The organism is Calothrix sp. PCC 6303 (assembly GCF_000317435.1).
Lineage (GTDB): Bacteria > Cyanobacteriota > Cyanobacteriia > Cyanobacteriales > Nostocaceae > PCC-6303.
Genome location: NC_019751.1, coordinates 6,286,190 through 6,401,532, shown reverse-complemented (window position 1 = coordinate 6,401,532; position 115,343 = coordinate 6,286,190). Strand labels below are relative to the sequence as shown.

General features: G+C 41.0%; 91 protein-coding genes, 1 tRNA gene and 1 pseudogene (1 of these 93 cut by a window edge). 50 read left to right on the top strand and 43 right to left on the bottom strand.

Going from position 1 to position 115,343, the window contains the following annotated elements; genetic code table 11:
• Positions 1-212 precede the first annotated feature (212 nt).
• Together CAL6303_RS25950 and CAL6303_RS25945 are read left to right on the top strand one after the other, a co-directional pair.
• Positions 213-854, top strand: a complete 642-nt coding sequence (locus CAL6303_RS25950) for a microcompartments protein (RefSeq protein WP_015200814.1) — start codon at positions 213-215, stop codon at positions 852-854.
• 3 nt (positions 855-857) lie between these two features.
• Positions 858-1,628, top strand: a complete 771-nt coding sequence (locus tag CAL6303_RS25945) for a pentapeptide repeat-containing protein (RefSeq protein ID WP_015200813.1) — start codon at positions 858-860, stop codon at positions 1,626-1,628.
• 8 nt (positions 1,629-1,636) lie between these two features.
• Here CAL6303_RS25945 and CAL6303_RS25940 read toward each other — a convergent pair whose 3' ends face one another.
• From CAL6303_RS25940 to CAL6303_RS25930, 3 genes are read right to left on the bottom strand one after another with little or no spacing between them, the layout of a single operon-like run.
• Positions 1,637-1,963 carry an urease subunit beta gene (locus CAL6303_RS25940; RefSeq protein ID WP_015200812.1) on the bottom strand — a complete coding sequence of 109 codons (327 nt, stop codon included), beginning with the start codon at positions 1,961-1,963 and terminating at the stop codon, positions 1,637-1,639.
• A 32-nt stretch (positions 1,964-1,995) separates the two neighbouring features.
• Positions 1,996-2,298, bottom strand: coding sequence for an urease subunit gamma (gene ureA, locus CAL6303_RS25935; protein WP_015200811.1), 303 nt, complete (start codon positions 2,296-2,298; stop codon positions 1,996-1,998).
• A 26-nt stretch (positions 2,299-2,324) separates the two neighbouring features.
• Entirely contained in the window at positions 2,325-3,173 is an 849-nt protein-coding gene (locus CAL6303_RS25930) for an urease accessory protein UreD (RefSeq protein ID WP_015200810.1), read from the bottom strand.
• Between the two features lie 413 nt (positions 3,174-3,586).
• Between CAL6303_RS25930 and CAL6303_RS25925 the strand changes: the two genes are divergently transcribed.
• From CAL6303_RS25925 to CAL6303_RS25915, 3 genes are all read left to right on the top strand, one after another.
• Positions 3,587-4,639, top strand: coding sequence for a dipeptide epimerase (locus CAL6303_RS25925; protein WP_015200809.1), 1,053 nt, complete (start codon positions 3,587-3,589; stop codon positions 4,637-4,639).
• Positions 4,623-5,663, top strand: a complete 1,041-nt coding sequence (locus CAL6303_RS25920) for a DUF1611 domain-containing protein (RefSeq protein WP_015200808.1) — start codon at positions 4,623-4,625, stop codon at positions 5,661-5,663. Before CAL6303_RS25925 ends, CAL6303_RS25920 begins: the two co-directional genes overlap by 17 nt.
• Positions 5,664-5,754: 91 nt before the next feature.
• Positions 5,755-6,141: a four helix bundle protein gene (locus tag CAL6303_RS25915; RefSeq protein WP_015200806.1), complete on the top strand. Its 387-nt coding sequence runs from the start codon at positions 5,755-5,757 to the stop codon at positions 6,139-6,141.
• A gap of 40 nt (positions 6,142-6,181) precedes the next feature.
• Here the strand turns inward: CAL6303_RS25915 and CAL6303_RS25910 are convergent, their stop codons facing one another.
• On the bottom strand, positions 6,182-7,450 hold the full coding sequence (locus CAL6303_RS25910; RefSeq protein ID WP_015200805.1) for an APC family permease: 1,269 nt from the start codon (positions 7,448-7,450) through the stop codon (positions 6,182-6,184).
• Positions 7,451-7,794: 344 nt separating this feature from the next.
• Between CAL6303_RS25910 and gyrB the strand changes: the two genes are divergently transcribed.
• The 3 genes from gyrB to CAL6303_RS25895 all read left to right on the top strand — a co-directional run bounded on the left by gyrB (position 7,795) and on the right by CAL6303_RS25895 (position 10,852).
• Positions 7,795-9,732: a DNA topoisomerase (ATP-hydrolyzing) subunit B gene (gyrB, locus tag CAL6303_RS25905; RefSeq protein ID WP_015200804.1), complete on the top strand. Its 1,938-nt coding sequence runs from the start codon at positions 7,795-7,797 to the stop codon at positions 9,730-9,732.
• Between the two features lie 162 nt (positions 9,733-9,894).
• Positions 9,895-10,407 (top strand): J domain-containing protein, encoded by a 513-nt coding sequence (locus tag CAL6303_RS25900; RefSeq protein ID WP_015200803.1) that lies wholly within the window; start codon positions 9,895-9,897, stop codon positions 10,405-10,407.
• A gap of 172 nt (positions 10,408-10,579) precedes the next feature.
• Positions 10,580-10,852: a DUF3143 domain-containing protein gene (locus CAL6303_RS25895; RefSeq protein WP_015200802.1), complete on the top strand. Its 273-nt coding sequence runs from the start codon at positions 10,580-10,582 to the stop codon at positions 10,850-10,852.
• A 91-nt stretch (positions 10,853-10,943) separates the two neighbouring features.
• On the opposite strand, the gene CAL6303_RS25890 is transcribed toward CAL6303_RS25895, so the two are convergent.
• From CAL6303_RS25890 to lysA, 3 genes are all read right to left on the bottom strand, one after another.
• Positions 10,944-11,693, bottom strand: a complete 750-nt coding sequence (locus CAL6303_RS25890) for an isoprenyl transferase (RefSeq protein ID WP_015200801.1) — start codon at positions 11,691-11,693, stop codon at positions 10,944-10,946.
• Positions 11,690-12,613 carry a diadenylate cyclase CdaA gene (gene cdaA, locus CAL6303_RS25885; RefSeq protein WP_015200800.1) on the bottom strand — a complete coding sequence of 308 codons (924 nt, stop codon included), beginning with the start codon at positions 12,611-12,613 and terminating at the stop codon, positions 11,690-11,692. The genes CAL6303_RS25890 and cdaA overlap by 4 nt, the downstream gene beginning before the upstream one ends.
• Positions 12,614-12,795: 182 nt before the next feature.
• Complete coding sequence (lysA, locus tag CAL6303_RS25880; protein WP_015200799.1) at positions 12,796-14,193, bottom strand: diaminopimelate decarboxylase; 1,398 nt, start codon at positions 14,191-14,193, stop codon at positions 12,796-12,798.
• A 506-nt stretch (positions 14,194-14,699) separates the two neighbouring features.
• Between lysA and rimI the strand changes: the two genes are divergently transcribed.
• The 3 genes from rimI (at position 14,700) to lepB (ending at position 18,956) form a co-directional block, all read left to right on the top strand.
• Positions 14,700-15,272 carry a ribosomal protein S18-alanine N-acetyltransferase gene (gene rimI / locus CAL6303_RS25875; RefSeq protein ID WP_015200798.1) on the top strand — a complete coding sequence of 191 codons (573 nt, stop codon included), beginning with the start codon at positions 14,700-14,702 and terminating at the stop codon, positions 15,270-15,272.
• A gap of 461 nt (positions 15,273-15,733) precedes the next feature.
• Positions 15,734-18,205 carry an ATP-dependent Clp protease ATP-binding subunit gene (locus CAL6303_RS25870; protein WP_015200797.1) on the top strand — a complete coding sequence of 824 codons (2,472 nt, stop codon included), beginning with the start codon at positions 15,734-15,736 and terminating at the stop codon, positions 18,203-18,205.
• Between the two features lie 163 nt (positions 18,206-18,368).
• Positions 18,369-18,956, top strand: a complete 588-nt coding sequence (gene lepB / locus CAL6303_RS25865; protein ID WP_015200796.1) for a signal peptidase I — start codon at positions 18,369-18,371, stop codon at positions 18,954-18,956.
• A 340-nt stretch (positions 18,957-19,296) separates the two neighbouring features.
• On the opposite strand, the gene CAL6303_RS25860 is transcribed toward lepB, so the two are convergent.
• Together CAL6303_RS25860 and CAL6303_RS25855 are read right to left on the bottom strand one after the other, a co-directional pair.
• Positions 19,297-19,839: a helix-hairpin-helix domain-containing protein gene (locus CAL6303_RS25860; RefSeq protein ID WP_015200795.1), complete on the bottom strand. Its 543-nt coding sequence runs from the start codon at positions 19,837-19,839 to the stop codon at positions 19,297-19,299.
• A complete protein-coding gene (locus tag CAL6303_RS25855) occupies positions 19,836-20,210 on the bottom strand; it encodes an NINE protein (protein ID WP_015200794.1) in 375 nt (124 codons plus the stop codon). The genes CAL6303_RS25860 and CAL6303_RS25855 overlap by 4 nt, the downstream gene beginning before the upstream one ends.
• Positions 20,211-20,470: 260 nt before the next feature.
• On the opposite strand from CAL6303_RS25855, the gene CAL6303_RS25850 reads away from it, so the two are divergent.
• Positions 20,471-20,794 (top strand): DUF1825 family protein, encoded by a 324-nt coding sequence (locus CAL6303_RS25850; RefSeq protein ID WP_015200793.1) that lies wholly within the window; start codon positions 20,471-20,473, stop codon positions 20,792-20,794.
• 93 nt (positions 20,795-20,887) lie between these two features.
• On the opposite strand, the gene guaA is transcribed toward CAL6303_RS25850, so the two are convergent.
• The 4 genes from guaA to CAL6303_RS25830 all read right to left on the bottom strand — a co-directional run bounded on the left by guaA (position 20,888) and on the right by CAL6303_RS25830 (position 24,307).
• Positions 20,888-22,510 carry a glutamine-hydrolyzing GMP synthase gene (guaA, locus tag CAL6303_RS25845; protein WP_015200792.1) on the bottom strand — a complete coding sequence of 541 codons (1,623 nt, stop codon included), beginning with the start codon at positions 22,508-22,510 and terminating at the stop codon, positions 20,888-20,890.
• Between the two features lie 355 nt (positions 22,511-22,865).
• Positions 22,866-23,165, bottom strand: a complete 300-nt coding sequence (locus CAL6303_RS25840) for a hypothetical protein (protein WP_015200791.1) — start codon at positions 23,163-23,165, stop codon at positions 22,866-22,868.
• A 72-nt stretch (positions 23,166-23,237) separates the two neighbouring features.
• A complete protein-coding gene (locus CAL6303_RS25835; protein ID WP_015200790.1) occupies positions 23,238-23,831 on the bottom strand; it encodes a DUF3177 family protein in 594 nt (197 codons plus the stop codon).
• A 251-nt stretch (positions 23,832-24,082) separates the two neighbouring features.
• Complete coding sequence (locus tag CAL6303_RS25830; protein ID WP_015200789.1) at positions 24,083-24,307, bottom strand: Calvin cycle protein CP12; 225 nt, start codon at positions 24,305-24,307, stop codon at positions 24,083-24,085.
• 562 nt (positions 24,308-24,869) lie between these two features.
• Between CAL6303_RS25830 and CAL6303_RS25825 the strand changes: the two genes are divergently transcribed.
• Positions 24,870-26,078, top strand: coding sequence for an FIST N-terminal domain-containing protein (locus CAL6303_RS25825; RefSeq protein WP_015200788.1), 1,209 nt, complete (start codon positions 24,870-24,872; stop codon positions 26,076-26,078).
• 141 nt (positions 26,079-26,219) lie between these two features.
• Positions 26,220-27,710, top strand: a complete 1,491-nt coding sequence (gene glcD / locus CAL6303_RS25820) for a glycolate oxidase subunit GlcD (RefSeq protein WP_015200787.1) — start codon at positions 26,220-26,222, stop codon at positions 27,708-27,710.
• Between the two features lie 207 nt (positions 27,711-27,917).
• On the opposite strand, the gene CAL6303_RS25815 is transcribed toward glcD, so the two are convergent.
• The gene (locus CAL6303_RS25815) at positions 27,918-28,292 is read right to left on the bottom strand and encodes a DUF1823 family protein (RefSeq protein WP_015200786.1); all 375 of its coding nucleotides are present in this window, start codon (positions 28,290-28,292) and stop codon (positions 27,918-27,920) included.
• Positions 28,293-28,387: 95 nt separating this feature from the next.
• Positions 28,388-29,122, bottom strand: a complete 735-nt coding sequence (locus tag CAL6303_RS25810; protein ID WP_015200785.1) for a GDSL-type esterase/lipase family protein — start codon at positions 29,120-29,122, stop codon at positions 28,388-28,390.
• Between the two features lie 64 nt (positions 29,123-29,186).
• Between CAL6303_RS25810 and CAL6303_RS30530 the strand changes: the two genes are divergently transcribed.
• On the top strand, positions 29,187-29,390 hold the full coding sequence (locus CAL6303_RS30530; protein ID WP_158333187.1) for a hypothetical protein: 204 nt from the start codon (positions 29,187-29,189) through the stop codon (positions 29,388-29,390).
• A 50-nt stretch (positions 29,391-29,440) separates the two neighbouring features.
• On the opposite strand, the gene CAL6303_RS25805 is transcribed toward CAL6303_RS30530, so the two are convergent.
• Complete coding sequence (locus CAL6303_RS25805) at positions 29,441-30,133, bottom strand: uracil-DNA glycosylase (RefSeq protein ID WP_015200784.1); 693 nt, start codon at positions 30,131-30,133, stop codon at positions 29,441-29,443.
• A gap of 198 nt (positions 30,134-30,331) precedes the next feature.
• On the opposite strand from CAL6303_RS25805, the gene CAL6303_RS25800 reads away from it, so the two are divergent.
• Positions 30,332-31,165, top strand: coding sequence for a phosphoribosyltransferase (locus CAL6303_RS25800; RefSeq protein WP_015200783.1), 834 nt, complete (start codon positions 30,332-30,334; stop codon positions 31,163-31,165).
• A gap of 18 nt (positions 31,166-31,183) precedes the next feature.
• Here the strand turns inward: CAL6303_RS25800 and CAL6303_RS25795 are convergent, their stop codons facing one another.
• The 4 genes from CAL6303_RS25795 to CAL6303_RS25780 all read right to left on the bottom strand — a co-directional run bounded on the left by CAL6303_RS25795 (position 31,184) and on the right by CAL6303_RS25780 (position 34,255).
• Positions 31,184-32,143: a tetratricopeptide repeat protein gene (locus CAL6303_RS25795; RefSeq protein WP_015200782.1), complete on the bottom strand. Its 960-nt coding sequence runs from the start codon at positions 32,141-32,143 to the stop codon at positions 31,184-31,186.
• Between the two features lie 479 nt (positions 32,144-32,622).
• On the bottom strand, positions 32,623-32,913 hold the full coding sequence (locus tag CAL6303_RS25790; RefSeq protein ID WP_015200780.1) for a hypothetical protein: 291 nt from the start codon (positions 32,911-32,913) through the stop codon (positions 32,623-32,625).
• A gap of 318 nt (positions 32,914-33,231) precedes the next feature.
• Positions 33,232-33,564, bottom strand: coding sequence for a DUF6464 family protein (locus tag CAL6303_RS25785; protein WP_015200779.1), 333 nt, complete (start codon positions 33,562-33,564; stop codon positions 33,232-33,234).
• A 103-nt stretch (positions 33,565-33,667) separates the two neighbouring features.
• Positions 33,668-34,255 (bottom strand): Uma2 family endonuclease, encoded by a 588-nt coding sequence (locus CAL6303_RS25780; protein WP_015200778.1) that lies wholly within the window; start codon positions 34,253-34,255, stop codon positions 33,668-33,670.
• A 151-nt stretch (positions 34,256-34,406) separates the two neighbouring features.
• On the opposite strand from CAL6303_RS25780, the gene CAL6303_RS25775 reads away from it, so the two are divergent.
• Positions 34,407-38,270: a hypothetical protein gene (locus CAL6303_RS25775; protein WP_015200777.1), complete on the top strand. Its 3,864-nt coding sequence runs from the start codon at positions 34,407-34,409 to the stop codon at positions 38,268-38,270.
• Positions 38,271-38,420: 150 nt separating this feature from the next.
• Here CAL6303_RS25775 and CAL6303_RS25770 read toward each other — a convergent pair whose 3' ends face one another.
• On the bottom strand, positions 38,421-38,972 hold the full coding sequence (locus CAL6303_RS25770; RefSeq protein WP_041739983.1) for an NUDIX hydrolase: 552 nt from the start codon (positions 38,970-38,972) through the stop codon (positions 38,421-38,423).
• Positions 38,973-39,059: 87 nt separating this feature from the next.
• Positions 39,060-39,557, bottom strand: a complete 498-nt coding sequence (folK, locus tag CAL6303_RS25765; RefSeq protein ID WP_015200775.1) for a 2-amino-4-hydroxy-6-hydroxymethyldihydropteridine diphosphokinase — start codon at positions 39,555-39,557, stop codon at positions 39,060-39,062.
• Between the two features lie 330 nt (positions 39,558-39,887).
• Here folK and CAL6303_RS25760 point away from each other — a divergent pair, with 330 nt between their 5' ends.
• Positions 39,888-42,326, top strand: a complete 2,439-nt coding sequence (locus tag CAL6303_RS25760; RefSeq protein WP_015200774.1) for a transglycosylase domain-containing protein — start codon at positions 39,888-39,890, stop codon at positions 42,324-42,326.
• A gap of 148 nt (positions 42,327-42,474) precedes the next feature.
• Here the strand turns inward: CAL6303_RS25760 and CAL6303_RS25755 are convergent, their stop codons facing one another.
• Positions 42,475-43,302 (bottom strand): FAD-binding domain-containing protein, encoded by an 828-nt coding sequence (locus tag CAL6303_RS25755; RefSeq protein ID WP_015200773.1) that lies wholly within the window; start codon positions 43,300-43,302, stop codon positions 42,475-42,477.
• 137 nt (positions 43,303-43,439) lie between these two features.
• On the opposite strand from CAL6303_RS25755, the gene CAL6303_RS28710 reads away from it, so the two are divergent.
• Positions 43,440-44,969 carry a serine/threonine protein kinase gene (locus CAL6303_RS28710; protein WP_015200772.1) on the top strand — a complete coding sequence of 510 codons (1,530 nt, stop codon included), beginning with the start codon at positions 43,440-43,442 and terminating at the stop codon, positions 44,967-44,969.
• A gap of 108 nt (positions 44,970-45,077) precedes the next feature.
• Here CAL6303_RS28710 and CAL6303_RS29545 read toward each other — a convergent pair whose 3' ends face one another.
• From CAL6303_RS29545 to CAL6303_RS25730, 4 genes are all read right to left on the bottom strand, one after another.
• Positions 45,078-45,617, bottom strand: coding sequence for an SH3 domain-containing protein (locus CAL6303_RS29545; RefSeq protein WP_015200771.1), 540 nt, complete (start codon positions 45,615-45,617; stop codon positions 45,078-45,080).
• Positions 45,618-45,718: 101 nt separating this feature from the next.
• Positions 45,719-46,534, bottom strand: a complete 816-nt coding sequence (locus tag CAL6303_RS25740) for an ABC transporter ATP-binding protein (RefSeq protein WP_015200770.1) — start codon at positions 46,532-46,534, stop codon at positions 45,719-45,721.
• Between the two features lie 64 nt (positions 46,535-46,598).
• Positions 46,599-47,816, bottom strand: coding sequence for an ABC transporter permease (locus tag CAL6303_RS25735; protein ID WP_015200769.1), 1,218 nt, complete (start codon positions 47,814-47,816; stop codon positions 46,599-46,601).
• A gap of 62 nt (positions 47,817-47,878) precedes the next feature.
• The gene (locus CAL6303_RS25730) at positions 47,879-49,351 is read right to left on the bottom strand and encodes an efflux RND transporter periplasmic adaptor subunit (protein ID WP_015200768.1); all 1,473 of its coding nucleotides are present in this window, start codon (positions 49,349-49,351) and stop codon (positions 47,879-47,881) included.
• Between the two features lie 436 nt (positions 49,352-49,787).
• On the opposite strand from CAL6303_RS25730, the gene CAL6303_RS30930 reads away from it, so the two are divergent.
• The gene (locus tag CAL6303_RS30930) at positions 49,788-49,946 is read left to right on the top strand and encodes a hypothetical protein (RefSeq protein ID WP_015200767.1); all 159 of its coding nucleotides are present in this window, start codon (positions 49,788-49,790) and stop codon (positions 49,944-49,946) included.
• A gap of 44 nt (positions 49,947-49,990) precedes the next feature.
• On the opposite strand, the gene CAL6303_RS25725 is transcribed toward CAL6303_RS30930, so the two are convergent.
• Entirely contained in the window at positions 49,991-51,100 is a 1,110-nt protein-coding gene (locus CAL6303_RS25725) for an S-(hydroxymethyl)glutathione dehydrogenase/class III alcohol dehydrogenase (protein WP_041740932.1), read from the bottom strand.
• A 199-nt stretch (positions 51,101-51,299) separates the two neighbouring features.
• On the opposite strand from CAL6303_RS25725, the gene CAL6303_RS28700 reads away from it, so the two are divergent.
• Positions 51,300-51,803 (top strand): hypothetical protein, encoded by a 504-nt coding sequence (locus CAL6303_RS28700; protein WP_015200765.1) that lies wholly within the window; start codon positions 51,300-51,302, stop codon positions 51,801-51,803.
• A 74-nt stretch (positions 51,804-51,877) separates the two neighbouring features.
• On the opposite strand, the gene CAL6303_RS25715 is transcribed toward CAL6303_RS28700, so the two are convergent.
• Together CAL6303_RS25715 and CAL6303_RS25710 are read right to left on the bottom strand one after the other, a co-directional pair.
• Positions 51,878-52,279, bottom strand: coding sequence for an ExbD/TolR family protein (locus CAL6303_RS25715; RefSeq protein WP_015200763.1), 402 nt, complete (start codon positions 52,277-52,279; stop codon positions 51,878-51,880).
• Positions 52,263-52,919, bottom strand: a complete 657-nt coding sequence (locus CAL6303_RS25710) for a MotA/TolQ/ExbB proton channel family protein (RefSeq protein ID WP_015200762.1) — start codon at positions 52,917-52,919, stop codon at positions 52,263-52,265. Before CAL6303_RS25710 ends, CAL6303_RS25715 begins: the two co-directional genes overlap by 17 nt.
• A gap of 315 nt (positions 52,920-53,234) precedes the next feature.
• Between CAL6303_RS25710 and CAL6303_RS25705 the strand changes: the two genes are divergently transcribed.
• Both CAL6303_RS25705 and CAL6303_RS25700 read left to right on the top strand, forming a co-directional pair.
• Positions 53,235-54,971, top strand: coding sequence for a TonB family protein (locus tag CAL6303_RS25705; protein WP_015200761.1), 1,737 nt, complete (start codon positions 53,235-53,237; stop codon positions 54,969-54,971).
• A 420-nt stretch (positions 54,972-55,391) separates the two neighbouring features.
• Positions 55,392-56,105, top strand: coding sequence for a rubrerythrin family protein (locus CAL6303_RS25700; RefSeq protein ID WP_015200760.1), 714 nt, complete (start codon positions 55,392-55,394; stop codon positions 56,103-56,105).
• Positions 56,106-56,399: 294 nt separating this feature from the next.
• Here CAL6303_RS25700 and CAL6303_RS25690 read toward each other — a convergent pair whose 3' ends face one another.
• Entirely contained in the window at positions 56,400-58,781 is a 2,382-nt protein-coding gene (locus tag CAL6303_RS25690; RefSeq protein ID WP_041740929.1) for an endonuclease MutS2, read from the bottom strand.
• A 570-nt stretch (positions 58,782-59,351) separates the two neighbouring features.
• Here CAL6303_RS25690 and CAL6303_RS25685 point away from each other — a divergent pair.
• Together CAL6303_RS25685 and trxA are read left to right on the top strand one after the other, a co-directional pair.
• Entirely contained in the window at positions 59,352-60,515 is a 1,164-nt protein-coding gene (locus CAL6303_RS25685; protein ID WP_015200758.1) for a GuaB3 family IMP dehydrogenase-related protein, read from the top strand.
• A gap of 1,058 nt (positions 60,516-61,573) precedes the next feature.
• Positions 61,574-61,915, top strand: a pseudogene (gene trxA, locus CAL6303_RS25680) (thioredoxin); the annotation flags it as partial.
• Between the two features lie 221 nt (positions 61,916-62,136).
• On the opposite strand, the gene CAL6303_RS25675 reads toward trxA, so the two are convergent.
• From CAL6303_RS25675 to CAL6303_RS25665, 3 genes are all read right to left on the bottom strand, one after another.
• Positions 62,137-63,252 carry a Gfo/Idh/MocA family protein gene (locus CAL6303_RS25675; RefSeq protein WP_015200756.1) on the bottom strand — a complete coding sequence of 372 codons (1,116 nt, stop codon included), beginning with the start codon at positions 63,250-63,252 and terminating at the stop codon, positions 62,137-62,139.
• Between the two features lie 74 nt (positions 63,253-63,326).
• Positions 63,327-64,484, bottom strand: coding sequence for a DUF1822 family protein (locus CAL6303_RS25670; RefSeq protein ID WP_015200755.1), 1,158 nt, complete (start codon positions 64,482-64,484; stop codon positions 63,327-63,329).
• 102 nt (positions 64,485-64,586) lie between these two features.
• Positions 64,587-65,786, bottom strand: coding sequence for a sigma-70 family RNA polymerase sigma factor (locus CAL6303_RS25665; RefSeq protein ID WP_041740928.1), 1,200 nt, complete (start codon positions 65,784-65,786; stop codon positions 64,587-64,589).
• Between the two features lie 274 nt (positions 65,787-66,060).
• On the opposite strand from CAL6303_RS25665, the gene CAL6303_RS25660 reads away from it, so the two are divergent.
• The 3 genes from CAL6303_RS25660 (at position 66,061) to CAL6303_RS25650 (ending at position 68,520) form a co-directional block, all read left to right on the top strand.
• Entirely contained in the window at positions 66,061-66,969 is a 909-nt protein-coding gene (locus tag CAL6303_RS25660; protein ID WP_015200753.1) for a TIGR02587 family membrane protein, read from the top strand.
• A 333-nt stretch (positions 66,970-67,302) separates the two neighbouring features.
• Positions 67,303-67,731, top strand: coding sequence for a TIGR02588 family protein (locus tag CAL6303_RS25655; RefSeq protein ID WP_015200752.1), 429 nt, complete (start codon positions 67,303-67,305; stop codon positions 67,729-67,731).
• Positions 67,732-67,839: 108 nt separating this feature from the next.
• Positions 67,840-68,520, top strand: coding sequence for a hypothetical protein (locus CAL6303_RS25650; RefSeq protein ID WP_015200751.1), 681 nt, complete (start codon positions 67,840-67,842; stop codon positions 68,518-68,520).
• Positions 68,521-68,606: 86 nt separating this feature from the next.
• Here CAL6303_RS25650 and CAL6303_RS25645 read toward each other — a convergent pair whose 3' ends face one another.
• Positions 68,607-70,013, bottom strand: a complete 1,407-nt coding sequence (locus tag CAL6303_RS25645) for an aldehyde dehydrogenase family protein (RefSeq protein WP_015200750.1) — start codon at positions 70,011-70,013, stop codon at positions 68,607-68,609.
• Between the two features lie 261 nt (positions 70,014-70,274).
• On the opposite strand from CAL6303_RS25645, the gene CAL6303_RS25640 reads away from it, so the two are divergent.
• On the top strand, positions 70,275-70,481 hold the full coding sequence (locus CAL6303_RS25640; RefSeq protein ID WP_015200749.1) for a hypothetical protein: 207 nt from the start codon (positions 70,275-70,277) through the stop codon (positions 70,479-70,481).
• Between the two features lie 300 nt (positions 70,482-70,781).
• Here CAL6303_RS25640 and CAL6303_RS25630 read toward each other — a convergent pair whose 3' ends face one another.
• Together CAL6303_RS25630 and CAL6303_RS25625 are read right to left on the bottom strand one after the other, a co-directional pair.
• Positions 70,782-72,989: an inactive serine/threonine-protein kinase VRK3 gene (locus tag CAL6303_RS25630; RefSeq protein WP_015200747.1), complete on the bottom strand. Its 2,208-nt coding sequence runs from the start codon at positions 72,987-72,989 to the stop codon at positions 70,782-70,784.
• Between the two features lie 112 nt (positions 72,990-73,101).
• Positions 73,102-74,808, bottom strand: coding sequence for a serine/threonine-protein kinase (locus CAL6303_RS25625; protein ID WP_041740927.1), 1,707 nt, complete (start codon positions 74,806-74,808; stop codon positions 73,102-73,104).
• 262 nt (positions 74,809-75,070) lie between these two features.
• Between CAL6303_RS25625 and CAL6303_RS28695 the strand changes: the two genes are divergently transcribed.
• Positions 75,071-79,903, top strand: coding sequence for a filamentous hemagglutinin N-terminal domain-containing protein (locus tag CAL6303_RS28695; protein ID WP_158333186.1), 4,833 nt, complete (start codon positions 75,071-75,073; stop codon positions 79,901-79,903).
• A 126-nt stretch (positions 79,904-80,029) separates the two neighbouring features.
• Here the strand turns inward: CAL6303_RS28695 and CAL6303_RS25610 are convergent, their stop codons facing one another.
• Complete coding sequence (locus CAL6303_RS25610) at positions 80,030-81,427, bottom strand: amidase (protein WP_041739980.1); 1,398 nt, start codon at positions 81,425-81,427, stop codon at positions 80,030-80,032.
• 378 nt (positions 81,428-81,805) lie between these two features.
• Here CAL6303_RS25610 and CAL6303_RS25605 point away from each other — a divergent pair, with 378 nt between their 5' ends.
• Complete coding sequence (locus tag CAL6303_RS25605; RefSeq protein ID WP_015200743.1) at positions 81,806-83,494, top strand: DUF3685 domain-containing protein; 1,689 nt, start codon at positions 81,806-81,808, stop codon at positions 83,492-83,494.
• 323 nt (positions 83,495-83,817) lie between these two features.
• Here the strand turns inward: CAL6303_RS25605 and CAL6303_RS25600 are convergent.
• A tRNA-His gene (locus CAL6303_RS25600) sits at positions 83,818-83,890 on the bottom strand.
• Positions 83,891-84,008: 118 nt separating this feature from the next.
• On the opposite strand from CAL6303_RS25600, the gene CAL6303_RS25595 reads away from it, so the two are divergent.
• Positions 84,009-84,410 (top strand): DUF4359 domain-containing protein, encoded by a 402-nt coding sequence (locus CAL6303_RS25595; protein WP_015200742.1) that lies wholly within the window; start codon positions 84,009-84,011, stop codon positions 84,408-84,410.
• Positions 84,411-84,664: 254 nt separating this feature from the next.
• Here the strand turns inward: CAL6303_RS25595 and CAL6303_RS25590 are convergent, their stop codons facing one another.
• Entirely contained in the window at positions 84,665-86,410 is a 1,746-nt protein-coding gene (locus CAL6303_RS25590; protein ID WP_015200741.1) for a S8 family peptidase, read from the bottom strand.
• A 375-nt stretch (positions 86,411-86,785) separates the two neighbouring features.
• On the opposite strand from CAL6303_RS25590, the gene CAL6303_RS25585 reads away from it, so the two are divergent.
• From CAL6303_RS25585 to CAL6303_RS25550, 8 genes are all read left to right on the top strand, one after another.
• Complete coding sequence (locus CAL6303_RS25585) at positions 86,786-87,565, top strand: TIGR00297 family protein (RefSeq protein WP_015200740.1); 780 nt, start codon at positions 86,786-86,788, stop codon at positions 87,563-87,565.
• 150 nt (positions 87,566-87,715) lie between these two features.
• Positions 87,716-88,474, top strand: a complete 759-nt coding sequence (locus CAL6303_RS25580; RefSeq protein ID WP_015200739.1) for a peptidylprolyl isomerase — start codon at positions 87,716-87,718, stop codon at positions 88,472-88,474.
• Complete coding sequence (locus CAL6303_RS25575) at positions 88,423-91,224, top strand: peptidase domain-containing ABC transporter (protein ID WP_015200738.1); 2,802 nt, start codon at positions 88,423-88,425, stop codon at positions 91,222-91,224. The genes CAL6303_RS25580 and CAL6303_RS25575 overlap by 52 nt, the downstream gene beginning before the upstream one ends.
• Positions 91,225-91,595: 371 nt before the next feature.
• A complete protein-coding gene (def, locus tag CAL6303_RS25570; RefSeq protein ID WP_015200737.1) occupies positions 91,596-92,120 on the top strand; it encodes a peptide deformylase in 525 nt (174 codons plus the stop codon).
• A gap of 167 nt (positions 92,121-92,287) precedes the next feature.
• Positions 92,288-93,361, top strand: coding sequence for a dihydroxyacetone kinase subunit DhaK (gene dhaK, locus CAL6303_RS25565; RefSeq protein ID WP_015200736.1), 1,074 nt, complete (start codon positions 92,288-92,290; stop codon positions 93,359-93,361).
• Between the two features lies 1 nt (position 93,362).
• Complete coding sequence (dhaL, locus tag CAL6303_RS25560) at positions 93,363-93,995, top strand: dihydroxyacetone kinase subunit DhaL (protein WP_041739978.1); 633 nt, start codon at positions 93,363-93,365, stop codon at positions 93,993-93,995.
• Positions 93,996-94,225: 230 nt separating this feature from the next.
• Positions 94,226-96,343 carry an S-layer homology domain-containing protein gene (locus CAL6303_RS25555; RefSeq protein ID WP_015200734.1) on the top strand — a complete coding sequence of 706 codons (2,118 nt, stop codon included), beginning with the start codon at positions 94,226-94,228 and terminating at the stop codon, positions 96,341-96,343.
• A 73-nt stretch (positions 96,344-96,416) separates the two neighbouring features.
• Positions 96,417-97,088 carry a hypothetical protein gene (locus CAL6303_RS25550; RefSeq protein ID WP_015200733.1) on the top strand — a complete coding sequence of 224 codons (672 nt, stop codon included), beginning with the start codon at positions 96,417-96,419 and terminating at the stop codon, positions 97,086-97,088.
• A 110-nt stretch (positions 97,089-97,198) separates the two neighbouring features.
• Here CAL6303_RS25550 and CAL6303_RS25545 read toward each other — a convergent pair whose 3' ends face one another.
• Entirely contained in the window at positions 97,199-97,471 is a 273-nt protein-coding gene (locus CAL6303_RS25545; protein WP_015200732.1) for a hypothetical protein, read from the bottom strand.
• Positions 97,472-98,348: 877 nt separating this feature from the next.
• On the opposite strand from CAL6303_RS25545, the gene CAL6303_RS25540 reads away from it, so the two are divergent.
• Positions 98,349-99,908: a haloacid dehalogenase-like hydrolase gene (locus tag CAL6303_RS25540; RefSeq protein WP_015200731.1), complete on the top strand. Its 1,560-nt coding sequence runs from the start codon at positions 98,349-98,351 to the stop codon at positions 99,906-99,908.
• An 87-nt stretch (positions 99,909-99,995) separates the two neighbouring features.
• Here the strand turns inward: CAL6303_RS25540 and CAL6303_RS30525 are convergent, their stop codons facing one another.
• Positions 99,996-100,133, bottom strand: a complete 138-nt coding sequence (locus tag CAL6303_RS30525) for a hypothetical protein (protein ID WP_015200730.1) — start codon at positions 100,131-100,133, stop codon at positions 99,996-99,998.
• A gap of 342 nt (positions 100,134-100,475) precedes the next feature.
• Between CAL6303_RS30525 and CAL6303_RS25535 the strand changes: the two genes are divergently transcribed.
• The 4 genes from CAL6303_RS25535 to CAL6303_RS25520 all read left to right on the top strand — a co-directional run bounded on the left by CAL6303_RS25535 (position 100,476) and on the right by CAL6303_RS25520 (position 106,083).
• The gene (locus CAL6303_RS25535) at positions 100,476-101,198 is read left to right on the top strand and encodes a phytochelatin synthase family protein (RefSeq protein WP_238993741.1); all 723 of its coding nucleotides are present in this window, start codon (positions 100,476-100,478) and stop codon (positions 101,196-101,198) included.
• Positions 101,199-101,252: 54 nt separating this feature from the next.
• On the top strand, positions 101,253-103,097 hold the full coding sequence (ggt, locus tag CAL6303_RS25530; RefSeq protein ID WP_015200728.1) for a gamma-glutamyltransferase: 1,845 nt from the start codon (positions 101,253-101,255) through the stop codon (positions 103,095-103,097).
• A gap of 168 nt (positions 103,098-103,265) precedes the next feature.
• On the top strand, positions 103,266-105,704 hold the full coding sequence (pheT, locus tag CAL6303_RS25525; RefSeq protein WP_015200727.1) for a phenylalanine--tRNA ligase subunit beta: 2,439 nt from the start codon (positions 103,266-103,268) through the stop codon (positions 105,702-105,704).
• A 109-nt stretch (positions 105,705-105,813) separates the two neighbouring features.
• Positions 105,814-106,083 carry a YciI family protein gene (locus CAL6303_RS25520; RefSeq protein WP_041739976.1) on the top strand — a complete coding sequence of 90 codons (270 nt, stop codon included), beginning with the start codon at positions 105,814-105,816 and terminating at the stop codon, positions 106,081-106,083.
• A gap of 206 nt (positions 106,084-106,289) precedes the next feature.
• On the opposite strand, the gene CAL6303_RS25515 is transcribed toward CAL6303_RS25520, so the two are convergent.
• On the bottom strand, positions 106,290-106,481 hold the full coding sequence (locus tag CAL6303_RS25515) for a hypothetical protein (protein WP_015200725.1): 192 nt from the start codon (positions 106,479-106,481) through the stop codon (positions 106,290-106,292).
• Between the two features lie 606 nt (positions 106,482-107,087).
• Here CAL6303_RS25515 and CAL6303_RS25510 point away from each other — a divergent pair.
• The 5 genes from CAL6303_RS25510 to CAL6303_RS25490 all read left to right on the top strand — a co-directional run.
• Complete coding sequence (locus tag CAL6303_RS25510; RefSeq protein ID WP_015200724.1) at positions 107,088-109,619, top strand: mannose-1-phosphate guanyltransferase; 2,532 nt, start codon at positions 107,088-107,090, stop codon at positions 109,617-109,619.
• A 227-nt stretch (positions 109,620-109,846) separates the two neighbouring features.
• Positions 109,847-112,975, top strand: a complete 3,129-nt coding sequence (locus CAL6303_RS25505; RefSeq protein WP_015200723.1) for a CHAT domain-containing protein — start codon at positions 109,847-109,849, stop codon at positions 112,973-112,975.
• A 37-nt stretch (positions 112,976-113,012) separates the two neighbouring features.
• Positions 113,013-113,378: a hypothetical protein gene (locus CAL6303_RS25500; protein ID WP_015200722.1), complete on the top strand. Its 366-nt coding sequence runs from the start codon at positions 113,013-113,015 to the stop codon at positions 113,376-113,378.
• Positions 113,378-115,015, top strand: a complete 1,638-nt coding sequence (locus CAL6303_RS25495) for a hypothetical protein (RefSeq protein WP_015200721.1) — start codon at positions 113,378-113,380, stop codon at positions 115,013-115,015. Before CAL6303_RS25500 ends, CAL6303_RS25495 begins: the two co-directional genes overlap by 1 nt.
• 19 nt (positions 115,016-115,034) lie before the next feature.
• On the top strand, positions 115,035-115,343 hold the 5' end (the start) of the coding sequence (locus CAL6303_RS25490; protein ID WP_015200720.1) for a glutathione S-transferase family protein. 708 nt of this gene lie beyond the right edge of the window; the window shows 309 of its 1,017 coding nt (coding positions 1-309); the start codon lies at positions 115,035-115,037; its stop codon lies beyond the right edge, outside the window.

Sequence of the window (115,343 nt, the reverse complement as noted above, 5' to 3'; positions counted from 1 at the left end):
GTTTTTTTATGGAGTATATATAGTGCGAGGGGTTAGTTATTATACAACACCTTTGAAGAAGGCGGTAGGCAGTGGGCAGTAGAGGTGTTTTGGAGTCAATTTTGCCTCTGGCTTCTGAGGCTTCTGAAAAAATGATTAAAACGAAACAAAACGTAGTTTAATGTTACTTATCGCAACAGAAAATCTTATCCTGATGATCGGAGAATAAAGCCTTGGGAATAGAGCTACGGAGTTTCGTATTTCTCGATAGTCTGCAACCTCAACATGCAGCATACATAGGGACTGTAGCCCAAGGTTTTTTACCATTACCGGGGGATACATCTTTGTGGATTGAAATTTCTCCAGGAATAGAAATTAATAAAATTACCGACGTTGCCCTCAAATCAGCTTCTGTACGTCCGGGAGTGCAAATAGTGGAACGGCTTTATGGTTTATTGGAAATACACTCTGCTTCCCAAGGAGAAACACGGGCAGCAGGACAAGCAATTCTGCAAACCTTGGGAGTAAAAAAAGATGAATGTCTCAAACCTCGCGTAATTTCTAACCAAATTATCCGCAATATTGATGCATATCAAGCTCAATTAATCAACCGTACCCGTCGAGGACAATTATTATTAGCGGGACAAACTTTATACGTATTGGAAGTAGAACCCGCTGCTTATGCCGCATTAGCAGCCAATGAAGCGGAGAAAGCAGCATCAATAAATATCCTTGAAGTACAGGCTGTGGGAAGTTTTGGGCGGTTGTACTTAGGGGGATACGAACGGGACATTATCGCAGGGGCAGCAGGGGCAGAAGCCGCAATTGAAAGTGTTTCTGGTCGCTCAAATAGCCTTGGTGGTCGTCAGGAGTAGGTAATGGCAAATCGAGAGCATTTAGCTTTATTAAAATCAGGTGCAGCAATCTGGATGGAGTGGCGGCAAAATCATCCCCAGATTGAGCCAAATTTGAGTGGAGTATGTTTGCAGGGTGAGAATTTGGCAGGTTTTGATTTGAGTCAGGCAAACTTGAGTGATGCTTTACTCACAGAAGTCAACTTGAGTGGCACTAATTTAAGTGGAGCATGTTTAGATGGAGTAAATTTAGTTCAGGCAAACCTGGTTGCAACTAATTTGAGTTTCACAAAATTAAGGCAAGCTGAATTGACAAAAGCTGACATGAGTCGGGCTAATCTTATTGGTGCAGATTTGAGTGGGGTAAATTCGAGGAATGCCATTATTTTTGCAGGCAATTTAATTGCGGTGAACTTGGTTAATGCAGATTTAAGGGGTAGTGATTTAGGTGAAGCGAAATTAAACCGGGCAAATTTGGCTTTTGCGAACTTAGTTGAAGTCAATTTAATTGAAGCTGATTTGAGTGTTGCTAATTTATACGAAGCCGAAATGCAGGGATCATATCTCTATCAAGCTAACCTTTGTCGCGCAAATTTAAGGAAAGCTCACCTCCATCATGGATATTTATTACGAGTAAATTTTGCCGAAGCTGATTTGAGTGATGCTGACTTAAGATGGACAGTTTTATCTGGTGCTAACTTCGCTGGGACTAATTTGCATGGTGCTAACTTTACTGGTGCTAATTTGCAGGGATTAGATTTGCAGGATTTGCAATTAGCAGGGGTCGTTTTTTGACCAGATTTTCACTTTTCCTCTGTAACTTCTGCTAAAGCACCATTAATTAAAGCATTAAAACCATACACTTGACGAGTTCCTCGCAAAGGAACTAGGATCACTTCCTTTTCATCACCTGGTTCAAATCTGACAGCAGTTCCTGCCGGGATATCAAGTCGCATTCCTCGCGCTTTTGCTCTTTCAAAATGTAAAGCTGTGTTAACTTCAAAAAAATGAAAGTGTGAACCTATTTGAATGGGTCTATCTCCAGTATTTGCGACTTGCAATTTAACTGTTTTAGATCCTGCATTTAATTCTACTTCACCTGCTGTGGGAATGATTTCACCTGGGATCATATTTTTATATTTATTTAGATAATTTGACAATTTTATTTAATTGGATTATGAACTGTAACTAACTTAGTTCCATCAAGAAAAGTTGCCTCTACTTGAACTTCCTGAACCATAGATGATACTCCCTCCATGACATCATCCTCTGTCAAAAGTGTAGTTCCATAACTCATTAAATCTGCCACTGTTCTACCATCTCTTGCACCTTCTAAAATTGCAGCAGAAATATATGCCACTGCTTCGGGATAATTCAATTTTAAACCCCTAGCTTTACGTCTTTCTGCCACCATTCCCGCTGTAAATATCAATAACTTATCCTTTTCTTGGGGAGTAAGTTGCATTTTTGACTCCTTTGGTTTAACTTATTTTAAATTTGCCAAACTCTTGGTATACAGGCGACTCGATGCAAATATGACATCCGCAATAATTGCCACACATCAGTAAACCAGTTTCGCACTTCTGATGATCCAGAACCACGATATCTACACAAAAATCCATGTTCCAAGCGAGTCACCCCAACTTCACCCTTACCCTGCCATAAATTCCTAACTTGGGTGATGATTTCTGAAGAAACCGGATTTTTCAACCATATTAGCGTACCAGCGATCGCATTCCCCCCCAAACCATGATGACTGTGAAAAACTTCCTCACAACCAGGTACCCACTGTCTATCAATCCACAGGGGTTTACCTAAATGCCAAATTTCGGTATAACTGCGAAATTCTCCCGCAGTAAATTTTTCTCCTCTGGCACTGCGTCCAAAACGTGTGATTTCCCAACCCATAAATGTGGCATTTTCTCCTACTTCAACTCGCAACTTTTGGGAGTACTCCGCATCATTAAAAATAATTGTTTCCTGCGGCAACCATTCTAAATAACTATTACTATCTAGTTTGATTTTAATATCTTGTTTTGCTTGATATCCATTGCTGCGATAAATCTTACTAGCTGCTGCCGTTGTAATTAAAGCTTGAGAGTTGTCTTGCAAATGAACATCGTAGGATAACTTGTCTCCCCCCACAACTCCCCCAGCAGTATGCAAAGCCACACTATGGCAAATTTCCTCACCTTCAGGATAAAATGGGCGTTGAATATTTAATGGTGCTTGATGATGAGCATGAATTAATTGAGTTTTATTTTGACGTTTAGCGTAAATTAAATTTAGCTTTCCATGCCAGATATGGGAGTTTTCTTTGATGGAATTACTCGGTAACATTATCAGGTTTTCTTGCCAATATTATATAATCATCTAGCATATAATGTGTTTGGTATTTTTCGCTGAAATATTTATGAAGTAATGAACTCATGTAATTTTGAGATGGTAACTTTTCCCGCGCAAGGTTAGAAAATTTTAAGGGCGATAATTTTGTTCTTGAACCTGTAGAAGTAAGATGTTTATACCACACGAGTTCTAAATCTATAGGAATCCTACTTGAATCTTGCTAAGTATACTGAGAAGCAAACCTTTATAGGGCAAGCATCTAGGTAGCTTGGTTTTTCAAAAATCAAATAGGAGTCCTATAGTTCTTTTAAAAATTTATTTACAACTTTTTCTTCTTGTTGAATATCTTCAACTTGGTAAGCAGCATGTACTAGTAAGATGTAATATCACCAAATCGTAGCGAGAAAATGCAAATCCAATTTGAAACTTTTACTGTTAATAAACGCTTTCCTCTCACAATTAGTTATGGTACAACAGCACAAAGCACAAATGTTTGGGTAAAGATAATCGAGGATGGAATTGAGGGATGGGGTGAAGCGACACCGTTTCGTGCTGCGGGAAATCTCCAAACGACGGAGATGATTCAGAATTCGCTATCGCAAGTTATCCCAATGTTGGAGGTATTTAACCCTTACCAACGTCAAGAAATTGAACAGATTTTACTGCAAAACAAGGTGCCATCAGCAGTACGGGCAGCAATTGATGTGGCTTTGTATGATTGGTTGGGAAAAAGTGTGAATTTACCCCTATGGAAAATGTGGGGTTTAAATCGGAATGCGATCGCGTCCACGTCTGTAACAATAGGTATTAGTACCCCAGAAGCTGCGAAAATTCGGGTGCGGAAATGGCTAGAGTATGCTGATATTCGAGTGTTAAAGGTGAAATTAGGTTCTCCAGAAGGAATTATAGCCGATCAACAGATGTTTTTGGCGGTACAGGAAGAAGCCCCTAAACAAGAAATATTTATTGATGCAAACGGTGGTTGGAATCTAGCTGATGCTGTGGTGATGGGAAAGTGGTTGGCACAACAAGGTGTGAAATATCTGGAACAACCTTTAGCTAAAGGCAATGAAATTGAGTTACTCCAATTAAAACAACAGCAACCTCTCCCCATATTCGTTGATGAAAGTTGCTTTACCAGCATGGATATTCCCAAATTAGCGGATAGTATCGATGGGATTAATATTAAACTAATGAAATCTGGCGGCTTAACTGAAGCCATGCGAATGATTTCAATAGCACGCACTTTAAATTTACAGGTGATGTTTGGCTGCTATTCTGATAGTACCTTGGTGAATACCGCAGCCGCGCAATTATCACCACTGGCAGATTATCTTGATTTAGACAGCCATTTAAATCTACTTGATGATCCTTTTTGCGGTGCTATCCTGCATGAGGGACGAATATTTCCAAATGATTTACCAGGGTTGGGAGTAAAATATCGTGCGTTTAGCGCTTAATCAAAAGGTTGCAGTTTTATTGCATGGTGGAATCAAAGAAAGACTCGGAAAAACGGGTTTGTCCATCTTACGCTATAGTGAATCGCAGGTTGTCACTGCCATAGATCGAGAATGTGTTGGTCAATCTTTAACCGAGTTGACTGGGATTAAACGAGATATACCCATAGTTGGTTCAGTCGCAGAAGCTTTAAGATATAACCCAGAAGTTTTGGTAATAGGGATTGCACCCAAGGGTGGAACTTTACCTGATGATTATTGGCATGAATTAAAGGATGCTATCCAAGCAGGGATGTCAATTGTCAATGGCTTGCATACTCCCTTAGCAAATATACCCGAATTAAAGTCACTTTTGAAACCAGGGCAATTAATTTGGGATGTCCGCAAAGAACCCCCAAACTTGGGTGTAGCTTCAGGAATTGCCCGTCATCTTAGCTGTCGAAGAGTGTTGACGGTGGGAACTGATATGTCTGTGGGAAAAATGTCTACTAGTTTGGAATTACACCACGCTTCCAAGTTACGGGGATGGCGTTCTAAGTTTCTGGCAACTGGACAAACCGGAATCATGTTGGAAGGGGATGGTATTCCCTTGGATGCGATTCGGGTAGATTATGCAGCGGGTGCGGTGGAACAGATGGTGGTGCGATTTGGGAAAAACAACGATATTTTACAAATTGAAGGACAGGGATCTTTGTTGCATCCAGGTTCAACGGCGACGTTACCTTTGATACGGGGTTCTCAACCCACACAGATGATTTTGGTGCATCGGGCTGGACAAACGGAGGTACTGGAAGGGGTGCCAATTCCGCCACTTGCTGAGGTCGTGAAGATGTATGAAATGGTTGCTGCTGGGGCGGGGGCATTTGCGAAGGTTCCGGTGGTTGGTATCGCTTTAAATACGGGTAATTTAGGGGAGGAGGAAGCTAGGGAAGCTGTGAATCAGGTGGAGGTGGAGACGGGGTTGCCCTGTACTGATGTGATTCGCTTTGGTGCTGGGAAGTTGTTGGATGCGGTGATGCGGGGATGAGGAGGCAGGGAGGCAGGGGAGGTAGGGAGGTAGGGGAGGCAGGGGAGGCAGGGGAAGCAGGGGAAGCAGGGGGGGTAGGGAAGGCAAAAAAATGAATAGAGAAGTAATTAAACACCATAAAGATTTGGGAATTTACAAAATTGCCTTTGAGACAGCAATGGAAATTTTTGAGTTATCAAAGAAGTTCCCTGTCGAGGAAAGATATTCGTTAACTGACCAAATTCGCAGATCCTCACGATCTGTCTGTGCTAATTTAGCCGAAGCATGGAGAAAACGGCGTTACAAAGCAGCTTTTATTGCTAAACTCAATGATTGTGAGGCTGAAGCCGCTGAAACTCAAACTTGGATTGAATTTGCTGTTAAATGCAACTACATGAGTGTAGAAGCAGGAAGAGAAGTTTATGCAAATTACAACCAAGTTTTGTCCGGTTTGGTAAATATGATTAATAATCCATCGCCTTGGTTGAGAAATCATTAATCTCCCCCTGCCTCCCTATCTCCCCTGCCTCCCCTGCTCTCTACTTTTGTCTCAGTTTGTGCCAAATTAATCCGATGATGATTAAACTTAGTCCTGTTTGCCAAATTGCTGTTTCTACCCAGAATGCGAGGAAGATGCAGGATGTGATGCCAAACCATGCCACCCATTTCGGGTAGAGTCTTTGTTTGGAGTTGAGTTTGGCTGCTGCTAGGTTGGTGATGGCGTAATATATGAGGACGCTGAAGGCGCTAAATGACCAGGTTGTTTTGACGTTACCTAAGAATACCAGGAATGCGATCGCACTCCCGGTGAATAGTACTGAATAATAGGGGGTTGTTTGTTTTTGATTGAGTTTGGCGAAGATTTTCGGTGCGTCTTTGCGTCTCCCCATGGCTAAAAGAACGCGGGATAAGCCTAATATGAGGTTGAGTAATACTCCTAGCATTGCTGTCATGGCACCTGCCGCTAGTACTCCAGCACTACCTGAGCCACCTAAGATTCTGGCTACTGTTTCTAGGGGTGCTGGCGCTGCTTTCCCTAGGATATCTGCACCTACAGCCCCAATTGTTACGGTTGCAATTGTGATGTAGATAAACATGGTAATTAATAAACAGACTACCATAGCAATAGGGATAGTTCGTTTAGGCGATCGCGCTTCTTCTCCCATGGTGGCAATTCGTCCATATCCGGTATAAGCAACAAACATTAAAGCGGTTGCTTGGAGGAAATCTTGGGGAGAACCTGTAAAAAATGGCGTAAAGTTGTTAATTCCGACTTGGGTGACAGGGGGAACACACAAAAGAATCAAAAATCCCAAAGATATCAAGGTAATTGCCACAATGACGGTGTTAGCAAAATTAGAACGACGCACACCACTCAATACAATTATGGTTATGATTGCCACTGTCACCAAGGCAATCGGAACAACTAAATTGCTATTTAAGCCTGTAATATTAACAAAATAACCAGCAAAACCTAACGCTGCCGTTGCCGCTGAGGCAGTTTTTGCCACCAAGAACATCCAACCAGCAGTAAACCCCAAAGCAGGATTTAGATACTTGTAACCATATTCATAGCTACCACCACTCACAGGATGACTAGCCGCCAACTGGGCACTATTCAGCCCATTACAGGTAGCCACCAAAGCAGCAATTATCACCGCCAAAACCACCGAAGAGCCAGTAATTCCCGCAGCAATCCCAATACTAACAAATACACCCGTCCCAACAATGGAACCCAAACCCATCAAAGTTGCACCAAAAACCCCTAACTCTCGTTTGAGTTGCGGTTGTACATTAGTCACAGGCATTTAGCATTTCTCCCTGTTATAGTTGACACTAGCCTACAATTAGTGCTTTAACCCAATCAAGCCATAGACATCACACTTTCCATATTTCTCTCTTTGCATTTCTCTCTTCGCATTTCTCTCTTCGCATTTCTCTGCGCTTCCCTCCGCGTCCCTCTGCGTTAAAACTCTTTATATTCATCCCCACTCCCAACCATTCAAGAATTGAAACATAAATCTTCCCCATACACACCCCCATTAAAAAAACTCATCAGACACCCCTACGGTTGTCACCAAGGCTTTTGTGTTAGAATTTTCGAGTGTTTTGACTTCGGGCAATATTGCCCCCACGATTCAGGAGAATTTTCATGACGACCGATTACGGTGCCGAACAGATACAGGTTCTGGAAGGTCTGGAACACGTTCGCAAACGTCCAGGGATGTACATCGGTTCCACTGGACCTAGGGGACTTCACCACCTAGTATATGAAGTAGTAGACAACTCCATAGATGAAGCATTAGCAGGTTACTGTACTCATGTCGATGTTGAGCTTAACCCCGATGGTTCTTGTGGAGTAAAAGATGATGGTCGCGGTATTCCGGTTGATACTCACACAAAAACCGGAAAATCTGCCCTGGAAACTGTTTTAACAGTATTGGGTGCTGGGGGCAAGTTTGGTGGTGGTAGTTATAAGGTATCGGGAGGACTCCACGGTGTTGGTGTTTCCGTGGTTAATGGTTTATCAGAATGGCTAGATGTCACCATTTGGCGTGACAAAAAGGTATATACTCAACGTTACGAGCGTGGTGTTGCTCAAGCTGAACTTAAAAATCAACCCTATAAAGAAGCACGTACAGGAACTGCGATCAAGTTCAAGCCGGACGATACAATTTTTACGACGGGAACTGAATTTGACTACACAACTTTATCGAGTCGGCTACGGGAATTAGCTTACTTAAATGCAGGTGTCAGAATCACCTTCGCAGATAATCGTCTCGAACTCCTCAAAAGCGATACACCCAGGTTGGAAACCTATGAATATAAGGGTGGAATTCGTGAGTATGTTGCTTACATGAATGCGGATAAGCAAGCGCAGCATGAGGAAATTATCTATGTTCAAGGTGAACGCCATAATGTTCAAGTAGAAGTTGCTTTACAGTGGTGTAGCGATGCCTACTCAGATAACGTTTTAGGTTTTGCCAATAACATCCGGACGGTGGATGGTGGTACCCACCTCGAAGGATTGAAGACAGTATTGACTCGGACGATGAATGCGATCGCGCGCAAGCGCAATAAGATAAAAGAGAATGAATCAAATCTCAGTGGGGAACATGTCCGCGAAGGTTTGACGGCTGTAATTTCTGTCAAAGTCCCAGATCCAGAGTTTGAAGGACAAACTAAAACTAAGCTGGGGAACACAGAAGTTAGGGGGATTGTTGATACTTTAGTTGGAGAGGTTCTAACTGAATACTTAGAATTCCACCCCGGTGTCGCTGATTCTATCTTAGATAAGGCAATTCAAGCCTTTAAAGCCGCCGAAGCTGCCCGTCATGCCAGAGAATTAGTCCGTCGGAAATCCGTACTAGAATCTTCACCTCTACCCGGTAAGCTAGCTGATTGTAGTACCCGCGACCCCGCAGAGTCGGAAATATACTTAGTCGAAGGCGATTCCGCAGGCGGAAGTGCAAAGCAGGGAAGGGATAGACGCTTCCAAGCCATTCTCCCCCTACGTGGTAAAATTCTTAACATCGAAAAAACCGACGACTCGAAAATCTACAAAAATAATGAAATCCAATCCCTAATTACCGCTTTAGGTTTGGGTGTGCGGGGTGATGAATTTGATGCTACCCAACTACGTTACCACCGCATCGTTATCATGACAGACGCGGACGTAGATGGAGCACACATTCGGACGTTGTTGTTAACTTTCTTCTATCGTTACCAACGGGCTTTAGTTGAGCAAGGTTATATTTATATAGCTTGTCCACCACTTTATAAGTTGGAACGGGGACGCAATCACCAATATTGTTACAGTGACCGGGAACTTCAACAAAAAATTTCCGAGTTTCCTGATAATGCCAACTATACCATCCAACGATTCAAAGGTTTAGGGGAAATGATGCCCCAGCAGCTTTGGGATACCACCATGAATCCTGAAAGACGTACCTTAAAACGGGTGGAAATTGAAGATGCTGCGGAAGCTGATCGCATCTTCACCATTCTAATGGGCGATCGCGTCGCACCACGAAGGGAGTTTATTGAAACCTATGGTTCTAAACTTAACATGCTTGATTTGGATATCTAATCAGTGAACAGTCATCACTTATCAGTTAACTAATACAAACCCTTGCAGAATATTTCTCTGCAAGGGTTTTACTTTTAGCAGAAACCTTGAAATTCTTGTTTAAAACTACAAAAAAGCCTTAGAATAATCAAGAAGTTTGAATGCAAAATCAATCAAACAACCGTGAATGAAAACGGAAAAGCTTTACCCGGAAACCAACCCAACTATTACTCCTTGCTAGGATTAAATCCTTGGGCATCAGTGATAGATATTCGCCATGCTTATCGAGAACTAAGTAAAAATTATCATCCTGATACTACAACTTTACCTACTGCTATTGCCACAGTTAAGTTTCAGGAAATTAATGAGGCTTACGCAACCCTGAGTAATCCGGAACGTCGTCTTAATTACGACATCAAAATTGGTTATTCGCGCTTCAAAGTCATTCAGGTTCCTACTGATCTTAATCAACCAGTTTCTGATTCTCGGAACTTAAGCAAGTCAGCTTATCTCGATCCTACAGATAGACCACTTTCCGAAGGGGAAGTTTTTGCCCTATTTATCATGGCAGCGACAATTATAGGTTGTTTGCTGTTAGCGATCGCTATTGGCTTGATCCGTGGTGATACTGCACTCTCGCCACTTAGCCAACAAGTAACTTCAATCTATTTCACAACAGTAAATTACTATTATTGATAGCGATTGATTATTTTCCGCTAGGAATAATTAACAATAAAAGCTACAATTTGTCATATAAATTATTAACACTTAACTCAAACCTTGAGTGAAGTTCCTAGGATTCCTTCCTATCTTCTACATAAGTATTAATATTATTAATGTTGCTCAGATTTGAAAATTAAACTTGCTTATGTCTCTTCTGCCAGTAGAAACACCGTTATACAACCATACTTTGCCACAAATAGAACAATGGCTACAGGAAAGAGGTTGCAAGCAAGACGAGCAGCAACTGCATTGCTGGCACTTATCTTATGGTACCTGGCAAGCCGAACTGTGGTTAGATATTGAGCAAATAACAGTCAGGTATATTGGAGTTGGAGAAGGAAAACAAGATATCCAACGTTCGTTTAAATATTCACTAAGTCGTCAAGATATTGAAGAAGCAGTATTTTCCGGACCATAACCGACTGCAAAAAAAGGACTTGGGGCAGGGAGCGGGGAGCAGAGGGGAGAAATCCTATTTACCCTTGCTCTCCAGTAGCAGCTAGATTTTTCTAGATTTTTCCAAATCGGCGATCGCGTTGTTGATAAGATGACAGAGCGCGGTGGAATTCGTCGCGGTCGAAATCGGGCCACAGTGTATCCGTAACATAAATTTCTGTGTAAGCAATTTGCCACAGTAAAAAATTACTAATCCGCATCTCGCCGCTGGTACGAATCAATAAATCTGGATCGCTCACACCCACAGTGTAAAGATGACGTTCAAAAACATCTTCGTCGATTTCGTCGGCTTTCAATAATCCCTGTTCTACCTGAGATGCGATCGCGCGACAAGCAGACAGTATCTCCTGCCGTCCACCATAATTTGTCGCCACCGTAAATTGAATCCCTGGATTATCTTTTGTCTCCTCCATCGCCGCATAAATTTGCTTTTGCAAGGAAGAAGGTAGTGCCTCTAAGTCACCAGCAAATTTAATTCGCACATTTTCCTTAATCATCTCCCGTAACTCTTGACGCAAAACCACTTGAAACAAACTCATCAAAAAATCAACTTCTTCTTGAGGTCGTTTCCAGTTCTCCGTCGAAAAAGCATAGGCTGTGAGGGCTGAAATTCCCCAATCATTACAGGTGCGAAGCGCAGCTTTCAGCGCTTCTACACCCTGTTTATGACCCATAATTCTGGGTAATCCGCGACGTTTTGCCCACCGACCATTACCATCACAAATTACCGCAACGTGTTTGGGTAAATATTCTGGTTTTAAATCGGGAGGTAAAACTCGCAGTTTAGCTGTTTGTGCTGTCATTTTTTATCTCGAGATGCGGTCGATGGTAGTCCGAGTAAACGTGAAATAAAAGAAACTACACGGGTAATAATTGTTTTTCCCAAACTCAGTAAACCAGGTGCTACAGCTTCCCGATCAACTGTTGGTGACAATATATCCTCCAAACCTTCTTTTAGCTTCACAATAGTGAGTGGTCTATTTAAGATTCCCCTTTCTGCGAGAGAAATAGAACCTGTCTCTTCCGAAACAACCACACAAATGCAGTTTTCGACCCGCTCAGTAATACCCATCGCCGCCCGATGGCGTGTTCCCAACTGGCGCGAGGCTGTGCGTCCCGAAAGCGGCAAAATTATACCTGATGCCACGATCCGCGAGCCACGTATTAATGTAGCACCGTCGTGTAACAATGTCTTCGGCTGAAAAATAGTTTGGATTAGTTCCTTAGAAACTTCCGCATTCAGCTTGACACCAGGTACGGAAAAATCCCGCTCATCAATGGCACCAGTAGTTTCTACAATTAATAACGCGCCAATCCGGTTTTTTGACAGTTCTTTTACTGCTTCGACAATTTCATCAATTACACTATCTGACTTCGGTAGCGCCAAATTAGCAGGCTGGAATAACTGGCGCAACTCTCCGCGACCTAAGCGTTCTAAAAATTTGCGAAATTCCGACTGAAGGGCAACTGCCATTGCCACTGCACAGCCAATGACCAATTTCTCCAGTACAAAATTTAACAATTCTAGCCCCCACTGATGACTCAGTGCGGAGGCAAGCATCAGAACGATAAAACCCCGCACCATCCACAGTGTTCGCCGCTCATTGATCAGAACTAGCATGACATATATCAGTGCTAACACCAATGCAACATCCAGAGTCTTCAGCAGCAAGGAGTGCGACTGTCCGAAGGTTATCAGCCATTGCTTCCACCAATCTCCCATGACATCTGGATTCAATCTTCACAATTAATTGTCAATAGTAGGTCAGTTATCAGTTATCAGTTGTCAGTTATTGGGAGAAAATACCGTAGATTTTATTAAGTTTTTAATTTTCCTTAACTAGCTCGTTATTTTCAGATCCGCAAAATTGCCAATTATTCTGACTTCTGAGTTATGTTTCCTGACTATTTCTTTAATCTTTCAGGAATACAGTCTTGTCGAATCAAATCCTGATAATTCTCACGACGTAAAATTAAATTTGCTTCGCCATTGCGAACTAAGACTGCTGCGGGACGAGCCAAACGATTATAATTTGAGGACATACTGTAATTGTATGCGCCAGTTGCATTAACAACGAGAATATCCCCCGGTTGAGTTTTGGGAAGTTGGGCATTTTTTATCAAGATATCTCCTGATTCGCAATGCTTCCCAGCGACTGTGACGGTTTCTGTGGCTGAGGCAGACATTTTATTAGCTAGTACTGCACGATACACAGATTGATAAGTAATTGGACGGGGATTATCTGACATTCCCCCATCAATGGTGATATAAGTACGAATTCCAGGAATTTCTTTAGATGAGCCTATTGTATAAGCAGTTACACAAGATGTGGCAATTAAAGAGCGTCCTGGCTCACAAAGTAGCTTCGGCAAAGGAATATTTTCCTGCTCACATGCAGTTTTAATTACTTCGCAAATTGGTTTTACCCACTCTTCAATGCTTGGGGGATCATCCGATTCGGTGTATCTAATTCCCAATCCACCACCAACATTTAATTCGCTAATATCTAATCCGTGGTTCTTTGCCAAGCTTAACCACTGCACCATTACTGCTGCTAAATCTCGGTGGGGTTGACGCTCAAAAATTTGGGAACCGATGTGAGCATGAACTCCAATACAATTGAGAGTATCTTGCTGACTTACGAAAGCGAAGACTTCTGCAAGTTGTTCAGGATGAAACCCAAATTTACTATCTAAATGTCCCGTGCGAATATATTCATGGGTATGACATTCGATTCCTGGAGTGAGACGCAACATGATTCTCACAGGTTTTGCTGCACTACCTAGTTTTACCAAGGTTTCCAATTCATACCAGTTATCAACAACAATGGTACAGTTGGAATCGATGGCAAATGTCAATTCTTCGGTAGATTTGTTATTGCCATGTAAATAGATTTTATCTGGGTCTACTCCTGCGGTGAGTGCTGTGTGTAGTTCCCCACCAGAAACAACATCAATACCCAATCCTTCGCTAGATGCGATCGCGCAAACAGCTAAACAACTCCAAGCTTTAGATGCATACAATACCTGAGATTCTCCTGGGTAGTACAGCTTCAAACTATCGCGGTATTGACGACATGCAGTACGCAGGGTTTCTTCATCAAGAATATACAGCGGTGAGCCAAATTGCTCAACCAATTGTTTGACATCACAACCACCAATTTCTAAATGGTCGCTGCTGTTGACTTGTGCTGTCAAAGGTAACAACGATTGATTTGGGGAAATCCCTGGATGATCAATTGGGGATTGAGGTAAATACTTTTTACCAGAATTTTGAACCCCTACTGGGTGAGTCGATACCATAACGATTTAATCTTGTCCTTAGCTAAAATTATAGGTAGTTGGCAAGTCCGAGAAATGTATTAAGTTGGTCAACAAGCGAAAAGTGAGCAGGGGACAGATCATTGGGATGGAGGATATATCGTTTGCCCTGTATAAATGTCCTATAAGGACGTAGCTAGCTGTGATGTTCCGCTCCACGTAGATCTTGATAGGACTTTTTCCCCCTGCCTCTTCCGGTCAGCAAAAAAATAGTAACTTGTTTATAGTCCCACTAAAGCCCTAGCTGAACCATCGCATGTTAACTGTTTTTTTTAATCTACTACGCTCCAAATTGATAAATTTGAAGTTTCGCTGAGATGGGTTTTCTTGGTTAGTTAACTGAATATCGAAAGCAATTTTTATCTTGATCGATAATCTACCTGACTAAAATTTGGTATACACTACCTTCAAACCTGGATTTAATTCTAGGGTTTAAAAAATGCCACATTTTCCAGTCTATCGAGGCATTGTAACTTCTTCAAGTACGTGTGAACACAGTAAATTTAGAAATTCAGTCATTGACAGAACAACACCTGGGTGCAGTTCTAGAATTAGATCAAGCCTGTTTCGGTGGTTTATGGACTTTAGAAGGGTATCAACGGGAACTTGGTAGCCCAAATAGTGATCTACTTGGCTTGTATTGTGCTGGCTCTGAGCTTAAACTTTTGGCTATGGGGTGTTTTTGGTCAATTTTAGAAGAAGCACATATCACTATTGTGGCAGTTGATCCCCAGTTCCAAGGGCAAGGATTAGGTCAAGCGATGCTATTTTACCTGTTGAGTACAGCTTGCGATCGCGGTTTGGAACGAGCCACTCTTGAAGTTAGGGTTTCTAATGTGGAAGCTATTTCCCTTTACACCAAGTTTGGTTTCAAAACTGCTGGTAGACGACGACGCTATTACCAAGATAATGGGGAAGATGCCCTTATTCTGTGGCTGGGAGACATCCAATACCCCAAATTCCAAACCACCCTCGCACAATGGCAAACTCTAGTATGCGATCGCTTACGTCTATCCGGCTGGCAAATTCCTGAATTGGGAAACAACAATCAGTCTTCCTAGAGGTTTTATGCTTCTTCAGGAAATTCACCCGATTCCTGAATAGCATAAACTTTTGTTTTCCGTTACCTCTTTAAAGATTCTTTATCTTGTGTCGAAATTTAACAAATTTTACTGTTCAGTTAATTAAATCTTAATTTCCATAATCCATACAAAATAATCATAATGTTCAATTTAATCTTGACTAACCAAGGAAAATGTGTTAAATATTTTTCCTTGGGATTGTAAATTTAGCAAAGCCTCAACAAGAACCATTTTGCGCTGTTTCCAACCCAAACAGGCTGTTAGAGTCAAGCTCCTCACTACACACAAAAAAAGAAAAATAATAAATAATTTTCGCATTCATCCCATAACTGGATTGAAGCGTTTAAGATGTCTATATCTTTATACGGGCATCAGTTTCGTTACGCTGTGCTAAAATCAGCGTACCGGCACGACGACGCAGGTGATGGGAAAACTGCCATATGTTTGAACGCTTCACAGAAAAAGCCATTAAGGTGATCATGCTCGCTCAAGAAGAGGCTCGCCGTCTTGGGCACAATTTCGTCGGTACCGAGCAGATCCTCTTGGGTCTAATCGGCGAAGGTACCGGTGTGGCGGCTAAGGTTCTCAAATCAATGGGTGTCAATCTCAAAGATGCCCGCATTGAAGTTGAGAAAATTATCGGTAGAGGTTCAGGCTTTGTTGCCGTGGAAATTCCGTTTACGCCACGGGCAAAGCGAGTTCTAGAACTCTCTTTGGAAGAAGCTCGCCAGTTGGGACACAATTACATCGGCACCGAACACTTGTTGTTAGGCTTAATCCGTGAGGGTGAAGGCGTAGCAGCCAGAGTGCTAGAAAACTTAGGTGTTGACCTATCGAAGGTCAGAACCCAGGTAATCAGGATGTTAGGTGAAACAGCAGAAGTGACACAGGGTGGTCCTTCTAGCCGCACCAAAACCCCCACTTTGGACGAATTCGGCTCGAATTTGACCCAAATGGCAATTGACGGCAAGCTCGACCCAGTAGTGGGACGTGCCAAAGAGATTGAGCGGGTAATTCAGATATTGGGTCGTCGTACCAAAAACAACCCAGTATTGATTGGTGAACCAGGTGTTGGTAAAACTGCCATAGCAGAAGGACTAGCAACCCGGATTTCCACCAAGGATATCCCTGACATCCTCGAAGATAAGCGTGTCGTCACTCTCGACATTGGTTTGCTAGTAGCTGGAACCAAATACCGAGGTGAATTTGAAGAACGTCTGAAGAAAATCATGGATGAGATTCGTCAGGCGGGAAATGTAATTTTAGTTATAGACGAGGTACATACCTTAATTGGTGCGGGTGCAGCCGAGGGTGCAATCGATGCGGCAAATATCCTCAAGCCTGCCTTGGCACGGGGTGAATTGCAATGTATTGGTGCCACCACCCTGGATGAATACCGCAAGCACATCGAACGTGATGCTGCTTTGGAACGCCGTTTCCAACCAGTAATGGTGGGTGAACCTTCAGTAGACGAAACCATTGAAATTTTATATGGTTTGCGCGATCGCTATGAGCAACACCACAAGCTGAAGATATCAGACGAAGCTTTAGTTGCCGCAGCGAAGTTATCAGACCGCTATATATCAGACCGTTTTCTCCCCGATAAAGCCATCGACTTAGTTGATGAAGCTGGTTCGCGGGTACGTTTAATTAACTCCCAATTACCCCCCGCTGCCAAAGAACTAGACAAAGAACTACGTCAAATCCTCAAAGAAAAAGATGACGCAGTTCGCAGTCAAGACTTTGACCGTGCCGGAGAATTGCGCGATCGCGAAATGGAAATTAAAGCCGAAATTCGCACCATCGCGCAAAACAAAACCAACGCCAAAGGTAACGAAGGTGAAGAACCAGTAGTTACTGAGGAAGACATCGCTCACATCGTGGCTTCCTGGACAGGTGTCCCCGTCAACAAGCTAACCGAATCCGAATCGGAAAAGCTGTTACACATGGAAGACACCCTACACCAGCGCTTGATCGGTCAGGAAGACGCAGTTAAAGCAGTCTCACGAGCCATCCGTCGCGCTCGTGTTGGCTTGAAGAATCCTAACCGACCCATCGCCAGCTTTATCTTCTCTGGTCCAACCGGGGTAGGTAAAACTGAATTGGCAAAATCCTTAGCCTCCTACTTCTTCGGTTCCGAAGAAGCTATGATTCGCCTGGACATGTCTGAGTACATGGAGCGTCACACAGTCAGTAAATTGATTGGTTCACCTCCAGGTTATGTAGGATACAACGAAGGTGGTCAGCTAACGGAAGCAGTACGCCGTAGACCATACACAGTAGTGCTTTTCGACGAAATCGAAAAAGCTCACCCTGATGTATTCAATATGCTACTGCAAATCCTAGAAGACGGTAGACTTACGGATGCCAAAGGTCGCACAGTAGACTTCAAAAACACCTTACTCATCTTGACCTCCAACATCGGTTCTAAAGTCATTGAAAAAGGTGGTGGTGGTATCGGATTCGAGTTTGCTGAAGATCAAACAGATTCTCAGTACAACCGGATTAAATTCTTGGTGAACGAAGAACTGAAGAACTACTTCCGTCCTGAGTTCCTCAACCGTCTGGATGAAATCATCGTCTTCCGTCAGTTGAACAAAGCCGAAGTTACCGAAATCGCCGACATCATGCTCAAAGAAGTCTTTGGTCGTCTTACCGAAAAAGGTATTACCTTGGAAGTCAGCGACAGCTTCAAAGACCGTTTGATTCAGGAAGGTTACAGTCCCAGTTATGGTGCTAGACCCCTGCGTCGAGCGATTATGCGCCTGTTAGAAGACAGTTTAGCTGAGGAAATCCTTTCTGGTAGAGTCAAAGACGGTGACATTGCCGTAGTTGATATCGACGAGAATGGAGCAGTAATTGTCCGTCCTGGTGAACGTCGAGAACTATTAACACCAGGAGTCGAATCATAATTAGAACTTAGATTACATTGATATCAAGTTCTGAATACGGTAAAGGTATCAAAGCCTTTACCGTTTTTGTTGGCGAAAAATAATATCATGTTTTTATTATTCACAGGTGCTGCGAAAGCCTGAAAATAATCATCAAAATTTCTCAGTAAATTATTTAGCTTTTATGACACCTCAGAATGAAAATGTCAAAGAAACTTCACCCTCATCAAAAATTTGGCATAGCCTACGTGAAAATCTCAGCTTAGTAGCAGTTGCGCTGATACTGGCATTCTTAATTCGGACATTAATTGCTGAACCCCGTTACATACCTTCAGAATCGATGGTACCAACCCTAGAGGTGGGTGACAGGTTGGTAGTTGAGAAGGTCTCATATCGACTTCATTCACCCCATTTTGGTGATATCGTTGTCTTTAATCCCCCTCCAGAACTCCAGAAACGGGGATATCCCAAAGATCAAGCCTTCATTAAACGGATTATTGGTCAGCCCGGTGACAAGATTAATATAGAAAATAACAAAGTTTATCTTAATGGTAAAGAATTACAGGAAAACTACATTAAAGATAACTACATCATTCCCAGACCTGAGCAGCTATACAATCAAACTCAAGTCCCCGAAAATCAGTTTTTTGTGATGGGAGATAATCGCAACGACAGCAACGACTCCCGTTATTGGGGATTTTTACCAACTGAAAATATTATTGGTAGAGCAGTATTTAGGTTTTTTCCCTTTAATCGTATTGGTAAAATTTAGAATTATCAAGGTGGGTAGCGACTAACGACTGAAACCTGTATTCTGTCGAATCAGTACAAAAATATTTCGTATTCTAAACTTCGTCTATTTTGAGAACCATAGTTTATGACTCCAGATTGTGAGTAGGCGTAGCCAGCCCTAGGGGCTTATGATACTCTGCGTAGCTTGCTTCTCCGCAGGAGTGAAGCCGCTTTGCGTCTACCTTACATCCCAATCACAAAACTCTACTTTTCATAATGGATGAGGTTTAACTGAAGAAACCAGTTTTCTCCGCTTGATGAGAAGTTTTAAATAACGTCAGATCAAGATTTTTAAATCAACTTCTTGAAAAAGCTACCCGTTAAAATTTCAAATAATGCATTAACTGGGCTAAAGTTTCTCCAGATAAATTTAATCTACTTTGAAAATCAATAATATTCTTATATTTACCATCTTCTAGACGGTTTTTGATAATTGTTTCTGCTAAATGAATACTAATAAAGGGAATATTGCCCAACATTTCAACAGTGGCAGTATTGGGATTAATTAGCTGTGGAGAAATTTCCAATATTTCTTCATCGTAATAACTAAAATTCAATATTTGCTTAAGTGGTTCTAATCTTGCTGCTGTTACACCCAAAGCTGCGGCAACATCTTCAATACAATAAAATTTAACACCAGATTGGGCAAGCTGTGATAGCAATCGGGCTTGATGAATTGATAATCCTGGTAAACGCAACCAATCATCTACTGTGGCTTGATTAACATCAATGCGGATTCCTAGGGAGAGTGCGATCGCTATTTCCTCTGCGGACTGAAAACGATAATAGGGGTCTGTACTAATTTTGGCACGCAGTCGCTGTAAACGAGGATTAAGTCGCAGTGAAAGCCAATCTTGATTCATATCTGATCTAGTAACTGACGGCGCTTTTGTTCAAACTCATACTCAGAAATTAACCCATCCTGACGTAGTAAATCTAACTCTCGCATTGCATCGGCAACTGCACTTACTTCTTTACCTGCAACCTGAGAAGCTTTTAACACCGACTTGCCCAAATTAAAATTACGATTAAAAGCATCTTCATCCTGTGCCAAAAACCAAACCCCTTCAATTGCACTCGCTACCTTGGGAATCGGTGTCCAGGAAAGTAATACATATAAGACTCCCCAAAAAGGTTGCCCTAGGTAAAATTTATGTAACCCGGAAATTGTAACCGTACCAGCAAATGCTAACACAGCAGCAACACTTCGACTCTTGTGCTGATTATTAAACATAATGTGAAATAAATTTAGAGTTATGTGAAGTTTTAACCTTCAGACAGTAATATTAACAAAGCTAACAAATTAATTCAGCCTTCTGGGGAATTCATCTTTTTTAGATATTTAGCTTTAAATGGTCAAGTGTTGAAATCGCGGTAAAAAACCGTACTTCCTCCCCCACTTCTTCCCTAGATAGCTCCCCTAAACTAAAATAAGATAAGAAGCAAAAATATTCAGGCGACTGACTACCTTGACCAGCGCCGAGTGAGATTAATATGGGATTTTTTGACTCTGATATTATTCAGCAAGAAGCAAAGCAATTGTTTGACAGTTATCAAGCCCTAATTAAGCTGGGCAATAGTTACGGCAAATTTGACCGAGAGGGCAAAGTGCTGTTTATTGAGCAGATGGAAGCAATGATGGATCGTTATCGCATTTTTATGAAGCGATTTGAGCTATCGGAAGATTTTATGGCACAAATGACTATGGAGCAGATGAAGACTCATCTGGGTCAGTTTAATATTACTCCCCAGCAGATGTTCGATCAAATGAATTTAACTTTGTCTCGAATGAAAGCTGAATTAGAAAAACAATCTTAGGGCTGTTTGTCAGCTATTTGGTATATTTCTTTAAATAGGAGCCTACACTATTCATAATCAATAGTGTAGGCTGGCAATTCTAGCGACTAACTTCTATTCCCACTCGATGGTTCCAGGTGGCTTGGAGGTAATGTCATAAACAACGCGGTTGACCCCTTTGACTTCGTTGACAATTCTGTTAGAAATTGTTTCCAACACATCATAGGGAACCCTTGCCCAGTCTGCTGTCATTCCATCTTCGCTGGTGACAATTCGCAGGACTATGGGATAAGCGTAGGTTCGTTGGTCTCCCATGACACCAACGCTACGAATTGGAAGTAAGACAGCGAAAGCTTGCCAGTAGTCGTGATATAAGCCTTTTTGGTTGATTTCCTGCCGGACAATTAAGTCGGCATCTCGTAAAATATCTAACTTCTGAGCATCTACTTCACCAAGAATCCTAATTGCTAAACCTGGTCCGGGGAAGGGATGACGTTGGACAATTTCCTCTGGTAAGCCGATGGAACGACCGACTTTACGAACTTCGTCTTTGAATAGTTTGCGTAACGGTTCAACGAGTTTGAAACGTAGGTCTTTGGGTAAACCACCAACGTTATGATGACTCTTAATTTTAACTGCTACTCGCTCTCCACTTTTGGGATCGACGTTGGTATCAGCCGATTCGATGACATCTGGATATAGGGTTCCCTGTGCCAAATAATCAAATGGTCCAAGTCGTCGGGATGCGTCTTCAAATTCACGGATGAATTCATGTCCAATGATGCGACGTTTCTCTTCTGGATCACTAATTCCGGCTAATGCACCAATAAAGCGATCGCGTGCGTTAACATATTCAACTGGGATATGGAATTGTTCACAGAATAGCTTCACCAGTCTTTCTGGTTCCAACTTCCGCATAAACCCTTGATCGATGAATACGCAAGTTAGCTGTTCTCCAATTGCTTTGTATAGCAAAAATGCCAAGGTGGAAGAATCTACTCCCCCAGATAATGCCAGTAGAACCCGTTTGTCTCCAACTTTCGCGCGGATATCACGGATTGCGTCTTCAACAAAAGCTTCGGTTGTCCAAGTTGGTTCACAATGGCAAATGTCATAAACAAAGCTACGAATTAATTCAAAACCCCCCAAAGAATGAACTACTTCGGGATGGAATTGCACACCATAGTGTTTGTTTTGGTGATTGGCAATGGCAGCACAGGGTGTATTTTCTGTATGTGCCAGTAACTCGAAACCTGCGGGCATTTCTGTCACTGAATCACCGTGACTCATCCACATTGTTGTTCCATTTTCGACATTCATCAGTAAGTCTGTAGAATCATCGATGTGTAATGAGGCTTTGCCGTACTCACCGCGTTTAGCCTGTGATACCACTCCTCCTAATTGCTGTACCATCAATTGCATTCCATAACACACTCCCAAAACTGGGATTCCTAACTCCCAAATCTTGGGATCGCATTGAGGTGCCCGTTCGTCATACACTGAGCTAGGACCACCGGAAAGGATAATTCCTTTGGGATTCAGTTGACGAAGTTGTTCAGCAGTGGTGCGATAGGAAAGGACTTCCGAGTAGACTTGAGTTTCACGAATTCGGCGGGCAATTAGTTCCGAATACTGTGAACCGAAATCGAGAATGACAATAATTTGAGTTTTGAGTCGCCCCACGGACTCTGAGTTTTGAGGCGCTTCCTGTGTAAGTAGAGTCACCGCTGTGTTCATGATGGAGAGAGTGTGAATGTAACGCTAAATAACGTTGAACCGTTGCTTTCCAATCTTAGACAGCGCCATTCTTCGCTAGATTGGGTTTAGAGAGACCTCACCCTTGTGGGGCGAGACTTCCTGTAATGTCGTTAATAGAAAAGTAAGTAACCATCAACAAAGGCAACCTTGGTGTATGTGTGGACTCGCTTTGTTGAAGAATGGCGTTAAGAAGAAAAATTTACCCTAGAGTGGCTAGTGAAAGAATAGATTTATTTTGCTTATTTATGATTATTCATAATAAGTTAACATATATTTGCACTTCGTAAGCAATTTAACTGTCATCAGATTTTCAAGGAGAAAAAAAGTTACATGCTTACAAGCCCATTTCTGACAATAGCGATCGCATACTCTCCCAAGACAAGCCCTGTTGTAAATACTTTACTGCATCTGGGTTATAGGGGCTTGCAACCCGATCAATACTGATAATTACAGCATCATCTGAAAATATGGGGACATCTGGATCAAAATTAGTTGGACGCATCAAAGAACTAGAAAAACCCTTGAATATGGCGATTTGATCTTCCTCACCCTCAATTTCTACATTGACTATTAAGACTTCCTGCTGTTTTTTAATTGTGTATTGTTCCAGTCGCTTGCAAATTGAATCGCCCATAGTTCTGAAGTACTTAGTAATTACACTTATACGTCAAGTTTCAAATCTGCCTTAATTTTACCTGTTTCCTGATTACTGAATCGCGGAACGTCCTTGTTTACCAAGTTTCACAATGACGAAGTAACAAAGGCAAAGGACGTAAATAATTAAACCGATAATTGCCAATCCGCCGAGAAAAGCTGGTTTGGTATTGTTGTGTAAATAACTTTTGAACAGTAATGGTGGTTCAAACCAAACTCCACAGTAGGAAGATTTGAGGGAAGTTTCAGAAAAAGCACAACCTAAGAAAGGCAAAGACGCGATCGCATTCACAATACAATAGAATGTCGCTGCCCAACGCCATGATGTGAAAGCTAGTTTCAGTCGGCTATCTGGCTGATATTCAATTTCGTCATTCAAATCCACCCAAAACCACAATGAAATTGGGATCAAAATTAACCCCATCAAACTAGTAATAAAACTAACTGGATATTGGGCAATCATTAAATAGTTAGTGATGGCGAGTAAACTGGCAACTCGCCAGTAAATACTTAACAAGCGTTGTACCACTTCAACTTGCTTGACAAAAGACCAAATAAATAAAGCCAGTGGCAAAAGCACCGTAAATAATACTGCCAATCGATAGTCTATCCAGACTAATGGGCGAAACCAAACTTCATTTTCCATATTTTTTCAGATTAGATAATGGTGAAATAACAATCTCAAGTGATGGATTACACATCATGATATGAGATTATTTAGCAAAAAGCCCTCAGACTAGAAGTCCGGGGCTAAATATACATGTTACATGTCTGGTCTGGGATCTAAGACTAATTTAGTTTTTATCGTCATTGCTTAGGGTTTAGCACAGCAGGAATGACATCCCAGTACCTCACCAGCGGAGTAAGCTGGAAAAAGCGAACTTTGAAGTTAATTCTTTAGTCTTCGTAAATTTTGCACTCATCCGCTTCTGGGTTATCGTCACAATAGCGTTCTAGGGAATTTTTTTGTTTTGCTTGACGTTGATGAGAAGCTTCAGCTTGTAGTTCTTCGACTGCATCCCAAGCTGCGGCGCATTCGGCAGAATTGGTTCCACTAACGTCGCAGACAGTACGGGCTTGTTGTACTTCTTCCTGAATCTGGTCTTGAATGTTGTTAGTCATTGCTGTATTTCTATCTTTTTTGTGAATACTGGCAGAGAGTCAAAAGATAATGGCGTTTTACTCTACATGCTTATCATTCTACCGAATATTTTTGGGTTCGTAGGTATTATTTCTCTATGCTTAATTATATGTAGTAGATTCGTGCCAAAAAGCCTGTTTGTTGTGATTTCTTTATAATTGAGTCCGGCGCTCAATAAACTAGAACAAAACTATATAATATTTTAATATCAAATATTAGCGTAAGTTATCTCCTTAATCTGTTGGGGAAATAGCGAAGTAGGATGTTAGAGATAACTAGCCTTTCTTCGTGGAGACTTCCTCTGATTTCGTAGATATATTATAGGAATCGGATTTGATTATCCAAAAAATTTAAGTATGTGTAGGGTGTGTTATGGCTTTAGGCTAACGCACCAAAATCCGGAAGACGGTGCGTTACACTTCGTGATAACACACCCTAAGTGTGTTTCATAAATCAAATATGAGTCCCATAGATACTAACTAAAAAAAAATTGCAAACTACCAGGACTACTACTATTTTCCTCAAATCACGAGTGTATAACTGATGACAGACCAAATGCAGTGGGCTCATGCCATATCAACCCGTCCATCTCTAGAAGCAGCCGTCAACGAGGTTGTGGAGTCTGCTACTTCTTCCCTTAAAAAGAGTGCAGATTTAGGGCTGGTGTTTATTTCGTCTGCATTTGCCAGTGAGTATTCACGCTTGCTGCCATTACTCGCCGAAAAATTGTCGGTTCCAGTATTAATTGGTTGTAGTGGTGGTGGAATTATAGGTACAAATAATTTCGGCAAAGCCGAGGAATTAGAATCCACACCAGCCCTCAGTTTAACTTTGGCACATTTACCGGGGGTTTATTTAGAGACATTTCACCTCACCGATGATGAATTACCAGATTTAGATAGTTCTCCCGATGCTTGGATTGATTTAATTGGAGTTCCAGCATCTCCAACACCACACTTTCTGCTGTTTTCCGCTTCATTCTCATCAGGTGCCAACAATTTGTTACAAGGTCTTGACTTTGCCTATCCCAAATCTGTAACACTTGGTGGACAAGCTAGTGGGAGCGGCTTTGATAGCAAGATTGCCTTATTTTGTAACGATCGCCTATATCGTGATGGCGTGTTGGGAGTAGCTTTAAGTGGCAATATTATTTTAGAGACAATTGTTGCACAAGGATGTCGTCCGATTGGGAAACCGCTTCAAGTTACCAAAAGCGATCGCAATGTGATTTTTGAGCTAGATCAGCAAATTCCTTTGGGTGTTTTACGTGATTTAGTGGCAAGTTTGAGCGAAACTGAGAAGACCCTAGCACAAAACTGGTTATTTGTGGGTGTAGCGATGGATGAATTTAAACAGGAACTACAACCAGGCGACTTTTTAATTCGTAGCATCCTAGGAGTTGATCCTACAGCAGGCGCGATCGCAATCGGCGATCGCATTCGTCCTGGACAAAGACTTCAATTCCACGTCCGGGATGCCCAGACCTCCGCAGAAGACCTCGAATTACTCCTACAACGCTATCAAAATGAACACAATCCCCAGCAAGGTGCAGTCGCTGCATTGATGTTCTCTTGTATTGGACGTGGTACCGGACTTTACGGGAAACCCAACTTCGACTCCAGTCTTTTCCAAGAATATTTCCAAAATATCCCCCTCAGTGGATTTTTCTGCGGTGGGGAAATTGGACCAGTGGGAGGAAGCACATTTTTACACGCTTACACTTCAGTGTTTGGAATTTGTCGCCAAGCATAGATAATAGAAGGAGTGGTTAGCTGCTAGCTATTAGCCAATAGTCATTTTGAAACACAATAACAAAATAATCAATATCAAATAAGACTGACAATAAGTCTTTCTCCCACTCCCTCACTCCCCCAACTCCTGCCTCCCCAACCCATGCTTACCCTAGAAAAACCACAACAGCGCAACTGGAAACCCATCATCAAAGAGATGGAAGCCGCACTTGGGACTAAAAACGTTATCCAGCGCCGAGAAGAACTAATTACCTACGAATGCGATGGTTTAAGCAGTTATCGCCACCGTCCCTGTTTAGCTGTACTTCCTCGCACCACCGAACAAGTTGCAGCAGCGGTAAAAATTTGTAACAAGTATGATGTTCCTTTTATTGCGCGGGGTTCGGGTACTGGTTTATCAGGCGGTGCTTTACCCGTAGATGATTGTGTGCTTATAGTCACTTCAATGATGCGGCAAATACTAGACATAGATTACGACAATCAACGTGTATTAGTGCAGCCGGGAGTAATTAATAGTTGGGTCACACAAACAGTTAGTGGTGCCGGATTTTACTACGCTCCCGATCCTTCCAGCCAAATTATTTGTTCTATTGGCGGCAACGTAGCCGAAAATTCGGGTGGAGTACATTGCTTAAAATATGGTGTCACCACAAACCACGTTTTGGGTTTAAAAGTCGTCACAGCAGAAGGAGACATCATTGATTTAGGTGGAGAAATCCCTGAAATGCCAGGTTACGATTTAACAGGGATTTTTGTCGGTTCAGAAGGTACTTTGGGAATTGCCACAGAAATTACTTTGCGAATTATCAAAAGCGCTGAATCTATTTGTGTATTGTTAGCAGACTTTACCAGCGTTGAAGCCGCAGGGGCAACAGTTTCCGACATCATCAGTGCGGGGATTATTCCTGGAGGAATGGAAATGATGGATAACCTCAGCATCAACGCAGTGGAAGATGTGGTGAAAACCAATTGTTATCCCCGTGATGCCACAGCAATTTTGCTAGTAGAAATCGATGGGTTGGAAGTAGAAGTTGCCGCAAACAAGAAGCGAGTAATTGAAATTTGTCAGCAAAATGGTGCGCGTGCTGTGACATCAGCGAGTGATGTCGAAACCCGTTTAAAATTGTGGAAAGGTAGAAAAGCGGCTTTTGCCGCAGCTGGACACATGAGTCCAGATTACTATGTTCAAGATGGTGTAATACCTAGAACCCAATTACCTTATGTTCTTAAAGAAATAGAAAAATTAAGTCAAGAATCTGGCTACAAAATTGCCAATGTTTTCCATGCAGGTGATGGTAATTTACATCCGCTGATTCTATACAACAACTCCATCCCTGGGGAACTAGAAAAAGTTGAAGAAGTGGGTGGGGAAATTCTCAAGTTGTGTGTACGGGTTGGTGGTAGTATTTCTGGTGAACATGGTATTGGTGCCGAAAAACGCTGTTATATGGCGGATATGTTTAGTGAAGCCGATTTAGAAACTATGCTATGGGTGCGAGAAGTTTTCAATCCTAAAGGTTTGGCAAACCCCACCAAGATTTTCCCTACACCCCGTACCTGTGGAGAAGCTGCTAGGAACATGAACGTGGATGGGAAAAAGTTTGAAGAAATTAAAGGGGTGGAAAGGTATTAAAAAATCAGTAATGAGTAATCGGTAATCAGTATGTTTTGTAAAAGGGATTCAGACCCCGCCATAACACTTGCTGGTTGATAGAAGCCGGGGAATTAAACCCACCAAACTGAGTTAAATGTAGAGGGAGAAGTAAAATTTTACGTCTCCCAAGTGTATGGACTATATCAGAACATTTTCATCCATGAAATTAGTGGCACCAGACAAATATTAATCAGGCAAATTACCACTGAGTTGCATGTAATTTAATAACCAATTTGCAGCGGTTGCCCTACGAGTTTGTCTTGGTCCAAATTCACCAATTTTATAACCTTTAAATCCCAGTTTTTCTTTGAGCAACTGTTTATTTTGTTGAGGTATAGAACGAGTTAACTTCATCGTTGCGGGACGACTTTCTAAAAAATTGGGTGGTTCTGGATATTCATCGCGCCATTCTGGTACTACCTGAGTTAGATCCCATTCACTGGTTGCAGTAGTTCGATAGCCTAGATAATGCCAAACTAGCTGATTAACGGTATGATCATCAACCTGATCGTTAATGATTGCCCAAATAGTTTCAGTATTCAAAGCTGGTAAATCGGACATAAAGCAGTGTTTTATCAAAAATCAAAGAGCAATAGAAATTAAGTATTACAAAATAAAGTCGGATTTGGATAAAACTTTTGATTAATTTAAAAAGTTTATATAAATTGCAAGTTGATCACATTCTGCCAAACTTGGTATGCGTCACCGTTTAGGTGCAACCCATCAGAGGTATATTTTACATCTAATTGTTGCTGTGAATCCACAAGGTGACTAAAAATATCAATATAATTATAGGAAAAATCTTTAGCTAAGTCCTTTAACTGCATATTTAAATCAGTTATAAGTTGGTTTTGCTGCCAGTAAAGATATACATGATTATTTACTGGTAAAACACTTTGAATATAAACTTTGGTGTCCGGTATGTAATTATGAAATCTCTCCAGAATCTGGCGATAATCTATCACGGTAGCTGCAACGGATTTATTCGCCATGATTAAATCATTGATACCTACCATTAAAAAAATTTGTTTTGGTTGTCCTGCCAATATTGAATCTAAACGTCTTAAAATCCGTTCAGTTGTGTCACCAGAGATACCTCGATTCTTGATGTGAGGATTTTCAAATAATTCTGCCCATTCACCTTCATCAGTGATACTATCACCTAGAAATATAATGTCAGTAGGTTTACAAGGTAAGATTTTGTATTGACTCTGTTTATGAATGTAGTAGGGGGGATTATTGGAATCAATAGCGTTTTTTTGATGATTGATGATATTAAATAGCCTATTGGATAAATACCTCAAGCCTCCTTTTTGAATAATTAAAATAATTGCGGTTAATAAAAATATAGAGTTGAAGCTAATTGAAATTATTAATAATGGGTTACTCATTGTAAGTCAGTAAGAATATTTCAAACCACGCTACAAACATTAAATGCTAATACCAATTAAAAGAATGTTTGCAACACATAATTATCCAGAGATGCGATATTACCCTGCGGGATGCAAGCAACGTCGTTCCTCCAAACTTCGGTTCGTAAACTACGCAATGACAAAGTTATTCTTTAGCCGCGAAATAAAAACTGGGATGTACCCGTGTGTTACTGCTACTCAAGGATTTGATTATTTGAGACATAATGGTGCGTTACGACGTATTTAGATTGTCGTTAAAATGATGTATGCTAACACGTCTAACGCACCCTACGGTTGCTATCCTTGACTTTGAATTTCATCAAATTTGGCGCGCACTACTTGAATATCCTGCCACATCAACCATTTTGGTTTATCAACTTCACGACTAGGATTACGTAATAAATAAGACGGGTGGAAGATTGGCATACATAAGCGTCCTTCCCATTCTATCCACTTACCGCGAATAGTACTCATGGCTCCTTGGTCGCCAATTAGACCTTTGACGGCGGTTGCACCTGTCAACAAGATGATTTTAGGATCGACGAGGCGAATTTGTTCAAAAATATAAGGTTTACATGCAGCGATTTCCTTGGAACTGGGAACTCGATTATTTGGTGGACGACATTTGATAATATTGCCGATATATACATCTTTTTCGCTATCAAGTCGCACTGATTCTAAGATTTTTTCTAACAGTTTTCCTGCACGTCCTACAAATGGTAATCCGGTTTCGTCTTCATTTTGACCGGGTGCTTCACCAATAATCATAATTGTGGCTTTGGGATTACCGCGTCCAACTACTGCTTTTGTGCGGGTTGCACCCAATCCACAACGATAACATTGGTTACAATGTGTTGCGATTTCGCTAATGTCTGTATAGGTTTTAGGGGGAATTGGAATTTTGACATCGGTGGGAATAAGTGATTTTGAATCCGATTTAATGTTGGATTCTTCGGTAGTAAAGAGGCTAAGTTGATCGCTATTGTTCATGATATGGAATGGTTGATGGAAGCATCTGGTATTTGAATTTACAGAATATATGGATATCAAGAAAGACGTTCCACCGCAACGTCTCTAGGGAGTTGGTTAATGATGATATTTATTAACTTATTGATTTTATCAGTTTAATTAGCTCAAAATCGGTCATGATCGAAGTAATAACCTCTAACCTAATGTTGAGGGGGAGTTATGAATTATGCTCCATTTTTTGCAAATCGAAGGGAAGCTGGTGAAAAACTAGCTGAAAAGATTCAAGCAATCCTGACTCAAGAATTTATTCGTTGTGAATCTCAACCACCGATAATTGTTTATGCTTTACCACGGGGAGGGTTAGAAGTAGCGGTACCTATTGCTAGTTTACTTGGTTGTCCGTTGACTGTGGCGATCGCTAAAAAGATCGGACACCCGAAAAACCCGGAGTTAGCTATCGGTGCTGTGACATCAACGGGACATGTGTTGTGGATGGAGTCGAAGCAGCTACATTCTCGGCACAATTTACGCTGGTGGTGGCGTGGAGGTGACAAAAATACTGTAAACTCAAAACAGGAAGCTTGCAGTAATAAACTAAATTTAGAGTCAGCAACTACGGAAAATGAAGCCCAACGCTTACTAGCGATCGCACAAACTCAAGAACTAGCAAATGAGTTACTGCCTTTTTGTCCCCCAGTACAGCCAAAAGGGGCAATTTTAATCCTAGTTGATGATGGAATTGCCACCGGGATGACAATAGCGGTTGCAGTGAATGCATTGAGAGAACTATCTCCATCTCAGATTTGGATATGTACTCCAGTTGCCCCCATTGAGACAGTACAATGGTTACAGCAGCAATGGGAAGGACTTACAACTAACCTTGAACAAGCCACATCGGACAAGCTTCGTGCTAATCATTCCCTACCCCAATGTCGAATCATAGTCTTAGGAACCCCTAAAGTTTTTCTCAGTGTTAGTGACTTCTATTTAGAATTTCCCCAAATTGAAACTTCTGAAGTCATCTCTTGCCTGAAACAGCAAAATCTCCATTAGGATCATTCACTGATAACTTTAGAAAGCAATTTCCCCCATCATTTCTTCATACATCATTGCTTGTCTATGATCACCTAAAGCAGTAAAAGCAGCCTTTAAGCTTAAAATAATTTGCTCTTCTATCCGAGAATCATTCAACATCCGTGCCAATTCTAAGCACTTCTCATAATACTTAATTGCTTTCCCATGATTTCCTAAACTATGATTAGCTTGACCTAAGTGAATAATCACCTCAACGACATGATGAGGGTGGTTTAATGTATCTGAGATTTTCATCCACTCTTCGTAATGTGTGATCGCTTTTTGGTAGTCACCAAAATCGTACCAAGTATCTGCCAGATTTTTGAGAATTTTTACTTCTAAACAGTGATCTTTAATTTCTCTAACAATTGCTAAACTCTCCCTTTTTAAGACAATTGCTCGTCTCAACTTTCCAGAAGCTTTATACAATAGTCCAAGATTATTTAAAATTGCTATTTGATTAAATTTATTTTGTTGTTGTTTAACAATTTTTAAGCTTTGTTTGAAAAAAATAATTGCCTGATCTAAATCACCTAAATAATGATATGAATCAGCAAGATTTATGAGGATTTGTAATTTCAGTCTCAAATCTGAAGTCATTTCCACTAAAGACAAACATTGTTGAGAATAAGAAATTACACTTTTATAATCATCTGAATTATTAGCTACTAATGCTAGATAACATAGCGCCAAAGCTTGTCCTTGTAAATCACCATCAGCATGAAACAAAGTTAGTGATTCTTGTAAGTTCATCACTGCTAATATTAACTGACTGACTTCTTGCTGTTCTATTCCTTTTTTTAGTAAACTTCTTGCCAATAATGCATGTTTATTATTGTTTGAAAAATTATCTGCAAAATAATAATTATTTGAGATAGGTATTTTAACTTTTAAGTAGGTACTCGTTGATTTTAAGAAACTATTACTTTCTATATTATCATCCCGTTTATGTTTCACATCCAATGCTCCCTGTAACTGATGAAATGCCTAGTAATTCTACTGGTTTTATTACTTATGTTCAGATTCAGCTAAATTTAGCCTGCGTGATAGTACATAAATACGATCTTAAACCAATATTAGCCGTGCCAAAATTGTTATTTTAAATCATTGCCCATGTAATATTTTGTAGCATAGAACCAGTACTTAGCCTCTGAAGCTAACTCCTGAGGACTGTATATATATTATTCCCATCGATTAAAAAAACTCTCACTGTTTAGTAAAAAAAACAAAATCTAGAAGCAAATAATCGGAGATGTGATGTAGTATAATTTTTATAGGAATTTAAAAATGTTTAAATATAAATTAAAATTATGAGTCGAAATTACAAATTGAAAGCTTGTAAATAAAACAACTATTTGGATTTGATTGAAAGTTTTACAGGTAAAGAATTTTCCTTCCAGTATTCTCTATTCATCACTCATTAAGAGTTCATATATTCAAATATCTCTCTGAAAATTAATTGGCACCATCGTATGCCAAACTGTTTCAAACTCATCCTGAGTAATTTCAAATTCATCCATATTTTCGTGATTGGGTTTATCACTTAATCTTCCATATTCATCCCAACTATGATTGCGATCATAAAATAGAACATTTCCATTTTCATAAACTTCAATTTGTCTATTTGTATAGGTATTGGTGCCTATTTCTAAAAAATAAGTACTAGTTCCCCAATCATCAAACTTGCCTCCTAATCCAACACTCCAAAACCATTTGTAGTATTTCATGAAATCAACTATTCCTATGATTATGTTTAGACTACAGTTTTAATAGTAGCAAACATATAATATTATCTATTGATTGGAGTTTTTCAGATTATAGAAAAATGAAATTAATTTAGACAATGATCTAATTAGGTCTACTCAACTTCAAAACATATAAGAACACAATAACTGAGATTTTTGATTGTTTCTGCTTTGGGCAGTTTGTATAGTTCACCTTGGAGTGCTTTTAAAATTATTCTTCATCACTTTAGTAAAACTCTTACTTCCAATAGATTGTCATACAAACACCTAAAGTTTAGTTATACATAACTAACTGTGCCTTTAGCTATAAGTAATATTACGTTCTTCATAGAAGTGACAACTGTCACAGGGACCACTAGGATTAATTGCACAGCGAATATAACCAGAACGAGCATTATACTGACAACTAATATCACCAATCATGTAGCCAACACCATCAAGGTAAAATCTATCCGGTGAATCGGCAGTATCGTTTGTTGATGCTTGCAAGTATCCAAGTCTTCGCATTCGGGAAAAGTTATTAGCAGCTTGACGAATACGCATACGTGTTTTCCTCTGTGCTTTGCGAATCATCCACAGTGAGAATAAGGATGGTAAAAAACCGATGACGATAACTAAAAGTGTTTGAAACACCTTTTACCTCTTGTTCACAGTTATTGTAGGGAATATTGGCTAATGGGGATGGTGTTGATGACGGTTAAAATTAATTGAGATCAGAAATCTGGCAATCTCGTTGTTAAATACCTTTAAGAAACTCTTGTCTGGCTTCAATGACTGATGGTTTTAAAATACAATCTATCAAGAGACTTATATTCAAATCTGGCAACAATTCACTAGAATCGACTTTGACATAGCCTTCATCACGGAGTCGATACAAAGCTAAGGTGCAATCTTCCCAAAACCAAACTTCAGTAATCTGCAAACGCTGATACTTCTGGAGTTTATCGATGCTGCCGCTGGTAATATTAACTTCAATGGCTAAATCAGGATGCTCTTTCTTTTCGCCAATATAATAGGATTCATCTGGTTCAAATGAAACGTCTTTTTCCTTTGAACGACGGGTACCACTCCCTATAGGTGTAAAATTTATGCCTGTTGCAAATAAATAGGTTTCTAGCAGAATTGCCAGTACCTTTTTGAGCATTTCATGCTTTTCACCAACTGTCATAAGTTCGATGCACCCATCCAAGTAAGTAATCCGTAGACTACGGCAATCACCAACAACAGCATCAATTGTCTCAAATTCTGACCATGAATAATAGCCAGGTAACAAAAATCGCTGTTCTGGAAGTGGGATAGGTTGCTCTAAGGTTTGGGAAATCATGATAAGTTTTTGGCTAGTATTTTGATTATGCCTCAAAATCCGTGTTGCTGAATTAGGTGTTACAAAACATCTCTAAGAAGTGTCACATCTGGCACTTTCAGATACTGTAATGGCGAGCATGATTTGATTATCTTGTTTTCAGGTTGCGATTATGTCATCGGATTTCGAGCAGCAACGTAAAATTAGTGTACTATTACCTGCAATACATCCAGAATTACTGACAGGGTTGGATAAACTTTTATCTCTGGGTTTGATATCAGATTCTCAAGTTAGGAAAATATGTGAGGGAAGTCTGACTTGTAAGCTGCCAATTCAGGAAGAAGTTGAATCTGATCCTTTTGGGGAACTCACAATCCCGTTTTTCTCGGCAGAAGTACCAGAGGTAGAAGAAATACCTCCAGTTTCCAAAAAAGTTCCGGTGGTTGCGGGAATGCTGCAATCTTTGGTGGCTGAATTGAGTGTGCGTTGGTTGCTATTTCTGGGAATGTTTTTGGTGGTGGTATCTTCAGGGGTACTTGCTGCAACTCAATGGGAAAGATTCCCGGTTGCGGGACAGTATGGGATTTTGTTTGGTTATACTTTGAGTTTTTGGGGAATTAGTTTTTGGACTGTTAAACAACAAAATTTGGAGTTAACAACGCAAGCTTTACTAACTGTAACTCTGTTGTTGGTACCTGTAAATTTTTGGGCAATGGATGGGTTTAGGTTGTGGCAAAATCCTTTAAATTGGGTGGTGATTGCTTTTGCTGCGGTGATTTTGACGGGTGTCACTATTTTGATTTCTGGAAGTCTGGTATTTGCAGCTAATTCAGAAAAAAAAAATTTGCGTCTTGCAAATATTCTGGGATTATCATTTCTTCATTGGGGTTGGAGTTTAGGAAGTTTCCCTTTAATTAGTATATATGTGGCGATGGTGGGGACGAGTTTTTTGAGTGTTTCCCAAAGTGTTCTCGGTAGTCGTCGTCAAAATCCCAGATTAGGAATTAATTTACCGATATCAATAATTATCTACGCATTAGTCTTATTATTGTCGCGGGGAATATTTGTTGTTGGTGTTGATGTTAGTAAGTTAGGGTTAGCGATTGGAATTTGTGGTTGGTTGATTGCTTGGTTGGCAATGAAGCAGGAGAAGTTAACAGAGGAGGGTGTGAACTCAGATTTTTCTCCTCCTTGGGAATTAATTGGTGGGTTTTTATTATTATTAGGTTGGTTGGTGACTATCACAACGCAACCAGCGCAAGCTTTAGCTGTGAGTGGTTTGGGATTGTGGTTTGGTTTGCGTCGCTTACAGTTATATAGTTTAGTTATTGATTATTTGGGTATTTTTGTTGTTGGATTACAAGCTAATTGGTTAATTTGGCGATTAGTACCATTACCAATTCAGGGACAAATCCTACAATTTTTAAATCAAGTGACTTATTCCCAAAATCAAAATTGGGTGTTTTTAAGTTTGGGTTTATTTCCCTTCTTACTGGTGATGGTTTTGCTGGGAGAAACACTACACCACCAAGGGGAAAGCAAATTAGCAAAATTTAGCGAAAAAACTAACTTAGGATTTGGGATACTTCTTGCCACAATTAGTATAGTTAATCCGGCAACGCGATCGCTTAATCTATTTTTATCATGTTTTACGTTGGCGACTGTCTATAAAGGTCGGAATTTTCAGGTTTCACAGTCGTTTATTTTCTTTCTTCATACCACCGCAGTTATCACACTACTTTCTTTTATCAACTGGGTTTTTCCCACTTTACAGGTGGAATATTGGGGAATCATCCTCTTAACTTTGATGGTGGGGGAATGGTTGTACTCTGTGGGGGAAGGATTTTGGCGACAAAGTGCTTGGTATATTGGTTTTGGATTAGCTACTATCAGTTTTTATTTGTTGTGGGGATATCAAACACAAGGTGCTTCCCTCGCACCAAGTAATATATCTAGTTATATATCTACTTATCCCATCCAAGATAATTGGAATTTAGCTTGGTTGGTGACACCCATTACTTTAACAGTGATTGCCAGTCGTGGTGAAGCAAATAAAAGAAGACTGAATTACGTTAGCAGTTTTATTTCCTTGGGAGTTTTGCAATTTCTCACCTTTCCCTTAGATAAAGTGCGTTTAATTGGGTTGGGTACTGCTGCTGCTTTGATGTTGGTAAATACTAACTATGTGGATGAGTTGGAATTTGCCGTCATCACCGTTGGTTTTATTTTGACTTTCATTGCTGCTTGCTGCTGGGAGTTTCTTAACCTCTCAATTTCAGCTTGGCATGTAATTGGGGCGATGATGGTTTTGGGTTTGTGGTTAACTCGGCAATTTTTGGTATCTAGGGAAAGCGATAGAGAAGAAAACTCTATATATATTGAGGCTTTAAACAAATGGGCAGTTGCACTCTGCATCGGTGAGCTATTTTTATTGACAATTCACTCAGTCTTAGTTTACCAAGGTATTGCCAAAGCCGAGACTTTATATTTACTCGCCATAGTTATCACCCTCGCAGCAATTGTGTTTCGCACCTGGAAATATCCCACCAATCGGGGATTTTATGCCATAGGGTTAAGCTTAGAATTATTAGTTGCCGAAGCCTTAGCCTTTAGTGGCAGGTCTGGAGTTAAAATAGCGATCGCTAATATCATTCTCGCCATAGCCACACAAGTAGTTGGGGAATTTTGGCTTCGCAAACACCGCTTACAGAGACTTCCCAAAAGTTTCCATGTTTTACCGCTAATTTACGGCATCTTCAGCGTCATCTTGCGGCTGGATATCTTCACCAACTACACAGGAGTACTCAGCTTAGGTGTAGCATTAATAATGATTACCGTTGGACGCAGAGGTAGGGAACTAAAACCCATACTTTTCCTCGGAATCGTCGGTATTTCTGTTTCTGCCTACGAAACTTTAATCTACCACATGTTACAAAGCAGTGGGGGTGCTTATGGAGATGGACTCATTGCCATGTCAGCATTGGGTGCATTTATCATGTATGCTTACCGTTTGCTATCTCCCTGGTTAACTTCCTACCTGCGTCTTTCCACCGCAGAAGTTGAAATTATCGCACATTGTCACTGGATATTGAGTAGTTTCTTACTTGTATCAGGAATCTTCGCACCAATTGGAATTAATCGGTTTGTGGGATTAGGAACAGGTTTATTTTTAGCACGTTATGCCATATTTCAAGCACGACATTCAGAAAAAAATATTGCAGACGAAACTTGGGTTTACCTAGGATTAATGGAAGCAGGAGTAGTAAGTTACCTACTCAAAGATATAGCAATTGGTAGAATATTTACTCAACAGTTACTACCTTGGAATGCAGCGATTGCTTGTATTGGAGCCTTTATTCTCTACATTTTACCATGGCAGAGATTTGGATGGTCAAAAACACCTTGGAGAAACGCTGCATACGTCATTCCCTTGTTGATTTTATATACTACCTGGTTAGAAGTTAACTCCATCACCTTAATATTAGTTGCAGGTTTTTATCTATTCATAGCCAAAGCAAACCAGCAAATACGTTTCACCTATATTAGCATTGCCCTAATTAACTGGGCATTGTGGAACAGCTTCAGAGACTTCAACTTAACAGATGGCTTATGGTACATCACAACCGTCAGCTTATCAATATTATATATAGCTCAAATAGATCCCTCACTTCAGCAACCGCAGATGAAAGAAAACCGTCATCTTTTAAGAATACTAGGAACTAGTTTAATCTGTGGATATGCCCTAATCCTGCATCAAGACTCAGCATGGATACCAGGAATATTTAGTTTAATCGGTATCTTTGCCGGATTAGCATTGAGAGTGCGGGCATTTTTGTACATTGGCACCGTAACCTTCCTTGGCACCAGCATTTATCAACTAATAATATTCAGTTTACGTTACCCCTTCTTAAAATGGGTAGTTGGTTTACTCCTAGGGATAGCCTTAATCTCAATTGCCGCCAACTTCGAGACTAGAAAAGAACAACTCAACTCAATATTTCGCAGCAGCAATAGTGGAATTCAAGAATGGGAATAAAATCGAAAACCAGCAATCCATAATCACCCTCTGTCTTTCTCTGTATTCCTCCGTCTTTCTCTGCGTTTCTCTGCGCTTCCCTCTGCGAACTCTGCGTTAAAAAATATTTTATTTAAAGGGTGCAGGCAAAAACCCCACACCCTAAAAATCCTACAACCCTAAAAATGGACGTGCCAAGAAAAAACTCGAAATAGACTTAGCATCCACAGGTTGTCCCTCCAAAATAGCCTTTTCCAACTCCTGGGGAGTCCAACAAAGCACCTCAATATCCTCATCATCATCTTGTTGCGGAGGCATTTCCAACTTCGTCAAATCCTGTGCGAGAAAAGCATAGATAATCTCATCAGAATAACCAGGTGCCAGAATAAACTCCCCTAACTTTTGCCATTTATTGGCACTAAACCCAGTTTCCTCCTGAATTTCCCGCTTCACAGTTTCCAAAGGTTCCTCCATTGGTTCAATAGTACCAGCCGGGAACTCCAAAACTCTCCCACCGACTGCAAAGCGATACTGGCGTACAAGTACTAATTTACCCTCATTAGTTACGGGTATAACCAAAGCACCACCGGGGTGACGAATACATTCCCAATCACCTTCCACACGGTTGGGTAAACGCAAACGATTAACTTCAAAATCGAACTTACGCCCCTTATAGAATAGGCGTTGCTTTAATAACTGTGGTAATTCTCTACCTAATGGCATATTTGGGTTATTTGAGTCGTAAAACAAACAGGTTAGCACCAAAAACATGTTTCTTCGATGGCTACTCTGCATTGTTGTTGGTATTATTTAGTTTCCCATTAAAAGGGATACATCAGAACAATCTACTGCTTTAATCACGTCTTTAATTGCAAATCCGGAAACTGGTACAATCCAGTCTGGTGCAATTTCATTTAATGGTACCAAAACAAAAGCGCGATCGCACATGCGCGGATGGGGTATCTGTAGCGTTGGTAAATCTATAATTCTATCTGCATACAATAGGATATCCAAATCTAGGGTTCTTGCCCCCCAGCGTTCTTGTCTAACTCTGCCAAAATCGGTTTCTATTTTTAATAAAGTTGCTAACAACAACTCCGGTGTCATCTCTACCTCCAAAATGACACAGCCATTTATATAGTCAGGTTGCGGGGGACCAATAGCTTTGGTACGATACCAACTGGATTTTCGATTCAACCTAATTCCCGGTATTTCGACTAAAGAAGCGATCGCACTTTCCAAAATCTCCAGTGAATTACCTAAATTGCTTCCCAATGCGATGGCGCTCTTATTGATTTCTTTGTCCATTTAGAATATTTTATGTCTATAACAAACAATTATTTTACCTAGATGACTCAAAAGTTAATCCAGGAATTTTGGAGGTTAGTTAAGATAACAAAACTTTATGAAGACCAGAATGAATTTACGATCCCCGCTCCATCAATATCCTGACTTAACTAACAGCTTCATGTATTTATATTTACTCAAAAGATTTGTAAAATTCTTGTCAAAACCAGGATTTAACAGTAAATTTGTCTAATTATTTATGAGATATATCACTGTCATAGTCCCATTGTGGCGATTACAAAGCCTTTTGACAAACGTTAATTCACAACAGCAGGAGCGCGAGGGGTTTAAGTGATAAAATTTACCTCCTGGTTCAAGGATAAATCAACAAAATTGACGGATGCTAAAACATCAGCAGAAACTCCCGAAGGTGAGGCATCACCCGATGAATTAGAAGATGAAAAACCTCCCCAAGGGAAAGCCAAACAATTACTCAATCGAGTGGGGAAGGTACCTTCAGCAATCCTGAGTAAACTTCCTGGTAGTCCCAAACCTTTGTATCGTCGCTATTGGTTTTGGGCAGGTGCAATTTTAACTGGTGGATTTGTTGGTGTCACATCCACAATTAGCTCTATCGATAAAACTTTACCCAGTTCCAGCCAATTAAATAGTGTCGCACGGGAACAAACCCTGACAATCAAAGCCGCAGATGGGACAATTTTACAGCAATCTGGTCCAGCCACCAGAGAGCAACTGAGTGTCGATGAAATTCCCGAAAAGCTGAAACAAGCCTTTATTGCTTCCGAGGATCGGAGATTTTTGAAGCATGATGGAGTGGATGGACAGGGAATCGTTAGGGCAGTTGTCAACAACTTGCGATCGCAAAACCTCGTCGAGGGGGGTAGTACCATTACCCAGCAGTTGGCGCGGATTCTATTTTTGAAGCAAGAAAAGACACTTCTAAGGAAGGTGCGGGAAGTCAGACTTGCTCAGAAAATGGAGCGAGAACTCAGCAAAGATAAGATTCTCGAACGGTACTTAAATTTAGTGTACTTAGGTTCTGGTGCCTACGGAGTTGCCGATGCTGCCGAAACATACTTCAGCAAACCCGCCAAAGAATTAACCTTGGCACAGATGGCAACCATCGCCGGATTAGCCCCAGCCCCCAGCGTTTACGCCCCCGACAGGAACCCAGAAGCCGCCAAACAACGCCGTAACTTAGTGCTACAGCGGATGTTAGAAGATGGAGTAATTACCCCAGAACAAAAGCAAGAAGCCATCAGCGAACCCCTCACCGTCACAGCAAGTCAACCGAAGCGGATGCAAGTTGTGGCACCCTATTTCACTAGTTTTATCCAAAAAGAACTACCCAACTACGTGTCCCAAGAAGTAATTGAAGCTGGGGGATTAACAGTAGAAACAACCATCAACCCAGCTTGGCAAGAACTAGCAGAAAATGCCGTTGCCAAAACCTTACGAAATCAAGGACGCTGGGAAAACTTTAAACAAGCCGCTTTAGTTGCCGTAGATCCCCGTAGCGGCGAAATTAAAGTCATGGTGGGTGGTAAAGACTTTGGTAAAAACCAATTTAACCGCGCCACCCAAGCAAAACGACAACCCGGTTCCACCTTCAAAGGATTTGTCTATGCTACAGCTATCGCCACCGGGATGAGTCCCTACCAAGAATTTTTAGATTCCCCCCTGATAGTTGATGGTTACGAACCGAAAAACTTCGATGAAGGCTATCGGGGGAGTATGGATTTACGAACTGCAATCACCAAATCCATTAATATTGTTGCCGTCAGAATTTTGTTGAAAGTTGGATTTGATCCAATTATTCAGCTAGCTAAAAAAATGGGGATAAAATCAGAATTAAAACCAACCTATTCCCTAGCACTAGGTTCTTCAGAAGTCAACCTTTTAGAAATAACTAGCGCCTACGGTAGCTTTGCCACCCAAGGCATCCATAACGAAGTTCATGGAATTACCCGTGTCGTCAATCGTCAAGGGGAAGAAGTTTGGAAAGCCAACTTTACCCCCGAACGCGCCCTAGATGAAGATAGCGCCAAAATCATGACTTGGATGCTAAGGAACGTCGTTCAGAACGGTACAGGGAGTCCCGCGCAATTAAGCGATCGCGCTGTGGCTGGAAAGACTGGTACAACTGATGAAGCTCGTGATTTGTGGTTTATTGGCTACATTCCCCAACTCGTCACCGGGGTTTGGTTAGGAAACGATAACAATAATCCCACCTACGGCAGTAGCGCATCTGCTGCATACACCTGGAATCAATTCATGGCAAAAGCTGTCAAGGGTATGCCTGTGGAAAAATTCCCCGAACGACCTAAACTAGAAGGGAGAAAAGCCAGCATCAAAGCCGAACCCGTTAGAGGAAGGCGAGTTGTCAACAGGGCAATTCCCGATAGAGACAATAAAGATAACGGCAATGGTGAGGAAACACCAAGACGCAGAAGAAACCGCCAGGAAACGAGTTCTGATAGCAACACAGAACAACGTTCATCTAGAAGACGCAGACGCAACAGCGAAGAAACCCAAGAAACACCAAGACGCAGAAGTCGCCGTTCCCGTAGCGAAGAATCCAATTCTAATAGTTCTTCCTCAGAATCTCGTTCTCGTCGTCGTGTAGACTCTAATTCCTCCTCCGAATCTCGTTCCCGTCGTTCTTCTGGTTCTTCCACAAATAATGGTAGTGGCAAATCCAATAGTTCTGGTTCTTCACAATCTTCAGGTTCCTCCTGGAGAGAGAGATTGCGTCCTGATGCCCAGTAAGATACCTCCACAAACAGAAATGCCGAATTGTCATTGCCTAAGCGTATAGTCCAGAGGTAGGCTTGCGGGGAGGGAACAAAATTTCCCCCACCCGCAAGCTACGGTGTAGACACAAGTTAAAAAAAATCAAATTTGTGGGTTAAAAGCCTTAGCGTGATTTGCCACCAGATTTACTAAATTCTCCTTTAGGAAATAGCTTGGCTTGAATTTCTTCATAACTTCCCTCCAAGACGCATTTCCCCCGCAAAGGACATACTTGACAATAAATACCTTCCGTGTATTTTTCCAAATTTTCTCGATTAAAAAAATACGGTTTGTGGCTAAAGGTACTGGCTACCCACTGCCATGACATATTATTACTTGCCGGATCACCATCTAAAAGGTGTTCGAGAAACCATTTTGCTCCCGTTTGCCAGCGAATCCGCCGCCAATGGACAATATAAGCAGCCATCCACATGCGTGCATGGTTGTGTAGGTAGCCAGTTGTACGTAAATCACCACTAAAGCTATCCATACAAACCATACCTGTAGTACCTTCTTTGATATCTTCAGGTAATTCTGCTACATACTCACCAATGCTGTATCCAGTTTTAAAATCCTCTTGATTTTCCCATATGCGATCGCCTAACTTGAAATATAGCCTTTGCCAATAGTCACGCCAACCAAATTCATTAATCAGCTTAGTGACATCATCACGGTTGTTGACTTTAGCTAAAGAAAAATCACGAACTTCCCGCAAACTGAAAATCCCATAGCGCAGATAAGGTGAAAGTCGTGTCACCGCACCACTAAAGAAATTACGAGTTTTACCATACTTTGAGGGGTCAACTTTTTGCAAAGTTTTTTCCGCTGCTTTACGTCCCCCAACTATTTCACTGATATGATCATCTCGTTCAGCAGCTTGGGGAAATTGTTCACGAAGGTATGATATTAATTCTTCGCGGTTAGCAAAGTCGCGTTTCATGTCATTTGCCATATCAGATACTCAACCAGCAAAAATTAAAATAATCGTAACTTAAAATATGGAAATTACGTAAACAAAATCTGAAATAATGGAAATATTTTGAAATTAACATCTCTCTTTTTATATTCAATTCATTTTATCCAATTCAAATGAACCTTTGTATTAATAATAAATGTCACAAACCACAGAATTCTGATAATAATACTTTTTGCTCGAATTGTGGTTCAGAATTGCTCATTGCTGGAAAATATCGAGTATTGAATCAAATATCACAAGATGGCTATAGTCGGACTTACGAAGCGCAGGAAATAGCAGATTCTCAAAGCAAACCTCACAAAATTCTTCAGGTTTTCTCAATCACGGATTCAGGCGAAATTGAACTATTACAAAAAATAGTTACAGCTTTGCAAATAATAGATCATCCAGGTATTACCCAAATCACGACAGATAGTTATTTTACCTATTTACCTAGAAATAGTACTTCCCCTCTTCACTGTTTGATTATAGATAAAATCTCAGGAATTACCTTAGATGAATATATGTACAAACAGGATTATCATCCAGTTGATGAATATTTAGTTTTAAAATGGTTAAAGGAATCTGTAAATATTCTCCAACTATTACATCAGCAAAGTATTTTACATTTACGAATTAATCCACAGAATATTTTACTCAAAGATGATGGAAATTTAGCATTAGTAGATATTATTGCTGTAAATAGAACTAAAAGTTCAGATGGAATTGCATACTCACCCTACATACCTCCAGAACAATTTAATAACTCACCTATTCCCCAATCCGACTTATTCGCATTAGGAATGACTTTTGCTTATCTCTTAACTGGGAAAGAAGCCACAAAAGATCCAGATGCGTATCAATCAGACGAAACTAAATTAAAATGGCAAAGCTTTGTCCCAAATATGAATAAAGTATCACAATTGCCAATCCTTCTAGATTCAATGATGGCACATGCACCCATTCAACGTCCGCAAAATTGCCAAGTGGTACTTGATAGTTTAGATAGTTTTGCCAAATCACAAATAAGTAGTCCTCACGCTGAAACAATAATATCTCAGCCGCCAAAAAGCCAAAATTCCAAGTTAGTTAAATTGCTGTTTTTAATCAACTGGATATTAGCAACTATCACAGGTGTAACCCTGGGTGGTGTCATTGGTTTAATTGCTGGTTGGTGCGTGAGTTTCCTTCTTGGTGCTGCAATTAGAAATGTCTCTACAGGGATTATTCTAGGGGGAGTAGTTTTTGGTTTAACTACTGGCTTAGTAACTGGAATTATGCAGTCATGGGTATTTTGGCAATGTGGTTATAAAATTAAATACTGGATATTACTTACTACATTAGGATTTGCCATAGAAGGAGCTTTAGGAATCGCCATCGGAAATTATAATTATGGTGAAAAAATTATGATTGTTCCTGGTATTGTCGTTGGAATTAGCCAATTTTTACTATTAAAAAATCACATAAATTATTCATTTTTATGGATATTTATCAATATTTTGGGTGGAGGATTAGCGATTTTAGTCCACTGGCAAATGCGTGATATATTAATAGGTAAATATCAATTTTTTAGTTATATTCTGGGTTTAATGGCTTTTGGTTTGGTGACTGGAATTAGTTTCATCAAACTACAGATTGACAAACCACTATTGGAGGTATCTTAAAAACACAGGCAGGGATGCCTATTCCACAGTAGAAAATTAGATAATTATCCCACCTTCTTTGTGGATTTAAGTCCTCTGCCTAACGACTCATTACTTATTACTTGTTTTTTAATGCTCTGGACAGGTAATAATGCATCCTTGTTGCCATATCGATAGCAAATCTCCTCGCACCCAACCACTAGCATTACTGGGAAATCTGACACGATACCAGCGAAACTGTCCAGGTGCTTTGTAGGAATCTTCAACAGTTACCAAATCACCCACAAGTCCATAGTGTATAGCTTTACTGTTTAAGGTGGCAGCCGCACGTACATTAATTTTACTGCCACGACTACCCGCTAAGGTAGCATAACGCTTGTTGCTGGGATTAAAGCTGACTAAATCACTACGTATCCAACCACTGAGTATTCCTTTCACCTTGGGTTGTACATAATACCAGTAATTGCCATCGTTTCCCACCCGAATATTCAGAACTTCGATATTACTACTGGGTGGCAAAATTTGCTCTACAGGTGCCCTCAAAGACGCATCCGTTCGCAGATTGCTTGTAGTCGTCACAGTCGCTGGACGAGCGATTGCTGGTAGGATTCCAGTCATCAACGTTCCCAAAGCCAATAATCCTGCTGTTGCTTTTGTTCTTAAACTCATAAAATCTCCAGTAAATAGTTGATAAAAACGAACTATCAAAATGACTCGCCCAAGTATAAATACAGAGACAAATGGAGATTTTCGGAAAAAGTCAGCTTTATTTATGACATGGCAACTTGATTTAAATCTGCTGGTGTGAGGTTTGAATGGATAACTTCCCCGTCTCGGAACCAAACAATACGTCTGGTTTGACGTGCTACTTCAGGTTCATGCGTCACCATGACTACAGTGATACCACTACTATTGAGTTCGGTAAAAATATCCAAGACTTCTTGGGTTGTACGGGAATCTAACGCACCTGTAGGTTCATCGGCTAAGAGTACCACGGGACGGTTCACAATTGAACGTGCGATCGCAACTCGTTGTTGTTGCCCTCCTGATAGTTGACTGGGTTTATTGTGCATCCGTTTTTCTAAACCAACTTTTATTAATGCTTCGGTTGCTCTTTCTTTACGTTCATTATTAGGAATACTTGCATAAACCATCGGTAACATGACATTTTCTAAAGCTGTTAATTGCTGCAATAAATGAAATTGTTGGAAGACAAATCCCAGCTTTTTATTCCGAATATGAGCAAGTTGCTTATCTTCCATTTGAGCAACATCAAGACTATCTAAATAATAATGTCCTGAAGTTGGTTGATCTAAACAACCAATAATATTCATGGCTGTGGATTTTCCCGAACCTGATGGTCCCATAATTGCACAATATTCGCCTTCTTCAATGATTAAGTTGACATCGTTAAGAGCGCGAACTTCTGTTTCTCCAATTCCGTAGATTTTAAAGATATTTTCTAAGCGAATGATTGGTTTTAAATGGCTAGGGTTTAGGACTTGAGAAGCTTCTACATCTTCCTTTGTAGCGGAGTTAAAAACTGTAGCAGAAGAATTTAAGTTAATTGCTTGTTCTTGATTCATAATCTTGATTTTTAGATATTATTTTTAGATATTATTAAAGATAAGAAAAGCAAGACATATTGTGTTAAGCACTTCTTAATGCCACAATTGGGTCAAGTTTTGCGGCACGACGGGCAGGAACAACACCAAAAAACAAACCTATGGCACCAGAGATTCCTACAGCAGATGCGATCGCAATCGGGGAAATAGCGGCTTCTAGAGGTGTCAATGCAGCCACCAATAAAACCCCGGAAACACCTACGATAGCGCCAATTAAACCACCCGCAGCAGACACAATCACAGCCTCAATGGTAAATTGTAGGAGTATATCTTGTTGGGTTGCACCAATGGCTTTCCTTAAACCAATTTCATGGGTGCGTTCGGTGACAGAAACCAGCATAATATTCATAATTCCAATCCCACCAACAAACAAAGAAATTGCGGCAATTGCAGCTAACATTATTGTTAATGCAGAGGTGATTTGTCCAACGGTTTTTAATGCATCTTTTTGTGTTTGAATACTAAAGTCATCTTCTCCGTTGATTTTATGACGCAGACGCAGTAAATTAGTGATTTGGAATACCGCACCGTCTACACTTTTAGCATCACGCGCCGAAGCTACAATGTAATCTACACCTAATCCATAGGGTGAATTGCGCCCAATTAAACGGTTGGCAGAGGTTGTAATTGGGATGACTAATACCTTGTCATAATCAGCACCAAAACTTGAACCTTTTTCTCTCAACACACCAATAACTTCAAATCTTGAATCTTTAATGCGTATTTGTTGTCCAATGGGATTATTTGTACCAAAAAACTTGGTGGCAAATTTACTTCCTAAAACCACAACTTGATTACTACGCTTCATATCAACATCGCTGAAAAAGCGTCCTTTTGCTGTGTCAAAATCACGTACAATTAAGAAACTTGGCGTTGTACCAATGATGTTTTCATCAGAATTACGATTTTTAAAAGCAACTCTTTGCCGACGGTTTAACTCTGGTGCCACTCCTGCTATAGTAGGAACTTGAGATGCGATCGCATCTGCATCTGCGAGGACTAAATTTTTGGGAACTTCAAAGGAAATTTGTTGGGTTTCTTGGTTCCCTGGTAATACAAATAAAACGTTTGGTCCCAAGGATTCTAATTGCTTGGCAACATATTTTTGTCCAGCTTCACCAACACCAATCATGGCAATTACTGAGGCATTTCCAATCACAATTCCCAGCATTGTTAAGGCACTACGTAATCTATTGGAAAGCAGGGTTTTCCCTGCCATTGTCATACTTTCAATAATGTTCATAGTTTAATTTGATAGTTTAATTTAGGTGCCACAGAGACGCGATATATCGCGTCTCTACTGCCTTATTGATCTTGTTTTTCTTTTTCTTTCTGCATTTGATATTCAGGAGGTGGATTCAAGAAAATGCGATCGCCTTTTTGAATTCCCCCTACAACCTGCGTCTGATCTTTGATTTGCGAACCAATGGTAATAGCTCGAAATTGTGGCTTATTCTGGGCATTGGGAATCAACACGCCAGTATTCCCTTTCTCAGTGACAATTGCTACTGTGGGGACTAATAAGGCATTTGCCACATCATCACCTAAAAATGTCAAATCAACGTTCAAACCTGAACGCAATTTATCTTCACCTGTAGTTATTTGTACACGTATCTGAAATAATGTCACCCCCTCTTCCTTCACTGCTTCCGGGGCGATTAATCGTACCTGCCCTTTAAAAACCTCTTCCGGATAAGCATCACTGAGGATTTCAACTTGCTGCCCTTCCTTAATTTTGCCGATATCAGCTTCCGGAACACTTGCCAATATTTCCAAACCACGTACCAATGCCACAAGTGAGCTTGATGTTGCGGAGGCAGAAGTACTTGCGGAAGTTGTCGGCGTAACAAAGGCACCGATATTTGCATATTTCTGAGTAATAATACCCGCAAAAGGAGCGCGAATAATTGAGTCTTCTAAAGTCACTAATTCTGATCTAAGTTGAGCTTGGGAAGCAGCCAAAGCAGCCAGACGTTGGGCAATTTCTTCGGGACGGGAACCACTTTCCGATAGCTGTAGAGATGCCCTTGCTTCAGCAACAGCAGCCTGAAGTTGAGCAATTTCCTCAGAACGAGTGCCGCTTTTTTGTAGCGATAATCTTTTTTGAGCCTCCTGCAAACTCGCTTTTGCAGCGTTATCTTCGCTCAATGCTTGATCTAATAGTTGTTTCCTTTCCGCACCTTGCTCAACTAAGTAGCGGTAGCGTTTTACCTGTTCACTAGTATAAATTGCCCTTGCCTGTGCAGCATCAACCTGTGCTTGGGCTTGAGCAATTTCTTGGGGACGATTTCCCGCACGCGCTGCTGCCAATTGTGCCTCAGTTTGGGCTAAACGCGATCGCACTTGGGCAATTTCCTGGGGACGATTTCCCGCACGGGCTTGATTTAATAATGCTTGCGATTGGGCAACATTGGCTTTTGCTTGCTGAATCCGGGCTTGAATATCATCACTATTCATCCTGGCAATAATTTGTCCCTTTTGTACCTTATCACCCTGCTCTACGTATAATTGCGTAACTATACCAGAGTTTTTTGGGCTGATATTTACACTTTGAATTGGTGTAACTTTGCCGCTAGCGGTAATTCGTAAAGTAATATTTTTAGCATCAACAGGAATTGTCAGTTGTTCGATTTCTTCCTGACGCATTCCTTGATCTCTAAAACTGTAAGTTGCGATCGCACCCGCCGCAAACAAACCGCCTGCTAACAAGCCTAACATCCAAAGGGAGGGAAGCTTTATTTTTTTACCAATGAGGTGAATTTCCATTTGTGCAGCCATATAATCAGTAAACAGGAAACAGTGAATAGGTATCAGCTAAATTGTCGGAATTCTTAACGGTTAAGCTTAACTAACTGTGTAAATAGTTTAAAATGCTTCTCTGGCTGTTATAATGACAAGCAAGTTTGCAAGTATGTTAATCCTCTAAACACCCAAATAAAGCTATTAAATTAAGTTACTAAAGAATGATTTAAATTATCTAAATAATCTGGGGTCTTGGTGATACGTTAATAAGCGAATATGTAATCATATTTATTATAGCGTGACAAAAATGAATGTAGAGACGTGATCCATTGCGTCCTCTAAGGATTTAGGGACTTCCAATTAGATAATTATCCATTTTTTTATTGTGGAAAAGACATCCCAATCTTTCCCAGCAAGATTCAAGTAGGATTTCTATAATAAACTATCAAAAAGTTACTTTCACTCTGTAATTATGAATCTACAAAGCAACAAAGATAAACTACCAGCAAGCATCACTAAAAAAATCACCCTAGAGACAGAAAAAGAAAAAATTCTCTGTCCCCATTGTCAGCGCACAGCTACAAACGGGATTAAATGTCAAGGAATCTGTGTGTCTGATAGTGATTATTAAGCAGAATTTAAAATTTAATCGGAGGATAAAATTTCTACTTTGGTTTAAAATGTCACAACGCTCCGAATTGATTCACCTCGATGCATTAAATCAAAAGCATCATTGATTTTTTCAATCGGCATTACATGGGTAATCAAATCATCAATATTGATTTTTCCCTCCATATACCAATCGACAATTTTCGGAACATCAGTACGTCCCCTAGCACCACCAAATGCAGATCCTTTCCAAACTCTACCTGTAACTAATTGAAATGGACGAGTGCTAATTTCTTCGCCTGCCGCTGCAACCCCAATAATAATACTTTGACCCCAACCTTTGTGGCAACATTCTAATGCTTGACGCATCAATTTCACATTCCCAATACATTCAAAGGAGTAATCGGCACCACCTTTAGTCAAATCAACTAAATAGGGTACCAAATCACCTTCTACTTCTTGGGGATTGACAAAATGTGTCATACCAAATTTTTCTGCCAAGACTTTTTTCCCAGGGTTAATATCCACTCCAATAATCATATTTGCCCCTACCATTTTGGCTGCTTGGATGACATTTAAACCGATTCCACCCAAACCGAAAACAACGACGTTAGCACCGGGTTCAACTTTCGCAGTATTAATGACTGCACCGATACCTGTTGTCACTCCGCAACCGATATAACAAACCTTTTCAAAGGGTGCATCATCACGGATTTTGGCTAAGGCAATTTCTGGTAATATGGTGTAGTTGGCAAAGGTTGAAGTCCCCATGTAGTGGTGAATCATCTCACCATTTAGGGAAAAGCGACTTGTACCATCAGGCATTACACCCCTACCCTGGGTAACGCGAATTGCTTGGCAGAGATTAGTTTTGAAGCTTAAGCAATATGCACATTCACGACATTCAGGGGTGTATAGTGGGATTACGCGATCGCCTACTCGTAAAGAGCGTACATCTTTCCCCACTTCCACCACAACACCAGCACCTTCATGTCCTAATATAGCTGGAAACAAGCCTTCAGGATCTTTGCCAGAAAGGGTATAAGCATCGGTGTGACAAACTCCGCTAGCTTTGATTTCTACCAGCACTTCCCGACTTCTTGGTGGTGCTAAATCAACAGTTTCAATGGTTAGTGGTTTACCTGCTTGGTAGGCGATAGCTGCTTTGACTTTCACGGTTTTTATATCCTTTGCACTGCATCGAGCACTCATTTTGAGTGTACAGTGTTGGGTAAGTATTTGATGATGTTTCTGATTATTAATTATTTTATAATTTTGTTGATAAATTCTTGTAATTTGTCATAAATACCAGTTGTGCTAGGAAATTTATCACACACAGTTGTAGATATACTGAGTTCTAAGTTCCTAAATTTCCATGAATCAGAAATTAATCACAATCGCAACTTTTCCAAACTCTGTAGAAGCGGCACTTTCAAAACAGTTATTAGAAGGGGTAGGAATTCCAGCATTTGTAATCAATGCTGATATAGCAGATGTGGCTTGGTATTATACCATTATGGTGGGTTGGATTAAGCTGAAAGTTAGGGAATGTGACGTTGAAAATGCCGTTGATATTTTAACTGCAACCAGTGTTGAATTAGATGAAGATATTTCCCAAGAAATGCCAATATCCTCAGAGGAATCGGAATTTAACTACATCTCAAAACCTGACAAAATTATTGACTTTGCTTTTCGTGCATCAATAATTGGCTTATTTAGTATCCCGTTTTTATTACACCTCTATTCATTAGCTTTGTTGATATATTTGCTTTTTACTGGTTGGCATGTTAGTGCTAATACACAATTAAAAGCTTTGGCGACATTTTTGATTAATATATCAGTAATGAGATTCACATGGCTGATTTTCAGCAACTCCTAGTTAAGTTTATTATTGAAGAATGCAGCTTAGAAGCTAATCACAAAGCTGCTTTGACATATCTCTACCAATGCCTATTATTTCTGAGTAGCGATCGCTAACTTAGCTCCTTCAACTTGGCGTACTTGATCCATTACCGCCACAACCTTACCATGTCCAACGGCTTCATCAGCATTAATTATTACCACTGCTTCTGAATTCGTACCCATTAGTCTCCGCACCTGTTCTGCTATCACATCTACCGTAGTCGGATTTTTATTCAAGCTAACCTGTCCCTCTGCATCTACTGTCACAGTGATTTTTGTAGCAACCTGGGATTGCTGAGAAGTTGATGCTTTCGGCAAGTTTACAGGTAAACCCTCTTGCCGAGTCAAAAACAAAGTTGACATGATAAAAAACGTTAAAATCGCAAATATCACATCAATCATCGGTACGATATTTATTTGCGCTGGAATATCTGGTTCATCTGGTAGCCGCATAAGATTTTTCTCCTCCACGCTCGTAACGACGACGATATAGTAATTCTAGCTGTCCACCATATTCTTGGAGAAAAGCGATCTGACGTTGGTAAAATCCTCTAAAAGTATTAGCAAACATCAATACAAAAATCGCCACAACCAAGCCTGATGCGGTAGAAACCAGTGCTTCACTGATACCACCAGTAACACGCGCAGCACCTGCACCTGCACCATTACTCAAATCAATTGATTCAAACGAGGCAATTAAACCCAAGACAGTTCCTAACAAACCAAGTAACGGTGCCAAAGAAATAATCGTCTCAAATATATTATTGAACCGTTTGAGGATGGGAATTTCGGCTTGAGCCTCACTTTCCAATGCTAGACGAAACTCCTCTGGAGTCGCTTCTTCCAATTCTAACGCCGAAAGGAAAACCCGTGCAATTGGCAAATCCACATTTTTTTGCAGTTTATCCAACGCACCAACAACATTCTCCAGACGATAGAGATTCAATACTTCCCGCGCAACTTTACTTTGGCGAGTATTGATACGATACCAGAAACTAACCCGCTCAATGATTAATGCGATCGCAACCACACTAAAAGCCAGTAAGGGGTACATTACCACGCCGCCATCTGCAAACAGCTTACTTATAGCCATATTTTGCCCCCAAGCACTAAGAATTTGCCGCTGAACCGAATAATTGGAAAACCCAGAATAATGAAACTAGTTTTCAACAAAGATTAAAATAAACTCAGTTCCATGTCAATCATATTTAGACTCAATTACACGAATTTTTATATTTCAGCACCCTGATGTTCATCCAAAAAAGTGACCAAAAGCTAAGTATGACAAGGTGTCTTAGTTGAAGTGTCTTCTTGCCGGGAGAAAATAAAATTTTTCGACTAGTTTACTTTTACACGCGAAAGTCTTATTCTAAAAAAGCAATAAGTGAAAATAAATGGCATTAATTCTATGAGTTTCTCCAGTATTGCGATAGGGCAGCGAGAGAAAGAAGTTAAAGCGCTGAAAACTTTTTTGGTTGGTAGCACAGTCAGTTCACTGGTGCTGCATATCGTCGTACTGGCAGTTGGTGTTGGTAGTTTTTGGGTAAGAAACCCTCAAATAGAAGATGAAAAACCCGTTGAATTAACGTTTGTCGAACCAGAAATCAAGGAAACATCAATCCCAGAAGATAATAAGCTGGGCGCTAGCAAAGTCTTAACATCAGGTGGAGGTGGAAATGAAGGTGGTTCATCTGGAGGAAGTGAAGGTGGTTCATCAACACAAATATCTTCCCAAGTTCAATCACAGCAGAAAATTGCTGTTCAGACTCCACCCAAATTATCTGCACCAATTCCCCAGAATATTGAAAAGCCTGTTACACCCGAAAAATTTACTCCAGCCCAAAAGCCAGCAGAAAATCCTCAACGTCAGTCTAGTAGATCAATTCAGCCTCAAAAAGACGATCCTGTAACTTCTAAAGAACCCAAACAGGTAGTAAATAATACCCCCGTAAATCCTGCCACTGATAACCAAGAAAGTAGCAACAATTTGAGAGGTCTACTTTCACAATTTCGTGATTCTAGAGTGATTCAAGCAACTTCTGGGAATAGTTCTACTGTTACTGAATCTGGAGGTACCGGGAATTCCTCTACTGGTTCGGGGATTGGTAACGGAAATGGAACTGGTACAGGTAATGGAAACGGAACTGGTTTTGGTTCAGGGAATGGAACTGGTACAGGCAACGGAAACGGAGTTGGTTTTGGTTCAGGGAATGGAACTGGTACAGGCAACGGAAACGGAGTTGGCTTTGGTTCAGGGAATGGAACTGGTACAGGAAAAACTGAACGTCGTAAACGGGAAATAGCCGTTGCACCAACAGAACCAAAGATACCAACACAAAAGCCTGAAAATAATGGCGGTTCAGGTGGCTCTGCGGATGGTAGAGCTGCATGTAGTGACTGTAAAGTTAAATACTCAGAAGGTGCGAGAAGACGCAAAGCTGAAGGTAGGATACAAGTAGCTGTTGATACAGATAAAGACGGTAATATCACTAATATTCGTCTCGCTAGCTCCAGCGGAGATCGAGAGTTGGATGAAGAACATCTACGACAAGCACAGAATTGGAAATTGAAGCCTTCTCAGGCTGGAAGACAAGGGGTTAATATTGCCACCGAATACTCAATTCAAGGTTCTCGTCGGAACCGTCAAGTGCGGGAAAGGCAACAGCAGCGAGAAGAACGAGAAAGACAAAGGCAAGTAGCAGCTGCTTCTAGTAATTCTCAAGAGACACCAAGACGCAGACGCAGAAATACCGAATCATCTAGTCAAACTGCATCTGGTAACGAAGAATCAAGAAGCACTAGATTAAATCAGCGTTTACGAAGACGTACAGAAACCAGTGTATCTAGGAATGATAACGAAACACAACAGTCAACACGCAGGGAAAGAAGTTCTGAAGACAGTTCTGTTGGTAGCCGTTTGCGTCGCAGAAGTTCGGAAAATAATGCTTCTGAAGTTACACCTCGTAGAAGGGTACAGGTGACATCTGAAAACTACCAACGAACTCAACAAGCACCCACTAGAAGAAAGAAACGGGAGTTTAACAGATCAAATCAATCTTCAGATAGTGGTAGTCGTTTGCGGAGTGTGTTGCGTCGCAGTCGGGAATCTGCACCTGCACCATCTACTGGTAAAGAAGCGGAGTGAAAAATAAGGAACGTGGATTAAATAAAGTGCAAAACTAGGGTGTGTAAGGGACTTCCAACAAAATAATTCCCCAATAGATGCATTGGTGGAACAGGCTAGAAGCCCGCACCACATGAGGATTTTTAAAATTGGAAGTCCCTAAGCGGAACGTTACGCACCATTTCATATTCGAGCAAAATTGTATGTTATTAAATTCTCGTTCCTAAATAACTTTTCGGTATTTTCTAGACGAAGTTACCCATTGCTACCCATTGCTACCCATTTTTGGGTAGCTTTTCTCGTGCCATACGTTCAATCACATCGCTCAAACTCCCAGCTTTCATTTCTACCTGCTTCTGCTCAATGCTTCTTTTGACAAGAAACTTGCTAAGTCGAAGTCATATCGAGTATGATTTGATTAGAACTTAGAGAGGAAACACTATGAACTTGGAAAACTCAAATACTGCAAAGAATCTGGAAGATGCTTTCGGTGGTGAATCGATGGCGAATCGGAAGTATTTATTTTTCTCGGAAGTTGTGAAACAGTTGGGAATGGCGGATTTGGCAAAGTTATTCCGGGAAACAGCAAATCAGGAAACAGAACATGCATTTGCTCACTTTCGGTTGATGCATCCGGAGTTGGTGGTGGGAGATGCTACGAAATTAACAGATTCTGAGAAGAAAGCGATCGCGTCTCGCTGTTTAGAGTTGGCAATTGAGGGGGAAACCTACGAATACCAAGTAATGTACCCCGGTTTTGCGGAACAAGCTAGAGGGGATAGGGATGATGGTGCGGTGGCGGAATTTGAGGTGCAGGAGAAGGAATCACGGGAACATGCCCAAATTTTCCGCAAGGCTGCTCACAATTTTGGTTTGCTGACACATATTGAGAATCATCACGCACAGCAGTATGGTGAGGCTTTGAAGGCTTTGGATGGAACTGCTCCTGTTGTGAAGATGCAAACGGGAAATCCGGCGACTCAGAAGTGGATTTGTCGGCAATGTTCGATGATTTATGATCCGGTGGTGGGTGATGTTGATTCGGGTATTGCTGCTGGAACTGCGTTTGCGGATATTCCGGAGGATTGGCGTTGTCCGATTTGTGGGGCGACGAAGAAGACTTTTGTTGTTTATGAGGAAGCTGCGGCGGCTTAGAGAAGAGCAAAAGGGGCAGGGAGTAGGGGAGAGGAATTAATTTTTAACGCAAAGGGGCGCAGAGGTAAGCGCGGAGGAACGCAGAGAGGAGAAGAAAGAAGAGAGGAGATTTTTCTCCCCCTGCCCCCTGCTCCCTGCTCCCTGCTCCCTGCCCCCTGCTCCCTGCTCCCTGCTCCCTGCCCCCTGCTCCCTGCTCCCTGCTCCCTGCCCCCTGCTCCCTGCTCCCTGCTCCCTGCCCCCTGCTCCCTGCTCCCTGCTCCCTGCTCCCTGCTCCCTGCTCCCTGCTCCCTGCCCTTATTTAATATGGGCAATAGTGACTCCTGTTCCTCCGTCTGCCTGGGCTGCGGGTTCGGTGTGGCTGATTCTGGGATGTTGTTTGAGGTAGGCATGAACGCCTTCGCGGAGTTTCCCGGTTCCATGTCCGTGGATGATCCAGATTTGTCCTGCGGCGGTGGAGATTGCTTGATCGAGGATGATTTCGGAGTCGGCTACTCTCTTGCCTCGTAAATCTATGGTGTTTTGAGATGTGCGAATGGCGGGGGGTGGTGGGGTAACTGGTGGGGGTGGGGTGCGGTTCTGGGGTTTGGCGATGGGTTCGGGTTTTTTGCCGTCTAAGGATTCGATGTCTTCTAGTTTAACGGTCATTTTCATGATGCCGAAACGAACGTTGAGTTCCCCGTCACTGTTGGGTGGGGTAATAACTTCGGCGGTTTGACCAATTTTGGTGATGCGAATGCGATCGCCTGTTTTGGGAATGAACCCTATCGGGGCTTTGGGGGCGGCTTTGGGGATAAATTGGGTGGAGATTTGGTTGAGGGTGTTGGTGGCTTGTTGTGCCTCCTGGGCGGTGGGTTTTCCTTTCTGTAAGCCTTTGATAACTTTGGCGATTTCCCCTTTTGCTTGGGCGATGGCGTTTTGGACTGCTACTTCTTGGGAGGCTTTTAAGGCTTGTTCTCGCTCTTCTAAGTTTGTGGCTTTGGCGGAGACTTCTTTGTAGAGTTTTTCGGCTTGGTGGAGGAGGTTTTGGGCTTCGCTGGCTTTGGTTTCTTGGCGACGACGTTGGGCTTCTAAGCCGGCGATGACTTCGTTTACTTCGTCGTTAGCGCCTCCCATTTGCTGTTTGGCGGCTTCAATGACATCCACGCTCAATCCCAGCCGTTGCGCGATCGCTAGTGCGTTGGAACGCCCAGGAATTCCCCATAGTAGTTTGTAGGTGGGGGATAGGGTGGCATCGTCAAATTCTACTGAGGCGTTTTCAAACCGTTCATCTTGGTATTTGAGGGCTTTGAGTTCACCGAAGTGGGTACTTGCCATGGTTAAAAGGACGTGGTTAGCCAGGTGGTGCAATAATGCGATCGCTAAGGCGCTTCCTTCTACTGGATCTGTTCCGGCTCCGACTTCATCGAGCAGAACTAGGGATGGAGTAACAGTATCACCAGTAATGGCGTTCAAGATTCGACTAATTCGGCGAATATGTCCAGAAAAGGTGGATAAACTCTGCTGTAACGATTGTTCGTCACCAATATCTGCTAAAACTTGTTCAAACCAAGGTAATTCTACAGGTTCCCTAGCTGGGACAAATAAACCCACTTTTGCCATTAAGGCTGCTAGGGCTAGGGTTTTTAATGTTACTGTTTTGCCCCCAGTGTTTGGTCCTGTAATGGTAACTACACGAGTTTCTGGCTGAATCACCAAATCTACGGGGATGACTTCGTGCCCCTGTTCGTGTTGGTGTTGCCATTCGAGGAGTGGATGCCTTAGTTTTCTCAGGGTAATAGTTTCATTGGCTTCCCTGTCAACGAATCTGGGGGGATTTGCTTTGAGCCAAAAACTATACCTCGATTTGGCTGTGGCTAAATCTAACGTGGTGACAATTGCTAGTAGTCTTTCTAAGTCATCTTTGATGTCGGCGACTTGTGCTGTAAGTTGACGACGAATTACTTCTTCTTCGATTTCTTCTTTGCGAATCAGTTGCCGGAGTTGGTTTCCCATGGGTACTACTGAATTCGGCTCAATATACAGGGTGACTCCACTGGTCGAGGTGTCATGGACAATCCCGTGAATGACATCTTTGTGAGATGCTTTGACAGGTATGACGTATCTATCTCCCCGTTGAGTAATGACGTTTTCTTGGACAGCGTTGGATTTAACTTGGAGAATATTTTGTAATTTTTGGATGATTTGGCTGCGGCTTTTACGTAGTTCTGCCCGAATATCACCCAGTTTTTGGCTAGCTCTGTCAGCGATTTGTCCCCGCTCATCTACACAGCGGTGGATTTCCTGTTCGATTTCTGGGTACGTCCGTAAATCGGCAACTAAGTCCAATAAAATTGGTAAATCTTCCTGGTTGTCGATAATACGTCTGAGGTTCCGTGTACCTGCCAAAGTTGTGGCAATAGCTAAGAGTTCCTCACCTGCCAAAATACCTTGTAAAGCCGCCCTTTCTATGGCATCCCCAATATCCTGAATTCCTTCAAAAGATAATCCAGGGGAAATACGGCTTTCCAATTTATATATTTCTTGAGTTTGCGCTAACAAATTCTCACTTTGGGCTTGGGAGGTGGGAATCTGTAAATTGCGTGATGCGATCGCACCTAGCTTTGTCGCCGCAAAATTAGCCAAATGTTGGCAAAGACGCGACCATTCTAGTAGTTCTAGGGTTTCAGATTGAATCAAGGGAGTCATAGAAGAAGAAAAGGGGCACGGGGCAGGGAGAGGGGGGAAGGAAGACTGCCGTCAGTTATTTAAGAGCTTTAGAGGAGAAAATATTTCAGTTCTCTATTTCTCCCTGCACCTTTTCCCCCTGTACCCCTGCGCTTAAGTCGAGGGGGAAATCTGAAGTTATGTTAACAATATTAGCTTTTATGGAGCTAGGCAACCAAATAATTAGTGTGTTTCTCCCTTAGCAACTGTCTTAGTTGTCACTGCCGGAGGCAGGAGAGCTTTCTAGCAGAGGGGAGGATTGGACGGAAGCTCAGACTCCGATCAGTCTAGAGCGTCCTGGAAGGACGGGGCTTGATACCCATGTTCCGCTCCGCTCCACGTCTCCACGGGCAGGGAGCGGGGGGAGCAAGCCCTGCCTTTGCCCCTCCACCTCTTCGGTCAAGTCCGTAGTTTACCATCGTGGATATCGCTTGTATTTTATTTAACCCAAACCCTAAATATTTTCATCCCCAGAAAAAAACCGCTCCACAGACACCCACAATTTGATAACCTAGCTTAAACAGATTTGGGAACATTACTAGCGTGGATATTCAAATAGGGCGGGGAAAAACGGCTCGTAGAGCATACGGTATTGACGAAATAGCTCTAGTCCCCGGTAATCGCACACTCGATCCAAGTTTAGCGGATACAAAATGGAGCATTGGCAATATTGAGCGGGAAATCCCTATTATTGCCAGTGCCATGGATGGTGTTGTCGATGTTCGCATGGCAGTGCGACTATCGGAATTGGGCGCATTAGGTGTTTTGAACCTTGAAGGAATCCAAACCCGTTACGATAACCCAGAGCCAATTTTAGACCGCATCGCTGCTGTTGGCAAAACTGAATTTGTTTCTTTGATGCAGGAATTATATGCTGAACCCATAAAACCAGAACTAATAGAACTGCGAATTCAAGAAATTAAGCAGCAAGGGGGAATTGCCGCAGTTAGCGCAACTCCAGCAGCTGCTAGTAAGTTTGGTGGGGTCATAGCCAAAGCTGGGGCTGATATGATTTTTATCCAAGCAACGGTGGTATCAACCGCACACCTATCACCTGAGTCTATTGTCCCCCTAGATTTAGCTAAGTTCTGTGAAGAAATGCCCATGCCTGTCATTTTGGGGAACTGTGTCACCTATGATGTCACCCTCAACTTGATGAAGGCAGGTGCAGCAGCAGTAATGGTGGGAATCGGTCCTGGTGCGGCTTGTACGTCACGAGGTGTGTTGGGTGTAGGGGTTCCGCAGGCGACTGCGATCGCTGATTGTAGCGCTGCCCGTGACGACTTTTTCCGGGAAACTGGTAAATATGTGCCAATTGTTGCCGATGGTGGCTTAATCACAGGTGGTGACATTTGTAAATGTATTGCTTGTGGAGCCGATGGTGTGATGATTGGTTCACCCTTTGCTAGGGCAGCAGAAGCCCCTGGACGCGGTTTCCATTGGGGAATGGCAACACCTAGCCCTGTTCTGCCTCGTGGTACCCGCATTAATGTGGGTACTACAGGTACTGTAGAACAAATTCTCAGAGGTCCAGCAGGTTTGGATGATGGCACACATAACCTTTTAGGTTCCTTAAAAACCAGTATGGGTACCCTAGGAGCAAAAAATATCAAGGAAATGCAACAAGTTGAAGTGGTAATTGCTCCTTCTCTACTCACTGAAGGTAAAGTTTACCAAAAGGCTCAACAATTGGGTATGGGCAAGTAGGTTGCAGCGGTTTGACGATGATTCTGAGGAGAAGTTTTTCCAGACTCATCAATGAATGGCTGGAAAAATCCTATATCTCGCCTACAATGAAGATGGCGGAGACGTATGTTTCCGTTCACTCCTCACACCACACTCCGCCCGGACTACTGTTCGGGCGGTTCCTTATGCAGTCACTAGTACATGAAGCCAGAAGTAAGTAGACGCGGTAGGCACGGAGTGACTTGTGTAAGTGCGGCTTCTGTAAGTAGGCACAGAGCAGCGCGTGCCTCTTCGCGTCTACCACCCGTTGTAGTGACTGCGGAGAGGAACCTAAGGAATAAAGCCGATAAAACAGGCTTTTCGCTTATTTTAAATGGTTGGTTTATTTACGCCATGCTGTACTAGGCAAAGACACCCCAAATGTTCCCGCTATCTAAGTTTCCAAGGACAAAAACCTAGGAAATTAATACAGGTTAGAACCGATGTGTTAGACCCCCTTTTAATTCGCCAACAGTATTCGGGTGAAACGTGAGGCTTCTTGCTGTTTCAGCTAAAGCCTGGACGGGGACATTTACCGGGTTACTCCCAGGTTTGATAATAGGCTGTTTGGTCAGGAAATAGATCCCAAATAGATCCTATAAGAAAAAGAATCGGATTAATGTAGATAAATGCTTGTATATTTGAATTAAGGCTTGTTTATTTTGAGAAACGTATTTTGTAACTCAAGATCATAAGTAGGCCTAGCGAGCCCTAAGGGCTTATGCTAGCCTAGCCTTCTCTTCGAGACGCTACGCGAACGGCAACCCCTTTGGGGAACGACAAGCCACTATCCTAGCGGGAACGCTAAGAGCGAACGCGTCTAAGCAATGATAAAACTCTACTTTTCATGATGAATGAGGTTTACAATCTATTTTGGTACAGTCATTATTAAGAATTACTAATAAATAATTAGTTTTTGTATCAACTATAATTTATGTTAAATCTGAATTCATTCTAAAGCTTAATATAAATGTATGTACGCGATTCAAAAGCAATGGTTTTTACTGTGGTAGAATTTTCACAAAAATCAAAAACATCATAGCCAAAGGTTTCATACCATGTCAGCAGCCGAACAAGTAACGGACTCCAGCTTTAAAGAACAAGTCATTGATAGTGAAGTACCTGTATTAGTTGATTTTTGGGCACCCTGGTGTGGTCCATGTCGCATGGTAGCTCCTGTCGTAGATGAAATTGCATCTCAATATGAAGGGCAAATTAAAGTAGTTAAAATCAATACAGATGAAAACCCAAATGTTGCTAGCCAGTATGGTATTCGTAGTATCCCCACTTTGATGATTTTTAAAGACGGGCAAAAGGTTGATATGGTAGTTGGTGCAGTTCCCAAAACTACATTGGCTAATACCCTAGAAAAGTATCTTTAATTAATTATTGCGATGAACCTAGTTTTGACTAACTACGGTTCGTTACGCGATAATCCCTTAGTAATTTAGGCGTTGCATAAATGCGGGATGAATTAACGGCATTGTGTAACGCCTAAATATTTAGCTCTTCAATAGCAATGTATTGCGTTTCTAGATTTTCAATTCATGGGGTAGTTTAGCAACGCGAGATTTTTTATCTCTCAATGTTATGGTTATAGTTATTAGGGGATTAAAATAAAATCTTCTAAGTTTGGTACATCAACCCATCGAAAATTATGGTGGGATTCAGTAGCTAAATCCATTAAAAGCTGAGAATAAACACCTTCTTTTAATGATGGGATTACCGCTTCACCTTGATCTATTCCTTGTATCCATTGATCTACAACTCTCAGGAATGCAGAAATTCTGCCATCGCTGTAATTTTTGGGAAATAATAAATGCTGGGGAATTTCAATTTCAGCTACAGGTTGCCCAATTTTGCTTCCTTTAACTCGGAAACCGTGAATATAATCTTTTTGGTTTTCACTTTCTAAAATTAAAGTTCCTGCATCTCCATATACTTCCAAGGAGTGGGGACGTGGTGCATGAACTACCGCACTTATTGAAACTTGGCAGGGTGTTCCATCGGCTAATTCCAACATTAACATGCAGGTGTCATCACTATCTACTACTTTTAATTCTCCAGTTTGTGGATCTGGTCTTTGGGGAATTGCCGTAGTAAAATGAGCGCTAAGTTTATTAACTGCACCAAATAACCAATTGATGTAATCGAATGCATGGGAACCTAAGGAACCTAAGACACCTCCACCCTGTGATTGCTGTGAATACCAATTCCAAGGACGAGTAGCATCAGCACGGGAAGCACCTAACCAATCAATTTTAATTAGGCGTTTTTTGCCGACATATTCCTGGGATAATAGCTGTGAGAATAATTGCCATCCAGGTACATATCGAAATTCAAAATCGACGGTGGCAATTACACCTTTTTGTTGGGCTAATTGGTAAAGTTCTTTAGCTTCTTTGACGTTTAAGGTGACAGGTTTTTCTAAAAGTAAATGTTTCCCTGCTGCTAATACTTGTTTTGCAATTTCATAGTGGAGAAATGGCGGTGTAGAAATGCTAACTGCTTGGACTTCAGGTAAGTTTAAAATATCATCTAGATTATCGCAACTGTGGGGAATCTGATTCGCAGTGGCGATTTGTTTGGCTTTGTTAATATCCCGGTGATAAACAGCGACAACTTTTGTGCGGTGGTGCGCTTGAAATCCGGGAATGTGGACTTTTTGTCCAAATCCTGTTCCAATGATGGCAATTCCAATTACACCTTGATTTGTCATGGTTGTTTATTTTTTGGTTGAATACAAATAAATAATGAGAGACGCGATGTATCTCGTCTCTACGATTGCCACGATTAAAACCTCAGAATCTCACTAGTGTAGTTTTCGGGAAGGGGTTCGATTTCCCAAACTATTCCTTCTCCAGATTCTAAAACAACTTCCACACAGAGTTGTGTAGATGTTTTTGTGGCAATATCTTCATTATCAGGGAAAGGCTGCAAATCTTCGGTTAAAAGTCGCAATTTGAAATCATTGGGAATAAATGCACCGGGAATGGTGTGGTTTAATTCAAATCTCCAAATTGTTCCTTCTTCGTCGATTTGGGGAATGATTCGCAGTTCGTAAAGTTGTCCGACAATGGTTAATTGTCGTGAAATTACTGTGATTGGTTGTGCCGTTTCTAAGCTTCTGGCTCCAGCACTACTGAAGTTCAAATTTAAACTATCCCAACCTAGTTGTTGTGCAGCTTGAGATACGCCATTTTGTAACCATTGAATCACGGAAAATTGCTCTGGTTGTCCCAATCTACGATTGTATAAATGTTGTCTCCAGCCGCTATGGGAAATTAAAGCACCCCAAATTGCAAAGGGTATTTCTAAACGAGGTGAGATGATTTCTGGGTTGCCGAGACGGTTAATTAGGTTTTCCGCTTGGGTTGTTGGTAAAGGGGGAAAGGGGTTAATTGCTGCACGGGTGGATTGCTGACAAAACTCCCGCTCCACAGCTAAAATGCTGATATCAATAGTCATATAATCAGCAGCTAAAGCGTAAGTGCGATCGCGTGAATCATAAACAGCCTGATTTTTAATTTGCGTATGAGTGCAATAACCCCAAACTCTCACAAATCCATCTTCGGGTTGAATTTCTACTCCCAAATAATAATCACCAATTAGTGAGGGGATATCTACCCATTCTTGGGGGATACGTAACTCACATAAATCCATACTTTCATGGGGAACCAAAATAATTTTTGTTCCATCTAAATCGATGGTGCTTCCATTGATGAATTCCCAAATGCTGGGTAAAGCAGTGCTATTAGAAACCTTTGCCTGAGGTGTAAATTCTTCCTGTAACCAAGGTAAGATTGCTTTCAGGCAAAGTTCATTCATATATGCTTGGTAGCGCGAATTAGCATTAGAAAATACTTGACTTTTTGTCCATGCTTGGTTCAAGGCAGTAGGTGGTATTTCTAAAATTAGATCATTTGGGGATGTGAAGGTGAGTAGGTTCATGGGGAAAGGGAGTGAGGGAGTGGGAGAGTGGGGGAAAATTAATTATTTGTATTATTAGGTATTTTGTAAAGTAGTTTTTTGTAAAATAGTATTTCAGAGAAATTAAGGGGAGAGACTATTTGAGGTTCCGTATCTTTTAGCACTATAATAAGCCTGTAACCATTCCTCCATAATCGCGTTTGTATTTTTGAGTAGGTCTGGAGTAACGGAAATATGCAGATGTTGTTGACTCCATTGAATTAAAGTTTTGAGTAAGTTTTCCCTAACTTTGGTAAGACGACGAGAAACTGTATATTGGGGAATTTCTAAGATTTTGGCAATATTTTGTTGGATTTCTCCTTCAGCATAGTAAAGTTGGAGAATTTTCTGTGCTTGGGGTTCAAGTTGATTAATCGTCTCAATTAAGATTTGCTGCATTGTTGTTAGTTGAGAATTGCGATTTTCTTGTTCTTCAGCAGCGATAATTTCAGTTAATAGTGATTCTTGTTCATTACTGGGAATATTGTCGAGAATTTCGTAAGTATCTCCACTACCTACGGTGGCATTGATAGATGTCACTGTAGGATATAAATACTGACGTGTGGCTTTTGCAGCATTTAGCAACAGATTTTCAATTTCTTGGGGAATTGCAGTCGCTTTAGTCTGGGAATTGTAACTGAGTGCGATCGCATTCCATGTAGAATCATCAGGACGGTTAAGTTTGCGGGTGGTGTTATTGGGATTTGGTGAATAGAGTAATTTGAAGCAATTCCAAGCAATCACATGGGATTCCACAGCATCAGCAGATAAACCCGCAGCTTCTAAAGCTTCAACTAGTCTTTTTTGACTAACTTTCCGTAAGATTCCCCAAGTGGTACAAATATCAATTTCGTGACGTTGACGCAGGGTTTCCCGAATTACCGTACCAAAAATTGCGCTAGCATAGCTTTTGAGAGTCGAACCTTGATTTGGATTAAAGCTTTTCAGTATCTGATTAAGTTGTGCGATCGCAATCTGAAAACAATCGGGTAGCTTATACTGGGTATTACTAAAAGTCCCCGCAGTTTTACTCGCACTCCAAAAACAAGATTCTTGCAAATAAGCACTTAAATGTCCCTTCGCTAAATCGGGAATCTCACGAGACAGCCACATTCGATACCAGTAAATCGCCCAAATATTTTCAGCACCATCTTCAGGTGACTTTGTAAGCACACCTTGCATACTGCGACGTAGTTTACCATCAACCGCCCACGACTGGAAGCGATCGCCGTCAAACTGGATAAAGCTAGAAAAGGTTTCAATAAGATTTTTGCGGGGGTGCATTACGCAAACCAACATAGAGAACAAAAAGCAAACATGCTTTTCAAAACTTTACTACAACAAACTCTGTATGCGCTGCTATTAACTGTAAAATTTTACTGCGGTGGAAAATCTGAGTCAGCATTAATAGTCGAACACAACCAAAACACCAGATTTTACTGCTCAATTGATTAGCCTGTTAGCTAAAATAATTTATGACGGCAGAAAAATCGGTGTACGTCAGGTTACAGGAGTTCACTTAAATAAATGCTTCAATAATTATGATTGTTACTTAAAGATGATCAAATCGCACCATAAACCTAAATCAAAAACTAAATCCAAAGCTTGGTTACGTGAAATAAATGATCTAATTCGCGGTGCTTGTGGTGGGTTTTTATTTGGAATTCCCCTACTCTACACGATGGAAGTTTGGTGGATTGGTTCCCAGGCAAAACCATATAAGCTACTTATTACAATTGCACTTACTTTTATTGCTGTTTATCTAATTAATCGTACTGAAGGATTTCGCAAATATAGCCGCAGTAACCGACCGTATGAAGCAGCAATTAATACTGTAGAAGCGATGGCTATTGGCATATTATGTTCTGCATTTATGATGGTGTTACTTCAGGAGGTGACTTTTGATAATTTCTTCAAAGAATCAATAGGAAAAGTGATATTTGAAGGAATGTCATTTACATTTGGCGTTGCGCTTGCAAATCAGTTTCTAGGAAACAGTGAGGATAGTTTTGATGCTAGAAATGATACTGAAAATAACAAAAAATCCCATAGCACTTCATCAGATCATTTATATGCAACCTTAAGCGATATTGGAACCACTTTAATTGGAGCCACTGTTATCGCTTCTAATATCGCTCCAACCGATGAAGTTACTATGTTAGCAGCATCAGTTTCACCTAAATCATTATTATTAATAGTGCTAACATCCTTAGTGATAACCTATAGCATAGTTTTCCAAGCAGGCTTTTCTAACCAGCAAAAACGTAGACAACAACAAGGACTTTTTCAAAGACCATCGAGCGAAACAATTATGGCATACTTAATTTCACTTCTTGCATCTGCCTTTATGCTTTGGTTTTTCCAGAAAATTGCAATATCTGACCCTTGGACAATGTGGTTAGAACAGACTTTATTATTAGGATTACCTGCAAGTATTGGTGGTGCAGCAGGAAGATTAGCCATATAACTAGTACATGAAGTCAGAAGTAAGTAGGCAGAGAGTAGCGCGTTTACCCCCCGTTGTAGCGACTGCGGAGAGAAACCTAAGAAATAAAGCCGATAAAACAGGCTTTTCACTTATTTTAAATGGTTGGTTTATTTACGCCGTGCTGTACTAGGTGGGTAGCAAAAATATTGACAAAATTTAAGTGTATGTAGGGTATGTTATGGCTTTAGCCTAACGCACCAAAATTCGGAAGATGCTCCGTTACTACTCTATGTGTCTTTCATAAATCAAATATAATTCCTATCTAAATATAGGTGTTCATAAAATTAAATTAAATTTGAAAATATAGACTATATGGCAGAAATTCAGGAACCAGAACATAATACTCAACAAGAAGTACAGCCAGTAAAACGTACTTCAGCGGAGTGGGTAACTTTCGGGATTGCATCATCTATTTTGTCGGGAATTATTGGTTTAATTATCTATATAGGTATTAATGATCAACAACGACCACCACTAATAAATATCACCCAAAAAGAAACTATTTATAGAGGTAAGGGGCAATATTATGTTCCATTTGAAATAGTAAACCAAGGTGACGAAACGGCTGAATCAGTACAAATATTAGCAGAATTAAAAATTAATAATAACATCGAAGAAACGGGAGAACAGCAAATTGATTTTCTCTCTAGTGGGGAGAAAGAGGAAGGTGCATTTATATTTACAAAAGATCCTGATCAAGGGCAATTAAAAATTAGAGTAGGTAGTTATAAATCGCCTTAAATTAAGGTAGAAGACTATTTCTACGAAGAAGATTACGCGAGGCTATTATCTGCGATAATCTAAGCCTATCTAAATCACAGTACTGTTCTATTTTACTCTATCTTGAAAATGAAATTAGAAGAAGTTATTCCCTGGGGTCGAACATTAGAAGAATATAAGTTAATGTTTAATCTGTCAGCGACAGATCTAAATGTTAAGATTCTTGGCTGTGGTGATGGTCCTGCCAGTTTTAATGCTGAAATGAGACAATTACGATATTCGGTTGTGTCTATCGATCCTATTTATAATTTTTCGGCTAAGGATATCAGACAGCGAGTTGAAGCTACTTATGAAACTGTAATTTCCCAGGTCAAACAGAATTCACACCGCTATAATTGGCAAATTTTCCGTAATGCTGATGAGTTGGGAAATGCGCGTCTAGCGGCGATGAAAAAGTTTTTGTTAGACTATGAGTTGGGTAAAAATCAAGGATATTATCTACCCCAATCTTTACCGAATCTGGATTTTGCTAATAATCAATTTGATTTGTGTTTGTGTTCTCACCTCCTCTTCCTTTATTCTGAAAAATTATCACTAGAGTTTCATATTGATGCTATTCAGGAATTGTTGCGAATATCTCGAGAAGTAAGAATTTTCCCCTTACTCAAGTTAGATTGTGAGATTTCACCTTATGTTGAAGTTGTTATTAAAAATTTTGAGCAACTTGGCTTTAATATTTTAGTTGAACCAGTTAATTACGAATTTCAAAAAGGTGGAAATAAAATGTTAAAAATTAAGCGTATTGAATAAAATTTAAAGTGTATAAATTGACTTAAACGAAGTATAAGTTTGTTTTTGACCCCAACTCGAAAACTATGCAGAAAATAAAAATTTACTCAAAACCACCAAGGACTTTTAACTGCCTTAGTTTTACTCAAAATGGTTTTTTGTCGCAGGAAGCGAGTTAGTGCGCCTGTACCAGTGCGAGAGGAAGCGATACCGGAGAACTTACAGGGATTACTCTCCCCTTCTTGCATCACTAGGGCTATTGCGGCATCATTAATATTTATCGTTCCTACTTCTATTTGTGAAGCGATTTCTGCTGCTTCAGTTTCGGAATTGGTAAATATTGCTGCACCCAAACCATAAATTGAGTCGTTTGCTAAGTTTACCGCTTCTGCAATCGTGGAAAATGGCATCACTGGCATAACTGGTGCTAAAGTTGGTTCCCTCATGATTTCCATTGAGTGGTTGACTTCAGTGAGAACAGTAGGCAAACACCACAAACCACCACCAAACTCCTCAATTCTACCACCACAGTGGACAACTGCCCCTTGTGCGATCGCGTTTTCAATTTGTGCTTCTATTTTGGTTGCTTGGGGGATGGAAATCAAAGGACCAATTTTACCGCTTTCCAATGTGGGATAAGCTAGTTGCAGACGGTTGGCTTTGGCAATTAGTTGATGATAAAACTGTTCGTAGATGCTTTCTGCTACATATATCCGTTCAATTGCAAAGCTGTTTTGCCCAGAATTAACAACTGCACCCCAAATAATCGCTGATGTTGCTAATTCTAAATCAGCCGATTCCAAAACGATCGCGGGGTCTTTTCCCCCTAATTCTAAACATACAGGAATAAATTGTTGTGCCCCAATTTCGGCGATATTTCTTCCTGTTTCTAAATCACCTGTAAAACAAATAAAATCTACATATTCCAGCAAATTGATGGTTGTTTCCTCATTCCCTTCTACGAAAGTCAAAACATCTCGCAATTTAGGAACCAGGTTTAAGGCTTTTACTAATGGTGCCATGAATCGCGGAGTAATTTCGCTGGGTTTAACAATTACCGTACAACCTGCCAGTAAAGCGGGAATTAAATCGATGACACTCAATAAAGGAAAACCCCAATAACCGATTATTCCTACCAATTCGTAGGGAACTGCCGTTTGCTGTAAGTTGATGGAAGATATTGCGGTTTTATGCTGGCTATCCTTGAGCATTTTTGGTGCAAAATTACACCAAGTATCAATTGCAGCTAGAAAAGAATTCACCTCATAAGTAGATAAATCTAATCTCCCAGTGTCTAAAATTAAAGCATCCACCAAGCTTTTTTTGCTATCTAAAAGAGCTTTTCTCCATTGTTGTAGCGCTTGAATCCGTCCATCTAAGTCAATTGAGAGCCAACGTAATCGCGCTTTCCGCAGGCGGCTACATTGCTGTGATAATAGTTTGGGCGATGGTGGTATAATTACGTAGTCATATTTGCCATTCCGAGGATTGCGAACTTCAATTGTTACAGGCATGAGGGCAGAACAGGAATTAAAGCCTTGAGGCTAGGGTCACAAAACAATTGTGAAGCAAATTGGAATAATTTCCTAGCAGCAACAAAAATAAGAAAAGAGGAAGGAAGCGCGGAGTAGGGAGAAAATTGCCAAAACAATCTCTATGGTGTGCCTGTGTAAATGGAATAATATAGGTTCAGAAGCTTGCTATGTATCACTTTTTTTCAGGAAATAAGCAATATCCTAGATTCATCTGATAAGTACGATGAGGTCTTGTAATCAATGATTTTTAGTGATGTAGTCGAGGTAATCAAAAATCTTTCTACAGAGGAAAAGCATGAAATTCAACTCTTGTTACAACAATATCTCCGCGAAGAACGCCGTGATGAGATACATGATAACTTCAAGTCGGCTCAAGTTGAACAGCATCAGGGTGAACTGAAGTTTTCCTCCAATATCAATGAACTGAGGCAACTAATTGAGGAGTGATAGTGGAAGTCAGTTTTAGTTCAACTTTCAAACGTGCTTTCAAAAAGCGGATCAAAGGTAATGCAGATCTCAAGTTGAGATTTTGGCAAAAATTAGAACAGTTTACTTTAGACCCATTTAATGCGAGCTTAAAGACACACAAACTATCAGGCAAACTCAAGGAGCTTTGGAGTTTCAGTGTAGGCTACGATGAGAGGGTAATGTCTTACTTTACGGAAGATGTAAAGGCTGTATTTGTTTGTAGATATCGGTAGCCATGACGAAGTATATTAAAGATACTAACCGATTTTGTGCAACTTTCTAAGACGGGGTAGCTGTTGGGGTAGGTGTGGGAGTTGGGGTTGGGGTAGCTGTTGAAGTTGGGGTTGGTGTAGGTGTCACAGTGGGTGTGGGGGTAGCTGTTGGTGTAACTGTTGGGGCTGGGGTAGCTGTTGGTGTCTCCGTAGGGACAATATTGGTGGCACTAATACTCAGAGTGTAGTTGAGGCTACTAGCGGCTGAAGACGTAACCACAAACTCGTAAAAGCCACTTTCTGGTAGTACCAAAGATAAACTACGTTTAGGGGAGTCTTCTAAAAAAATCACTTTGCCACTAGGTGAATATGCCGAGAATAATATCTTGTTAGCTGCATCTAGATTGGCTTCAACTCTTTGTCCTTTGACTAGTTCAATGATAAAAACTTTGCCTTCACCTGGTTTGAGGGTACCAGTATCTTTACTGCTGCTAGCACCTGAGTCAAAAATAATCTTTTTGAAGCTAGAACCTGATAGGATAGCGTTAAGTTTGTCATTGGTATAGCCTAACCAAACTTGACCGATGGGTTTGTTGATGAAGTCTTTGCCTCGTTGTTCAGGAAATTGTTGGAAGAATGCCCCATCAGCTAAGTCGTATAGTGAACGACTACCAACGTTGATTTGGTTAACTTGAGTTTTCCAGCGATCGCGTTCGCTGCTAACATAGCTACCTAAGCGACGACGAGAATTATTACTCATGGGTGCAATTTTTTCTAGTATTTCGGCTGCAATTCCATCCCATTTTGCCCGTGATGCTTCGTCTGCTGGACTATCTGTTAATGTTTTCCCTCTTAAACTGGGGTTTCTATCGCCAAATACTTGATTTACCAGGTTAATATAAAAACTATTATCAATTCCTAATTCTTGACGACGATTTTTTAATTTTTCTTTCCTAGCCTTTTCTTCTGGTGAATAATTTGCTAAAGGATCTGTAGGTTGGCTAATACTAGGGGTAGATGTGGGTTCGTCGCTAATATTCCCCCTATTACCCCCTAATTTACTTGCACCCCAAATTCCTATACCTGCGGTGCTTGCGGCAACTAACATAATTACAGCTACCTTTCCCGGAGTCCACCAAGATTCTTGGGGAGGGTTGATGATGGGTTCTTGGGGAGTAGGGCGATTTGGTGGTGCAATGGGGATGGTAGGATTGTTTGTGATTGGTGGTTGTTGAGTTGCCTGATAATTAGGTTGATTATAGTTAGGTTGGTTATGGTTGGGTTGACTATAGTTGGGTTGACTATAGTTGGGTTGACTATAGTTGGGTTGACTATTGAGTGCTTGGAAAACTTGGGCTACATTTTGAAAGCGATCGCGTGGCGTTGGTGCTAGCATTTTATCTAGGACATACCCAAATTCTGGACTCAGATTTACCTCTCGTCGCCACTGCCAAGTTAAACTATGGCTATCAATTAACTCTTGAGGTTGTCTACCTGTAAGCAAAACTAGTAATGTGGCAGCTAAAGCATATAAATCACTGTGGGGTTCCACTAAACCCATTTGCATCTGTTCTGGAGGTGCATAACCAATTTTACCTAGGAGTGTGGCAGGGGCAGAAACGGCTTCTTGTTGGTAGTATTGGGAAGCAACAGCTGCAACTACTTGTTTAACACCACCAAAATCGATCAATACTGGTAGTTGATCGGAACTGCGAAAAATTAAGTTATCTGGGGAAATGTCACGGTGAATGACTCCCATGGAATGAATATATTGCAGAACAGGTAAAAGCTGTTGTAAAAGCTGACGTACTTCAGCTTCGGTAAACCGTATTCCCTGAGTAAGCTTAGTATCTAGTAAAGTACGGTAAGTTGGTCCTTCGACAAAATCTTGGATAATAAATAGATATTCTTTTCCACCAAATTTGTTACGTAGAAGTTCGCGGAAGCGGGGAATTTGGGGATGTTGAAGTTTGTAAAGAACCGCTGCTTCCCGCTGAAATAGTTCCTCGGCTTTTTGGATAACGTAAGCTGTTTGAACTTGGGGTGCAAATTCTTTAATTACACAAAGTTCACGGAAACGGTTAATATCTTCGGCAATGTAAGTCCGACCGAAACCACCTTTACCTAAATGGCGGACAATATAATAGCGATCGCCTAACGTTACCCCAGGTTCTATAGTTTGGGTAACTATGGGTTCAATTTTTTCACCACAAGTGAGACAAAAAGCGCTACCCGCTGGGTTTTCATGTCCTTTGGAACAATAAATAGAAGTCATAATAAATTTTAAAATACAAATAAAATATAAACAAAATATAAGTTATTGACACCTCATTCAGATCCCCAGCTTCCTCAAGAAGTCGGGGATCTAGGATTCTAAAACTCTACAACTATTTGCTTTCTGCTTCCAGCTTACTCACTTTATCAGATGCGATCGCATACCAAATCTGAGCATAGGTCTTTTGATCGAGTTTTCCACGTCGTTGCCCAGGAAACAAGTTATCAAATTCACGATTAGTATCTTTATCTAGCTGTCTAATACTATATTTACCCAATTTGCCTGTATTTGCTTTTTCTTCCCAAATTTCGTAATCTCTTGCACCAAATCTACCTAACTTTTGACGCGATTCATCACTGAGATTTGCTTGTTCTATTTTTTTCAGGATATCATCTCCGACACTGACCCATTCTTGCCGCAAAGCTCTATCTTCGTCACTTCCAGTTAAAGCACGTCCTTGGAGATCAGGATTTTCACTATGAAAAGTACTATTGACTATGTTGTTAAAGAAACCTTCCGGAACTGCCAACTGTTGACGACGGGTAAGAATATTATTACCGCTATTAGTAGTTTTACTTTTAGTTTCTTCCTGAGATTTTTCACCACCTGGGAAACTAGGTAGCGAGACAGTAGGAAGTTGGGGTAAAGAAATTGAAGAAACTCCCTGCACCACCGCACCACCTAATGCCCAAATTCCCCCAATAGTTAAAACTACAGCACTTGTCCCCAGCAAACTCACAGCAAAGGGACGCATCCACATTGGCATTGGTAAAGCTGCCACAGCTATTTGAGTTCGATTGTGAAACCTACTTGCCAAACCATTAGCACGGAGATTTATACCTGGTGCAGCCAACATCGTTTTAATCTTAGTAATGTTGGGATTTGTGGTGGTTTTTGCTGGAGTTGGAGAACCTTGTAAATCTTTAATAACAACCTCTGCATTCAAATAGCGATCGCTTGGTTTGTATGAGAGCATTTTTTTGAGGACATTTTCCAAATTTTTACTAACTTTAATTTGGTTTCCCCATCTCCAAGTTCCTTGGAAACTATCATACAAATCCTGTGGTTCCTTTCCAGTCAACAATACCAAACTTGTCACCGCCAAAGAATACAAATCACTACTAGGAAAAGCCTTTCCTTGACGTAATTGTTCCTCCGGTGCATAACCCTTTTTCCCCAACAAAGTCCGATTTGCAGGCATTTGGGTAGTCATCCAGAAACCCTGAGAAGCAGGTAACTGTTTCACCCCACCAAAATCAATCAACACAGGTACATTATCCCCATCTCGGAGCATCAAATTATCGGGAGAAATATCTCGGTGTACCACATCCTGAGAATGGATATAACCCAACACCGGGAGAATATCCCGCAATAACTTGACAATTTCTTCCTCAGAAAAGCCCTTTCCCTGTCGCTTTTCCAATAAATCCCATAAATTCTCACCCGCAACAAAATCCTGCACCAAAAAGAAAAAATCGTGACTTCCCAACTTTGCCTGCAATGAAGTGTGGAAACGCGGAATTTGGGGATGCTGCAACTTTTGCAAAACCTTTGCTTCCCTATCAAACAACTCCTTCGCTTTCTTCAAATCTTCCGGCTTTTCAACCTGGGGAGCAAATTCCTTTAACACGCAGTTTTGCCGCGTCGTGGAATCCTCCGCTAAATAGGTACGTCCAAACCCACCCTGTCCCAATAGACGGATAATACGATAACGATTACTAATTATTTCCCCTTCAGGAAGGGGTAACGGTTCACCACATTGAGTACAAAAGCGATTACCGGAAGGATTTACGTGTTGTTTACTGCAATAAACGTCCATGACACAGGGTTCTGTTAGGGGATTTTTATTAATGGTTACATTGTTATAAGCGATAATTACGGAAAATTTGTTTAAAAGTACGGGGTTGGGGAATAAAAAACTCGAAAATATTTGTGTGTACACCGTAGCCCTTTCTTCAGTCATGCACCAATCACTGATTGATGACACTTGCGTAAGTAATATTCAAAAACACGAATAATCATGATATATCTAATTTTAGTTCTGCGTATTTACCGTTGCTACATATTAGATAATGAACACAATGAAATTATTTTTGTCAAGCACTTTTTTCTGCAATTTCATATTATTTAATAGCATTGCTGCACAAGCACAAATTATACCTGATAGTACCCTGGGAAACGAATCTTCGCAAGTTAATCCCAATGTGTTAATTAAGGGTGCTAACGCAGACCAAATCAATGGTGGTGCAACGCGGGGAAGTAACCTTTTTCATAGTTTTAGCGAGTTTAATATTAGTGATGGGCAAAGAGTGTATTTTGCCAATCCCTCTGGAGTATTAAATATTTTGACGCGGGTGACAGGGAACAATTCATCAAGTATTTTCGGGACTTTGGGTGTAGATGGAAATGCCAATTTGTTTTTGATGAATCCCAATGGGATTTTGTTTGGAGCGAATGCAAAGTTAGATGTGCAAGGCAGTTTTGTCGGGACAACAGCCAATGGAGTCTTATTTGGGAATCAACAATTGTTTAGTACCACAAATCCCCAAGCCCCTTCATTACTGGTGGTGAGTGTACCTTTGGGGTTGCAGTATGGCAACAATCCGGAGGCGATTCAAGTCCAGGGAGCAAGTTTACAGGTTCCTAATGGTCAGACTTTAACCTTGGCGGGTGGGACTGTAAATGTTGATGGTGGGCAGTTACTAGCACCTGGAGGACGAGTTGAATTAGGAGCTGTTTCAGCATCAGGGACGGTTAGCTTGAATAGCGATCGCAGTTTGAGTTTTCCTGATAATGTAGCAAGAGATGATGTGGCAATCAGGAATGATGCGATCGTGAATGTTCGTGCTGGTGGAGGCGGCAGCATTGCCATTACTGCACGTAACTTCACGGGAACAGGAGCAGGAACAAGACTTCGTGCAGGTATTGCAACAGACTCAGGATCTGTGAATGCTCAAGCAGGAGACATTGACATCAACACTACAGGAGCTATTAACCTTGATGAGAGCACTGTTGAAAATATAGTTGGCGATATAGGTAATGTTGGCGGCATAGGTAATGCTGGCGATATTAACATCACTGCAAGCAATGTCTCCCTCACCAATGGGGCATACTTTGACACAACTATTTATGGTCAAGGCAATGCAGGAAATATTGCTATTACAGCGAAAGATGCAGTGTCCTTTGACGGTAAAGGCACTTACGAAAGTGGTGCTTATAGCTGGGTAAATACTGGAGCAATAGGTAAAGGCGGTGACATTAGTATCACTTCAGGCTCCCTTGAACTTACCAATGGCGCTCGACTTTCTGCCTCAACTTTTGGAAAGGGGAATGCGGGGAGTGTGAAAATCACAGCCACAGATGCTGTTTCCCTTACAGGTAATGCCAGCATCTTCAGCGCAGTGGAAGCAGGGGGTGTGGGTGAGGGTGGCAATATCGACATTGATGCAGCTAGTTTATCCCTCACTGATGGCGCTCAACTGCTAACTATTACCCGTGGTGCATCTGCTACCCAACCTCCAGGGAAGGGTGATGCGGGGAATGTGAATGTGAAGGTTTCTGGATTAGTTGATATCGCTGGTGTCAGAAATGGATTATCCAGTGCTATTTTCAGTAGTGTAGAAACAGGTACGGAAGGGAATGGGGGGAATATTGCAATTGGTGCAGGTTCCTTCCAACTGCGAGATGGTGCTGGACTTTCTGCCTCAACCTTTGGAGAAGGGAATGCGGGGAGTGTGAAAATCACAGCTACAGATGCTGTTTCCCTTACAGGTGCCTACATCTTCAGCACAGTGGAAGCAGGGGGTGTGGGTAAGGGTGGTGATATCGACATTGATGCAGCAAGTTTATCCCTCATTGATGGCGCTCAACTGCTAACTATTACCCGTCGTGCATCTGATACTCAACCCCCAGGGAAGGGTGATGCGGGGAATGTGAATGTGAAGGTTTCTGGGGTAGTGGATATTGCTGGGAAGAAAGATACTTTTCCCAGTGGGATTTTCAGTACTGTAGGTATAGGTGCGGAAGGGAATGGGGGGAATATTACCATTGGTGCAGGCTCCTTCCAACTACGAGATGGCGCTCAACTTGCTGCCTCAACCTTTGGAGAAGGGAATGCGGGGAGTGTGAAAATCACAGCTACAGATGCTATTTCCCTTACAGATGGTGACATCTTCAGTAATATTGGAAGAGGAGGTGTGGGCAGTAGTGGAGGTATAAACATCCGAGGAAGTTCTCTCTCCCTAACTGATGGTGCTCAACTCCAAAGTGGAATCAGTGGATCAAACACTGAGGAAATAGGTGGACAAGGTAATAGTGGAAATATTGATATTAATGTTACTGGTGCAGTAAACATCTCTGGAAGAAAAGGTGGAAGTGGAAATCCTAGCGCAATTTTCACTGATGTGGAAAATGGAGCAAGAGGTAACGGGGGAAATATTAATATTTCTAGTGGTTCGTTTTTCCTCAGTGATGGTGCTCAACTTGTTGCTAGTACTGCTGGAAAAGGTTTGGAGTCACCTAACAGCCAGGCAGGAAATGTGGTACTCACCGCTACAGATGCTATTTTCCTTACAGGTGCTAACATCTTCAGCACAGTACGAGCAGGGGGTGTGGGTAAAGGTGGGAATATCGACATCAATGCAGCTAGTTTATCCCTCACTGATGGCGCTCAACTGCTAACTATTACCCGTGGTGCATCTGATACTCAACCCCCAGGGAAGGGTGATGCGGGGAATGTAAATGTGAAGGTTTCTGGGGTAGTGGATATTGCTGGTGTCAAAAATGGATTTTCCAGTGCTATTTTCAGTAATGTAGGAACAGGTGCCGAAGGGAATGGGGGTAATATTACCATTGGTGCAGGCTCTTTCCAACTGCGAGATGGTGCTCAACTTACTGCCTCAACCTTTGGACAGGGGAATGCGGGGAGTGTGAAAATCACTGCCACAGATGCTGTTTCCCTTACAGATGCCAAGATATTCAGTAATATTGGAAGAGGAGGTGTGGGCAGTAGTGGAGGTATAAACATCCGAGGAAGTTCTCTCTCCCTAACTGATGGTGCTCAACTCCAAAGTGGAATCAATGGATCAAACGCTGAGGAACCAGGTGGACAAGGTAATAGTGGAAATATTGATATTAATGTTACTGGTGCTGTAACTATCTCTGGAACTAACGGCAAACTTCCTAGTGCAATTTTCACCGATGTGGAAGAGGGAGCAAGAGGTAATGGGGGAAATATTAATATTTCTAGTGGTTCATTTTTCCTCAGTGATGGTGCTCGACTTGTTGCTAGTACTGCTGGAAAAGGTTTGGAGTCACCTTACAGTCAGGCTGGAAATATTACAGTTACTACAAAAGATGCTGTTTCTCTTACAGATGCCGATATCTTCAGCACAGTACGAGCAGGGGGTGTGGGTAAGGGTGGCAATATCGACATCAATGCAGCTAGTTTATCCCTTACTGATGAAGCTGAACTTAATACCTCAACCCGTGGACAGGGGAATGCGGGGAGTGTGAAAATCACAGCTACAGATGCTGTTTCCCTTACAGGTGCCTACATCTTCAGCACAGTGGAAGCAGGGGGTGTGGGTAAAGGTGGTAATATCGACATCGATGCAGCTAGCTTATCCCTCACTGATGGCGCTCAACTGCTAACTATTACCCGTGGTGCATCTGATACCCAACCTCCAGGGAAGGGTGATGCGGGGAATGTGAATGTGAAGGTTTCTGGGGTAGTTGATATTGCTGGTGTCAAAAATGGATTATCCAGTGCTATTTTCAGTCGTGTACAACCAGGTACGGAAGGAAATGGGGGGAATATTACGATCAATTCCAATTCATTCAAGGTGAGAGATGGTGCTTTATTAGATGCAGGCACCTTCAATAATAATCGGGGTGGTGATATAACCATCACTGCAAATGTGGTGGAAGCACTTAATGGTGGACAACTGACTACAACTACATCCGGCAATGGAAGTGCGGGTAAAATTACAGTTAACGCCAAAGACAGGGTGACAATCAGTGCAAACGATCCTAACTATAATGATAGGCTAGCTAATTTTCCAAATCGCATCGGCAATATCGGCGCTAACAGTGGCTTTTTCGTTAGTTCCACTGGTGCGGGTGTTACGGGTGACATCGAAGTCAATTCACCGAGAATCACTTTGGATAACCAAGGTAAACTCAACGCTGAATCCGCATCAGGTAACGGTGGTAACATCAACCTCAACAGTGATGTACTGCTACTACGTCGCGGTGGTGAAATCTCAGCAACAGCAGGTACGGCACAATCTGGTGGCGATGGCGGTAACATTAATCTCAACACAAAATTTATCGTTGCTGTACCCAAGGAAAACAGCGATATCTTAGCCAATGCTTTCACGGGTACTGGTGGTAATATCAACATCCAAGCCCAAAACCTCTTTGGTATCGAAGCACGTCCCAAACCCACAGAACAAAGCGACATTACTGCAAGTTCCGAACGTGGTTTACAAGGGCAAATTTCCATCCGCAAACCTGATGTAGATTCCAATCGAGTTTTAATACAGTCACCTGAAGCCTTCAAAGATAAAAGCGATGAAATAGATCAACTTTGCGGTAGAGGTAAAAAGCCTTTAGGTGAGTTTATTATCACTGGAAAGCAAGGTACTTTACCAACTAATCCGGTTATTAACTTGATGCAGGGTGGAGCCGATTTTAGTGAACTTGCTACATTGAATGAAACTAATTTTACTGAAAAAGTTAATTCAATTCCAGATAGGTTGATGGTACAAAAAACCACACCCAACAGGATTGTGGAGGCTCAAGCTATAGTTCGGGATGCCGATGGAACTTTACACTTAGTAGCGGAAGCACCAAGTGTGACACCAAATTCTCGTCCTGCGGTATCTGCTTGTGCTGATGTTGGGAGTAATTGATTCAGCTAAATCTCCCAGAACCCCACCCCCTGCCCCCTGCCCCGCTTGCGGGGAGGGGGAACTAAATTCTTTTCTTTTTCCCTCTCCGCAAGCGGGGAGGGTTAGGGTGGGGTTGTTGATTTTAACTTAGTTTAAATTTGGACGTTGCCCAATCCAAGGATTTGCAGCTTCAAGTTGTGCTGCTAACTTGATAATAGTGGCTTCATCTGCGGGTTTCCCAATTAGTTGCACACCCATGGGTAAACCTTGATAATCGAATCCTACCGGAAGTGCGATCGCTGGTTGTCCTGTAGCATTGATTAATGGGCATGGTGCAATCCATTGAATAATATTTTGGAAGGTATCTTCGGGACTCAGATGTGACCATTCACCCACCCGAATGGGAGGATGTAAATAAACTGGTAAGACTAAAACATCAAAGTCTGCATAATACGTTAGTATCTTCCGGGTAAATATTTGTATTTGGGAAACTGCAATCACATAGTCGCTAGCTGTATGTTTTTTGGATATTAACCAACGGTTGAGGGGTTGGAGTGCTTCTATGGGGATTCCTGATGCTGCTAATCCTGATTGCCAAACAATTTGAAATGGTTCAATTAATGCTGTAATGTCGGGAATTTTTTCTTCGATTTCATGTCCCATTTCCGCCAATAGTTTAACGGTTTTGGCTACAGCTTCCTGACAGATGGAATCTGCGTTACCAATTGGGTGAATTTTAGTGGCATAGGCAATCCGTAATTTTTCGGAATGTTGGCGACTATGTTCCAAAAATGATACTTCTGGTTTTGGCAACCAATGGGAGTCCCCAATTACTGATCCAGACATAATATCTAACAAAGAAGCCGCATCAGCAACTGTTCTGCCTATCGAACCATTAGTGGCTATCCCACTAAAGCGATCGCCTGCGGGAGCGCATGATACTCTTCCCCGTGATGGTTTAATACCAACAACCCCACAACAAGCCACAGGACCGCGAATCGAACCACCACCATCTGATCCTTGAGCAATGGGGGATAATCCAGCAGCTACCGCTGCGGCTGCACCTCCACTGGAACCACCGGAAGTATATTCTAGGTTCCAGGGATTTCGAGATGGAGGAAAACAGGTAGGTTCTGTGTAAGGAAAAGAACCTAGTTCTGAGGTGGCAGTTTTCCCAAGAATAGTAAATCCGGCGTGGCGAATCTTAGTAATAATTATATCTTCGTAATTAGGAATATTATTTAGTAATGCTGGTGTTCCGTATGTGCAGGGAATATTTAATACTGGATTTAAATCTTTAATGGAAATAGGAACACCAAAAAATGGCGGTAATTCAAAGCTATCTTTAACTAGTTGTTCAGTCTTGATTTTGGCATCAGCGATCGCCTGTTCACCACAAACGGTAAAATAACTTCCTAACTGGGGATTTAAGCGCTGAATTCTTTCTAAGTAAATTTCCACCAATTCTAATGGTGATATTTGCCGCTGACTAATTAATTGTGCTTGCTTGAGTGCTGGGGTAAAGGCTAAATCGATTGAATTCATTTCAATAAGGGTGTACGGGTACATGGGGTTGAGAATTTAACCCGTGTTTATGCTAGGTTATCAGTCGCAATCGAGTCATAGATTCTCAGCAACTTTAGCTCAAAATATACGTGAATTTATACAGAAACTATATCTTAGTGCAATTGTTCCGATATTTGTGTCTATATTTGCTGTTAACGCGATAAATAGTTCCAGTTACTCTAAAGTAAATATTAGTTATTCTGCTGTTACTGGCTAATTGCTCAATGGTTATCGGCAGAAAAGACCGATTTTGTCTATACATTCACCGATTGCAACCCTACTACCCGTAGCATCTGTATTGATAAAATCTCAACTCCGCTCTGTTTTAGTTGATTTCTGATAACTGCTAATCTTCTTATGAGTGATATTCTCAGAATTGTCCTAATTGATCAAGACCCCATTTTTCGCTTGGGTTTGCAGGTATCGTTGGCAAAAATCCCAAGCTTACAAGTTGTGGGGGAAACTGAGACAATTATGGCTGCTTTACCGTTGCTAACAGAGTTAAAGTCGCTGTCGGTGGATTTGTTGATTCTAGAATTTGCCAATGGTGATCGAAATTTAGCATCTTTGCAGCATTTACAAGCTGAATATCCCAGTTTAGCTATATTAATCTTGACTTCAGTTCAAGATTGGGCTTTTCGTGAAACTGTCAGAAAAATGGGAGTAAATGGATATTGCCACAAGGGGATACCTATTTCTGAGTTGGTGATGGTGATTGAGAATATTGCTACTGGGGGCGAATTTTGGGAAGAAACTACACAAGATGCTTCTCCACGTCAACTTGGTTTGTCTGGAAAAATTAATCAGCGATTTTCTCATCTGCGATTATCGGGAAATAACCAAATCAGTACCAATCTACAACAAGTGCGATCGCATTTGCGTTCCCCTGGGCTAAATATCTGGGAAAAGGCTATCCTAGCTGGTAAGCAACGGGAATTGTTAGCAGCACGTTGGGTGATTAATCATCTACTGCCATCATTGCCAACGGAAACTAGTTTACAAATTTCCCCCACTAAGGAGACAAGTAACTATTCGCAGTTACAACCAGTTACTAGTTCGGTAGCTTTTAACAGTTTACGTGGTGTTCAATCAGTTTTATTTGCAGAATGTATTACTCAGCTACAATCATCCTTAGAAAATATTAGCGCTACACCTTTAGAAATTGATATTTTACGGGTTGATAAAAAAACTGAACTGCTAAATCTAGTTTTACAGAAATTTGCCCAGATAGTTGATGAGTTAAGGATTTCTCAGTTGGGTATAACTCAAGTAGCTGAAATCAAAGAAAGAATTATATTAGATTTGTGGCAAATCACCATTAGGGATTTTTTTGGCAAATTTTCCCGGATAGAAGTTGGTAATGATTCGGTGGAAATTGTAACTCTACTTTTACAAGATGCAGAAATAGTCAAATCCCAAATTTTACGCCAAATTCCCCTATTTGATGAATTAATCATATATCTGATGTTTCCTGGTGATATATGTATAGAGAATACATTTTATCCAATTCATAGCCTTGAAGCAAAATCCTATGCTTTGAATATTTTAGAAAATCTCTTGATTCAAATTGGAAATGCTACGATTCAACCACTATTAAATCGATTAGCAGATTCGGAATATATTAAACAAAGTTTTTATCATCATCACTTCATTTCCACTAGGGAAATTGAACGCTTCAGAAATGATCTTTCTTGGAAATATCGTTGGCAAAACTACGTTACCGAAGCTCAAGCAATTTTTGAAAGTCGTTATGAATTATTTGTAATTACACCCAGGGGAATTGCTAAAACTTCTATTTATACTTCTCGTCAACAAGAATTAACCCAACTCACAGGTATTCCCCTAACGGTGACATTACTACTGGAATTCCGGGACGCGATCGCACCACGGCTCAAAGCCTTGGTATCATTACTAGGTAATACAATTATTTTCGTCCTCACCAAAATTGTTGGTCGGGGAATTGGTCTGATTGGTCGTGGTATTCTTCAAGGTATGGGTAATGTTAGTTTTCCTGATAAAAAAAGTAAGGGTGATTCCAAATTTTGATTAAAATTAACCCACAACCAAAAAGTTTGTTTTATGAGCTTTATTCCTTAGGTTCCTCTCCGCAGTCGCTACAACGGGGCGGCACGTTTGCGGGTTCATCCGACTCCGCAAAGCTGCCTTGGGAACCACCGCAACGCGCTGCTCTCTGCCTATTTACTTCTGCCTTCTTGTACTAGGGAACGAAATACGCGATCGCTTAGGGAAATGTTCAATCCCGCAGTTTTCCCAGAGGTAATAGATTAAGATGTGGTACAAACTCAGAAAGCAAAACTGTGCTTACAAGTTCTGCTTTCAGATGCTTAAACCTGAATTAGATTTAGAAGGGCGAACGATGGGGCTCGAACCCACGAATGGTGGTACCACAAACCACTGCCTTAACCACTTGGCTACGCTCGCCATAGAATCATGTTTATTAGTATAACAGATATATTCTAATTAGTCTAGAATTGTTTTTTACGGAATAGACTCAGACAATTTGAAGTCTAATAAGTACTGCTAATCTCAATCAGCTAAAATGAAAGTCTCAACTATCATTACCAGTATCGGCATCATCGGATTATCCTTGTTGGGGGTGGCAATGTTCAAAACTAACCCTGTTGAATCGCAATATCAGGATTATGCAGTATCTCAAATTAGCGATTATGCCAAGAAAAACGGTTGTAATAAGGCACCTGGCTTTATAGAAAGGTTGACAAAAATCAAAATAGCTGTTAAGTGTGATGAAATTATCAACAATGCCAAGCCTCAGATTGAAGATGCGATCGCAGCCACCACACAACGACAAGATTTTATATTTTTCAGCATCTACCGCACAGAGTTTCAATTCAGTTCCTTGATTCCCGCACTCCCTTCATATAAATTTGAAAGTGTCGGCGCTTTTAACAACTTCTACACATACAGCGCCGAAAAACAGTAATCAGATAAGTTGCTACGCCGCTAAATCCCATAAGTTCATTGACACTACCCCTGTTAAGGTGAATATTTGTACTGACGATTTATAAGGGTTTCAGCATCGCATCCATTAAAAATTGAAGGCAAAAAATAATGCTTGCGTTAAAAATCTAGGTTCTGTGATTAGAGGTAGAACGTAAGAATGAGACTTCTGGCTAGTACATTATTGGTACACCTTAACAGGGGTAATTCTTTTGATATACCTTAATTTCCGCGCTTTTAGCCTCTAGCTAAAGCTAACGCAGTCCGCACAGCAGCATCAGCATTAACGAACCCGTATCCATAATATTGATCGTATCCTTGCTCACCCAAATCATACGCTGTTTCCGCCAAAATAGCCTTAATCTCACTTGCTGAAAGATTAGGATTAGCACTCCAAACTAATGACGCAATTCCCGAAACCATCGGTGTAGATGCAGACGTACCATTAAATTTATTATCGTAGTTAAAGTTATAAGTACCCGATGTGTTCCGTTCGGCATTTCCAGCAATAAATTCAGTAGGTGCCATTAAAGTCAATGGTCGTAAACCTGCATTGATATCTGCCTGACTCGCATAGTTTGAACCCCACCAGTTTTCATAGTAAGCCCTGTCTCCAGGGTTTTTGGCATTTCGATACCAATCTGTCAATCCCCACGAGGAACCTACGGAAATAACATTACTGTATGATTGGGCAAATGAACCAGGACTGGAAATACTATCTTTGTTGTCATTCCCAGCCGCAAATACAAAGAGAACATCTTGATTACTAGCAATAATGTTTTGTAGTTCTTTGGATGAACCACCAACCAAACTAAAATTAATAACTAAACGCCTACCTAGACTAACTGCCTTATCAATAATTGATTGTGTAGCCGAAGCAAGATCATAATCTCCGTTATCACCACCAAGAACATCCACCATGTAACTATCAGATGACCAGTTGATACCCGCAATACCTTGTTGATTATTACCTCTAGCCGCAATAGTACTCTGAACTAAAGTTCCGTGGGAATAGCTTGAGGATTCATCTAAATAGTTATTGCCATTAAAGAAAGTTCTACGTAAATCGGGGTGGATATTACCATTACTATCAGTTCCTAAGCCGGAATCTTCAATCCCAATTAATACCTTATCTGCCGAACCAGTGGTAAATCGCCACGCATTATGAACACCTGTGATGTGCAAGTTCCACTGCTGATTAAATGCTTCATCGTTTGGTACTACTACAGGTGTGATGTTGTTATCGGGAACTTGTTGAGTTAAATCATAGGTGACACCACCAGCAAATTCAATTTTCTCAATCCCTTCAAAGAGTATTCGCCTACCATCGCCGCCGTTAAGTCTAATCTCATCGAATAACCGACTCTTATTACCTGGGTTAGCAACAACACCCCCTCCACTAGCTGTTGCCCAATCAAAAGTAACTTGATTCCTAAATACACCCGCATCTTTGAGGTTAAGAACATCCCGTTTGCCACTACCAAAATCAACGTTGCCATTACCTGATATGAAGGTAATCTGACTATTGCGTTGATAGGTGAAGATATCAGCCCGCAAAGTTCCTTTTTCCCAACGAGAACTACCGCCACTAGTGGATATGGGAATAGATTCGTTAGATGTTGCCGAGACTGTGAGTTTGTAGTTGGTTTCGGCTCCACCGTAAGCATAGACTTGAATATAATAGGTTCCGAAATCAAGATTCGGTAGTGCAATTGTTTCTGCCGAAGTACCACCTAGACGTGATTCTTTAATGACCTCTCCTGAGTCAATAATACCATTGCCATTTCCATCTTTTACTAACTGGACATCTGCATCGGCACTGAGTTCATCAAGGTGAAGATTGAAACTACTGCTACTACTTAAGCTGAATCGATAAAAATCCTGTTTTTGCAGCCTATCCACCCGATCAGTAAAAAGGCTATTTGATGACAATAAATTTATATCTGTAGCTGTACTCAGAGAACCACCAGGAGTAGTAGGCATCTTTATAAAGTTTATAAAATTTTTAGAGTTTTACATATTTTTATGAAAGTCGATCATCTCTGTTTTTGGGGATAAATACCAAAAATTGTCACAAATTTTACATAAAAAATATACTGGGTTTATTTTAACTTTAACTTGAGCCAAAACACGATGAGTGTTTTTGCTTACTACTACTAAAGAATAGTATATAAAAACACAATAGAATTAGATTTATATTTATTTATTGAATTTTATCTAGCAAGTAGACTAAACTAACCATGCGAATGCAATCAAGAAATGGTTCGCTAAAGCGATAAACCAATGGTTCGCTAAGAGCGTAGCTTGCTTATTTGCTTCGGAGTACGCTCCTTTCAACAAACTAGTGGTGCTTCGCCTATGTTGGGTTTAATCGAAAATTTCAATCCCTGGCTGACCGGAATTATTCTGAATGCTTTTTTGTTGAGTATTGCCTGGTTTTTACCAAAAAAACTATTAACCCCGGCAGGATTTTTTCATGCTTGGTTGCTGGGTGTATTAATCTGGGGAACCCTCGGCTGGCAAGGTTATGTAGTCGTAATGTTTTATTTCCTCGTCGGTTCTTCTGTCACCCGCATTGGCATGGCACAAAAAGAAGCTGAAGGCATCGCCGAAAAACGTTCAGGTGCCAGAGGACCAGAAAATGTCTGGGGTTCAGCTTTAATCGGGGCATTGTGTGCCGTTGGTGCAGGTTTAGTCAGTTATCAAATTTTGCCCAACTCCATAGCCAAATCTCTATTTTTGCTAGGCTATGTCGCTAGTTTTAGTACCAAGCTTTCCGATACCTGTGCAAGTGAAATTGGCAAAGCCTACGGAAAAAGAACATTTTTAATTACCACTTTACAACCCGTACCCCGTGGCACCGAAGGTGCAGTTAGTTTGGAGGGTACAATTGCTGGTATCGGGGCATCGTTACTACAGGCACTAGTCGGTTGGGGTGTTGGTTTAATTGATGGCTTTGGGTTATTGTGGTGCATTCTGGCTGCATTTGTTGCCACTAATTTGGAAAGTGTAATTGGGGCAACATTACAATCAAAATATAATTGGTTAACTAATGAACTAGTGAATGTGATCAACACCTTGATTGGGGCTGTGGCTGCTGTTCTGTTTAGCTATATCTGGGTAAGTGTAATTGCTTAATTTATACATTATCTAATTGAGTGCGGTTGTCGTTTCTACTCATAAGCACTTAGGATTGCTACAGCTTTTTCGCTTATAGAGCGATAGTAAGGCGATTTGATTAGAAACAATAGTATAATTTTTAAACGTATTTTTACGTACTTAAAATCTATGGAGTCTTCATCTTTTTTGACAGTCGATGATCAACCTGTTTCCATTGCTGAAGCGGTCAAGTACCTGCAAGCAGGGGGAAAACTGGGGCAATATATCGGCGATATTTTACGTCAGTATGTAATTGAACAAGAAATTACGCAACGGGAAGATGTGGCAGTCAGTTCTGCTGTAACTGAACAAGCAATTATTGATTTTCGTTTAAAAAACCAACTCACAGATCAAGCACGCTTTCAAGAGTGGCTGAAAACTAATGGTTTAAGTTATGACGCTTTCCATAGTTCGGTTGCTTCTGGTTTCAAACTAGAAAAGCTCAAAACTGCAATCAGTGAACCAAAACTTCAAGAATATTTTATCGAAAGAAAGATTTTCCTTGATCGAGTGGTTTTATCTCGAATTATTATTGATAGTTTAGAACTAGCAGAGGAACTGCAAGCTCAAATCCAGGAGGGAGCAAGTTTTGAACAAATAGCTAAGGAGTATTCATTAGCAGATGACCGGGTAGTAAATGGGATGATGGGACCAGTCAGTCGGGGTACCCTGCCAGATATACTAAGGGCTGCTATTGATATGGCAACTCCCGGCAGTTTGATCGGACCAATTGAATTGGAAGGACGCTATGGTTTGTTTCGAGTGGAACAATTCCTTTTAGCATCTTTAGAAGATACTCAGTTAAAACAAGCACTACAAAATGAGTTGTTTGAGAAATGGCTAGCAGAGAAGATTCAAAAGTTAACGGTCAAGCTGCAAGTAGGTTAACCACAGCAGCAGACCAAGAAGAACTACGAGAAAGGGTGCTAGCATCTATACCTTGGGATGAGGCACCATTTAGTTGCTTAAGTGCCCAAGGGCAAGATTTATTAAGAAATAACCTGGAAATACGTCGCTTTGCAATTGGCGAAAAAATCTGGTCAAAAGATATCCGAGGTTTTCAGCATTTTTTAGTGATTGGTAAAGTTCGCTTACGGGAAGAAGAAACTAGTATCCCGTTGGCAACTTTGGATGCTGGGGATTGGTTTGGAGATTTGTTGTCATCAGCAGTTGACTGTAAAGCAAATGCAGCCAGTAAAGAGGTGATTGTTGCTAGTTGGATCACTTCACTGTGGGATGAAATTTCTACCCCAGAAGTACGAGCATTTTGGGAAAGTGCTGAAAGTACTGCTATTGCATCTGACAGTCCTAGCTTTGGTAATGCTAAGGGTGTGATGGCACCAACGAGACCTGAAGTAATTGATCTGGATGGGGAATCTCCTTCCCAATCGGAGATATATGAGCGGCAATTTGCCCAGGATTCTATCCCCATAACCCCAACAACACCTGTTTCCTCCCAAAAACCCCAATTTCAAAGGGAATTACTAATCCCCTCCACATCTCAAGATTTTTCGGCTTATCCCTTTGTTGGTGGTCAAAATACTGCTGCTGCCTGTTTGACGATGGTGGCACAGCAATTGCAGAATCCGGTACAGTTGGAATTGGTGCAGCGGCAGTTGCGGGGACAAAAGCCCAAAAATTTGGTGGAAACCGCCGATAAACTGGGGTTTTTGTTACGAAGAATCCAGGTGAGTTGGGTTGAAATGCGGCAGTTGTCGTTTCCATGTCTGCTGTATTTGGGTGCTACTTCTGAGAGAGAAGGTGGTTGGGTAGTGGCATTTGCCACTAAAGGCGAGCGCTTAATTGTTGCAAACCCTTTAAATCCGGAACAGGTATGTGAAAACCTCTCCCAATTACAGTTAGCAGAAGTTTGGGATGGACAACTTTGGCAAGCGGAATTAATTAGTAAACAGGAAAAATTTAACCTGGGCTGGTTTACCCCGGCTGTTTGGAGATACAAAGGACTATTAACTGAGGTTCTAATTGCTTCCTTTACCCTGCAATTGTTGGGTTTAACCACACCTTTGATTACCCAAGTGGTAATTGATAAGGTGATGGTACAGGAGAGTTTACCCACTTTGGACGTGATGGCGATCGCGTTATTGTCTGTAGCGACTTTTGAAGCAGCATTAGGGATTCTTAGACTATTTATTTTTACACATACTGCCCGTCGTCTCGATTTAAGTTTGTCGGCACAGTTATTCCGTCATTTGATGCGGTTGCCCCTAGCTTACTTTGAATCTCGTCGTGTTGGGGATACTGTCGCCAGAGTCCAGGAATTAGAACAAATTCGCCAATTCCTCACAGGAACAGCTTTAACTGTAGTCCTTGATAGTGTCTTTGCTGTAGTTTATCTGGCATTGATGTTCTACTACAGTATTCCCCTCACCGCCGCCGCTTTGGCTGTACTACCCCTATTCGCCATTTTAACTTTGGTGGCTACCCCCATCCTCCGCAGATGGCTGAATGAAACCTTCAACCGTAGCGCTGACAGTCAATCGTTCTTAGTAGAAACAATCACCGCAATTCACTCAGTTAAAGCACATGCAGCCGAACCCGTAGCCAGAGATCGATGGGAAGGTTTATTTGCCCGCTTTATTCGCACAGGTTTCAAAGCTTCCACCACCTCCAACATCAGTAGCAACATTGGTGACTTCCTCACCAACTTTTCCAGTTTGTTGATTCTCTGGTTTGGTGCCAAATTAGTAATCGAGCAAAAGCTAACAGTGGGACAATTGGTAGCCTTTCAAATGCTTTCAGGACGTGTAACTGGTCCGTTACTACGACTGGTGCAGTTATGGCAAAATTTACAACAGGTACTACTGTCAGTAGATAGAATTGGTGATATCCTCAACGTTGCTCCCGAAGCTGAATCTGGAACTGGTTTGGTTTTGCCACCTCTAAAAGGTCAAGTATCATTTGAACAGGTATTTTTCCGTTACAAACCTGAAAATGAACCTGTGCTACGGGGCATTTCCTTTGATGTGAAGCCAGGACAATTTATTGGCATAGTTGGACGCAGTGGTTCCGGTAAAAGCACCCTTTCCAAACTGCTACAACGTCTCTATACCATAGAATCTGGTAGGATTCTCGTTGATGGTTTTGATATCAAAAGTGCAGATTTAGCCTCCCTAAGGCAGCAAATAGCGGTTGTTCTCCAAGAAGATTTCCTTTTTAATGCTTCTATTTTAGAGAATATCACCCTCGGTAATCCCGATATCAGCGCCGAAGAAGTCGTACAAGCTGCACGTATGGCAGTAGCCCATGATTTTATCAGTCAACAGCCCCAAGGCTATGAAACCAACGTTGGGGAACGCGGTACAGCTTTATCTGGGGGACAGCGACAACGCATAGCTTTAGCTCGGTTGTTCCTTTCCAATGCACCCGTACTAGTATTGGACGAAGCCACAAGCGCACTGGATGCGGAGACAGAACAACAGGTACTGCAAAACCTGCAAAAGGTTTCCCAGGGACGCACTGTGTTCATTATCGCTCACCGTTTCGCACCCCTCAAACGTGCCGACCAAATTATCGTTATGGAACGGGGGGTAATTGCTGAACGGGGAACCCACGAAGGTTTACTCCGGGATAAAGGCTTGTATTACTCCTTGTATCAACGTCAGCAAGCTAATATTTAGCTTGAGAGCGATCGCATTTTCGTATCTGTGGGGAAAGTGCGATCGCTAAGTTGATTTCCAGAATCAAAATGACCAATTATTCCTTGATGGTACAAGCCCCTAAATTCATTTATGGAATAAATTTTAAACTTTGCTTGGTACTCGCAGAGCGAGAAGTAAACTACAAGCCCCCGGATTTATCCGTGGGCATTAATTTTGAATTGTGTTGACAGGAGAGATGATGAATTATTTGATGTGCGGTTGATTTTTTCTAAAAGCTTCTGATTTTTAGTTTCTTTATCAGATAACTGTGTGGTAAATCTATCCTTCGGGAAGCAAGCTACGTAAGTTTTCACCCATCCTAATAAATAGTGTGAACGGTTACTTTTATTATGAGTCAATCTAGAAAAATTATTCATCAAGGCAATCCAATTTTAAGCCAAAAGTCGTTACCAGTAGAAAATATTCAATCTCCGCAAATCCAAGAATTAATCAGCGAATTGATTGATACTACTTTAGCTGCAAATGGCGTGGGAATTGCAGCCCCACAAATAGCAGAATCACTACGTTTATTTATTGTTGCTTCCCGTCCAAATCCCAGATATCCAGATGCACCACTGATGGAACCCACAGCAATGATTAACCCCCACATTATTGAGCACTCACAAGAAGTAGTAAAAGGTTGGGAAGGCTGTTTAAGTGTTCCTAATATCCGGGGATTAGTTCCTAGGTATCAATGGATTAATATAGAATACACTGACATCAATGGAGAAATTCAGCAGTGTCAAATTACTGATTTTATCGCTCGAATTTTTCAACATGAATATGACCATTTGGAAGGAATTCTATTTGTTGATCGGATAGAAAGTGATGATGACTTGTTCAGTGAAGCTGAGTATCAAAAGCTGATATCTTAGCAATAATTAATTAAGTACAACGTAAATTTCCAGCTTTTTGAAAATTCGTAAATTTGATTTAAGAATATAGCGAAAGCTATAGAGATATTACATGTCAAGTCTGAATAAGAATTTGAGAGGGAGAGCGAGTTAGACTGAATTAAAAAGGTCAATAGCTCGCTACCACCATGAAAAAGCTGATTAATAAACCTGAAGACTTTGTACAGGAAAGTCTCGAAGGAATGGCAGCAGCACACAAAGATTTAATAAAAGTTAACTTCGATCCAACTTTTATCTATCGTGCAGATGCGCCAGTTCCGAGAAAGGTAGCAATTATTTCTGGTGGCGGAAGTGGTCATGAACCAATGCACGCGGGATTTGTGGGGATGGGAATGCTTGATGCTGCCTGCCCTGGCGAGATTTTTACCTCTCCAACTCCTGACCAAATTTTAGCAGCAGCTAAGTATGTAAATAGTAGCAAAGGCATATTGCTGATTGTGAAAAATTACAGTGGGGATGTGATGAACTTTGAGATGGCAACGGAATTAGCACGCGCTCAAGGTGTGCGCGTGCTGAACATTTTAATAGATGATGATGTAGCGGTGACAGATGGTCTTTATACCCAGGGACGTAGGGGTGTAGGAACAACAATTTTGGCGGAAAAAATCTGTGGGGCGGCTGCGGAAAAGGGGTATAATTTGCAACAGATTGCCAATTTGTGTCGAGATGTCAATTTAAACGGTAGAAGTATGGGAATGGCACTGAGTTCCTGTACGGTTCCAGCGAGGGGAAAACCGACATTTGAATTGGGTAATCAAGATATAGAAATGGGGATTGGTATTCACGGGGAAGCAGGACGCGATCGCCTAAACATGAAATCGGCTGATATGATTACCGAAATCCTCGCAAAATCAATTATTGGAGACTCAACCTATACTCGTATCCTCCGAGAATGGAATGAGGACAAGGGTGGATGGATGGATATAGAATTAACCAGCCCTGCATTTAAAAAAGGCGATCAAGTCTTAGCTTTAGTCAATGGGATGGGTGGAACTCCTGTTTCCGAACTGTATATTATTTATCGCAAACTCATCCAAATTTGCGATAGACACGGATTAAAAATAATTAGAAATCTAGTAGGTTCATATATCACCTCCCTAGAGATGCAAGGTTGCTCAATAACATTGCTAAAACTTAATGATGAGATGATTGGGTTATGGGATGCCCCTGTTAAGACAGCAACCTGGCGTTGGGGAATTTAAAATGACTAAAGAACAGATTTTGTTGTGGTTGCAAAGATTCGCTACCAAAATTGAACAAAATAAAGAATATTTAATGCAGTTGGACGCGGCAATTGGTGATGCTGACCATGGTATTAATATGGAGCGTGGTTGTAAAAAACTGCTCAGTAATCTGCCAAGTTTAGGCTACAGGGATAAAGATATTGGCACCATCCTCAAAAACGTGAGCATGATTCTGATTTCCCATGTTGGTGGTGCGAGCGGACCCCTTTATGGTACTTTCTTTCTGCGAGCGAGTGCGGTGGTGGAAGGGAAGTTTGATTTAACTGAGCAAGACATGTTGGAAATGCTACAAGCTGGTTTTGCAGGTTTGGTAGAACGGGGTAAAACCCAACTGGGTGATAAAACTATGGTAGATACACTATCACCCGCTGTGATTGCTTTTCAGCAAGCTGTGAATGATGGAAAGGTGATGCGTGATGCAATGCAACTAGCTGTTGTTGCTGCGGAACAAGGAATGAAGGACACCATCCCCATGATTGCTAAAAAAGGACGTGCTAGCTACTTAGGTGAACGTAGCATTGGGAATCAAGATCCCGGCGCGACTTCATGTTATATCATGCTGAAGTGTCTATGTGATGCTTTGCAAAAGTAAAGGCTACAATAGATATAAGATTAAATACTATTTTACCGATCGTTGTTGACTGTCAAAAGTCGGCAACGAAAGTTTTTTTTGAACTCTTAGAGTCTTTAGACCGTGAGTTTACCGTATTCCGCGTACTAGGATGAAGTGCTTATTTTTGAGGCGATCGCATTTTTGATCCGTGCCTTAATTACCGTGCCTAAGATATAGTAACATTTCAATGACTTTTTCCCAAATTCCCAATGTCTGACTTTACCCTCATTGCCACAATCTACGTCAATCCGGCGACTGGAAACGATGCGAATGCTGGTTCACGGTTAGCACCACTCAAAACTATCACTCAAGCTTTAAAGATCACAACGACACCTGCAATTATTCAGCTTTCCCTTGGTACTTATAGTAAAGCGAATGGCGATCGCTTCCCTTTAGTCATCCCAGAAGGTGTGATATTGCTGGGAAATGAAGCCACTAAAGGACAAGGTATTTTGATTTCTGGTGGTGGCGAATATAATAGTTCCACCTTTGGGATCCAAAACATGGCACTGATGCTGTTGGATGATGCTAGTTTATTGGGAGTAACTGTGACTAATAGTACTGCTAAGGGAACTGGTGTTTGGATTGAATCAACAGCCCCAATTGTATGTAATAACACCTTTACAGGTTGTGGAAGGGAAGGTGTATTTGTTAGCGGCAAAGCCAAGCCATTAATTTCTGGTAATTTATTTACTAAAAATACCGCTAGCGGATTAGTATTTTCCCGTAATAGCAAAGGTGAGGTACTACGAAATACATTCCAAGATAATCCCCTCGGTTTAGCAATCAGTGACTTTGCTGCTCCCTTAGTGGCGAATAATAAAGTTAGTGGAAGCCAAAATGCGGTGGCTTCGCCCACTGTAGGCATCGCGCTTTCCCGTGAAGCCTCTCCGGTATTACGCAATAATCTAATTACCAACAATACTCAAGGGGGATTATTGGTAAATGGCAATGCTAATCCTGATTTAGGTAATTCCCAAGATCCAGCCGGGAATTTGTTTCAAGATAATGGTGGATATGATTTGCAAAATGTCACATCCAATAATTTGGTTTCAGCGGGAAATCAATTAAATCCCAGTCAGGTAAAAGGAAAAGTCGATTTTGTTGCCATTACCCAAGCAGCCCAAATCAAAATAGTAAATAGCCGCTTTGCTGATACCATTGGGCATTGGGCAGCTGCATTTATTGAAGGTTTAGTTAATCAAGGTGTGATGGGGGGTTTACCAGATGGGAGTTTTGCCCCGGATGCACCCATTAATCGCGCTCAATATGCAGCCGTAATTACTAAAGCCTTTAATTTAACTCCTGGGGCAAGAGTTGCTAATTTTACCGACGTTAAATCGGACTTCTGGGCAGTAACCCCAATTAATGCGGCAGTTAGCAACGGTTTTATCAGTGGTTTTCCTGATAAAACATTTCGTCCCAGTCAAAATATTACTAAAATTCAGGCAATTATTGCCCTCGTTAACGGCTTAAAACTCAATGGTGGTAGTCCAAGCCTATTGTCAGTGTATAGCGATCGCGCTCAGATTCCCAGCTATGCCACCAACGCCATTGCCACTGCCACATCATCACTCCTAATAGTAAATTATCCCCAAACTGAATTCCTAGAACCCCTCAAGGAAATTACCCGGGCAGAGGTTGCTGTACTCATTAACCAAGCTTTAGTTCTCAAAGGTAAATCAAAACCTATTCTCTCCCCCTATATCGTCTCTCCCAACGCCGCCGAAATTACATCTTTCCGCGACTTAACTGGACATTGGGCAGAAGAATTTATCCGGGCATTGGTGAGTATGAACCTTAGCAGCGGTTATGCAGATGGGACATACCAACCTGATAAACCCATGACACGCGCTCAATATGCGGCATTAGTTGCAGTTGCCTTCAAGCCTGTCGCAAAACGTCAAATTCCTGACTTTAGGGACGTTCCCCAGAATTTTTGGGCATACCAAGCAATTAAAGTTGCCGCAGCTGGTGGGTTCGTGGGAGGATTTAGCGATCGCACTTTTAAACCAAACCAGAATGTGCAACGTTTGCAGGTAATTGTTTCCCTTGTCAGTGGCTTAGGAATTGCACCTCAAGCAAATAATACCCCACTACCCTACGGCGACAAAAACCTCATACCCAATTCCGCAGTTACCGCAGTGGCAACCGCTACCGCCCAAAATATCATCATTAATTACCCAGACATCAAGCAAATTCAACCCAACCGCGAAGCAAGTCGCGGCGAAGTCGCTGCCATGGTGTATCAAGCGCTAACAGCAATTAACCGCACAGCAAAAATTAATTCACCGTATATCGTTTCTAATTTTGCCTTTGCCAAGTAGAATTAAGAACACTTCCTTTTTCAAAAGGAATTAATTGGGATAGCAAACTGTAGCAAAAAGCACCACTAGCTATATGCGACGAGAGCAAAACCTCTGTATAGTACCAGAAAATGATTATCAGGCGTTCGTACCATCTACGAACAATTACATCGACTTGGCAGTAGCCTTACTAACTCACTATAGTTTTGATCTCGGTGGCTACATTGCCAGGGAGATAGTTTGGCGTTGGCAAAAACAATTTCCGGCAAATTGGCTGCACCTAGCCGCCATTGAAGCACTGTATCAAGGACGTTATAAAGCCTTTTCAGTGGAGCAAATTCTAACGATGTGGCAACGTCGGGGACAAGCCAGCTTTCATTTCAACATGGAATTTGAGTGCTTGATTTGTCGAAAATTTCCCGAAAGCCTAATCACTTCGCCTTCATCTCCCAGATTACCCCAGATTACTGCTACTGACAGTGGCGGGAAGCTGGAAACCCAGACAGCAACAGTAGAAACACTCAAATTAACCACCAACATAGAAACAACTGAAAATACAACAGTAAAAACACTTAAAGGAATTACCCATACGGGTATTCCCCACATCAAAATAGAGAATGATGAGAATCAGTCGCGGATTAACACTCAACTGAGTAAACTTTTACCCCCCGCAACCATCCATTCTCCCATCCAGCAGTTCATCCCGGAAGAAAGCGATCGCGCTGACGCATTTGCATCTAAACTTAAAGCTATTGTTGGGAGTTAGGGAAAAATATAATTAGATTGCTGTTAAAATTATCTTGATAATAATCAACTTTAGTTTTATCTATAAAATTTTCAACTTATTACCACCCCCTAATCCGCAACTACAACGGATTAAGCTTCCGTTTGTACCGCAATCACAACAAATTCACTATCTTCAAGCATAATAGTCTTGCGCCAAACATTAGTACGTCCCATAACAGGCGTAAATTCTCCCGAATAGGCGATTTTATGTAGTTCCTTAGCGAGACTCGGAGTTAACGACTTCATCGCACCAGATGGAATTTCACTTGTCCACGAGGAAACAAACCCCTTGAAATTGCTTTTTTTATCCTGAGCGACATAAGTATCACCTTTGTAACTTATGACGTAAGTATATAGAGGCATATTTTATATATTTTTGTTCAAACTAAATCTATTTACTCGATCTTAACGGAAAGTAAACTATACAATCACAAAACGAGAGCATCCCGTTTTGGAAGAAATACCCCCATAGGCTATTGTTACAGGAGCAGAGACAACCTTGGTGGGCTAGAATTTTTTTAACCAACAAATGTGGGCTTTGTTTGTTTAGCCCCAGGCTTTTAGGCTGATTGGCTATTTGCTAAAACTTCACTTTTTATCGGGATTTACGCGAGTCTCATCATATTTTTAATTAATCACAATTCATCAACATCAAAAATTTATATTTACCCTTTCAATCTGTTCTAAAATTTATAACCATAATATATATGTCATAATTTCAAAATCTAGCTGAGAAATTTTAGACATATTTATCGCTAATTTTCATAAAAAGCAGGAGTTTAAAACCTTCAGATAAAATGTGATTTTGATGTAATATAATCGCCAAAGTCTAAGAGGTCGTTTGGAAAGTATTTAGCGATGATTTTAGGTACTTATAGATCCCCAATCCCCTACATATTGCAGAGCAGATTCACCAGAAAAAGGAGGTAAATGCCTCTCAAAGTTCCCATTTTTCTTGGCGTTCGCCCTTGGCGTGGCGAAGCCTCAGTCGCTCTGAAAGAGCTAGGGAGATTTAGGGTGATCTAAAGCGTTTCGCCTACTCACTAGAAGGCTTTTCAAACATATTCTCAGGGTAGCAATAATTGAAATTCACAAAAGTAAATCTTCATTGCGTGTTTTTGTGAAAGCATTCTAAATACAGGAACTTTTCTATCTTTATGGACTTCTTATCATTGGCTAAATTATCACAATCAAATTCATAGTTAAACTTCATTGCTCGAACTAATGACTAGTACAACTCATGAGTATCAAACAATTGGATAATACATTTAAGCTTGAGAAACTTAGTGAATCTTCCGCTACAGAAGTTGTGTCTTTTTTCAAAAATAAATCTGAAAAAAGTTTAATTATCTTGGATTTTGATGAAACATTATTACTCAGGAATTCAACAGAAGAGTATCTAAATATAATACAACCACGACCTATAGCTGCAATCTTACTAATCATTTTAGATGCAGTTAAACCTTGGAGATTTTTACCAAAGAAAATTGCCACAGAAACCTCTAGGGATTGGATTAGGGTACTGCTAGTAACAATTATTTTTCCCTGGAATATATTACTTTGGAGAAGTCACGCCCAAAAACTGGCAGAAACATCTATAAATACTGAGCTTATAGAAGCAATTAATATTCATAAAAATCATCGAATTGTGGTAGCGACAAAAGGATTTAACTTTATAGTTAGACCAATTATTCAACATCTCAATACTACAATAGATGAAATTATTGGTTGCCGATTTTGGATGGGGTGTGTAGATAGAAATCAAAATAAAGAAGATTTGATTGCTAGCAAAATTAGTTGTACAGAAATTAGAGAAAGCATAGTTGTCACAGATTCTTTAGATGATGCATCGCTACTGGCAATCGTGAAACATCCTTTTCTTGTGATATGGAGTCAAGCAAAATATATCGCAGCGATGCAAGATGCTTATGTTCCTTTCTTTTACCTTGAAAAAGTCAAACGTCCAGGTAAGCGGAGTATCCAAGAAATTATCTTAAAAAATCACCTTATATCACTGATTTTAGCGCTGAGTTGGATCAGCCCTACACCTATTTTACACATTCCAGGAATTACCTTACTTGTTTTTGCTTTCTGGTGTATTTACGAAGTTGGATATCATGAAAACGATCAGGTTGCAGAAAAATTTGAAAAGAACCCTGTGCTATCAGCAACTTATCATAAATATAAATCAAAAATGAATCAATGGGAGCCATGGATATGGGCAGTCACATTATCATTTTTGGGAATTGTGTTGATAGAGGCTAGCCAAACTGATATATGGAAAAGTGATAATCGAGGAATTTTAGGACTACTTACCACAGAGCATATTACAGAGGTATTTATTAAATTATTTCTGTGGCTAGGTGTACTTGCATTAACTCGATTGACTTACGTTGCTTATAACTACCTGGATGAGAAAACGAGAATTTGGATATATCCAATATTACAGGTTTGGAAATTCTTTGGATTTTTAGTTATAAGTGCTAGCAACTCTATTGGTGTTGCCTTGTTATTGGCACAATTATTCGTTGAATGGATTCCATACAGTATATATAGATGTGGTGGAAATCGTCAGACATTTCAACCAGAAATTTTCCGGCTATTTGTCTATAGTTTCTTGTGTCTGACAATAGCTATTGGCATGGGTGATGCATCCATACTAATTAATTATCAATTTGTCATCATATTTGTTTGGGTTTTTCTTCGCAGCAAATCAGAAATGATGACGCTGTTGAGTAATGCTTCCCTTCTTGGGCAACAAAGTTCAGAAGTCGAAATAGAAGCCAATATAAAGCTTTAAACCACAGTTGTGATATTATTTTTGATTAATGCATGAACTTTGACGAAATACAGAGTGAGATTCCATTGAGATGTCTCTCTAGCAATCCTAAATCATCTGTATTGCCATAGCCGCGCTTGTGCTTAAACCAGAATTGTAGAGACGTAGCATTGCTAAGTCTCTGCGAGGTTCTATTTTCCATATTCGCGTAGCTGATTCACATGAGTTATCATCTATAATTGCCATATATAAGAATCCGATTTGATTATTGTTGGCGTAGCCTGCGCTTTGCACTTAAAAATTTAATTAGAAATTTAATTATATGTAGGGTGTGTTATGGCTTTAGCCTAACGCACCAAAATCCAGAAGACGGTGCGTTACACTTCGTGATAACACAACGCCAGTCACCTTATGTCGGGGAACCCGCCAACAGTGCTGGCTCCCCTACGTGTGTTTCATAAATCAAATATGAATTCTATATAGGGTTTTAGGTTCCTTTGTATATATCGGCTAAAGTCTGCTTTAATAACCAGAAAATGTTTTAATTTAAAATAATATTCTCAAGATGTTCTGATGAAGTTTTTGAAAATGAAATTAGCTAAGGGTTATCTACCAACTCTCTTGTTTAGTACAGTTGTCGCTGCTGGAAGTGCAATAGCTCAAACTCTTCCCCTGACAGAAAATCTGATTAACTTTAATTCTGAATCAGGGGAAAAATTACTAGTTGAAAGTAAATCGAGAGCAGATTTCTTTCCCCTCAGTAGTCAATTTATTACCCAAGATAATCAAGCTTATTGTGGGGTTGCCAGCATTGTAATGGTGCTGAATAGCTTAGGTATCACCGCACCGGAAGCATCGCAATATAAGCCTTTTAAAATTTTTACTCAGCAGAATCTTTTTGATTTAGAAAAAACTAAAAAAATTACCACCGCTGAGATTGTTTCCCGCGAAGGAATGACTTTGGAACAAATAGGCGGATTAATTAGTAGTTATGATGTTCAAGCTCAGGTATATCATGCTGCCGATTCATCGATTGATGAATTTCGCAAATTAGCGATCAACAATCTCAAACAACCTAATAATTATATTATCATCAACTATTTACGCAAAGCCATCGGTCAAGAAACTGGTGGACATATTTCACCTTTGGCGGCATACAATGAGCAAACTGATCGATTTTTGATTTTGGATGTATCTCGCTATAAATATCCGCCAATTTGGGTAAAAGCAGCCGATTTGTGGAAAGCGATGAATACTACTGACACATCTGTAAATAAAACTCGTGGATTTGTGATTGCTAGTAAAAAATAGAAAGACGGGCGCGACAGGGCTTCAGGGATTATAAATCTATTGAATTTACCAAAAATGGCTTTGAAAAAATATCAACAGCTTGTATCTACTATTGTTGCCATTGGTGTTATTTTCTCCCATCAAATTACACTTGCAGCTTTCGTTTCCCCCTTGCGTACCAAAAAGGCAATGGTTGTGTCGGCAAACCCTTTAGCTAGCGATGCAGGGTTAGCAATGTTGCAAAAAGGAGGTAACGCAGTTGATGCAGCCGTTGCTACAACCTTGGCGATTTCTGTCGTGGAACCCTTTGCTGCGGGAATTGGTGGGGGAGGGTTTTTATTGATACGGGATGCGAAAACTGGGGAAATCAAAAGCCTTGATTTTAGAGAACGCGCCCCCCTCAAAGCCACAAAAAACATGTATCTAGATGCACAGGGTAAAGTACGTGTCGGTGGCAGTACAAACGGACATTTGGCGGTAGGGGTGCCGGGAACAATTGCCGGGTTGTATGAAGTTCATCAACGCTATGGAAAGTTGCCCTGGGCGGATCTTTTTCAACCAGCGATCGCACTGGCGCGTCAAGGCTTTATTATCAACAAAGTGGTGACACCACGTTCGATGTATGCCTATGAAGAACGCAAAAAAGTAATTCTCAGTAATCCCGCTGCCAAGGCAATTTTTACCCGCAATGGTGACTTTTACCAGCCAGGGGAAAAACTCATCCAAATCGATTTATCCCAAACCCTCACCGAACTTAGCCGCAATCCCCAAAGTTTTTATACTGGCAAAACTGCCAGGTTCATCACCGCCGATATGCAAAAAAATGGTGGATTGATTAACCTGGAGGATTTGAGGACATATAAACCAATTTGGCGAACTCCTGTATGTGGTGATTTCCGCAAGGTACGAGTGTGTTCAATGCCACCACCCTCATCGGGAGGTGTTCACCTGCTACAGATACTGAATATTCTGGGTGATACCGACCTGAAAACTTTAGGATGGCATAACCCCGACAGTTTACACTTGTTAGTAGAAGCGATGAAAATCGCCTACGCAGATCGTGCAGAACATTTGGGAGATCCTGACTTTGTAAAGGTACCCGTTACGCAATTAATTAGTCCAGCCTACGCTAAACTGCGTCGCGCCCAAATCGATATGCAAATGGCAAAACCAGCTAGTGAAGTTAAACCGGGGATATTTGAGAAGAAGCAGAGGGGCAGGGTGCAGGGGGAGAAGAGGGGCAGGGGGAGAAGAGGTGCAGGGGAAGAAGGAGAGAATCAGAGAAAGCAGTTTTTGTCAAGTAATTTAGTTACGAATGCGAAATTCCCAGGTTACGAATCTCCCGAAACCAGTCATATCAACGTTATTGATAGTCAGCGTAATGCTGTGAGTTTGACATTTACAGTTAATACCGGGTTTGGTGCTGGGGTAGTGGCTACGGGTACAGGGATATTATTAAACAACGAAATGGATGACTTTGCTGTTGCCCCAGGAGTCCCCAACAGTTTTGGATTAGTGGGTAATTTGAAAAACGCTATAGCTCCTAAAAAAACACCCTTATCTAGTATGACACCAACCATCATCACCGAAAAAGGTCAACTGCGGATGGTTGTGGGTGCCCCTGGAGGTAGTACCATTATTACTCAGGTACTCCAAGTAATCCTTAATGTTTTAGAATACAATATGGATGCAGGCGCTGCTGTTTCCGCTGCCCATATTCATCACCAATGGCTTCCCGACGAGTTGCGAGTTGAACCATTCGGTTTAGATATCATGACACTCAATGAACTGCGTCGTCGTGGACAAAATATCAAAGAAACTGCCACCTGGGGAAACGCCAATACGATTATTGTTAAACCTGATGGTAGTTTAGAAGGTGCTGCCTCTCCTAGGGGAGAGGGTTCTCCTAGAGGAGAATAATTTCTTTAGGAAAGGCACAAGACAGGAGGCAGAAGGCAGCAGTCATAAGGTTAAATCCCCGATGACTACTGAACCTATAGAAAAACTGAAACTGCGAGAACTAACTGTTCCCTGTTCCCTATCCCCTGTTCACTGTTCACTGATTTTAATCGCACCAACACAAGATTCATGCGTATTTCGTTAAATTGGCTACGGGAACTGGTAGAAATCAAGCTAAAACCAGAGGAATTGGCTGAAACCCTGACGATGGCAGGGTTTGAGGTAGAAGAAATTGAAGATCGTCGCACTTGGGCTGATGGTGTGGTAATTGGACGTGTTTTACAGCGGGAACAACACCCAAATGCTGATAAATTAAGTGTTTGTCAGGTTGATATTGGTAAGGGTGAAGCTGTAAATATTGTTTGCGGTGCGTCGAATGTACGGGCAGATATTTTTGTCGCAGTTGCCACTGTTGGCACATTCTTGCCAAATATCGATTTGAAAATCAAACCTGCGAAACTACGGGGTGTTCCTTCAAATGGGATGATTTGTTCTTTGAAGGAATTGGGTTTACCAACTGATGTGGATGGAATTCACATTTTTTCCGAAGAAAACCTGCAAATAGGTAGCGATGTACGTCCTTTGTTAGGTTTGGATGATGTGGTTTTGGATGTAACTGCCACAGCAAACCGTGCGGATGCACTGAGTATGGTGGGAATTGCGCGGGAAGTTGCAGCATTAACTGGTGGGAAACTATCGATTCCGGAACCTCCCCAGGTAGATGTGTCTCCTGGTGCCGCAAGTTTGAGTTTGAAAATTGATGAATCCAAAGCTTGCCCCACATACATCGGCACATTAGTGGAAAATGTCACAATTGCTCCATCACCCGAATGGTTGCAGCAGCGGTTACGCTCTGCGGGGACACGTCCGATCAATAATGTTGTAGATATTACCAATTATGTGTTGTTGGAATGGGGACAACCCCTACATGCCTTCGATAGCGATCGCTTAAAATCTCTAACGGGCAAAAATGAAATTACTATGGGGGTGCGTTTTGCTAATGCCAAGGAAACTCTCAAAACTTTGGATGGGCAAACCCGAAATTTAACGACTCAAAATTTATTGATTACTGCTAATAATACCCCTGTTGCCCTAGCAGGTGTGATGGGTGGTGAGGAAAGTGAAGTTCATCCAGGTACCCAAAGTCTAATTTTAGAGGCAGCTTTATTTGATAGTGTGGCGATTCGTCGTTCCTCACGTTCAGTAGGATTACGCAGTGAAGCCTCCACAAGATACGAGCGAGGTGTCAACTTTGCTAGTTTGGAAACCGCAAATAATCGAGCCTTGAGCCTATTTACAGAGTTGGCTGGTGCCATAATTATTACCCAGGAAATAGTAGACCATCGCCCAGATCCCAAAACTTGGAGTCGTCAAGTAGAACTACGGTTAGAACGACTAAATGATATCCTGGGACCTGTAAAAATAGACGAAGAAGATATTGCCGAACTCAAACCTGCTGATGTCGAACGCACATTATCAGCTTTAGGATGTCAATTAACAGTTAGTGGTAAAAACACCTGGATGGTGACAGTTCCCCCCTATCGCTACCGGGATTTGGAAAGGGAAATTGACTTAATTGAAGAAGTTGCCCGTCTTTACGGTTATGATAATTTCTGCGACACACTCCCAGAGAAAGCCGAAGCCGGTTTTTTACCCTTTGAGCAAGAAACTACTCGTAAACTCCGTTATTTATTCCGGGGAGAAGGATTAACCGAACTAGTTCACTACTCCTTAGTCAAACCGGGAGAAGAAAGACAAGTAGTTTTGAGTAATCCCCTATTTGCAGAATATTCAGCCCTCCGCACCGACTTAGTTGCAGGCTTAATTGATGCCTTCCAGTATAACTTAGAACAGGGAAATGGAGCACTCAACGGCTTTGAAATTGGCAGAATTTTTTGGCAAGAAGAAAGCGGTTTCACTGAAGCAGATGCAATAGCTGGCATCATGGGAGGCGATCGCACTGTGGGAAAATGGTCGCAGAGTGGTAAAGAACAGCCGATGACTTGGTTTGAAGCTAAAGGCATCCTAGAAAACGTCTTTGGGCAACTAGGTTTAAAGGTAGAATATCAACCAGATCACCGCGACACCCATTTACATCCTGGACGTACAGCCTCCCTCTGGGTAGGTGGTAATCGACTCGGAACATTTGGACAACTGCATCCACAACTACGCAATGATAGGGGTTTCCCAGATTCCGTATATGTATTTCAACTAGACTTAGATGTGCTTTTGGATGCAGTAGATAGTGATTCCATCCAAACACCCAAATTCCAAGCATACTCCACATATCCCGCATCCGACCGTGATATCGCTTTCTTTGCCCCAGTGAAAGTCAGTGTAGCCGAAATTGAAAAAGCCATCACCAAAGCTGGAAAAGAACTCTTAGATTCCGTGGAATTATTCGACGAATACCGAGGAGAACACGTCCCCCAAGGGCAACGCAGTTTAGCATTTAGGTTAGTATATCGTTCACGCGATCGCACTCTCACCGAAACCGAGGTAGAACCTGTACATCAACAAGTACGTGACACCTTAGTTGAGAAATTTGGAGTCAACCTCAGAAGCTAAAAATCAGTTAACAGTAGAATTCAAGTACATCAGATACATCGACAACCGAAAAAGAATGTAGAGACGAGATATATCGCGTCTCTCTTCCATTTCCCAATCACATTAAAATATGGCAAAATACATCATGTGGGGTAGTTATTGCGAAGACGTTTTAGAAAAACGTGCCCCTTACCGACAAGCACATCTTGACGGACTCGCAAAACAAAAAGAATCAGGTACTTTAATCACCCTAGGACCTACTAAAGACGTAACCAAAGTCTTTGGAATTTACGAAGCTGAAAGCGAAGAAATAGTACGTCAACTAGTAGAAAATGATCCATACTGGCGACACCAAATTTGGACAGAATACACCATCAAAGAATGGATTCAAGCATTCTAGTACAACGTCAATCTTGATTTAGCAAATACTTACTTTAGCTTTTCTTCCATACGCTTTTTGTGTCATAGACTGGTTCCTAGGGAGAGCCTAGGAACCCTCATTTTGAAGAACCCCGCCTCTTATCCAGAATGGAAGCAGAGCCAAAGGATATGCATTCCTTGCCGGAGACAAGGAACGAGTTAGAACGTAGCCCTATTAGATTTACCCTATCCTTTAAGAGCTTTTCTAAAATTACGACGATAGGACTTATTCGCAACTAATAACACGGGCCATAATAAAGATAAACTTAAACGATTTAATAAACTGCGTTGAAAATTTGTCCGCTCAAATCCCTGCCAAAATTTCCAAGCACCAGCACCATATAGCCCAACTAAGATAACTACAATTAAAGACGACATTCCAATTTACTCCAGAAGTAATTGCTTATTGCGAAATTATATGTTCAGTATTGCTTAAATAATGGCTGAATTTATACAGCCAAAAATAGAAGTCGTGAGTACTTACTATGTTAAATCAGGTTTATCAATAACAACTAGTGACAAGTTAGGCAATTTATGCGTCAATCAGACAATAGCACTTGCGCCGATAAACTTAGCTTACTTCCTATTCCCTGTTTGCTCCTCTCTACAAATCATAATTCACCAGGGCTAACCAACCAAATTCCACCAAGTTAAAATTCACTCTTCTTGATTTTATCTTCACAAACAAGCTAGGGTGTCAAGTAGCTAGACTCATTCTCTCGCCAGATGCATCTTGCGGAAGTTTATAAAAATGAGCCTTCGTAGGAGACTAAAAGGAAAGCCAATTTCGTTGAATGTTTACAAAGTCAAAGGGAGTCACTCGTCATTACAGGGCAAGGGTTCTCTCACACGAATCGGACTAAATTAAAACACAGACTTTACCCTCACTGGTTCCCCAGTCGAGATAAAAGTTCAGACTTTTTTTAGTACCATTTCTTTGTGACACAACGAAAGCTAACTGGTGTAAATAGCTTAGGAGGATTTATGCGTGCAGTGCTCATGGCAGGTGGTTCAGGGACTCGGTTACGTCCCCTCACATGCGACTTACCCAAGCCAATGGTACCAATTCTCAATCGACCAATTGCCGAACACATCATTAATTTGCTGAAACGGCATAATATCAACGAAGTAATCGCAACTTTGCATTATTTACCTGATGCACTAAGAGATTATTTCCAAGATGGTAGCGATTTTGGAGTACAAATGACCTATGCGGTTGAAGAAGATCAGCCTTTAGGAACAGCAGGTTGTGTGAAAAACATTGCCGAACTTTTAGACGAAACATTTTTAGTAATTAGTGGCGATAGCATAACAGATTTTGATTTAACCACAGCGATTCAATTTCACAAAGAAAAAAAATCGAAAGCAACTTTGATTTTAACCCGCGTCCCCAATCCAATTGAATTTGGAGTGGTGATTACCGACAAGCATGGACGCATTAACAGATTTTTAGAAAAGCCTTCTACTAGCGAAATTTTTTCCGATACCGTTAATACTGGTATTTATATTCTAGAACCAGAAGTTTTGGGATATTTGCCAACAAATACCGAATGTGATTTTTCCAAAGATCTATTTCCTCTACTATTGGAAAAAAATGATCCAATGTATGGATATGTTGCTGACGGTTATTGGTGTGATGTTGGCAGTTTGGATGCCTATCGTCAGGCACAGTACGACGGTTTAGAACAAAAAGTCAAGCTTGATTTTGCATACAATCAGGTTTCACCCGGTTTATGGGTAGGTCAAAATACTTACATAGACCACTCCGCTGTAATTGAAACTCCGACGGTAATTGGTGATAACTGCCGCATTGGTGCCAGAGTACAGATTGAAGCTGGAACAGCAATTGGTGATAATGTCACCATTGGTTCGGATGCTAACCTCAAGCGTCCAATCATTTGGAATGGAGGTATAATTGGTGACGAAGTACACCTTTCTGCTTGCGTTATTTCACGAGGTGCCCGTGTTGATCGCAGAGCGCATGTTTTAGAAGGGGCAATAGTTGGGTCACTTTCTACAGTTGGTGAAGAGGCACAAATTAGCCCATTTGTAAGGGTGTGGCCCAGTAAAAAAATCGAATCGGGCGCAATCCTTAATATTAACCTGATTTGGGGGAGTACAGCACTACGGAATTTATTTGGTCAGCGGGGTGTCCAAGGTTTAGCCAATGTTGATATTACTCCCGAATTTGCCGTGAAATTGGGAGCAGCTTATGGTTCAACCCTCAAACCTGGTGCGAAAGTGACAGTTTCCCGTGATCAACGTAATGTATCGCGGATGGTGACAAGATCCCTAATTGCGGGTTTGATGTCGGTGGGGATAAATATCCAAAACCTGGATGCTACAGCAATACCAATTGCTCGGACAATTATCCCCACAATGGGTGTTGCTGGGGGGATTCATGTTCGCGTCCATCCCGATCGCCCAGATTATATCCTGATTGAGTTTATTGATGTCCAGGGAATTAATATTTCCAAATCCAAAGAGAAGAAAATTGAGGGTGCTTTCTTCAAAGAAGACATGAGGCGATCGCAGATTCATGAGATTGGCGATGTTGCGTACCCTAGCCAAGTTGCTGACCTTTACTGCACAGCTTTTGAGAAATTTATCCACATTGACACAATTCGTAATAGTCGCGCCAAAGTTGTAGTCGATTATGTGTATGCGGTGTCTGGTGCAGTGTTACCCCAAATGCTAGATCGATTCGGCGCGGATGTAGTGGTACTAAACGCCAGTTTGAATCAAACCGCAATGTCTATAACCAATCGTGAAGGCTTAATTATACAGTTAGGTCATGTGGTGGAAGCACTGAAGGCAAACTTCGGTGTCCAAGTTTCCGCAAATGGCGAACAAATGATCCTCGTGGATGAATCAGGTACACCCATTCGTGGTGAAATCCTCACCGCTTTGATGGTGGATATGATGCTAACTGCCAATCCTCGCAGTAGTGTTGTGGTTCCTGTTCATACATCCAGCGCAGTTGAACAAATCGCCCGTCGTCATGACGCTAGAGTTATCCGCACCAAAGCAAATCCCACAGCTTTGATGGAAACATGTCAACAAAATCGAAACCATGTTGTTTTAGGTGGTAGTGGTGACATCGGCTTCATTTTCCCGGAGTTACATCCAGGATTTGATGCCATGTTTTGTATTGGTAAGTTAATCGAAATGCTGACAATTCAGGAACGTTCTTTAACTTCGGTGCGAACAGAATTGCCTCGTGTAGTCCACAAAAGCTATTCAATTCGTTGTCCTTGGACTATCAAAGGTGCTTTGATGCGGTATTTGGTGGAAACTCACCCAGCACAAAACCTGGAATTGATTGATGGGGTGAAGATTTGCCAACCTTATGATGACAGTTGGATATTGGTATTACCAGATGCTAGTGAGCCAATTGTACATTTGTACGTTAATAGTAATGATCGGGAATGGGTTGATCAGACAATGAGAGATTATCGAGCGCGTGTGCAATCGTTTGTGGAGAGGGAGGAAGAGGCGATTGTAGTGGAGGGGTAATTAGCACTAGTTTCGTAGTTGGGCTTTAGCCGGAATCAAGCGCTTATGGGGTTTACACCCTGTTCTCGAATAACCCCACCCTAACCCTCCCCGCTTGCGAGGAGGGAACTAGATTTTATTTACCCTACAGCTTGCGAGGATAAAACTAGATTTTTTTTATTCCCCCTCCCCGCAAGCGGGTTAAGGGGGTGGGGTTTCTGCACTTTCTCCGGGATCATGTAGTATGAATGAGTATCACTACTACGGGTAAATACGCAGCAAGTCAGTGCGGGGAAAAGGGAACTCACATGGCAAAGGGATTTGGGAACGCAAAGCCAGAAAAGCAATCCTATACCGGGTTAATTAAAGAAATCTTGCGGGTGGTTGAGAAATCCAAGAACAATAAGAAAAAAGTCCACTCGCTGCTGGAAGAAAATCTACACCTGCTTGATGAGCAATTTCTGACGGTATTTAAGCGGTGGGGAGAGTCAGAACTGTCGCAAGCAAGTAGTAGGGAAGCTGTAAACATCGCTGCAAATATTGGTAATTTTTGTGTTTTGCTTCGTGAGTTTCCTTTAGGGGAAAAAGCTAATAATTTAGAAATAGTTATTGCTGGTTATGAAATATTACTAACAATTTTTACTCGTTCGTACTCTCCTGAAAATTGGGCAACATTCCAAATGAACCTTGGTAATGCTTACTCAAATAGGATCAGGGGAGAAAAAGCCGAGAATTTAGAAGATGCGATTCGCTTCTATAAACTAGCTTTGCATGAATTTAAACGCGATCACTTTCCCGAAGATTGGGCAAAAGTCCAACTTAACCTTGGTGAAGCTTACAGAAATAGGATCAGGGGAGAAAAAGCCGAGAATTTGGAAGTTGCGATTCGCTACCATAAACTAGCTTTGCATGAATTTAAACGTGATCGCAATCCCGGAAATTGGGCAACAGCCCAAATGAACCTGGGTAATGCTTATTGGGAGAGGATTAGGGGAGAAAAAGCGGAGAATTTGGAAGCTGCGATTGGACAATATAATGCAGCTTTGGAAGTATTTGAACGCGATTATTTTCCTCAAGATTGGGCAAAAATTCAAAACAATCTTGGTAATGCTTACTTGTATAGGATCAGGGGAGAAAAAGCGGAGAATTTGGAAAATGCGATTCGCTACTATAATGCAGCATTAGAAGAACGTAAACGCGATCGCAATCCCGAAACGTGGGCAAGTACCCAAATGAACCTTGGTAATGCTTACTTGTATAGGATTAGGGGAGAAAAAGCGGAGAATTTGGAAGTTGCGATTCGCTACTATAACGCAGCATTAGAAGAATATAAACGCGATCGTTTTCCTCAAGATTGGACAGAAATTCAAAGCAACCTTGGTTCTGCTTACTTGCATAGGATTCGGGGAGAAGAAGCAGAGAATTTGAAAGATGCGATCCACTTTTATAAAATAGCTTTGGAAGAATTTAAACAGGATCGTAATTCCGAAATGTGGGCAAAAACTCAAAGCAATCTTGGTTTAGCTTACCGGGAATATATCCGCGAGAATAAAACAGAGAATTGGGAAGATGCGATTCAACCTTTACAAGCTTCATTAGAAATCTTCACTCGTAATAGCTTTCCCCACATACATGTTGAGGCAGCATACAACCTGGGTTTAACCTATCAATATGCTCAACAGTGGGAAAATGCACATCAAACCTATAAATCGAGTATTGATACAGTCGAGTTACTGCGGGGTGAAATTTTCTCTGGTGCGGAAGCGAAACAAAAGCTTGCGGAGGAATGGAATAAGCTTTATCAAGGAATGGCTGAAGTTTGCCTACAATTGGGTAAAGATGGAGAAGCTATTGAATATATCGAACGCAGCAAAACCCGGAATTTAGTCGAACTGTTAGCAAACCAAAGCCAAGCTTTACAACAGGTAGGATTAGAAATTGAGGAAGAAAAGCGACGGTTAGCAGCTGCAAAGGAACTGCAAACTCAAGGTGGGGAAGAAAACACAGAAACCACTCGACTCAATCAATTACGGAAAGAACGCAACAACAAGATAGATAAAATTATCCCGTTGCCACCAATGGGTTTTACTGAAATAAAATCACTTTTAATCGATAATCGCACTGCAATTGTGGAATGGTATATTTTTGCTGAGTGTTTTCGAGCTTTTATCATTATCCAAGATGCTGAAAAGCTTTTAAAATGGGAATCTACAAGGGAAGATTTGGAAAAATTAAATAATTTCTCGAATGAATCTCTCCACATCTACAATACCAACAAACCTAAATGGAGGTTTAAATTAGCTTCGCTACTGGGAGAATTAGCTAGTATTCTCCATATTGATGAAGTTCTCGAACTAATTCCCGACTGTTGCGAAACCTTGATCCTTGTTCCCCATCGGTTTCTGCATTTATACCCGCTTCATGCATTACCCATCGCTAATTCAACTCGGCAAATCCCTGAATTAACCTCACAACAGGTGTTACTTGATCGCTTTGCTTGTGGTGTGAAGTATGCACCCAGCAGTCAATTATTAAAACTTGTAAGAAAACAGCGAGAACGGCAAGATATTAATAACCAATCTCAAAGCTTTTTTGCAGTACAAGACCCGAATGACAATTTACTTTACACCAATATCGAAGTCGAAACCATCGAACGTCATTTTCAACCGACAACAGTCTTGAAAAAAGGTGATGCAACTAGCGATGCTTTACAACAAAAGCCTCATGCTGACAGCTTGCAAACTGCCCAAGTCTTACATTTTTCCTGCCATGGTTACTTTAACACCGATTCTCCAGCAGAAAGCGCGATCGCACTTGCGGGTTGTGGGGTAAATCACGACAATAGTAGCGGAAATACAACTGAAAGCTATAGTTATCGTCGTTTAGCAAATGGCAATCAAATAGATTTAAATAAGTGCCTCACACTTGGAGATATTTTTAATCTTTCCTTACCGGAATGTCGTTTGGTGACACTTTCAGCTTGTGAAACTGGACGCATTGACGTAAATTCCAGTGATGAATACATTGGTTTACCAAGTGGTTTCCTCAAAGCTGGCAGTTCTAGTGTCATTAGTAGTTTGTGGTCAGTGGATGATTTTGCCACTACATTATTAATGATTCGTTTTTATGATATTTTTTATGATGATTCTGCCACTAAATCCCCTTCTTTATCCACAGCAAAAGCATTAGCAGAAGCACAATACTGGTTACGAACTTCTACCCAAACAGAATTAATCACATGGACGCAAAATCACCAGAAAATCGATGCAGAACATAAACAAACAATTACAGAATACCTGCAAACCTGGTTTAAAACCGACGAAATACCCTTAAAAAATCCCGAAGCATGGGCAGGTTTTTGTTCAATCGGAGATTAGGCAAGAATTTATTACTATTTATCACCGGAGAAAAATTATGGAAGCTAATCAAATTATTTCGGCTTTTTTAGAAGTTGTTGGTACACAAGATTATGTTTTTGATAAACAAAGTCGAGAAGATTTAAAGAGCATCGAACAAACATTGATTGAAGTCGAAAACCAACCCTTACAAGTTGCTGCCGATGCAATTATTAATTGGTGCAAGGAACATGAAACGATCCGTGATGCAGTTTTATTTACAGCTAGAGAAATTACAGCTAAATCACGTAACCCAGTTAACCGAGAAACTACTTTATCTAACCAATTTCCAGAATATAAGGAAAAAACTGATAAACAGATTAATAATACACAGCCAGAAGCTGACCAAAATCCGAATCAAAATCAACCAGCAGCTAATCAATAATGCTTTCAAAAATTTATGCTCCCAATGTCCATTTGTTTGCCTTTTATCTTCATTCAAGTAGTAATGATTTAAGTGATGTAGATGAAGCAAATAGATATCAAGTAAATAGAGATTGGCTATGGCTAAAATGTGATGATATTATCAGTAAAATTCTTCACCAGAATTTGAATATATTAGACTGGCTAGATTTAGATAGAAAGCCAGACGATCGATTTATTGATTTTGAGGAAATTCCAGTAGAGGGAAAAATTAGCTTATATGAAATTAGCTCAAATCCTTATACTGTAATTGATGGTCAGCATAGAATAAAGTCTTTACAAGAGTTTTGTAGAAAGTTAAAAAAATCTCATAATTTTATAGTAGATATAGATAAATATACACTGGGCATAACTGGTTTTGCTCGTCCTGTAAAAATTGACGATACTTATGGATTATGGCTCAATTTACGACGACCAGAAAAAGAAAATAATCAACAGACAGAGGATGTTGATACTTACTTTCTGAGAAAGCTAAATCCTGATAACTGCATGATGTTAGGAGGAAATGAGAACTTTCTAGGTCAAACTCTAATTATTACTGCTTATCTACCAGCAAATTACAACCCAAATGACTTAACAAGCATCAAAAATCTAGCTGACGAATGTTTACAACAATTTTTTCCAAATGGTTATCAAATACCTCAACTTTCTCGCACATCAACTTTATTTGGTAGTCCGATTTATGAATATGGTTGGTTGAGCCAAATATCAAATTATCGTCATATTTTAGTTTGGTTTTTTCTAAGTTCTGATACCGATAAAAAGTTTGGAGAGTATCAAGAACAATTATTTGACTTATTCTTGTTTCGCAATAAAGCCATCAAAGCATTTAAAAATAGTCGTAAATTTTATCAAGATACAAATAACTATCATCAAACTATTAAAACTGAAATCGATAGTTTAGATAAATACAGCGAAAACGAAATATTAACTGAAGAACAATTAGATGAATTCAAGAAAAAACTCAAAAAATTACCTAAAATAGCCCTAGACTATGCCGAATTATTACGAGAATTAGAAGCTTGCCAAAATACGATTTCTATCCATGCAAGTAACTATAACGATAGATTGCAACAGATCCGCAATATTCAACCAGATGAAGATATTAGCTTTTTGGAAGAATTTAGCCAAAAAAACTGCTCATATTTTCGTGAACAAATTAAATTCGACTTAGGTTATTTTAACCACGGTTCCAGCTTGCTCGATAAAACTATCGCATCAATTCGCGGTAGAGTATCTATAGATCAGTCACAACGCGATCGCATCAGCGAAGAAAAGCAACAAATACGCGATCGCAATCTCCAAGTCTCCATTCTTGCTATAGGTAGTGGTATTGGTGTCGGTGGAATTATATCATCCAGTTATGGATTAATGAACAACGAGAAAAAACCACCATATGACCCATTTTACATTCGGACAGTACTAGAGAACACCACCGCAAAACTCGTACCTCACCCCTTACCCAACCGTTTTTCCTTATCAATACTGTACAGTTTGGGATTTGCGATCGCAATTGGTTTATTAATCTGGGGTGGAGATAAGATTTATCAGAATTACCGCAATCGGAAATCCAAAAAGTCTAGAAACGAGATTACATAACAGTTATCACTAAGTTATCATGTCCCAAACTACACAGCCGAAAAAACCTAAATCTCTCCCATCGGGGTTTATTATCAAGCTGGGTAAGTTTATCTGGTCTACTATGTGGCATACAATGATGTCACAACTGGCACCCCGTAGTAAATCAGGTGAGTATGTACGTCCTAGCAGTCAGTTTAGAAATTCAGTTAGTAATTTAAGTGAAAGTGCATATAAACCCGAATTAAATCGTTATCGTTTATATGTTGGGTTAGGTTGCCCTTGGGCGCATAGGGCGCTAGTTACCAGGGCAATTAAAGGTTTGGAAGATGCCATACAGGTATCAATT

Bases quoted from the DNA above. Each gene is read 5' to 3' on its own strand.
- CAL6303_RS25705 (WP_015200761.1), top strand. From the start codon at position 53,235: ATGAGTTTCTCCAGTATTGCGATAGGGCAGCGAGAGAAAGAAGTTAAA.
- CAL6303_RS25945 (WP_015200813.1), top strand. From the start codon at position 858: ATGGCAAATCGAGAGCATTTAGCTTTATTAAAATCAGGTGCAGCAATC.
- CAL6303_RS25825 (WP_015200788.1), top strand. From the start codon at position 24,870: ATGACAGACCAAATGCAGTGGGCTCATGCCATATCAACCCGTCCATCT.
- CAL6303_RS25830 (WP_015200789.1), bottom strand. From the start codon at position 24,307: ATGACTAACAACATTCAAGACCAGATTCAGGAAGAAGTACAACAAGCC.
- CAL6303_RS25710 (WP_015200762.1), bottom strand. From the start codon at position 52,919: ATGGCTATAAGTAAGCTGTTTGCAGATGGCGGCGTGGTAATGTACCCC.
- CAL6303_RS25840 (WP_015200791.1), bottom strand. From the start codon at position 23,165: ATGGGCGATTCAATTTGCAAGCGACTGGAACAATACACAATTAAAAAA.
- CAL6303_RS25790 (WP_015200780.1), bottom strand. From the start codon at position 32,913: ATGAAATACTACAAATGGTTTTGGAGTGTTGGATTAGGAGGCAAGTTT.
- CAL6303_RS25930 (WP_015200810.1), bottom strand. From the start codon at position 3,173: ATGTTACCGAGTAATTCCATCAAAGAAAACTCCCATATCTGGCATGGA.
- CAL6303_RS25645 (WP_015200750.1), bottom strand. From the start codon at position 70,013: ATGCCTGTAACAATTGAAGTTCGCAATCCTCGGAATGGCAAATATGAC.
- CAL6303_RS25595 (WP_015200742.1), top strand. From the start codon at position 84,009: ATGAAAGTCTCAACTATCATTACCAGTATCGGCATCATCGGATTATCC.
- CAL6303_RS25515 (WP_015200725.1), bottom strand. From the start codon at position 106,481: ATGTCGTCTTTAATTGTAGTTATCTTAGTTGGGCTATATGGTGCTGGT.
- CAL6303_RS25510 (WP_015200724.1), top strand. From the start codon at position 107,088: ATGCGTGCAGTGCTCATGGCAGGTGGTTCAGGGACTCGGTTACGTCCC.
- CAL6303_RS25625 (WP_041740927.1), bottom strand. From the start codon at position 74,808: ATGGACGTTTATTGCAGTAAACAACACGTAAATCCTTCCGGTAATCGC.
- CAL6303_RS28710 (WP_015200772.1), top strand. From the start codon at position 43,440: ATGAACCTTTGTATTAATAATAAATGTCACAAACCACAGAATTCTGAT.
- CAL6303_RS30530 (WP_158333187.1), top strand. From the start codon at position 29,187: ATGTTTGCAACACATAATTATCCAGAGATGCGATATTACCCTGCGGGA.
- CAL6303_RS25585 (WP_015200740.1), top strand. From the start codon at position 86,786: ATGTTGGGTTTAATCGAAAATTTCAATCCCTGGCTGACCGGAATTATT.
- CAL6303_RS25815 (WP_015200786.1), bottom strand. From the start codon at position 28,292: ATGTCCGATTTACCAGCTTTGAATACTGAAACTATTTGGGCAATCATT.
- CAL6303_RS25755 (WP_015200773.1), bottom strand. From the start codon at position 43,302: ATGGCAAATGACATGAAACGCGACTTTGCTAACCGCGAAGAATTAATA.
- CAL6303_RS25655 (WP_015200752.1), top strand. From the start codon at position 67,303: ATGGCAGAAATTCAGGAACCAGAACATAATACTCAACAAGAAGTACAG.
- pheT (WP_015200727.1), top strand. From the start codon at position 103,266: ATGCGTATTTCGTTAAATTGGCTACGGGAACTGGTAGAAATCAAGCTA.
- CAL6303_RS25940 (WP_015200812.1), bottom strand. From the start codon at position 1,963: ATGATCCCAGGTGAAATCATTCCCACAGCAGGTGAAGTAGAATTAAAT.
- CAL6303_RS25800 (WP_015200783.1), top strand. From the start codon at position 30,332: ATGAATTATGCTCCATTTTTTGCAAATCGAAGGGAAGCTGGTGAAAAA.
- CAL6303_RS25610 (WP_041739980.1), bottom strand. From the start codon at position 81,427: ATGAATTCAATCGATTTAGCCTTTACCCCAGCACTCAAGCAAGCACAA.
- CAL6303_RS25730 (WP_015200768.1), bottom strand. From the start codon at position 49,351: ATGGCTGCACAAATGGAAATTCACCTCATTGGTAAAAAAATAAAGCTT.
- CAL6303_RS25575 (WP_015200738.1), top strand. From the start codon at position 88,423: ATGGCTAGCAGAGAAGATTCAAAAGTTAACGGTCAAGCTGCAAGTAGG.
- CAL6303_RS25500 (WP_015200722.1), top strand. From the start codon at position 113,013: ATGGAAGCTAATCAAATTATTTCGGCTTTTTTAGAAGTTGTTGGTACA.
- def (WP_015200737.1), top strand. From the start codon at position 91,596: ATGAGTCAATCTAGAAAAATTATTCATCAAGGCAATCCAATTTTAAGC.
- CAL6303_RS25735 (WP_015200769.1), bottom strand. From the start codon at position 47,816: ATGAACATTATTGAAAGTATGACAATGGCAGGGAAAACCCTGCTTTCC.
- CAL6303_RS25870 (WP_015200797.1), top strand. From the start codon at position 15,734: ATGTTTGAACGCTTCACAGAAAAAGCCATTAAGGTGATCATGCTCGCT.
- CAL6303_RS25590 (WP_015200741.1), bottom strand. From the start codon at position 86,410: ATGCCTACTACTCCTGGTGGTTCTCTGAGTACAGCTACAGATATAAAT.
- CAL6303_RS25910 (WP_015200805.1), bottom strand. From the start codon at position 7,450: ATGCCTGTGACTAATGTACAACCGCAACTCAAACGAGAGTTAGGGGTT.
- CAL6303_RS30930 (WP_015200767.1), top strand. From the start codon at position 49,788: ATGAATCTACAAAGCAACAAAGATAAACTACCAGCAAGCATCACTAAA.
- dhaK (WP_015200736.1), top strand. From the start codon at position 92,288: ATGAAAAAGCTGATTAATAAACCTGAAGACTTTGTACAGGAAAGTCTC.
- CAL6303_RS25860 (WP_015200795.1), bottom strand. From the start codon at position 19,839: ATGAATCAAGATTGGCTTTCACTGCGACTTAATCCTCGTTTACAGCGA.
- dhaL (WP_041739978.1), top strand. From the start codon at position 93,363: ATGACTAAAGAACAGATTTTGTTGTGGTTGCAAAGATTCGCTACCAAA.
- CAL6303_RS25505 (WP_015200723.1), top strand. From the start codon at position 109,847: ATGAGTATCACTACTACGGGTAAATACGCAGCAAGTCAGTGCGGGGAA.
- CAL6303_RS25835 (WP_015200790.1), bottom strand. From the start codon at position 23,831: ATGGAAAATGAAGTTTGGTTTCGCCCATTAGTCTGGATAGACTATCGA.
- guaA (WP_015200792.1), bottom strand. From the start codon at position 22,510: ATGAACACAGCGGTGACTCTACTTACACAGGAAGCGCCTCAAAACTCA.
- CAL6303_RS25850 (WP_015200793.1), top strand. From the start codon at position 20,471: ATGGGATTTTTTGACTCTGATATTATTCAGCAAGAAGCAAAGCAATTG.
- CAL6303_RS25915 (WP_015200806.1), top strand. From the start codon at position 5,755: ATGAATAGAGAAGTAATTAAACACCATAAAGATTTGGGAATTTACAAA.
- CAL6303_RS25520 (WP_041739976.1), top strand. From the start codon at position 105,814: ATGGCAAAATACATCATGTGGGGTAGTTATTGCGAAGACGTTTTAGAA.
- CAL6303_RS25580 (WP_015200739.1), top strand. From the start codon at position 87,716: ATGGAGTCTTCATCTTTTTTGACAGTCGATGATCAACCTGTTTCCATT.
- ureA (WP_015200811.1), bottom strand. From the start codon at position 2,298: ATGCAACTTACTCCCCAAGAAAAGGATAAGTTATTGATATTTACAGCG.
- CAL6303_RS25550 (WP_015200733.1), top strand. From the start codon at position 96,417: ATGCGACGAGAGCAAAACCTCTGTATAGTACCAGAAAATGATTATCAG.
- CAL6303_RS25540 (WP_015200731.1), top strand. From the start codon at position 98,349: ATGAGTATCAAACAATTGGATAATACATTTAAGCTTGAGAAACTTAGT.
- CAL6303_RS25805 (WP_015200784.1), bottom strand. From the start codon at position 30,133: ATGAACAATAGCGATCAACTTAGCCTCTTTACTACCGAAGAATCCAAC.
- CAL6303_RS25855 (WP_015200794.1), bottom strand. From the start codon at position 20,210: ATGTTTAATAATCAGCACAAGAGTCGAAGTGTTGCTGCTGTGTTAGCA.
- CAL6303_RS25770 (WP_041739983.1), bottom strand. From the start codon at position 38,972: ATGCCATTAGGTAGAGAATTACCACAGTTATTAAAGCAACGCCTATTC.
- lysA (WP_015200799.1), bottom strand. From the start codon at position 14,193: ATGGTATCGACTCACCCAGTAGGGGTTCAAAATTCTGGTAAAAAGTAT.
- glcD (WP_015200787.1), top strand. From the start codon at position 26,220: ATGCTTACCCTAGAAAAACCACAACAGCGCAACTGGAAACCCATCATC.
- CAL6303_RS25810 (WP_015200785.1), bottom strand. From the start codon at position 29,122: ATGAGTAACCCATTATTAATAATTTCAATTAGCTTCAACTCTATATTT.
- CAL6303_RS25555 (WP_015200734.1), top strand. From the start codon at position 94,226: ATGTCTGACTTTACCCTCATTGCCACAATCTACGTCAATCCGGCGACT.
- CAL6303_RS25780 (WP_015200778.1), bottom strand. From the start codon at position 34,255: ATGATTTCCCAAACCTTAGAGCAACCTATCCCACTTCCAGAACAGCGA.
- lepB (WP_015200796.1), top strand. From the start codon at position 18,369: ATGACACCTCAGAATGAAAATGTCAAAGAAACTTCACCCTCATCAAAA.
- gyrB (WP_015200804.1), top strand. From the start codon at position 7,795: ATGACGACCGATTACGGTGCCGAACAGATACAGGTTCTGGAAGGTCTG.
- CAL6303_RS25740 (WP_015200770.1), bottom strand. From the start codon at position 46,534: ATGAATCAAGAACAAGCAATTAACTTAAATTCTTCTGCTACAGTTTTT.
- CAL6303_RS25700 (WP_015200760.1), top strand. From the start codon at position 55,392: ATGAACTTGGAAAACTCAAATACTGCAAAGAATCTGGAAGATGCTTTC.
- CAL6303_RS25895 (WP_015200802.1), top strand. From the start codon at position 10,580: ATGTCTCTTCTGCCAGTAGAAACACCGTTATACAACCATACTTTGCCA.
- CAL6303_RS25605 (WP_015200743.1), top strand. From the start codon at position 81,806: ATGAGTGATATTCTCAGAATTGTCCTAATTGATCAAGACCCCATTTTT.
- CAL6303_RS28700 (WP_015200765.1), top strand. From the start codon at position 51,300: ATGAATCAGAAATTAATCACAATCGCAACTTTTCCAAACTCTGTAGAA.
- CAL6303_RS25535 (WP_238993741.1), top strand. From the start codon at position 100,476: ATGAAATTAGCTAAGGGTTATCTACCAACTCTCTTGTTTAGTACAGTT.
- CAL6303_RS30525 (WP_015200730.1), bottom strand. From the start codon at position 100,133: ATGGCAATTATAGATGATAACTCATGTGAATCAGCTACGCGAATATGG.
- ggt (WP_015200728.1), top strand. From the start codon at position 101,253: ATGGCTTTGAAAAAATATCAACAGCTTGTATCTACTATTGTTGCCATT.
- CAL6303_RS25670 (WP_015200755.1), bottom strand. From the start codon at position 64,484: ATGAACCTACTCACCTTCACATCCCCAAATGATCTAATTTTAGAAATA.
- CAL6303_RS25890 (WP_015200801.1), bottom strand. From the start codon at position 11,693: ATGACAGCACAAACAGCTAAACTGCGAGTTTTACCTCCCGATTTAAAA.
- folK (WP_015200775.1), bottom strand. From the start codon at position 39,557: ATGGACAAAGAAATCAATAAGAGCGCCATCGCATTGGGAAGCAATTTA.
- CAL6303_RS25545 (WP_015200732.1), bottom strand. From the start codon at position 97,471: ATGCCTCTATATACTTACGTCATAAGTTACAAAGGTGATACTTATGTC.
- CAL6303_RS25640 (WP_015200749.1), top strand. From the start codon at position 70,275: ATGATTTTTAGTGATGTAGTCGAGGTAATCAAAAATCTTTCTACAGAG.
- CAL6303_RS25630 (WP_015200747.1), bottom strand. From the start codon at position 72,989: ATGACTTCTATTTATTGTTCCAAAGGACATGAAAACCCAGCGGGTAGC.
- CAL6303_RS25925 (WP_015200809.1), top strand. From the start codon at position 3,587: ATGCAAATCCAATTTGAAACTTTTACTGTTAATAAACGCTTTCCTCTC.
- CAL6303_RS25660 (WP_015200753.1), top strand. From the start codon at position 66,061: ATGATCAAATCGCACCATAAACCTAAATCAAAAACTAAATCCAAAGCT.
- CAL6303_RS25650 (WP_015200751.1), top strand. From the start codon at position 67,840: ATGAAATTAGAAGAAGTTATTCCCTGGGGTCGAACATTAGAAGAATAT.
- CAL6303_RS28695 (WP_158333186.1), top strand. From the start codon at position 75,071: ATGAAATTATTTTTGTCAAGCACTTTTTTCTGCAATTTCATATTATTT.
- CAL6303_RS25495 (WP_015200721.1), top strand. From the start codon at position 113,378: ATGCTTTCAAAAATTTATGCTCCCAATGTCCATTTGTTTGCCTTTTAT.
- CAL6303_RS25715 (WP_015200763.1), bottom strand. From the start codon at position 52,279: ATGCGGCTACCAGATGAACCAGATATTCCAGCGCAAATAAATATCGTA.
- CAL6303_RS25665 (WP_041740928.1), bottom strand. From the start codon at position 65,786: ATGCACCCCCGCAAAAATCTTATTGAAACCTTTTCTAGCTTTATCCAG.
- CAL6303_RS29545 (WP_015200771.1), bottom strand. From the start codon at position 45,617: ATGAGTTTAAGAACAAAAGCAACAGCAGGATTATTGGCTTTGGGAACG.
- CAL6303_RS25775 (WP_015200777.1), top strand. From the start codon at position 34,407: ATGTCATCGGATTTCGAGCAGCAACGTAAAATTAGTGTACTATTACCT.
- CAL6303_RS25675 (WP_015200756.1), bottom strand. From the start codon at position 63,252: ATGACAAATCAAGGTGTAATTGGAATTGCCATCATTGGAACAGGATTT.
- cdaA (WP_015200800.1), bottom strand. From the start codon at position 12,613: ATGGGAGATTGGTGGAAGCAATGGCTGATAACCTTCGGACAGTCGCAC.